Origin of the sequence: Necropsobacter massiliensis (assembly GCF_000827595.2) — a bacterium.
In the GTDB taxonomy this organism is placed as follows: Bacteria; Pseudomonadota; Gammaproteobacteria; order Enterobacterales; family Pasteurellaceae; genus Necropsobacter; species Necropsobacter massiliensis.
Map to the genome: position 1 here is coordinate 1 of NZ_LN776178.1, position 115,343 is coordinate 115,343.

A 115,343-nucleotide genomic window follows, 5' to 3' on the forward strand; every position below is an offset into this window, starting at 1 on the left:
GACACCGCCGGGTTTTAATTATTTTATTAGTCTGTTTTATCAAGCAGGCTAACAAAATAAATTTTTTGGCAGCGATAGTGCAGTGGGTCCACCTAATCCCATGCCGAACTTAGAAGTGAAACGCTGTAACGCCGATGGTAGTGTGGGGCTTCCCCATGTGAGAGTAGGGCACTGCCAAATACCATTTTTAGCGGAGTGGTAGTTCAGCTGGTTAGAATACCTGCCTGTCACGCAGGGGGTCGCGGGTTCGAGTCCCGTCCATTCCGCCAATTTATTCCGTTCTACTCTATGTAGATTCTCTAGGGGCGTAGTTCAATTGGTAGAGCACCGGTCTCCAAAACCGGGTGTTGGGAGTTCGAGCCTCTCCGCCCCTGCCATTTAATCCTCATCTTAGTATTTTCTATTTATTTTTAGTATAAAAATATGTTCAAGCATGTCGTTTATTTCTTTTAGAAACGTACCGACTGTTTGTTGTGCGGTGCGTTTGATTGCTCGAGAATACGGGTTAGAGGCCTAATCCTTGTTTAATTAGCTGTTCTTTGATGAATTCAAGGCGGTTGGTTGTGGTTAATCCGATGCCGCGAATAAGTTTTTTCAGCGGATTGTCGCCGGTAAATAAGTCTTTTAGCCCTTGCATGGCGAGCAGCATTTTTACCGCTTCGGTTTTTCGCCAGCGTTCATAATGACGCAAATGGCGATATTCGCCGATATTCACGCCAAGTTCCAAGTTTTTATTAATTTCTTGTGCAAGGGCAAGTGCATCCTGAAAACCGAGATTAACCCCGAGTCCGGCAAGCGGATGAATGGTATGTGCGGCATCGCCGAGTAGCGCGATCCGATTTTTCGCAAAATCGCGCGCATAACGGGCGGTTAACGGGATTGCTTGACGTTCTGACTGTACGCGGCACAGACCGAGTTGGTTGTCAAAGGCGACGGTTACGCATTGATTGAATTCGTCCTCGTCGCAATTTACCAGCTCTTGTGCCCGTTCTGGCGGTAATGACCATACGATTGAACAAAGATTTTGCTGATGCAGCGGTAGGAATGCTAGAATGCTGTCGGCGGCAAACATCTGGCGCGCACAATGATTATGCGGTTCAGTTGTTTCAACGTTGCATACCAATGCATGATGTCCGTAATCACGGAAAATCAACGGAATATCCGCTTGTTGCCTGAGCCAAGAATTCGCGCCGTCCGCCCCTACCGCCAGTTTTGCCGATAATATTTGCCCGTTATTTAGCGTCAGTATCGCACTGGTTTCGGCGATTCCTAGGGTTTGTGGAAGTGCGGTGATAATTTCGGCATTTTTTTGCTTCTGTACTTTCTGCCACAACACATCTCGAATCAGATGGTTTTCAACAATATGACCGAGATGAGGAACACCTAATCCTTGCGTATCAAAGCGGATATTGGCAAAGCTGTCTTTTTCGCGCACCTCCATACGGTCATAGCTTGTGACACGCAATTGCCGTAATTGTTGCCATACGCCCAGTTCGTGCAGTAGTGTTTGACTTGCTAAATTTAATGCACTGACCCGGTGTGTCATCTGTTTGATTGGTGTTTGAGGCGGATAGCCTTCAATCACGGCAATATTGATTTTGCTTTTTTCCAGACTTGCCGCCAGTGCCAGACCGACCATACCGCCGCCGATAATGGCGAGCTCAAAGTTTTTCATTATTTGCCACCTTTATGCTGAAACCCATCCCAATGCCGATTTGGCGAAACGCCGTCTTAATATGGCAGACTGCGATAATGCCATTAATCCCAGATTCCGACCGATTTGAAACGGTAATAAATCATTTGCAAACACGGATAATAAACCGTCGGTCAGGCGCATAATATGCTGTTGATCCGCACCACGGCGCTGCTGATAATGTTGTAAGCTGTGATATTCGCCAATGTCCTGTCCGTGCAAAAATTGTTGTGCAAGCGTTTCTGCCAGACACATGACATCGCGAATTCCCAGATTGAACCCTTGTCCGGCGATAGGGTGTAGTGTTTGTGCGGCATTACCGATTAATGCGATGCGGGATTGAATATGCCGACTTGCCCGATAGAGGTTGAGCGGATAAGCCAAGCGCTGTCCGCATCGCTGTAATTTGCCTAGTCGCCAGCCGAACCGTTTTTGCAATGCGGTCAGGAAATCCTGCTCGTTGAGAGTTAATAACGGCTGTGGGTTTTTCACGCACCAGACCAGCGACATGAGATTGTCCCGCATTGGTAATAACGCAATCGGCCCTTCGGCGGTAAAGCGTTCAAACGCCCGCTGATTATGCGCTTGCTGCACCTGAATATTGCTGATGATCGCCGTTTGTGCGTAGGCATGAATCAGTTCAATGGAAATTCCCGCCGCACTTGCCGCGCTTGATTGCGTGCCGTCAGCGCCGACCAGTAACGGTGCGGTTAAAGTGCGGTCATTTTTGAGTGAAATTTCGACCGCACTTTGTGAACGCGCGATATGCTTGATTTCTACCGGCGCAAGATAGGTTATATTTGAATATTGCGCCATGGCATTGAGCAGCACCTCGCCGGTCCGACTAAGTTCGACCACCGCACCAAGTTGTGATACGCCGAATTCATCGGCATTAAATTCGACAATACCGCTGTGTCCTTTATCAGAGACATGGATTTGCTCGATCGGTGTTGCAAACGGCTGAAGTTGCTGCCAGAGATTTTGCCCGTCGGGCAGCGAGATCGCCTCAAAATGATGGCAGCTGCCGTGCGATAACGCGATGCTGCGCGCATCAAAACCGCCGTGTCGATGTTGATGTGGAGGTTGTTTTTCCAGCACTGCGATCTTGATTCGACCTTGAGTCCGGGCACTTAATGCCAGCGCAAGGGTCGAGCCGGTCATTGCGCCGCCCATAATAATAAGATCGTAATGCATCGAACTATCCCTAAGTGTTTGTAAACGCGATTGGCCCCGGTTAACTATAAACCATGTTTAAGCCGAGACGACTTTAATGCCTAGCCCAACCAAAACTGCGCCGAGAACGCGGTCGATCCAATGTCCAGCTTTCTGAAAACGGTGATTGACAGATGGAATCGACAGTAAAAACGCGACCGTAGCAAACCAAGCGAACAGCAGGAACATCATCCAAGCACCGTAAATACTCAGCTGCCATAAGGGCATTGTGGGCGACAGCACCACGGTGAAAACGGAAACCAAATATACCGGTGCTTTCGGATTCAGTACATTGCATAAAAACCCTTTCCATAAGGTTTTTGCACTGCTTTGAGTGGCGAGGTGTAGTTTTTGAATTTCGATTACCTCATTATTAGCCTTGGCGCGCAACCCTTGAATGCCGAGATAAATTAAATATGCACCGCCAACGATTTTAATAATGGTCAATAACCAAGCTGCAGACGCAATAATTGCCGCCAGACCGAGAATGGAATACAAAATATGCACACTGAACCCTAAACTGACGCCGAGCGCACAGAGCATGCCGGCTTTACGTCCGGGGCTGAGCGTCTGCTGTGACACAAAAATAAAGTCCGGGCCGGGAGAAATGGCGGCCAAGATATGAATACCAGTAATAATAAAAAATCCGTGCCAAAAATCCATAATATATTGCCCTTATTTTAATTTAATCTAGGACGGAATGATTTCCACCCACTTTAGATTGAACCTGCCATAAGGCGTTCAATATCGTCAATTTCCTTCGGTGCTGCGCCGGTAAGGATTTTATTACCGTATTCGGTGATCAGAATATTATCCTCAATGCGCACACCGATGCCGCGGTATTGCGCCGGTATATCGGCATCATCAGGAATGTATAGCCCTGGTTCGACGGTCAACACCATACCGATTTGCAGCGGGCGATCACGTTGTGTGTTATTGCTATGGTCATTGCCTTGATTCTTGTGATAGCAGCCCACGTCATGCACATCCAAACCGAGCCAGTGACCTAAACCGTGCATATAAAAACGGCGGTAAGCTTGATTTTCAATCAGCTGGTTTTCATCGCCGTGTAAAATGCCCAACTCAATCAAACCACGCACTTTGATTTTGATCACTTCATCATTAGCCTGCTGAATAGTATTGCCCGCCACCAGTAGTTCGATGGCGCGTTTTTGGGCATTCAGTACCAGTTGATAAATCGCGCGTTGGGGCGGATTGAACACGCCGTTTACTGGAAATGTACGGGTAATGTCACCGGCGTACATGGCAAATTCGCAGCCGGCGTCGATTAGCACCAGCTCGCCGTCTTGCAGTGGCTGATCATTTTCCGTGTAATGCAGAGTACAGGCGTTCGAACCGCCAGCGACAATGCTACTGTAAGCCGGATAACGGGCGCCAAAACGGGCAAATTCGTGCAGGATTTCGCTTTCAATTTCATATTCCAGGCGATTAGGGCGGGTTTGTTGCATGGCGCGGATGTGAGCGAGGGCGGAAATTTGTCCCGCCTGCTGCATTAATGCCGTTTCGCTGTAAGATTTAAACAGGCGCAGTTCGTCCAGTATCGGCGACCAGGATAAAACTTGCGAAAAACGCACCGCACTTTGCGCCAGTATTGGCGCCAGCAGTTGATCGCCCCAAACTTGCTGCTCTGCTTGGTGATAAAGTGCGGTGATATTTTGGGTTAATTCGGTAAACCGCGTTGCAAATTGGTCTATTGCATAGGCGGCGTCAAGACCAAGTGCGGACGGCGCTTTTTCGACGCCCAGACGGCGACCGTGCCAGATTTCCTGTAAGGGATCCGCCGGACGTAAGAAAACTATGCTGCGTGTTTGATGGTTGCTTTTTAACAACAGCAGAATAGCGTCGGGTTCGTTGAAACCGGTCAGATACCAGAAATAGCTGTCCTGCCGGAAGGGATAACAGCAATCTTTGTTGCGTACCTGTTCTTTGGCGGAAAAAATCACGGCGACCGCATTATTTTCCATTTGAGTGAAACATTTTTCGCGTCGTTGCTGAAACTCCGTAATTGGGATGTGCGCTGCGTATGCGAGATCCATAGCCGTACTCCGAAGATTAATGCAGCAGCGGCTTAGTGGCGCTTTGCGGCGGACAAAAATAGGTGTAAAGCAGCGCCGCCACCGTTCTCACATATTCAATGATTTCTTCCAACGCATCGGCTAATTCTTCCGGATTGTCGTTTTCGTCATAGCCCAACTGAGCGATATCCTGTAAATCGTCCAGCGCTTCGCCGATTTCGCCTTTTTCTTTGTCCAGATTAGGCTGATTAAGCCCCAAGCCAAGTAAAAAATTATTGCTCCATTCCGATAAGGCGTCGGCGCGCAAAAAGACGTCTTCATCTTCCGGCAACCACAGCTCGAAATTAAAGCCGTCAATGTCCGCCAGCATTTGCCCGATGTGCCGATACAGAGTGCCGATCTCCGGCAGTAGTGCGCTTGGGTAGGCGTGATTATCGTTGGTAAATTGATACAGCAGCGGCTGCCAGCGTTGATCATTAACGCCGCCGCAGATGAGCCCGCTTAAAAAACCGTGCAGTTCCGCACAAGAAAGGTCAATGCCCGAATGGGTTAATTTTTGTTGTAATTCTGTGTAAGAAAGGCGCTGTTCTGTCATGTTATTTTTCCTATGTAACGATATCAATAGTTTAACACCGTTCCGGTTATGCAACCACCGATCAGTTTGATTTTTTATGACGAAAAATGTTTGCTATGGCATAATAGCCGGCGGAGAAAACAGACCGAATAGGGGAGCTTATGTCGTCTAAAAGTATAGAATTGCCCGTATTGGGGCAGGTGTTGCGCCTCAATTGTCCGGAAGAACAGCACGAGGCACTGCGGCAGGCCGCCAGAGCGCTGGATCAGCGGGTGTCGGAGATGAAAGAGCGTACCGGCATTTTGCAGGTGGAAAAAGTGTTGTCGATTGTGGCGTTGAATCTCAGTTACGAATTAATTCAGGAACAGCAAAAAGCGCAATTAATCGAAAATGTTGTCGCGACACGGATTCAGCAATTGGACAGTTCGTTAGAAAATATTTTGGCGCAGAAAGCGAATTTTTGAATAAATAATGATGATTTAGCGTCAGAATTTCAAAATTAGTCTGGTCAATCAGTGCAAATTAAGTTAGTATTATTTCAAAGTTTACCTGAGGTGTTCGCCAGTGGATTACGTCCCTGAGCCGATACTTTAAACTTTATGAATCGGTTTCCTATTGTTGGTGTGCATGCTTAACTTGACCTTCGGTCCTGATGTAAGAAGCCTGAAAACGATTACAACTGATTCCCTTGAACCGTAGGGTTCAAGGACCGACCATTCACAGCGGCATCTCGGGTCCCTTCTTTGCTATCCCCGGATAATCATGTATTCATTTCAGTCTATTTTGCAGCAGCGCCGTCAAATTCGCGAACAAATGCGTGAAACGCGTAATAAATTGACCGCACTTGAGCAGACACAAGCGGAACAACGCGTTACCGAGCAGGCATTAGCCTTAATCAAACAGCGGCAGGCGCGCCATGTGGCGCTGTATCTATCATTTGACGGCGAGATCTCAACCGCGTTATTGATTCGGCAATTATGGGCGCAACATATGCAAGTGTATTTGCCGGTGCTGCATCCGTTTTGCCGCGGGCATTTGCTGTTTCTGCGTTATCGGCGGGAAAGTGTCATGACACGCAATAAATTCGGTATTATTGAACCGCACTTAAATGTGCTGGATGTGTTGCCGAGCAATCAACTGGATATTATTTTTACTCCGCTGGTCGCTTTTGATAAGGCCGGCAATCGGCTGGGCATGGGCGGCGGGTTTTATGATCGCACGTTGCAGCATTGGCAGCAAAAACGCTTTATTCCCGTTGGGCTGGCACATCGCTGTCAACAGGTTGAAGCGCTGCCGACGGAAAGCTGGGATATTCCGCTGGCACAGATTTTAACCGGTTGAATAGCGTTACTTTTCATAACATATTACGGAAAGTTATTGGTAAAAAATATTTTTTCTTTTACAATTTCCCGCATCTTTTACGGGTACATCCCTTTTTTATTTGTTTTTAAGGAAAAATTATGTTGAAGAAATTAGCTGTTTTAGCTCTCTCGGTTTTCGCCGTTTCGACTGTTACTCAGGCTGCCGGCGATAGTTTATTCGAGCGTATTAATCAGAAAGGAACGATAACCGTTGGCACCGAAGGGACTTACGCACCTTTCACCTATCATGACGCCAGCGGTAAATTAACCGGCTATGATGTGGAAGTGACCCGCGCGATCGCAGACAAATTAGGCGTGCGTGTAGAATTTAAAGAAACCCAATGGGATGCCATGTTGGCAGGCTTAAAGGGCGGTCGCTTTGATTTGGTCGCCAATCAGGTGGGCTTGACCACACCGGAACGTCAGGCGACTTTTGATAAATCCGAACCTTACAGTTGGTCGGGCGCAATGTTGCTTGCGCGCAGCGATGAAAGCCGTTTGCATCAAGTCGAAGATGTGAAAAATCTGAGAGCGGCACAGACGCTTAGTTCCAATTATGGCGAATTGGCGGTGAAATACGGTGCGAAAATCATACCGATTGACGGTATGGCGCAAGGGTTGCTGCTGATTCAACAGAACCGTGCCGATGTCACTTTCAATGATTCGCTCGCATTATTGGATTATTTGAAAAAGAATCCGAATTCCGGTCTGAAACCGTTTTGGGAATCCGAAGATAAAGTCGGCGCAGGCTTAATTGCGAATAAAGGTAATCAGGACGCGCTGGAAAAAATCAACGCGGCGCTTGAACAGCTGCGTCAGGACGGCACCTTAAAACGCCTGGGCGAACAATTCTTCGGTAAGGATATCAGTGTTAAATAGTATATTGACTGCCTTGCCGTTTATGACCGAAGCCCGTGCGGATTTGGTGATAAACGGCTTTTTTCCTATGTTGAGTGCGGCGGTGTTGGTATCGATACCGCTTGCGGTAGTGTCTTTTTTCTTCGGTATGATAATTGCCGTTGCGGTGGCGTTGCTGCGGGTGACACCGGCAAACGGTATTTTTCACCGCACTTTACTCGCTATTGCCAACATTTATATTTCCATTATCCGCGGCACGCCGATGCTGGTGCAGATTTCCGTGGTCTTTTATGGTTTGCCGGCAATCGGCGTGTTTATTGATCCGATCCCCGCTGCAATTATCGGTTTTTCTCTGAATGTCGGCGCGTACGGCTCGGAAACCGTGCGGGCGGCGATCCAATCGGTGCCGAAAGGACAGTGGGAAGCCGGTTTTACTATCGGCATGAATTATATGCAAACCTTTCGCCGTATTATTGCGCCGCAGGCGTTTCGGGTGGCGGTTCCGCCGCTCAGTAACAGTTTTATCGGCTTATTTAAAGATACTTCGCTGGCCTCTGTTGTTACCGTGACGGAAATGTTTCGCGTAGCGCAGCAAATCGCCAATTCCTCTTATGATTTTCTGCCGGTGTATATTGAAGCCGGGTTGATTTATTGGTGTTTTTGCTTTGTCTTGTTTGTGATTCAGGCACGGGTGGAAAAACATCTGAACCGTTACGTGGCGCGCTAAGAGGAAGGCTATAATGATTAAGATCCGTAATATTCATAAACGTTTTGAGCACACTCCGGTGTTGCGTGGCGTAGATCTGGATATTGAAAAAGGTGAAGTGGTAGTGATTCTCGGGCCTTCCGGTTCGGGCAAAACCACCTTTCTGCGCTGCCTTAATGCGCTGGAATTGCCGGAACAGGGAACCATCGAGTTTCAGACCGCACAACCGTTTAAAATTGATTTCGCCTCAAAATCCGTGCGTAAAGATATTTTAGCGCTGCGTCGCCGTTCGGGCATGGTCTTTCAGCAATATAATCTGTTTCCACATAAAACCGCGTTGGAAAATGTCATGGAAGGCCCGGTTCAGGTACAGAAACGCGATGTTGCGACAGTGCGCACGGAAGCTGAGCAATTGCTGTGCAAAGTGGGCTTATCGGACAAAATCAATTTGTATCCCTATCAGCTTTCCGGCGGACAGCAACAGCGCGTCGGTATTGCCCGCGCACTGGCAATTCAGCCCGAATTAATGTTGTTTGACGAACCGACTTCAGCGCTAGATCCGGAATTGGTGCAGGATGTGCTGAACACCATGAAGGAATTAGCCAATGAGGGCTGGACTATGTTAGTGGTGACCCATGAAATTAAATTTGCCCTAGAAGTGGCGGATTTAGTGGTGGTGATGGACGGCGGCGTAATTGTCGAACAAGGCTCGCCGCAGGCATTATTCGCCAATCCCCAACACGAACGCACCAAAGCCTTTTTACACCGGCTAAGAGCGGATGAGTAAAAAAGTGCGGTGGAAATGTTATCTAACTTTGGCAGGGCAGATCATTTTCCATCGTACTTTTTTTGATTAAATGATTTGTCCGCCGATACCAATAAATAAACCGGCAATAGCACCGCTCATGAGGTTTGATAGTGAACCGGCGATGACTGCTTTTAAACCTAACTTGGCAATATCGCTGCGACGGTTTGGTGCCATACTGCCTAAGCCTCCGATTAAAATAGCAATTGAGCCGAAATTAGCGAAACCGCATAAAGCAAAGGTTACGATCGCGATAGTTTTCGCTTGCAGTTGTATTGCAGAGGTTGGATTTAAATATTGGACAAAATCAATATAAGCCACAAATTCGTTCAGCACTAATTTTTGTCCGATCATTGAACCGGATAAATGTGCTTCTTCCCAAGGTACGCCGATTGCCCATGCTATCGGCTGAAAAATATAACCTAAAATAGATTGTAAGGTGATATTCTCGAATCCCACCGATCCTGCGACAGCCCCGATAATCCAGTTTAGCATGGCAATTAATGCGATAAATGCGATCAGCATGGCGCCGATATTAATGGCTAGTTGTACACCCGAAATAGCACCGCCAGCGGCGGCATCAATAATATTAGCAGGTTTTTCTTCCATGTAATTATCTGATATTTTTTCCTGTGGCGTTTCAGTTTGCGGCAATATGATTTTGGCGAATAATAATCCACCGGGCGCCGCCATAAACGAAGCGGCGATCAAATAAGGCAATGGAATACCTAAGCCAACATATCCGGCTAAATTGGCACCGGCCACAGAGGCTAAACCTCCGGTCATTACCGCAAATAATTCGGATTTTGTCATGTTTTTAATATAGGGTTTGACTAATAACGGTGCTTCTGTTTGTCCAACGAAAATATTTGCCGCGGCGGAGGTGGATTCTGTTTTGGATGTTTTCAACAGTTTCTGTAATGCACCACCTAAAATTTTAATAACAAATTGCATCACACCTAAATAATATAATAGTGAGATCAAGGCTGAGAAAAAAATAATGGACGGTAACACATACAATGCAAATACAAAGCTATCGTTTCCGAGAATATCCGCCATTCGTTGACTGACTAAGCCACCAAATAAGAATTTTATCCCTTCGCCGCCAAAACTGATGATTTTTCCTACGCCGTCAGAGACGCCCATTAAAATTGCGCGTCCCCAAGGTACATACAAAATCAAGGCGCCAATACCGATTTGCAAGGCAAAAGCACCGAATACGGTACGTAAATTAATGGCTTTTTTGTTGCTGGAGAGTAAAAAGGCGATCAATAACAAAATAAAAATACCGAACAGGCTGTTTAAAATGCTCATGTTGTGCCTCCTTAAAATAAATTCGATAAAAAACCGGCAGTGAATGCTCACTGCCAATTCCGGTTATTGTTGATTGAAATATTGCACCGCCAAGATTGCCCCGATTTTGGCATTGTTTTTCACCAGTTTAATGTTGGCTTCTAGGCTTTTACCACCGGTCATTTCAACGATTTTGCCGAGTAGAAATGGAGTAATATCCTTGCCTTTAATGCCTTTTTCTTCCGCTTCTTTGACCGCACTTTCAATAATGCCATTAATGTAATCAGGGTTTAACGCATCTTGCTCTGGAATCGGATTGGCAACCACGATGCCACCGTTTAACCCCAGCTCCCATTTGATTTTTATCATCGTGGCAATATGTGACAGATTATCAGAGGAAAGGGCTAATGGTAGGCCACTGTCACGAGTAAAGAATGCTGGTAAGTTTTGCGTCTGATAACCGATAACAGGCACGCCTTTGGTCTCCAAATATTCCAACGTCGCCGGTAAATCTAAGATAGACTTGGCACCGGCGCAAATAACAGCGACATCAGTTTGTGCCAATTCATCCAGATCCGCAGAAATATCCAGATTATTTTCCCAGCCGCGGTGTACACCACCTAAACCGCCAGTGACAAAAAATTTAATGCCAGCTAACTGAGCTGCAATCATTGTTGTGGCAACAGTGGTTGCGCCTAGTTTTTGGGATGCTACAACATCGGCTAAATCGCGACGTGATACTTTGGCTATACCTTTGCTACTGCCAAACATTTCTAGTTCCTCATCAGATAGTCCGATTTTAATTTTTCCCCCCACAATAGCGATAGTTGCAGGCACAGCACCATTATCACGAATAATTTGTTCTACTTCGCGCGCCATAGCCACATTTTGTGGATAGGGCATGCCATGGGAAATAATCGTGGATTCCAGCGCGACAATAGGTAAACCTTCTGCCATACCGGCTTGGACTTCTTCGGATAACACAAGATATTTATTCATAATAATTCTCCATTTCGAGTTCTAGTTGGTGTTTAGTTAGATTAGGACGTACGGTAAATTCTGATTGAATAGTATGGTAGGCATTGGTCATTCCGGCGAGAATGCAATCATCTATAGGGTGATTGTTCAGCCATGCTGCGATATAAGCACCGCTGAATCCATCTCCGGCACCGGTGACATCCACGATTTTTTCTGCGGCGACTTGTTTTACCGGATACCATTTGCGTGTTTTTTGCGAAGCTGCTAAAACACCTTTTGAACCGGCAGTTAAAATAATCTGTTTTACTCCGTAATCCAGTACGGTATCTATTGCCTGCTCAAGTTTTTTCTCACTATTCAAAACTGAGTTCACAAAAGCGCCGAGTTCCCCTTTGTTAATAAACAGGCAATCTACAGCAGACAGTTGCTGCGGTAAATGCGCCATTTTGGGTTCGGATACTGCAATAACAGCCAGCTTGATCTGTTGTTTTAGCGAGTAAGCACATAGAAATTCCACCGTTTCTTTCGGGCAGTTAAGATCCACTACGATGCAGCCGGCATTGCGTAAAATATGCTGTTGCTTCACCAATAATTCCGGCGTAAAGGCATCATAAATAGACATATCGGCCAAACCGAGATACATTTCGCCGTCACGATCTAATAATGCCGTATAGCAGCCGGTGGACTGTCCTTCAATTATGATGACGCTTTCGGTATCCATAAAAGGGGAAGACAGATTTTTAATTCGTCCCCATTCTGGATCGTTGCCTACCGTCGAAATTAATACTACATCTTTTTCCAGCCGCCCTAAGTTTTCCGCAACATTACGTACTACGCCACCGATAGAGACAGTGGAATTTACCGGATTAGACGTATAGCCATACAATTCGTGATCAGTTTTAATTTTTTTATCTAAATTAGCTGCACCGATACATACGATTTGATTGCGGGTATTGATGATATAAGCCCGGCCTAACAAGTCACCATGTTTTACTAAGGTCGAGATAATATTGGCTACGGCCGGACGGGATAAATTTACTTGTTCGGCAATTTCTTGCTGTGAAATAAATGGATTTCGACGGATTAGATCAAAAATAGCACGTTCATTTTCGGTCATAATTAATTCTCCAAATAAACATAAGTTTATAGATAAAACTTATGTTTGGGATTGTTGATCAATATTTGATCAGTTTCAACAGATTGATCTTAGAATTGTGATCATACTCACGAAAATAAAAAGGAAGAGGTTATAAGAATAAGCCGGGTGGATAGAAAGTCGGAAAATTATTAAAATAAAAGCGCCGGAATATTAGCCGACGCTTTGTTTGCAATAATGCACTCGTTCAGCTGTTACACGATTATTGCAACAGTGAAATATCGGCTACCTGTAAGAACAGGTTTTGCAGAGTGTTTAAAATTGCCAAGCGGTTATTGCGTAGGTTTATGTCATCGGCGTTGACCATGACGTGATCGAAGAAATCATCCACCGGTTCACGCAGGGCAGCTAGACGATCTAGCGCGGTTTGATATTCGCCTGCGGCAAACAACGGTTGCAATTCTCTTTGTAGGTTCTCAACCTGTTCGGCAAGAACCATTTCCGCCGGTTCTAGGCACAAAGTGCGGTCGATTTTTTCCGAGATTTGGCCGTCCGTTTTCGCCAGAATATTGCCGACCCGTTTATTCGCTGCTGCCAGCGCATCGGCTGAATCTAAGGTACGGAAGTGCGCCACTGCACGAACGCGGGCGTCGAAATCCGCCGGTTTTGTCGGGCGCCGTGCCGATACCGCCTGAATCACATCGACGCCAATTCCTTGGTCCTGATACCAAGCGCGGAAGCGACCGAGCATAAAATCAACCACTTCATCGACAACATTCGGATTGGTTAATTTATTAGCGAAAAGTGCGGTGGATTTTTTGACTAAATCTTCTAAATCTAACGGTAGTTTTTTCTCCACGATAATCCGCAATACGCCCAATGCCGCACGACGCAGCGCAAATGGGTCGGCGCTGCCTTTCGGTTGTTGACCGATGCCGAAAATGCCAGTCAGCGTGTCTATTTTATCGGCAAGTGCGACGGAACATGCTACCGGCGAGTTTGGCAGATTGTCGCCTGCAAACCGCGGCATATATTGTTCGTTCAGCGCCACCGCCACTTCTTCGTCTTCACCGTCATGGCGCGCATAGTGCATTCCCATTACGCCCTGCGTGTCAGTAAATTCAAACACCATGTTGGTCATGAGATCGCATTTCGACAATAAACCGGCGCGTGTCGCTTTGTTCACATCGGCGCCGATTTGGGCGGCGATAATACCGCTTAATTGTTCAAGGCGGTCGGTTTTATCGCGCAGCGTGCCGAGTTGCTGCTGAAACAATACGGTTTCTAGACGCGGCAGTTGATCTTCCAAACGCTGTTTTAAATCCGTTTTGAAGAAAAATTCCGCGTCAGTTAAGCGCGGGCGTACCACTTTTTCGTTGCCCTCAATAATTGCGCTCGGATCCTGCGGGTTGATGTTCGATACGAAAATAAAGTGCGGTAAGAGTTTGCCTGTTTTATCATAAATCGGAAAGTATTTCTGATCGCCTTTCATGGTATAAACCAGCGCCTCCGCCGGTACTGCCAAAAAGCGTTCTTCAAATTTTGCGCTCAGCACGTTTGGATATTCCACTAACGCGGTGACTTCATCCAATAAATCCTCTTCAATATCCGCCGTGCCACCAAGTGCGGTAGCTTTTTCCTGCGATTTTGCCAAAATTGAGGCTTTGCGCTCATTGAAATCGGCGATTACCGAGCCTTTTTCTTTTAATAGCGCGGGATATTGATCGGCGTGGGTAATGCGAAATTCGCGTTTACCCAGAAAACGGTGACCGCGAATAATGTTGTCGCTCTTAATACCTAAAATATTGCCTTCGATTAGCTCATCACCCAGCAATAACGTGACAGTATGGACAGGGCGCACAAATTGTTCCGTTTTATCACCCCAACGCATCGTTTTCGGGATCGGTAGTTTCGCTAAGGCGTTGCTGATCATACCGCACAATAAATTTTTGGTCGGCTGACCTTCAATTACCGCGCGATGTACCAGCCATTCGCCTTTCTCAGTTTTTAAACGTTCCGCCTGCGCCACGCTGATCCCACAGCCGCGCGCCCAGCCTTCCGCCGCTTTGGTCGGATTGCCAGCCGCGTCAAACGCCGCAGACACCGCCGGTCCGCGTTTTTCAATTTCTTTGCTCGGTTGGCTGGTGCTTAAGTCTAATACTTTCACCGCCAAACGGCGCGGCGCAGCGAACCATTCAACGCGGTCAAAAGCCAAACCCGCCTGATTTAACTCTTGTTCTACATTCTCTGCAAAGGCTGTCGCTAATTTTTTCAGTGCCTTCGGCGGCAGTTCTTCAGTGCCGATCTCGGCGAGGAAGTTTTGTGTTGTCATTGTTTATCTCTTTGAATTATTTCTTTATATTTGAAAAGTTGCAAATTTTCGTTAAGTGTAAAGTTTGTGTTTTGCTCGGTTTGTCAAATCTCCCCTAACCCCTCTTTACTAAAGAGGGGGATCAGATCGCTAAGTATATTATTCCATCTATAATATCTCACTCAAACGAATCATAAATCACTATCAATCAAACTAATTTTTACTTTAGGTGAAAAGAATTTCAAATTTATAATCTTTTCTGTACCTCTCTTTTATTTAAGAGAACAATAAATCATTATTAGCCAGACTAGTTTTTACTTTAACAATTGAGCTTTAAGTTAATTACCTTTTATGTGTTCCTTTTTCATTTAGAAGAACAATGAAATTGAAGTTACAGATGAACTCATTCCCCTCTTGAGTAAAGAGGGGGTAGGGAGATTTGTCATTTCACATTCTCCAAAAATAAATAAATTTGTTCTACTACAGCTTCAATTTCAAAATATACCTCATCATTACTAAAACGCATCAGTGAAACCAAGAGAATTTAATTGTGCATCACGCAAAGCGTCTTTTTCCTGATGTTCAGGTTCGTAATGCTGGCTGCCGTTTAACTCAATCACTAATTTTGCTTTTAAGCAGTAAAAATCTACAATGTAGTTTAATAACGGCTTCTGTCGATTAAACCGAAATCCTAACAGCTGATCTCTGTTTATTCGCTGCCACAATTTCCGTTCTGCGTCCGTTTGGTTTGAACGTAATTTCTGAGACAGCTGTTTTAGGGATTTTAAGTAAGGTTGCATAAACTTCTATTCTTTCAACCTATTGCATTTACACAAAATAGCGCTATTACGTTATTATTTATATTCACCCAAAAATCGCCGTCAGTTCCTCAATATCCAGTACGACTTTTTCACCCTCCAACACCAACGCCGGGATACCGATATAGCCGTTGGCTTTGGCGTTATCAAATGCCGGGTGAGTGTCGCGCAATCTTAGGAACGCTTTAAAATTGGCGCGTTCGTTCACAATATCACAGGCGTGGTATGTGACGTTTAACGCTTGCAGTTTTGCGACGAATGGCTCGGTATCCGGGCACCATGGCGCGAAATATAACACGGGTTTATTCATTTTTTATCCTTTTTGTGCGGCTAAAGCGGTCGGGTTCGGTGTTGGCTCGCCGATTTTAGTCAAACGGTTGCGATCAATATGGTGGAACGGTTCTTTATAATTTGGAATCACCATTACCGTATCCTGTTCGTATGACCAGGTCCCGTCGTCATTGATTTTCACCGTAATAGTATAGCTTTCCGTTCTGAAAGATTGTTCCAAAAACGGATTAGAAATAATGCCGTTAGTTAATGAACCGCGTACCGCCGTCAGAGTGAAGGTTTTCGCGTCCGCCGGGGCGTTGCCGGTCGCCATCACCGTTTGTCCGCGTGGAATGCTCAGCGACAGCAAAATATTGCCGGTAGCTGGTTCCCACAGCCAGTAACCCACCTGATCATGAAAGGTTTCCACACCGTCGGGTTCAACGATATGCGTGTGATAACGCAAGCCATAAAACAGTTGTGGACCGTTGGTTTGAGCATCAATCGGTTGTAATTCGTAATGTTCGATATAAGGATCTTTCTCCGCACCGTCTTCTTTCGGATTGGTATCCAACCCGCGCTTGCCTTCCCAAATACCTGCCAACGGCGCAAGCGGTCCCAGATTTGCCAAAGTATTAACATCAGCTTCGGCTTCGGTATAAATATCGGCAGGGTAGTTGTGTTGTTTCATTACCATCTCCTTCTGTGCATAAAAAGTGCGGTCGATTTTTTACATTTTTGCAAAATTATTTCTTACAGCCCGGAAAACCTAAGGCTTCACGGCTGGCATAATAGGCTTCCGCCACACCTTTGGTGAGGGCGCGGATACGCAGAATATAGCGCTGGCGCTCAGTCACCGAAATCGCTTTACGGGCATCCAGCAGGTTAAAACTGTGTGCGGCTTTCAAAATGCGTTCGTACGCTGGCAGCGGTAGCGGTTTTTCCAGATTAAGCAAAAATTGCGCTTCTTTTTCGTGCTGCTCAAAGCATTGGAACAGAAAATCCACATCGGCATATTCAAAGTTATAGGTAGATTGCTCCACTTCATTTTGGTGGAATACATCACCGTAAGTAGTTTTGCCGAGTGGACCGTCGGACCAGACCAAATCGTACACGCTGTCCACGCCTTGAATATACATCGCCAGACGTTCCAAGCCGTAAGTAATTTCGCCGGTGACGGGTTTACATTCCAGACCGCCGACTTGTTGAAAATAGGTGAATTGGGTGACTTCCATACCGTTTAGCCACACTTCCCAGCCCAGTCCCCAGGCGCCCAGCGTCGGGTTTTCCCAGTTGTCTTCGACAAAACGAATATCGTTTTGAGTCGGATCAAAACCGAGCATTTTCAAGCTGTCTAAGTAAAGTTCCTGAATATTATCCGGCGAGGGTTTGATCACCACTTGGAATTGATAATAATGTTGCAGACGATTCGGATTTTCGCCGTAACGACCGTCTGTCGGGCGACGCGACGGCTGCACATAAGCAAACGCCATCGGTTCCGGTCCCAGTGCGCGCAGAGCGGTCATCGGATGTGATGTGCCAGCACCCACTTCCATATCAAACGGCTGGACCACCGTACAGCCTTGATTCGCCCAGTATTCCTGCAAGGCGAGAATCATGCCCTGAAAGGTTTTAATATCAAATGTTGAACTCATAATGACTCTTTAGATGAAATTAGTTTAGATAAAATGCGAACAATTATACTGGAAAATAGCGCTATTCTCTACTTTCTTTCGGAAAGTGCGGTGAGATTTTTGATTGTTTTTCAACGCGGCTTCGTTACAGATTGGAATATTCTGTAGATTCGGCTCGTTGGATAAACGTCGATCGTGACCGCCGGATGATAAGAGGTATGCTCCCGCTCGGTATATGGGTTAAGCATCTTCGGCAATTTATCGGTATAAGTGAGATTTAGCTTGTCAGACAATGATATTCAATTAGCTTTTTTCTGAACGGCGAATTTTGCTATACCCATTTCTATTGAATGAACAGAGGGCTTTTGGTTTCAACTATATTTTAATAATGTGATATTAATCACAGAAATGCTCTTTGATAAATATCATCATTATAGATGATAAGTATAATGCTTATCATTTATTTTACACTGGAATACATTAAGGAGATTGCTATGGGTGGTTCAGTTGGTATAGGTGGCGGTTTTAATTAAAACCACATTATAATTTACTACTTAACTAAGTAAGTGGTATGATTTTATTTCATATCATATCGCTTACTTATTCTTCTATGGATGATGACTATGAATAATTATTCTATTTCAAAATCTTTAATTTTGGATCCATGTGAACAAGGCGGATTTATTGGTCTTGGGTCTAAACAAAAATTTATAGAAAGCAAGGAAGAATGGGAGAGTCTTATTGAGGTTATTGATATATTTTATAAAGGAACTTCTATTCAAGACGCAGTAGTTATTTTCCGTGGGGATGAAGTTCGTTTTTATGAAATAATATCTTTTCTTTTAAAGAATAATTTTTTGATAAAAGAAACTGAATATCTTGAGACAAGATATTCTAGAAATAATAATCATTATATTAGTTATGGAGCAGATCCTTCTATAGTCCAATCTAGTTTAGGAAAATCAAAAGTTGTTATTCTAGGTTGCGGAGGTATAGGTAATCATGTTTCTGCAATTCTTGCCGGAGTTGGAATAGGTGAAATTTTTCTTGTCGACAATGATATTGTTGAATTAAGCAATTTAACACGATAAATATTATTTACTGAACAAGATATTGGGCATAAAAAAGCACATATCTTAAAAAGAGAACTAACAAAAAGAAATAGTAATATAAAGATAACAGCTATAGATTTAAGAATAGAGAGTGAATCAGATTTAAATAAAATACCAAAAGCAGATGTTTGGGTTATTTCTGCTGATGAACCTGTATCTATTGGAAAGATGCTTCATTCATACTGTTGTAAAAATAAGCAAGCTTATATTAGAGGTTGTTATTTGAATGATATATCTATATATGGTCCATTTTATATACCTGGAATATCGAATAATTATAACCTAAATAAATATCCATCTGATGAAAATAAATCAGAGATAATCAATAAAATAAATCAAAACTTTAAAGTGGCGACATTTCCAACAGTAAATTCTATAGCTGCTTCATTTTGTGCCGGTGATGTTATTAAGTATATAGGTAAATATTCGACTCCTTTATCTATAGATAAGCGAGTTGGAATTTGGACTGATGAGATAAAAATAAAATGTATTTTAATGGAATAAATAATGCAAAATTAATATCTATAAGCTATTCTATTTATACCTCGAGTAGAATGCTTATAGGGGTTTATAGTGCGATATATTTATTGGAACAAGGTTTTAGTTTTAATGACTTGGCTTTGTTTAGTGCTGTATTTACCGTAACTATAGCATTATCTGAAATACCCATCTCTATTTTCGCTGATACGAAAAGTAGAAAACTGTCGGTTTTACTAGGAATGATATCGACTGTATTCTTTTATTTGATATGTCTTTTTCCTCAAAATATTTTTTATATTTGTATTGCATATTTTTTATATGGTATGGCATCCAGCTTTATATCTGGAGCAATAGAAGGCGTTTTGTTACATAGTTTAGATGATAATGGAGACTATCCAGGTTATATTCATTTAATCGCTAAGTTATCGTCTTTAGGAAGTTTTTTGGCTGGAATATTAAGCTATATAATATATAGAGAATACCAAAATTATAAGATAATGTATTTGTTAGCAGCAGTTCTAACGATAGGAAATATATTTATATTTCTTTTGGTAAAGGAAAGGAATGGAAATCAACAATATGAAAAACAAGGGGAATCTTTATTTGTGACCTTTAAAAACGCATTTTCATTATTAAGTTCTATAAGCAATTTCCCTTTCTATGTAATTACCTCTTCCTTAATTACTATGGTAATGCAAGTATTCTTCTATTTTTGGCAACCTGTTATGAGCTATAAATATGAAAATGTTTCTAGTATTTTAATTTATTGCTATGTAGGCGTATTCTTATCTCAATTTATAATAAACGAAAAAATAAAAAGATTAAAACAATATAATTATTTTAATATGCAAAAGTATCTTTATGTTCTATCTATATTATTTATTCTGCTTTTAGCTCTGATGAAAAATAACGAAGGTATTATAGGCGGTGTTTTATTTTATGTTTTATCAATGGGTACATTAACAATGAGCCCAACTATATTGCATAATAAATTAGTTTCGTCTAACGGCGAAATTAAAGATAAAATATCAACCTGTTTAAGCACATTGTCTTCAATATCAAGATTTTTCTCTTTTATCCTACTTATAAATGTATATTTTTTCTTTAATTCAGAAAACCCTTTATACATTTTATGTATTCCGATTGTTATACTATTTATACTGTTGTTAATACATTTACTTTGGAGAAACCGAGAAAAAGAGTGTTTTATAAAAACTAAATCAAATTGAATTTGATTAAATGAATAATAGTGATTTCTTCTTGATAATGGCTAAAAAATTTCGTTGAGATTGCGTAATGACTGGGTAGTTTAATCTCAGCCCCTTTAGTTCAAGGTTTTTTCCACACAATTTCAGTTCTTAGAGCAGTAAAGTTAGGCTTAGGATTAATCGCTTTTCTCATCTAAGCCCAAAATATACGGCTCAATGCGCCTCATCCCAGTTATCGTCGATGCCGACATCGACAATTAACGGTACGACCAATTGTGCGGCGCTTTCCATTAAGGATTTAATCCTGCGGGCGTATTTTTCCGTTTTTTCCGACCGCACTTCAAACACCAGTTCATCGTGTACCTGCATAATCATCAGAATATCGGGATCGTTGTGGATTTCTTGATCAATGGCAATCATGGCAAGTTTAATGATATCGGCAGCGCTGCCCTGCATCGGTGCGTTAATCGCCACCCGTTCCGCGCCCTTACGCCGCATTGCGTTGGAAGAGGCAATATCCGGCAGATATAAACGACGTCCGAACAGGGTTTCCACATAGCCTTGTGCTTTGGCGGTTTCACGAATATCGTGCATAAAGGTTTGCACGCCGGGATAGCGTTGGAAATACAAATCCATATATTTCTGCGCTTCGCCGCGCGCAATTCCGAGTTGGCGGGAAAGTCCGAACGCGCTCATGCCGTAAATTAGCCCGAAATTAATCGCTTTAGCGCTGCGTCGCTGTTCGCTGGTGACTTGTTCCAGTGCCAAACCGAAAATTTCCGCTGCGGTGGAACGGTGAATATCCTTGCCCTCGTTAAATGCGCCGATTAAGCCATTGTCTTTGGACAGATGCGCCATAATCCGTAGCTCAATTTGAGAATAGTCGGCGGCGATGATTTTGTAGCCGGGGCGTGCGATAAATGCCTGACGAATGCGCCGGCCGGCGTCGTTGCGAATTGGAATATTTTGTAGATTCGGATCGCTGGATGACAGCCGTCCGGTAGCGGTGACCGCTTGGTGATAAGAGGTGTGCACCCGTCCGGTGTGTGGGTTGATCATCTGCGGCAATTTATCGGTATAAGTGGATTTTAACTTCGCCAGCCCACGGTGTTCAATAAGCAACTTCGGCACCAAATGCCCTTGCTGCGCCAGTTCATCCAGCACATCTTCATTGGTGGACGGCGCACCTTTCGGGGTTTTGGCGACAATCGGCAGTCCCAGTTTGCCGAAAAGAATTTCCTGCAACTGTTTGGTGGACGCCAGATTAAACGGTTCGCCTGCCGCCTCATGCACCTGCGCTTCAAGTGCGGTCAATCTTGCGCTGATTTCCTCCGATTGATTTCGCAGCGTTTGGCTGTCGATCAGCACGCCGTGGCGTTCCATGCGCGATAGCACGCCGATGAGCGGCAATTCGATACGGGTAAATAGGTTCGTCAGCGCAGGAATTTGTGTCAGCTCGTGCCATAACGTTTGGTGCAGCTTCATGGTGACATCCGCGTCTTCCGCCGCATATTCGGTGGCTTGGGCGATATCGATTTGATCGAATGTCAGCTGATTTTTGCCCTTACCCGCTAAGGTTTCAAATGCGATGGTTTGATGACCGAGATAACGCGCCGACAAATCGTCCATATTATGACGTCCGGTGCTGTTTAACACATAGGATTCCAGCATGGTATCAAAGGCGACGCCTTGCAAATTAATATGATGATTGGCAAAAATGGTTAGATCATATTTAATATTCTGTCCAACTTTTTGGATCTGCGCATCTTCCAGTAGCGGAGTTAAACGCGCCAGACAATCGGCTTTATCCAGTTGATCCGGCGCCGGTTCAATTCGAGTTTGCGGCGGGCTTGCGGTCTCAGCAAACAAATCCGCTTGAGCATTTTCCGCATCGACGGCAACTTCGCGGGTGTGAGCAAGCGGAATATAACAGGCCTCACCGTTTTCCAGCGCGAAAGAGATTCCCACCAGATTTGCCTGCATGGCGTCCAGCGAGTCGGTTTCCGTATCTACGGCAATCAGTTTTGCCTGTTTGATTTTATCGATCCAACGGTCGAGTTTTTCCGGCGTATTCACCGTTTGGTACAAAGTGCGGTCGATTTTTACCGGATTTTTCACCGCACTTTTATTATCACCGACCGCCGGCGTTGCCTGATAAGGATTGATTTTAGCCGGCTGAACGTTGCCACTGGTGACCGAACTTTCGCCCGCCATGGCTTCCGTCAGCCAGCGTTTGAACTCGTAGCGACCGAAATATTCAATTAATTGATCGTTGTTGCGCTCGCCTAGCGTCAGCTGCGCGGGCTGAATGTCCAGCGCCACGTCGGTTTTTATGGTCGCAAGCAAGTAAGATAAATCCGCATCCGCTTTGGCGGCTTGCAGTTTTTCGCCTAATTTTTTGGCGCCGCGAATCGGTAAATCCGCCACTTTTTCCAAATTGGCGTAAATCTCTGCCATACTGCCGATTCCTTGCAATAAACCCAAGGCGGTTTTTTCACCGACACCGGACACGCCGGGAATATTGTCCGAACTGTCGCCCATTAACGCCAGATAATCAATGATCAACTCCGGCGGAATGCCATATTTGTCAATCACGCCATCGCGATCAAGCAGCGTATTGTTCATAGTATTGATTAGCATAATATTGTCATTGACCAGTTGCGCCATATCTTTATCACCGGTACTGATCAGCACATGTTGCCCGTTGTTTGAGGCTTGTACCGCCAACGTGCCGATCACATCATCCGCCTCCACGCCTTCGACAACCAGTAGCGGAATACCCAGTGCGCGGATAATATCGTGCAACGGTCGGATTTGCTTGCGCAGATCATCGGGCATGGGCGGGCGATGCGATTTATATTGTTCAAACATTTCATCGCGGAAAGTTTTGCCCTTGGCGTCAAACACGACGGCAATATGGCTCGGTTGTACCTGCGAAATCAGACTTTTCAACATATTCAACACGCCGTACATCGCCCCGGTCGGCTCCCCGAGGGAATTGGTAAGCGGCGGAAAAGCGTGAAACGCGCGGTATAAATAGGAAGAACCGTCCACTAGGACAAGCGGGTTTTCTGCGATATTAGCCATACTATTCTCGTTTTATGCGTTATTTATTGACCCCACATTATAGACCAAACGCGCCATTTAGCCTAATTCCACAACGGTATGATTTGCGGAAGGGATGTTGGCGAAAAGTGCGGTAGTTTTTTATGCGATTTTTCTTTTTTTAGAAATCTATTAAAATCGGTTTATAATTCAAAAAATTTAACATTTAGAACGCTATGAAAAAAACACTCATTATTTTCACCGCACTTTGCGGTTTGTCCGGTTGCGGGACGGTGGTTAAGTTGATTGATCCGACGGAGCAATATACGGCTTATGCCGGGACGAAATATGACTGGCAGATGACGCAGCGGTGGGGCTTGCCGATTTTGGATTTGCCGTTGTCGTTTTTATTGGATACGGCGTTGCTGCCTTACACTTGGCTACAGGAATAAAGAATGAAGTTGAACAATCAGCAACAGCAGGCGGTGGAATATGTGTCCGGTCCTTGTTTGGTGTTAGCCGGTGCCGGTTCGGGCAAAACCCGCGTCATTATTAATAAGATTGCGTATTTGGTGGAAAAGTGCGGTTATTTACCGAAGCAAATCGCGGCGGTGACTTTTACCAATAAGGCAGCGCGCGAGATGAAAGAGCGGGTGGCGCATTCTATCGGCAGGGCGGCAAGCCGCGGCTTGTTGGTTTCCACCTTTCACACATTGGGATTTGATATTATCAAGCGCGAGTATCGGCATTTAGGCTTTAAATCGGGGATGACGCTGTTTGATGAACATGATCAGATGGCGTTATTAAAGGCGTTGACGACGGATGTTTTGCCGCCGGACGATAAAGACATGCTGCGCGGGTTGGTGGCTGCCATTTCCAATTGGAAAAACGATTTGCTATTGCCGCAACAGGCACTGGCGCAGGCACATGATGCGAAACAGCAGATTTTCGCCCGCTGTTATGAACGCTATGCCAATCAGCTGCGCGCGTATAATGCACTGGATTTTGATGATCTCATTATGCTGCCGACGTTATTGTTTAAGCGCAATGCCGAAGTGCGGTCGAAATGGCAGGAGAAAATTCGCTATTTGCTGGTTGATGAATACCAAGATACCAACACCAGCCAATATGAGCTGATTAAATTATTAGTCGGTGAACGGGCATGTTTTACGGTGGTCGGCGATGATGATCAGTCCATTTATTCATGGCGCGGCGCGCGTCCGCAAAATATGGTGCGGCTGAAAAACGATTTTCCGCGTCTGAATGTGATTAAGCTGGAGCAGAATTACCGTTCCACCGAACGAATTTTACATTGTGCCAATATTCTGATTGCCAATAATGAGCATGTGTTTGATAAGAAACTGTTTTCTACGCTGGGCGAGGGCGAAAAGCTACAGGTTATCGAAGCGAAAAATGAGGAACATGAAGCGGAACGCGTGGTCGGTGAGCTGATTGCGCATCGCTTTATGCGTAAGACTCGGTATCGTGATTATGCCATTTTATACCGTGGCAATCATCAATCTCGGTTGTTTGAAAAAGTGCTGATGCAAAACCGGATTCCGTATAAAATTTCCGGCGGTACGTCGTTTTTTTCACGGGTGGAAATCAAAGATATGATGGCTTATTTGCATTTGCTGGTTAATCAGGATGACGATTCGGCCTTGCTGCGCATTATTAACACGCCGAAACGGGAAATCGGTACGGCGACGCTGGAAAAACTTGGTATGTTGGCGCAGGAGAAAGGGGTGAGTTTATTTGCGGCGATATTTGAGTTTGAACTGATGCAGCGGGTGACGCCGAAAGCTTATAACGCGCTGCAAGGGTTTGCTCGTTGGATAGTGGAGTTGAACGACGAATTGCTGCGCGCGGAGCCGCAAAGTGCGGTGCGGCGTATGCTGGCGCAGCTGAATTATGAAGAATATTTGTACGAACATGCCGCCAGCCCGAAAATGGCGGAGATGCAGAGTAAAAATGTGGCGACGTTGTTCGAGTGGGTCGGCGATATGCTGAAAGGCGATGAATTTAATGAGCCGATGAATTTAAATCAGGTGGTGACCCGTCTGGCTCTGCGTGATATGTTAGAGCGTGGCGAAGACGATGAACAAGCCGATCAGGTGCAGTTAATGACGTTGCATGCCTCGAAAGGGCTGGAGTTTCCGCATGTTTTTCTGGTGGGGATGGAAGAAAATATTCTGCCGCATCAAACCAGTATTGATGAAGATAACGTGGAGGAAGAACGGCGGTTGGCTTATGTGGGCATTACTCGTGCGCAACAAACGCTGACCTTTTCGCTGTGTAAAGCGCGTCGCCAGTTCGGTGAACTGATAAAACCCGAACCGAGCCGTTTTTTATCCGAGCTGCCCGCCGATGATGTGCAATGGGAGCGGGATAAGCCGCCGTTAAGCGAGGCGCATCAACAGGAGGTGACAAAAACTCATATTGCTAATTTGCGGGCGATTTTGCGCGGCTAAATCGGTTTTATGATTAGGTTGTAGATAAATCATGCAACTAAGCCGGGATTTAGAAAAAATAATTTGACTTATGACAGGTCTATTCGTATCATACCGCCCACAAACCGATTGTGGTGAGATGGCCGAGTAGGCTGAAGGCGCTCCCCTGCTAAGGGAGTATGGGGTCAAAAACTCCATCGAGGGTTCGAATCCCTCTCTCACCGCCATTTGCTCAGGGCACCCGTAGCTCAGCTGGATAGAGTACTCGGCTACGAACCGAGCGGTCAGAGGTTCGAATCCTCTCGGGTGCGCCATCTTATTGAACTCTACAATAAGATTAAAATGGTCAAATGACAGGTCTGAAATTCACAATTATGCGCACCCGTAGCTCAGCTGGATAGAGTACTCGGCTACGAACCGAGCGGTCAAAGGTTCGAATCCTTTCGGGTGCGCCATTCATTTAACTTTCTCATTCCATACTGTTTTTATTCCACCCTGTAGATATTCTGTCGTTTTCAATATACTTAATGAGCGTCTCAGTAGCCGTTTGGTGTATTTACTACATAATACTGAAGTTGAGTAAACCTCTCAGGAGATTTTTATTCAAATAATTTACCGTCTGAGCGCGCGTTTTTTCAAACTCACGCCCCGACTTTTATCAAGGTTAAGAAGCCTGATGAGCATCTTCAATTCGTTCGATTTTGATATTGAACAACGCAAGGCAGATTGCCAAAACTGGTACCGCATAGTTGAATACGGCGTAGGGCGCGTATTCAAAGGCACTGACTTGCAGCATTGAGTAGGCATATACGCCGCAGGTGTTCCACGGCACGAGGACGGAAGTTACTGTGCCGCCGTCTTCCAAGGCGCGGGAGAGATTTTTAGAATGCAATTTGCGTTCTTTGTAGGCGGTAACGTACATTCTGCCCGGCAGTAAGATGGAAATGTATTGTTCGGAGGTGGTGCAGTTGGTAACTACGGAAGAGAAAATTGTGGCGATAATCAACATACCGGCGTTACGGGCAAAGTGTAAGATGGTGGACACGACCGATTTGAGCATCCCCGTTTGTTCGGCAATGCCGCCGAAGCTCATTGCAACGATGGTTAGCGAAATGGTGTACATCATGGATTCGATACCGCCGCGGTTAAAGAGCGTGTCGATAATTTCATGACCGCTTTCGATTTGGAAGCCGTCGTGTAAGGTTTTGACCGCCACGCCAACATCCGCCCCTTGCACTACAATATGGCAGAGTGAACCGAGCAAAATACCGACCGTTAATGCAGGAATTGCAGGGACTTTTTTCATCACTAAGATCACTACGACTACCGGCACAATCAGCAACCACGGACTAATGACAAAGTTTTTGCTGATGTTGTCCATTACGCTTTCAATATGGGAAAAATTCGTATCGGCGGCATTGAACTGCATGCCTAGATACCAATACACACACAAGGCGATGATATAAGCGGGCACGGTGGTCGTGAACATATGTTTGATATGTTCAAACAAATCCGTGCCGGTAATGCCGGCGGCGAGGTTGGTGGTGTCGGAAAGCGGAGACATTTTGTCGCCGAAATATGCTCCGGAAATCACCGCACCTGCGACCATTGGTGTCGGAATGCCGATACTCAATCCAATCCCGATAGCCGCTACGCCGATCGTTCCCATGGTTGACCATGAACTCCCTATGGCAAGGGTAACCAAGCCACAAATAATACAAATGGTAAACAAGAAAAGTGACGGTGAGATGAGCTTCAAACCATAGTAAATCATTGTCGCTACAATGCCGCCGCCGAGCCATGCGCCAATGGTTAGCCCAATCATAATAATGATCACAATGGCAGGCAGCGCCATTTTAATACCGCGGTAAATGCCTTGTTCAATTGTCTCCCAGCGATAGCCGAATTTGACCGCAACCAGGGCGGCGGTAATGGCGCCAATAAGCAGCGGAACGTGCGGTGAGGCTTCAAATTTAATGATGGAAATCGCCATTGCCGTAATCATCACAAGAATAGGCAATAAGGCATAAAAAAAGGGGATATCGATGCTTTGAGTCGATTTGTCGGATTTTGCTGTGGACATAGAGCCTCCCTATGCGAAGTGCAACGTCCGCTGCACTTCATTGAGTTAGAACGTGGTTATGGTTAACACATAACGGCACATCTCCTTTTTCTTCGAATAGACTACGTGTTTGCATAGTCGCTGAGGTAGCTAAATAAATCTTTCGGATCTGTCAAGTCTGGAGTGAGCGAAAGCGGGCGCGCTAAGCCAAGTTTTATCACGGTGTCGTGCATATAACGGATGGCGGAGAAATCCTCAATCGCAAAGCCTACGGAGTCGAATAAGGTGATTTCATCATCGGATTTGCGTGCCGATTTGCCCGATTGGAACACTTCAAACAGCGGGAATACGGGAAAATCCGCCGGCATATTTTGTAATTCGCCTTCAATGCGGGTTTGCGGTTCAAATTCTACATAGGTGGTTGCATTTTTCACCACATCGATATGCAATTCGGTTTTGTTGATATTGTCACCGCCCACGGCGTTAATGTGCATTCCTGCTTCAATCATTTTCGGCGTAATAATGTTGGCGCGCGAATATTCCGCCGTAACCGTGGTGATGATATCGGCATTTTTGACCGCTTGCGCTACGCTGTCGAAAATCTCAATTTTCAGATCGGTGTCTGCCAAATTTTTTGTCAATTTTTCACTGGCGGCGCGGTCGATGTCGTATAACGCCAATTCTTCAACGCCAAGTAAATGATAGAACGCTAAGGCTTGAAACTCGCTTTGGCAGCCGTTACCGATAATTGCCATCCGTTTGCTATTTGGACGAGCAAGGTATTTTGCCGCCAGCACCGAAGTTGCCGCCGTGCGCAATGCGGTGGTTAGGGTAAATTCGCTGATCACTTCAGGTTGTCCGGTATCGTTGCTGACTAACGCACCGAAAGCGAGAATGGTAGAAAGCCCGAGCTGCGGGTTTTTGGGGTGGCAGTTCACATATTTAAAACTGTATTGTTTTTGATTGGCAATCGGCATCAACTCCAACACACCGTCGGGCACCAAGTTGCCGATGCGCGGTGTTTTATCAAAAGCGTCCCAATGCAGAAAATCCTCAAGGATATATTGCATCATTCCCGCCAGCGTTTGTTTTATGCCTTGGCGTTGCACTACGTTTGCAATGTCTTGCGGGCTGATGATGATAGTCGGTAAACTTCCTGCAATAGATGATAAGTATGACATAGCCTTCCTCCACTAAAGTTAATGATACGTTAATGAATTGTTGCAACGTGTTTAGTGTACAAGATTTCTTGTTAATTAAAATACTAAAATTTGCTAATATTTCGTCAGTTTTTAGGCATTTTGCAAGCAAGGAGTGACATTATGTCAGTTTTAGATAAAACCGATCAGGCATTACTTAGCTTATTACGTGAAAACGCCCGCTATTCCATCGCTTTTTTGGCTCAAAAATTACGGGTCTCGCGCGCGACGGTCACAAACCGCATTACACGCCTTGAAAAAGAAGGGATTATCTTAGGCTATTCGGTGGAAATACGCCCTACAGTGGCGTTAAACGGCGTGTGCGCGTGGTGTTCCATTCTTGTGGAGGGCGGTACCACCTTGGATGTCATGAAAGCCCTGCGTGGCGAGCCTTGCGTGAAAGCGATCTACGACACCAACGGGCGCTGGGATATTCTTGCCGAACTCAATGCACCGACATTGGAAGAACTGGGTTCAGCCCTTGAAAGAATACGCGCGAATAAATCTATCCGCACAACTGAAACCAGTATTCATTTGAAGCGTTATGTGTAGCCCGGCGCGTGCAATTTCAGCATTAGGTCATGCTGAATATTATTCATCAATCCGGCAGGATAGTCGGCTGTGCCAGTGACAGCGCGTAAATATTGGCGATGAAATGGGTTTGTTCACTTTCCGGCACGGCAAAGGGAATCAGTGCCAGTATTTCCTGATGACGTTGTAAAACTTTGGGAAAACTGACCGCACTTTTTATCTCCGCCAGCATATCCCGATGCAGACTTTGGGCGGCGTAACCACGCTTAATTCTGGCTAGCGCCATCGCCAGATGAACAAACAGCATTCCGGCCTGTTTGGTTTGAACATCAGCATGCCAGTGTTCAAACAAATAAGTGCGAATTTCCAGCACCAGCCGGCATACGCTGTCATCAATCAGCCGACGTTGTTGTAAAAAAATAAGGCGTTGTTGCAGATCCATGTCCGTGATTACCATTAATTAATAAGATTTTACTTTAACCGAATATTTGCAAATGAAATAGTGCGAAGATCACAATTTTATAGCAAAATATCTAAAATTTTTTGTGTAAGGTATCGGCATGTTGGATAAACGGCTTTTTGAGCGGTATAAAGGATTAATCTTTGATATGGACGGAACGGTGATCGACACCATGCCGAGCCATAAAAAAGCATGGGATATGGTGGGCGAACAAATGGGCTATCCGCTGGATGGGCAGATTATGTATCAGCTTGGCGGTGCGCCGGTACGCACCATTGCTCAAGCTATGATGAACGCAGCCAATATGCCGGCGGAGCTGATTGATAAAGTGATCAGCCTGAAACGCGAGTATGGTGTTAAATTGATTATGCAGCATTCCTCGCTGCTGCCGGCGGCAGAAGTGGTAAAAACGTTCGTCGGGAAAAAACCGTTGGCGCTGGGCACCGGATCGCACCGTAAAATAACGGAAATATTGTTGGATAAGTTTCAGCTGCACAGGTGTTTCAGTGCGGTTGTGACGGCGGAAGACGTGCAAAAACATAAACCGGCGCCGGATACGTTTTTACGTTGTGCTGAACTGATTGCGGTTAAACCGGCGGATTGTTTGGTGTTTGAAGATGCCGATCTTGGCGTGCAGGCGGGGTTGGCGGCAGGCATGGATGTGTTTGATGTGCGCATCGGACGGATCGTGGAAGGATAAGATGTTGTCGGAAAAAGAAAAAATGTTAGCAGGAATGGCACATCAGCCTGCTTCGGACGAACTAGTGAAATTGCGCCGGGAAAACAAAGAACGCTTATTCGACTATAATACCCAAATCCGCCCGTCGGATCAGGCGGCAAAAGCACGTTTGATCACAGCGATTTTGGGCAAAACTAAAAATACGCCACACATTAATGCGCCGTTTTTCTGCGATTACGGTTGTTTTATTGAAGTCGGCGAGAATTTTTTTGCTAATTATCACTGCACCATATTGGACAGCGGCGGGGTCAAAATCGGCGATAATGTGATGTTTGCGCCGAATGTCAGCCTTTATACGGTCGGGCATCCGTTGCACCCGCAACTGCGCAATGAGGGCTGGGAGCAGGCAAAGCCGATTGTGATCGGCAATAATGTGTGGGTCGGCGGTAATGTCGTGATACTGCCCGGCGTGACAGTCGGCGATAATGCGGTGATCGGCGCGGGCGCAGTGGTGGCGAAAGATATTCCCGCCGACAGTTTGGCGCTAGGCAATCCTTGTCGAGTGGTACGCACCGTGACACAGCGGGATCGCGATGCATACATACGGCAATATATGCAGGATTAAGGTGAAAGCAAGCGCGGATTCTTGCCTATTTTTTACCGCACTTTTGTTCAGTGGTAGGAACTGAGAAGAAAAAAAGACCGTCTGAAACAGACGGTCAAATAACCTAAGGAACCAATTTTTATTGAACAACTGCAAGTTGCTATTTTTACAGAGACTGTAGTCTAGCATAAAACTGAGCGAATCTTTACAAAAATTTACAAATTTATAGAAATAAATTCATAGGTGGATTTTTTCTTTTTAAAAATAGGGTAAAAAATAAAATTTATCAAATAGTTAATTTCGTTTTAGAGTATGCTATTTGTCAGCTTGATATCGTGTTATTTACATAAATTTACATCGTACGATATGTAATAAAAAGCCATCCAAAATGGATGGCTAAATAACCTAAGGAACCAATTTTATTAAAACAACTGCAAGTTGCTGTATGTTAAGACAGGATATGAGCAGAAAAGTTCAGAAAGAAAATTAAATGTTATTATTGAGGAAAAGTTATGCCGTTACTGGATAGTTTTAAAGTGGATCACACCCGAATGCATGCGCCAGCGGTGCGTGTGGCGAAAACGATGCGCACGCCGAAAGGGGATGATATTACAGTGTTTGATTTGCGTTTTTGTATGCCAAATAAAGAGATTTTGCCGCCTAAAGGCATTCATACGCTGGAACATCTGTTCGCCGGATTTATGCGCGAACATTTAAACAGCGATAAGGTGGAAATTATTGATATTTCACCAATGGGCTGTCGCACCGGTTTTTATATGTCGCTGATCGGCACGCCGAATGAACAACAGGTTGCCGATGCGTGGCTGGCGTCTATGCGGGACGTGCTGTCCGTCACTGATCAGAATGCCATTCCCGAGCTGAACGAATATCAATGCGGCACCTATACGGAGCATTCGTTGCCGGAAGCACATGAGATCGCCGAACATATTTTAGCGCGTGGCGTCGGTATCAATAAAAATGCCGATTTATTATTAGATGACCGTTTACTCAACCCATAATTAATAAGGATAAGGCAAATGACAACATTAGGCACGGCATTAACGCCGACGGCAACCAAAGTAATGCTGCTCGGTTCTGGCGAACTCGGCAAAGAAGTGGCGATTGAGCTACAGCGGTTAGGGGTAGAAGTTATTGCGGTGGATCGCTATGCCGACGCGCCGGCACAGCAAGTGGCGCACCGCGCCTACACCCTTTCCATGTTGGACGGCGAGGCACTGAAAGCCTTGGTAGAAAAGGAAAAACCGGATTATATTGTACCGGAGGTGGAAGCCATTGCTACGGCAACATTGCTTGAGCTGGAACAGGCCGGTTTTAATGTGGTGCCGACCGCGAAAGCCACGCAACTGACCATGAATCGTGAAGGCATTCGTCGTCTGGCGGCAGAACAGCTCGGTTTGCCAACATCGCCTTATCAGTTTGTGGATAATTTTGCGGACTTCAAAAGTGCGGTCGAAAAAATTGGCGTTCCTTGTGTGGTAAAACCGATTATGTCTTCTTCCGGTCACGGGCAAAGCGTGGTGCGCTCGGCGGATGAAATACAGGCGGCTTGGGATTATGCTCAGCAAGGCGGACGTGCCGGAGCCGGGCGCGTGATTGTCGAAGGATTTGTGCAATTTGACTATGAAATTACCTTGCTGACCATGCGTCATATTAACGGCACTTCGTTTCTTGCGCCGATTGGGCATCGTCAGCAGGACGGTGATTACCGTGAATCGTGGCAGCCGCAGGCGATGTCGGATGCGGCATTGAAAAATGCGCAATATGTCGCTGAAAAAATCACCTCGGCATTGGGGGGACGCGGTATTTTCGGCGTGGAAATGTTTGTATGTGGCGACGAAGTGATCTTCAATGAAGTTTCGCCACGACCGCATGATACCGGCATGGTTACCTTGATTTCACAACAATTGTCGGAATTCGCCTTACATGCCCGTGCGATTTTAGGTCTGCCGATTCCGCACATTGAACTGCTCAGCCCGTCGGCATCCAAGGCGATTGTGGTGGACGGTCAATCTACGCAAGTGCAATTTGGCAATTTGGTTGAGGTGCTGGCAGAGCCGAATACCGACCTTCGTTTGTTCGGCAAAGGCGAAGTGAACGGTCATCGTCGGATGGGCGTTGTGTTGGCACGTGATATTTCCGTACAACAGGCGCTGGAAAAAGCCAAACGAGCTTATGATAAGCTTATTATTCGTTTATAAACGCTAACGCCAGCACTGGGTTATCAATACAGGCGTTTTTCTGTTGCCAGACAACGGCATTGATGCCGGGGACAGGAAAATGCTTGTTTCGTATTGAACCCGAAAAAAGCCAATGCTTGTCAATTTTAATATGGCGGATAAGCTGTTGAGAGCGCGATGATAATGTTTGACCGCCTGTTTTCATCTTCCTATTATCTTTGTTATTGAACACACACATCTGTAAGCAGGAATTCTGACTGTGAAACATGCAAACACACTACTGAAAAACGCCCTTGCCCAACGCATTTTGATTTTAGACGGTGCGATGGGGACGATGATCCAGCAATATAAACTCACCGAAGCCGATTTCCGAGGCGAGCAATTTAAAGAGAGCAAAATTGATCTGCGTGGTAACAACGATTTGCTCACGCTCACCCAGCCGCTGTTAATCTCTGCCATTCACGAAAAATACCTTGAAGCGGGCGCGGATATTATTGAGACCAATACCTTTAGCTCCACCACCATTGCCCAAGCGGATTACGCACTGGAAGATTACGCCTATAAACTCAACTTTGCAGGGGCGAAATTGGCACGTTTGGCGGCGGATAAATATTCTACGCCCGACAAGCCGCGTTTTGTGGCTGGGATTTTAGGACCGACGAACAGAACCGCATCAATTTCGCCTGATGTAAATGACCCCGGTTTTCGCAACATCACCTTTATGCAGTTGGTAGAAGCCTACACCGAAGCTTGCAAAGGTTTAATCAAAGGCGGTTCGGATCTGATTATGATCGAGACCATTTTCGACACGCTCAACGCCAAAGCCGCAGTGTTTGCCATTGAAAATGTGTTTGAAGCATTGGGCGTGCGTCTGCCTGTGATGATTTCAGGCACCATCACCGACGCATCGGGGCGTACCCTTTCAGGGCAAACCACCGAAGCCTTTTACAACTCGCTCCGTCACGCCAAACCGATCACCTTCGGCTTAAACTGTGCGTTAGGGCCGAAGGAGCTTCGCCCTTATGTAGAAACCCTGTCCAACATTTGTGAAACCTATGTTTCTGTTCACCCGAACGCAGGCTTGCCGAACGCCTTTGGCGGCTATGATTTAGATGCTGCGGAAATGGCAGAGCATATCAAAGAGTGGGCGGAAAGCGGCTTTTTGAACATCGTTGGCGGTTGCTGCGGCACCACGCCTGAACATATCAAAGCCTTTGTCGAAGTCACCCAAGGCGTGAAACCGCGTCCACTGCCTGAAATCAAAACTGCAATGCGTTTATCAGGGTTAGAACCGTTAAACGTGGACGAAAACAGCCTGTTTGTAAACGTTGGCGAGCGAAATAACGTCACAGGTTCAGCGAAATTCAAAAAATTGATTTTGGCGGAAAATTATGCCGATGCGATTGAAATTGCCATCGACCAAGTAGAAAACGGCGCGCAAGTCATCGACGTGAATATGGACGAAGCACTGCTTGACGGCAAAAAGGCGATGACCCAATTTTTAAATATTCTTGCCACCGAGCCTGACGCTGCCAAAGCACCAATTATGATCGACTCGTCCAAATGGGAAGTGATCGAAGCAGGCTTACAAGTGGTGCAAGGCAAGCCGATTGTCAACTCGATTTCCCTGAAAGAGGGCGTGGAAAAATTTGTGCGTGAAGCCAAGCTCGTGCGTAAATACGGCGCGGCGGTGGTCGTGATGGCGTTTGACGAAGTGGGGCAAGCGGATACCGAAGATCGCAAAGTCGAAATCTGTACTCGTGCCTACAATATTCTCGTGAACGAAGTCGGCTTCCCGCCCGAAGATATTATTTTCGACCCGAACATTTTTGCCATCGGCACAGGGATCGAAGAACACAACAACTATGGCGTCGATTTCATCAACGCCACAGGGCGAATTAAGCGTTCGTTGCCACACGCCAAAATTTCGGGCGGTGTGTCGAATGTCTCGTTCTCATTCCGTGGCAATAACCCAATGCGTGAAGCGATCCACGCTGTTTTCTTATATCACGCTATTAAGCAAGGAATGGATATGGGGATCGTCAATGCAGGGCAGCTGGCGATTTATGACGATCTCGACCTAGAACTGCGTGAAGTGGTGGAAGATGCGGTGCTTAACCGTAGCCCAGATGCGACGGAAAAATTGCTCGATTTTGCAGAAACGTTAAAAAATTCGACCGCACTTACTGACGAAAATCAGGTTGCCGAATGGCGAAACTTGCCTGTGGAAGAACGCCTGAAACACGCGCTGGTGAAAGGCATTACCACTTACATTGTGGAAGACACCGAAGAAGCTCGCTTGAAATTTAACTCGCCGCTCGAAGTGATTGAAGGTCCGCTAATGGACGGAATGGACGTAGTCGGTGACTTGTTCGGCGACGGCAAAATGTTCCTGCCGCAAGTGGTGAAATCCGCCCGTGTAATGAAGCAATCGGTGGCTTACTTAGAGCCATTTATCAACGCCACCAAACAAAAAGGCGTATCGAACGGCAAAGTGGTGATTGCCACTGTGAAAGGCGACGTACACGACATCGGCAAGAACATCGTGAGCGTGGTAATGCAATGTAATAACTTTGAAGTGATTGACTTGGGCGTGATGGTGCCTGCGGATAAAATCATCGACACTGCCATTCGTGAAAAAGCGGACGTGATCGCCCTAAGTGGCTTGATTACGCCGTCGCTGGACGAAATGGAGTATTTTTTAGGCGAAATGAACCGCTTGAATTTGAACCTGCCTGTGATGATTGGCGGGGCAACCACGTCCAAAGAGCATACCGCGATTAAACTTTATCCAAAATATAAATACGAAGTGGTCTATACCACCAACGCGTCTCGGGCGGTTTCCGCTTGTGCGGCATTGATGAACCCCGACACCAAGGCGGAACTCTGGGCGAAACTTAAAGCCGATTACGAAAAAATCCAGCAATCGTTTGCCAACCGTAAGCCGCTACGCAAACAGCTGCCGATTGAAGAAGCACGCCAAAATCGCTTTGATGGTTTCAGCGGCGAATGGGCGGATTATGTGCCACCAACGCCAAAACAGACAGGCATTGTGGAGTACAAAAATGTGCCAATTCCAACCTTGCGTAAATTTATCGACTGGTCGCCGTTCTTTATGGTTTGGGGCTTAAAAGGCGGCTACCCAGACGCCTTCGACCACCCAGAAAGCGGTGAAGAAGCACGCCGTGTGTGGAACGACGCGCAAAAAGTGCTAGACGATTTGGAACAAACACACAAAATGAACCCAAGCGGCATTATGGGGATTTTCCCAGCGGAACGCCGTGGCGATGATGTAGTGATTTTCGACAGCGAAGATCGCCAAAACGTGGTAGCAACCACTTACCACTTACGCCAACAAAGCGAACGCGGTAAGAACAGTAAAAGCCCTTATAACTTTGCCTTGAGCGATTTCATTGCCGACCAAGCAAGCGGTCGAAAAGATTGGTTGGGTATGTTCGCCGTTTGTGCAGGCATTGAAGAAATGGAATTGGTCGAAAGCTACAAAACCGCAGGGGACGACTACAACGCTATCCTACTCCAAGCCGTTGGCGACCGCTTAGCCGAAGCAATGGCGGAATATCTCCACTTTGAACTCCGCACCAAAGTATGGGGCTACTCCGATGAAACCTTCGACAACCAAGGTTTAATCAATGAGAACTATGTCGGCATCCGCCCAGCCCCAGGCTACCCAAGCTGCCCAGAACACACCGAAAAACAAGTGATTTGGGATTTACTCGAAGTGGAAAAACGCATCGGAATGAAACTCACCGAAAGCTACGCAATGTGGCCAGCCGCAAGCGTCTGCGGCTGGTACTTCACCCACCCTGCGAGTAATTATTTTACCCTTGGCAGAATCGACGAAGACCAAGCGGAAGATTACGCCAAACGCAAAGGCTGGGATGCGGAGATGATTAGGAAGTGGTTAAGTATTTGAGCCATATATCTTAAAGTGGTATAATTATATCCGTGGGTATAAGCAGATTTTTTGCTTTGTTTCGGAGCAAGTATTGATAATATTGGCGTAATTGTTAATAATTATTGTACCATCTAATAAATTTAGATTTTAAACTATTTTAATAGCTTAGCTAGCTAACATCACATAAGAGTGCTTGTACCCACATATTTAATATGATTTTTTATGAATGCATTATCTAGATTAAAGAACTGTAATTCTATTGCAGACATTATTTCATCATTTTCATTAAATATAAGCCCTAAAAATTTCTCTTATATTCTTTATATATTATCCGATAATGATAAATATAAAGAATTTACTATTCCAAAATCAGATAGTTCAATTAGAACTATTTCGTGTCCCGAGCCAAGATTAAAGTATCTACAAAAAGAATTTAGCAAGATAATAAACGATTGCGTGATAGAGATACAGCATAAAAATCCATCTTACTTAATAGGTAATCATGCGTTTGAAAAATATAAATCAATAGCATCTAACGCTTATAAACATGAAAAGCAAAGATATATTTTAAATATAGATATTGAGAATTTCTTTTCTTCCATTCATTATGGAAGAGTTGTTGGTTTCTTACAAAATGATAGATATTTTTCATTATCGGAAAAAACATCTAAGATTATTGCGAAGTTAGCGACACACAAAGGAGTATTACCACAAGGTTCTCCACTTTCACCGATCTTAGCATCTCTTATCGGTAATATAGTAGATTCTCGCTTAATGAAATTAGCTAGAAAATATAAATTGACTTATACAAGATATGCCGATGATATAACATTTTCATCTAATAGGAATTTTTCTACCGATTTATTAACTTTTAAGGATGGCATTTGGGTAGCAAATAAGAAATTAATTTCTGCGATAAATCATTGTGGCTTTAAGATTAACCATAAGAAAACTAGATTTTCAGATCAAAATCACAAAAGGGTTGTTACTGGAGTTATTGTAAATGAATTTCTTAATACCGATAAAAAATATAGAAAAAACACTAGAGCTATGGTTAATAGTCTATTGAGTAAGGGAGAGTTTAAAATTCTTGATAGAGATAATAATGAAATACAAGGAACCATAGAGCAACTAATTGGTAGGTTAAATCATTCTATATCAATAAAATATAGAGATAGAGTTCTAAATCCTAGATTACCTAGAGACGTGAGAATTGAAGTTCAAAACAAAATAAAAGAAAATCTTATAAAGATTATTCAATATAAAGAGAATACAACCTTTTTACCTAAAAATATAGGGTTGGATAAAATAGAAAAAGCCTTTAATATTGAAAAGGATGAGGCTAAATACCTGTTATCTTTTGTTCAAAAAAGAGATGATAGATTAATTATTCCAGATTGTAATATAAGGTTGTTAAGAAATGTATTATTTTATAAGTATTTTTTATCTATGGATAAACCAGTAATTATTACGGAAGGGAAAACAGATGCTTTATATTTCAAGGCTGCAATGAAAAAACTGTTGATAAGTAATGACTTATACTTTGTTAAGCATAAGAAAAATGGTGAGTTAGATAAACTTGGGCTTACTGGGGGGACTGCTCCAATAAATGCTTTTTTTAAATATGTATATAATGATAATAATTTTGTTGATTTTCACAAGATTAATGTCAAGCCGAAGTCTCCTGTAATCTTTATTCTTGATTATGATGATGGTTTAGATAAAGTTAAAAATCTTTTAAAGAAAAATTTTTCAGAAGGAAAACGGTTTTCTCAAATAAAACGAAATATTTATATTCTTCTATTAAATAAGTTTGGGGATGGTGAAGATTTTAAAAAAGATAATAAGGTTTGTATCGAAAATCTTATATCTTTTGATGGTGAGAAAATTGCAGTCTCAAATGAGAGGGTTAGCTTTCAAGGGAAAGAGTTATCTAAGAATGAGTTTTCAAAAATAGTGCTTGAAGAGTATGAAAGATTTGATTTTACAAATTTTTCTATAGTTTTCTCAGAAATAAACAATATAATAAATCATTTTAATTACAATCGTGACTAGGAGAATCTTAAAAATAGAGTTTTGTGCTAAGTTGATCTCCTAAGTTTTTAAGTGGGATACAGAGTTTGTTTTAAGGAAAATGGTCACATTTCCCAAAATAACCAAAATCCGACCGCACTTTATTGCGAAATTCTGCTCTCCTTGTAAAATAAGCTAACGTTTTATAGAAGGAAAACCAAATGAAAACATTTAAATGGTTAGCGACTGCCACATTTGCCGTCGGTGTTTCTGCTTCAGTAATGGAAAAATTATCACTTTGAAAACAATCTCTTGGTGGTGACTGACGAAGCTCAGACATTAAATATTTCGCTAAAAGACAATGAGATTGTGTCTGCCCAATACAACCAAGATAAACCGCGTAAATGTCGTCGTGTGCCGAGTATCGATTTACCAAAAGGCAAACATTTAAGCACCTTCTAATCTAGGGTTTATGCCTATAATTATCTAACAAGCAGTCTATTTTTTGTAGGAATTTGCAAATACCATTCGTAGGGGCGGGGTTTATCCCCGCCCATGTCAATACCATAAGGATATAAGAGTGATCACTCACCGCCGCCGAAATAATATGCGATTACCCCATTACGATTATTCTCAATATGGCTGTTATTTTGTGACGATTTGTACCAAAAATAGGCAATGCCTTTTTGGTAATATTCTTAATGGGAAAATGCAATTAAATGACTTGGGCATAATGATTGAGGAAACATTAAAATCGTTACTAAATGATTATCCCAAAAGTGAATTTTCACATTATGTTATTATGCCTAATCATTTACATTTTATTTGGTTTAATCAAGATAATGTTTTACTTTCTGATTTGATCAGGCAATTTAAAGGAATAACCGCAAAAAAATATAGAGACAAAATGAAAACACAGGTTTATGAGCCATTGTGGCAACGAAGTTTTTATGAACACATTATTCGCAATGATGAAGATTTTTTAAGAATTTGGGAATATATTGAGAATAATCCATTACAATGGCATTTGGATAGATTTTATTCGTAATTTTGGGGCGGGGATAAACCCCGCCCCTACGAAAATATCATATCCAATTTTGAGTTATTCGGAATATTCTAAATGAAAATAGGGCATATAAAAACAATGCAAACACCCCACATCCACATCGGCACTGGCGGATACAGCGACACAGATTTAGTCGGCACGCTTTACCCCTTTGGCACAGATAAATCCGATTTTTTGTCGATTTATAGCCAGTTTTACGACACCGTTGAAATTAACAGCACTTTTCACGCTCCGATTGGAGCAAAAGCGTTGCAGGGAATGGTGGAAAAAGCAGAAGGCAGATTGCAATTTTCGGTCAAACTCCACCAAGATTTTAGCCACATTCGCACTGCAACCAAAGCGCAAGCCGATGACTTTTTACACGCTTTGCAACCCTTGCAAGAACAGAGTTGCTTGGCGAATTTACTTGTGCAATTTCCTAGCAGTTTTGAACGCACGCACGCGAACCGCTATTATCTTGCGGAATTGGTATCGTGGTTTCACGATTATCCCCTCGCCATTGAGTTCCGCCACGCCAGTTGGCATACACAATCGGTGTTGGATTATTTTCACGGCAAGGAAAATCTGATTTGGTGCAATGTGGATTATCCGCAAAATATCGGCTTGCCGAGTTTTCAATTCTACGCCAACCAACGCACCGCTTATTTGCGATTGCACGGTCGTAACCCAAATTGGTGGAAAGCGCAATCTGCCAAAGAACGGCATGATTATCGTTATAGCGAAATAGAATTACAGCGGCTGGCGGCTTTGCTCAACCAACGAAAAAACGAATTTGACAGGCTTTATCTTTATTTTCAAAACACCACCAAAAGCCATGCTTTCTATAATATTGAAAGCCTGAAAAATTCTTTGAAAGAATATGGTGTTAAGATAAAACCGTCCCCTGAATTTTTAACGGGGCAACAGAGTTTGTTTTAGCTTGAACGGTATACTGGATCAAATCTAATGGCAATATAAAATAGAGTATATCTAGAACTGATTCATTAATTAAGCTATGATACGCAACTTAAAGTTTTTGCTATCACTTACTCGGTATTTTATATGAACAAATTTAAGTTTATGTTATTCGCTTTGTCTCTCGTCGTACTATTTTCTTGCACGAGTACTTCAACTAAAAAAGCAGAAATCAAGAAAGGTTATTTAAAGGATAATATTAGTCAGGCGGAATTATATAATCCTGTAAACTATAAGCGCTATTTTTATTCTTGTTATAATGCGGGGACCGGATTATATACTTCGTTAATGAGTTATTTCCCGCTTTCTCGTGAAAGTCGTTTAAAAGATAATTTCGGTTTTTATTTTCAACTTGATGGCGGTACTGTTCAGCCGTTTGATCATATTGAAAATAAAGCGTTAAATGCGCGCGGTTCAAAATTTGAAGTGATTTATCGCTCTTATAATCCAATTGAAGGTAGTTATATTGATTTAATCGCGCGGGAACATCGTTCGATTTATTATAAAAATTATAACGGTGTCAAAGTGCCTTGGTTGGAATGTCGAGAGGCTTAATTTATTACAATCAATTGAGTTTTTTATTTTGCAAAATGCCTCAATTGAGGCATTATTTTTCTAACTTTTCAATTTGGTAAATTTCTTTTTCTTTCGTATTAATTTGGGCGCAAATACGGAAGGCTTTGCCTAAATTTTTCTGTGTTAATACCTTTTCCGTCTCTCCAGCGGCTAGAATTTTTCCTTTTTCCAATAAAATCACTTCATCGCAAAAGCGATATGCCAAGGAAAGATGATGAATCACCACTACACAGGTTTTTTCGGGCGTAAGCGATTTAAGCTGTTCCATAATATCGAGTTGATAATACGGATCAAGCGGGGCGATGGGTTCGTCGGCGAGTAAAATCGGGCTGTTTTTAATGCCGCAACGGGCGAGTTGTACTCGTGTTTTTTCACCGCCTGAAAGTTGTTGGAACGGTTTTTCAAGCAAATGCATAATAGAAAACTGTTCAGAAACCGACCGCACTTTTGCTTGCTCATCGGTATTTTTATGGGGAAAAGGCAAGCCGAGCGCGATCACATCATAAACCGTTAAATTCCAAAAAATCTGTTGATTTTGCGCGAGATAGGCGATTTCTCGGCTTTTTTGTCGGGCGGAAAGTGTGCTTAGTTCGTCATTTCCCAGCACAATTTGACCGCTTGTCGGCGACAAAATGCCCGCAATGGCTTTTAACAATGTGGATTTTCCCGCTCCGTTTGCGCCCATGATGCCCACCAATTTCCCTTGTGGAATGTGGAAGCTGACGTCGGTCAAGCCATAGGTGAGCGTAAGATGTTCAATCTTAATCATGGTAGCTTCTCCGTTGGGTGAGCAAAATCCAAATCAAAAACGGTGCGCCTAGAATGGCGGTGAGCGTGCCGAGATAAATGTTTGAGAAGAACGGCAGGTGCAAAATGGCTAAATCCGCCACGAGCAGTAACAAAGCGCCAAATAAAGCGCTGGTTACATAAAGTTGCGACGGACGTTTTTTCAGCAAAATACGTGCCAAATGTGGGGCGATCAAGCCGATAAACCCGATGGAACCTGTTTGCGGAATGGTTGCGCCGACGAGTAATGCCACGCCGAAACTCACAATAAAAAAGCTGCGTTTGAGATCGACGCCCATGGTAGCGGCGGTTTCTTCGCCGAAGGGGAGCAAATCAAGATAGCGACGTTGTGCATACAAACAAAAAACGCCGAGCACAATAAAGGGCAGCGAGAGCAAAAGCGTCTCCATTTTTGCCCAAACCAGTGAGCCTTGCAGCCAGCGGTATAGTTCCGCCAGTGCCCACGGGCTGTCAGCGTTGGAAAGCAGCAACGCAATAGCTGAGCCGAGTAACATATTCACCGCCAAACCGCTTAAAATCATCATTGCCGTGCCGTGATTTTTGGCGATTAAATAGACCAACAAGAAACTCACCAAGGCTCCCAGCACGCCACCAAGCAGCAATACACCAAAAGGCGCAGTAAAATAGTAAAGAATGAACACGCTCGCCATGGTTGCTCCGTTCGCACTGCCCAGCAACCCCGGACTTGCCAACGGATTTTGAAATACGCCCTGCATCGCATTGCCCGCCAATGCCAAACAAGCACCGGTCAGCACTGCAAGTAACAGCCGCGGCAGGCGAATATCCCATAACACCAGCGTTCGCATATCGGTAAGAATACCGTTGGCGTTTTTAAGCTCGGCAAAATTCGCAAGGTTGGCACAGCTTGATATACCGATAATAGCGAAAATGAGTGTGCCGAGAATAAGGTTTAATTGATTGGTTTTGTTCATATTATTTTAGTTGTTGATAAATTAGCTCCGCCCCTTGCCATACGCCGTGGTCGAAACAATAAGTGTATTTTAGCGGAAGCGTTATGTGCGGTCGATTGTTAAAGTGTTTTTGCAAAATGGGATGTCGCAGCAGTTCCGCTTGTTCATTATAGCTTCGCTGATCGACAAGTGTTATCAGCACATTCGGCTCGGCTAAAAGGACTTTTTCCAGCGAGAAATTTTGCGGTGTCAGCGTGGTTTTGAGCGGTGTTAAGCCGAGCAAATTGAGTAAAATTTGGTATTGTGGAAAACGCATTTCCGCTACGCCTGTTTCAGTTAATATCAAGGTATCGGTAAGCGATTGATTTAGCTTACTGTTTTGCGATTTTAATGTGTCTACCAGCTGCTTGGCGTGTGCGTCGTTTTGGGTAATGTTGCCTAAATTTAATATCAGCTCAAAAAGCTCGTCGGGCGTTTGTGGGCTGTCATTGATTGGTATGATTTTAACCTTGAGCTTTTTGAGCTGTTCGGTCAGTTCGGGGTAGAACCTTTCGTTAATCAGAATGGTCTTGTGCAAATAGGGCAACAGTTCGCTTAATTGCGGTTTGAGAATAGGTTTGTCGTGGTTGATTTTATTCAACATCGCCGACGGTTTAACGGAAAAAGGCGACATTGCCGCAATTTGTTCAGGGCGAGCAAGTTCAAGCAATAAACGGTCGCTGCACATTGTGAGCGAGACGAATTGTTCGGCACGAGAAAAAGGGGCAATGCCGAGTAAAAGTGCGGTGAGGAAAAAGAGAGTTTTTTGCATTTTTGAGATAAATGTTCGAATTTGTAGGGACGCCATGCTGGCGTCCGCCCCCCCTCTCTTTTGTAAAGAGGGGCAAGAGAGATTTCGGACGCGAGCGTCGCGTCCCTACATTTGATCGAGCTATTAGAAGCTGCCTTTTAACCCAACGTAAACGTTGCGCCCGTCTTGCCCGTAACCAACAATGTTTTCATATTTTTTGTCGAAAAGATTGTTGAGGTTGGCATAAAGCGTGACGTTTTTATTGAGTGTATAGTCCACACCGAGGTTAAGCAAGGTGTAAGACGGCATTTTGACCCGCGTTGAAGCATAAGTGATGTTATCAAAATAACTGTCTTTGCGTTTACCAACATAAGAAAGACTTGCGTGCGTGCCAAATTCTGGGGTGACTTGGTAAGCTAAGCCCACATTCGCCAAATGTTTTGGACGGCGAACCAGCTCAACGCCTTTGCTGTCTTTACCGCGTGTGTAGGTGTAATTCGCAAAACCGGTGAGGTTTTCGCTGAATTTGCCGTTGTAAGCCAATTCTACCCCTTTGATTTTGGTGGTGCCGTCAAGGTTGATCGCGCGAGAGATAAAGTTTGTCGCGTCAACCATTTCACTGCTGATAAAGTTTTTCACATTGCGCGCGAAATAAGTCACATCCAAGCTATGGCGCTTGTCATTGCTTTCAAATAACAAGCCCACGTCACCGCCTTTGCTTTTTTCTGCTTTTAAATTTGGATTACCAATGTACTTACCGTCATAACCGAAGTATTCGGTAATCGTTGGGTTTTGGATTGCGGTGCCGAAACTCGCATGTGCTTTGACGTTTGGCGATAAACGATAAGCCCCGGCAATACGCCCTGTGAAGGCATTTTGGTATTCCGAGCTGTCTGTGAAACGACCGCTGACCGATAAGCTGTGATCGTCTTCGGTAAATAAACGGTATTCGCCTGCCGCACTTTTCTCTTTCAAGACTTTGTCGTGACGCGGGAAGTACGCACTGGAATTATAGGTGGATTTTTGGTATTCGCCTAACACAGAGAACGCTTGGGTTACATAGCCTTCGCGGTCAAAGTTGATGTCTAATTGATAATTTGCGTTGAGTTTTTTCGCATCATAATCGCTTGCCCACGAGCTGAACGTGTCGCTGTCTGCTTTGGTGTGGCTGATGCTGGCTTTGTGTTTGAATAAATCGTTGTCGCTGCCTACATAACCGCCTAAACGAAACGTGGTTTCACGTGTACGAGTGCGGTTGTTGGCTTCATTATTTAATGAATCATCGTAGTTTGCAGTTTGGGAGAAGTGTGATGCCAGTAATTCAATCCCTTTTTGGCTGTCGTCATAACCGACTTTTAAAGAGGCATTATCACGGTGAAATTTATCTTTTTCTTTTGCGCCACCTGTGCTGACTTGCGTACCATCTTCGCCGGTATAACGAAAAGTATTTTTACTTAACGCAGAAATGCCCGCCGTGCGGTGGCTGTCGCCGTGAACAGCATAATAGAAACCGTTGTTGTGTCCTGAAAGAGTGACAGAGGCATCACGCGTGCGGTTTGAACCTGTGCCTAAATCGAAATCGACGTTAAAGGCTTTGTCTTTGTATAAGCCACTTTTAGTGGTGATGTAAATCACGCCACCCATTGCGTCGCTGCCCCAAAGTGCCGATTGTTCGCCACGTAGCACTTCAATACGTTCAATGTTGCTTAATGACAAACCGCCAAAATCAAAACCGTAGCCTGTCACCGGATTGACTTTTACGCCGTCAATAATCACGGCGCTGTGGTTTGCGTCTGCGCCACGCAGATAAAAATTGGTTAACGTACCGCGTCCGCCGCTGGAAGAAATCGCGACACTCGGTACTGTTTTCAACACATCGGCGACATAAACGGCGTTACGTTCGGCGAAATCTTTTTCAGTGAGTACGGTAACCGACGAAGCTGTTTTGTCTTGATTGACCGGTGCGGCATAGGCGGAGTAAACGTTTATTGGGGCGAGTTCCGTTTGCGCATCTTGTGCAACGGCTACGCTCGACAGGGAAAGCGATAGAGTAATAGTGATGAGATTTGTGTTCATAATATCGTTAAGGGTTGAGGTGCAATAAAGTTTTGCATTATACAGAAAAATTGCAGTGAACGGGACGGTTTACTGTTTGAAATAAGAGGCATTTATCGAATCATTCCACTGATATCCGAAAGATAACGAATAACCCGTCATAATGTTAAAGCAAATCAACGGCGGATAAATATAGAAAAGTGCGGTATTTCTTGGCTGTGTTTTCGACTTTGCGAAAACTTTCACAAAACGCACCGCACTTTTCGACTGAATAAAAAGACGGTTAGTTCCACCTCGGAAAGCTAACCGTAAAGGGGAAAATCATTAGCCCTCAATGCCTTCAAATAACGCGGTACTTAAGTAGCGTTCCGCTGCGGAAGGCAAAATAACGACAATTAATTTATCCGCAAATTCAGGCAGTTTGGCCAGACGATCCGCCGCAGCCACCGCCGCACCGGAGGAAATTCCCGCCAGAATACCTTCTTCTGCCATTAATCGACGCGCTGTGGCAATGGCTGTGTCGCTGTTAACGCGTTCAACTCGGTCGATTAACGATAAATCCAAATTTTTAGGGATAAATCCTGCGCCGATACCTTGAATTTTGTGCGGACCTGGTTTCACTTCTTCACCAGCCAAGGTTTGCGTGATAACCGGTGATTCTTCCGGTTCTACTGCAACAGAGATAATTTTTTTGCCTTGATCCTGTTTGATATAGCGACTGATTCCGGTAATGGTACCGCCGGTACCTACGCCAGCGACAACGACATCTACTTTGCCGTCGGTACCTTGCCAGATTTCTGGACCGGTGGTTTCCTGATGAATCGCCGGGTTAGCCGGATTTTCAAACTGTTTTAGCATAATATAACGGCTTGGATCGGAGGCTACGATTTCTTCCGCTTTGGCAATGGCGCCTTTCATGCCTTTCGCGCCTTCGGTCAGCACGAGATTCACGCCTAAACCGCGTAGTAAGCGTTTCCGTTCAAGGCTCATGGTTTCCGGCATAGTTAGTGTGATTTTATAACCGCGAGCGGCGGCAACATAAGCGAGTGCAATACCGGTGTTACCGCTGGTGGCATCGACGATTTCTTTATTTTTAGTGAGCGTACCGTCTTTTTCTGCCTGCCAGATCATGTTGGCGCCGATACGGCATTTAACACTGAAACTCGGATTACGACCTTCAATTTTTGCCACAACATTACCGTTCTGACCAAAGTGTTTTAAACGGACTAACGGTGTGTTACCGATAGCATAAGAATTGTCTGCATAGATTGTCATGTTTTCTCCCCTTTTGGTTTTTTGTATTAGGTGGATGTTATTTTTAGCATAAGGCTTAATAATCAAAAAATAGTTATTCGCTATATTTTATAACCAAATGCTATTTAACCGACATCGAATCAGATGCGCCCGAGGCGGTCGGAAAAGCGCTGTGACTTTTACCGTTGTTACCCGTATGCAGTAACTGGGCGCGATATTGTTCCGTCCACATGGCGGTCGCACCACACACCGCCACTGGAATAATCACCAGATTGATACCCGGCACTAACGTACAGAGCGTGACGAAAGTGCCGAATGTAATGCTCAACGTTTGTTTGCTGCTCAGTGCCTCGCGCATAACGGAAAACGGAATTTTGTGGTTATCAAAGGGATAATCGCAGTATTGAATCGCCATCATCCATGCGCTGAATAAAAAGGTCAGCAGCGGAATCAGCGTTTGCCCGATAAGCGGGATAAAACTGAGCAGAAACAGCACGATTAGTTTAGGCAGGCTATAAATCAGTTTCTGCCATTCGCGCCCCAGCATACGCGGAATGTCTTTGATAAAATCCAGCATATTCATTTCTACCAGATTTTCTCCGGTCAGCATTTTTTCGACTTTTTCCGCCAGCAGACCGTTAAACGGCGCGGCGATAAAACCCGACAAGGTAGTAAAAATAAAATAAAACAAAATCAGCACCATAAAGATGGATAACGCCAGCAAGACCGCGCCAAGCCAGCTCAGCCAGTCTGGAATATAGCCGATGATGCCGTCGATCAGCGTTTCCATTTGCGTCAGAAAAAGCCAGAATAATCCGCCTAACAGCAAGATATTGAGTAAAATCGGCATAATCACAAAACGCCGCAGCCCTTGCTGGGTAATTAGGTGCCAGCCCAGCACAAAATAATGGAATCCCTGCTTGAATTCGGTTGTTTGTAACATAATAAGTTTCCTGAGTAAATTCGGCGTTTAAGAATACCAAAGTGCGGTGAAAAAAATCAATTTTTGCATATCATCGGATTAAGAAAATATGGTAAGCTAACCGCAATTTATAATGTTTCGCCCGCCAGTCGCAATGGGAGAAGAGATAATGGATTTAAATACGATTTTAATTATTTTAGGTGTAATCGCGTTAATTATTTTAGTCGCTCACGGTTTATGGGCAAACCGCCGTGAAAAATCCCGCTATTTCCAAAATGCCAATACCTTTACTAAAGATTCCCGTATTCGTCAGGCGCAGGAAAACTTGAACTCGCCTACAAATCAGCAAACTCCCGTGCCGGATTATGCACAAACCGAATCCCGCCCGTCTCAGCCGACCCAACAGAATTTGGATTTTGATCAAGCGCAGTATTCCGCCGTGCAGGAAAATCGCAATGTGGAACAGGCGGTCAGCCGGATTAAAATCAGCCTGCCGGATTCGCCCGAACCGGTCAATGCGAGCGTCGAGCCGCCGGTTTATGCGCAAAATACTAATTTTGGCAACCGCACTATTGCGGATATTGAATCTTCCGTGGATGAAAATGAAGGAATTAATTCGTCGTCGGTATTGTTGCGTGAACAATTAGCCGAAGCGGCGCAAAAGCCACTTTCCGCGCAGCCGAGCGAAACCGTAACAGTGTCGTCAGCGCGCGCGCCTGAGCCGGTACAACACAGTGAGCCGGTGCAAAACCGTCAGGACAACAATGCCTTTATTATGCTGTATGTGGTGGCGCCGGAAAATCGTGAGTTTAACGGCACCAATCTTGCGCAGGTATTAGATGATCTCGGTTTTATTTTCGGTCGGCAACAGATTTATCATCGCCATTTGGATCTCAGTGTCGCCAGTCCGGTGTTATTCAGCGCGGCGAATATTCAGCAGCCGGGAACCTTTGATGTGGATAATATGGCGGATTTTTATACCGTCGGGATCGCCCTGTTTATGCAGTTGCCGTCGCACGGTAATGATCTTGCCAACCTGCGTATGATGATCCGCGCGGCAAAAACCATTGCTGAAGAATTGGGCGGATTCGTATTAACGGATCAGCAGGAAATTTTCAACGAACAAGCGGAAAAAGCGTATTTAAACCGAGTTTCCGCTTGAGACTGAAAACCGTTAAAATTTCCACCGCACTTTTAATTCGCATAATCCGCATGTTGAGGCGCAGCCTTAGGTGCGGATTATTATTTGCCGCAAACTGCGATAGGTCTTCGCCCATTCAATTGCTATAATAAGCCCTTGCCTGTTTGTGCCGCAATCCGTTATGCGCGCCGCCGACAATCCCAAAGTGCGGTGCGAATAGCGGCAGTTTTTTATAAGGAATGTATTATGCCCGAGTCGGTTTTACAACAAATCGAAGCCTTGCGAAACAGCTTACGTTATCACGAATATCAGTATCACGTGCTGGATAATCCGGTGATTCCCGATGCGGAATATGACCGTTTATTTCATCAACTGAAAGCGCTGGAACAGGCGCATCCCGAATTTGCCGACGCCAATTCGCCAACCCAGCGAGTCGGTGCCAAACCCTTGTCCGGGTTCGCCCAAATTACCCATGAAATTCCCATGCTGTCGCTGGATAATGCTTTTTCCGATGCGGAATTTTATGCTTTCGTCAAGCGGATTGAAGAACGTCTGAGCCTATTGCCTGAAGCGCTGACATTTTGCTGTGAACCGAAACTGGACGGGCTGGCGGTGAGCATTTTGTATGTTGACGGGCAGCTGGTGCAGGCGGCGACACGCGGCGACGGTACCACGGGAGAAGATATTACCGCAAACATTCGCACGGTGCGCAATATTCCGCTGCGATTGTTAACGGATACGCCGCCCGTCCGATTGGAAGTGCGCGGCGAGGTATTTATGCCGCAGGCGGGATTTGAAAAACTGAACGAAGAGGCATTGGCAAAGGGCGAGAAAACTTTTGCCAACCCGCGTAATGCCGCTGCCGGTTCGTTGCGCCAGTTGGATCCGAAAATCACCAGCCGTCGCCCGCTGGTACTCAATGCTTACGGTATCGGCATTGCCGAGGGCGTCGAACTGCCGGGTACGCATTTTGAGCGTTTGCAATGGCTGAAATCGATCGGAATGCCGATCAACGCTGAAATTCGCCTGTGTAACGGTGCGGAAAATGCGCTGAATTTCTACCGCACTATCGCCGCAAAGCGCACTACATTGGGCTATGATATTGACGGTACGGTGTTGAAAATCAATGATATCGCGCTACAGCAGGAATTGGGCTTTATCTCAAAAGCGCCGCGTTGGGCGATTGCCTATAAGTTTCCGGCGCAAGAAGAGCTGACTGTATTAAATGCGGTGGATTTTCAAGTGGGGCGCACCGGCGCGATTACCCCGGTGGCGAAGCTGAAACCGGTATTTGTCGCCGGCGTGACGGTCAGCAACGCAACGTTGCATAACGGCGATGAGATTGCCCGGCTAGATATTGCTATCGGTGATACCGTTGTGATTCGCCGTGCTGGCGATGTGATTCCGCAAATTATCGGCGTTTTACATGAACGCCGCCCGCCCGATGCCGAACCGATTGTGTTTCCGACCGCATGTCCGGTGTGCGGGTCGCAGATTGTACGTATTGAAGGCGAAGCGGTGGCGCGTTGTACCGGCGGGCTGATTTGCGCCGCGCAGCGCAAAGAGGCGTTAAAGCATTTTGTTTCGCGCCGGGCGATGGACATTGACGGTGTCGGTGCAAAATTAATTGAACAGTTGGTTGACCGCGAACTGATTCACACACCGGCGGATTTATTTAAACTGGATTCGACCATCTTAATGCGGCTTGATCGTATGGGACCGAAATCCGCTGAAAATGCGCTTAACAGTTTGCAAAAAGCGAAGAAAACCACGTTGGCGCGTTTTATCTTCGCGTTGGGTATCCGCGATGTAGGTGAGGCGACAGCACTTAATCTGGCGAATCATTTTAAGCGGCTTGATGCGTTGAAAGCGGCGGAAATTGCGCAGTTGCGCGAAGTCGCCGATGTGGGCGAGGTGGTGGCGAACCGGATTTATGTGTTCTGGCGCGAAGCGCATAATGTGGAGGTGGTAAATGCCTTGATTGCACAGGGCGTGCATTGGGACGAGGTGGAACATGGCACGATTACGGAAAATCCGCTGAAAGGCAAAACCGTAGTGTTGACCGGTACGTTAAGCCGAATGGGGCGCAATGAGGCGAAAGCCATGCTACAGCAACTGGGCGCCAAAGTCAGCGGCAGTGTGTCGGCAAAAACCGATTTTGTGATTGCCGGCGACAGCGCGGGATCGAAATTAACCAAAGCATTGGAACTGGGTGTGCAGGTGCTTACGGAAGAGGCGTTTGTGGCGCTGACCGAACAGCCGAACGGGGATTAAAACGACAAAAGTGCGGTAAAAATTACCGCACTTTTTACGTTTATCGCCGACCGATTTATCGGGTGCCGTACACCACAATGGTTTTACCGTGAGCAGAAATCAGGTGCTGGTCTTCCAGCATTTTCAAAATACGACCGACGGTTTCCCGCGAGCAACCGACCATTTGTCCGATTTCCTGACGGGTAATTTTAATCTGCATGCCGTCGGGGTGTGTCATGGCTTCCGGCATTTTGGCGAGATTTAACAGAGTTTGTGCAATTCGCCCGGTTACGTCTAAAAATGCCAGATTGCTGACCTGTCTGGAGGTGTTTTGCAGGCGACGGGCAAGTTGGGCGGACAAATACATCAGAATTTCAGGATTTACCTGAATTAACTGACGGAATTTTTTGTAAGAAATTTCCGCAATTTCACAGGAGCTTTTCGCTTTTATCCACGCGGAGCGCGACTGACCTTCTTCAAACAAACCGGCTTCACCAAAGAAATCGCCTTGGCTTAGGTAAGTCAGAATCATTTCTTTGCCGTCCTCATCTTTAACCAACACAGCGACGGAACCCTTAATTAAATAATAAAGGGTTTCCGCTTTCTCGCCGGCATGAATTAAGGTGCTTTTCGACGGATATTTATGAATGTGACAATGTGAAAGAAACCACTCTAAGGTTGGATCCATTGATTGTGTCGTTTGACCTTGCTGTTCTTGCACTGAAGCCCCCGTAATATTGTGTTTCCGTTACTTAAGAAATTCCATTTTATTTTTAATATCAATGGATTCATGTAATTCTGACCAGACAATCACCACTTCGCCCTGACGGATCGCCGTGAGCAGATTCTGCGTTTTCTGTGCCAGAGACAGTTCTTCGGCGCCGTAATCGGTACCTTCGCGCAGCACAAAACTTTCCACGATATTGCGTAAAGTTTGTTCTTCCAGTGTCTGCCAGGGAATAATCATAATGTTACCTAAAAATTCGGATTATGCAAATAGCACTTCGATCAGTTTCCATTGCTGATCAAAACTTTGGTTCGGACTATGGCGAAAGTTGGAACGTACATAGCGCATAAATTGCCCTTCGCAGAACGTCACCAAATATGCGGCGATCGTGCGTTCGTCGGCGGCAAAGGTTTTGCCTTCGCGCAGTTTGCGCATTTGCAGAATATTGACGAACTGTAACTCCAAACGGTCAAAAAATTGTGCCACCCGCGCTTGCAAATGTGCGTTCTCAAACATTAGGGCATGCCCGGTCAGCACGCGGGTTAAGCCCGGATTTTTACGCGCGAAATCCAAAATCATCTGCATAATATCACGTATGCGTTGCATGGTATTGGTTTCGTTTTTAATCGAATGCGTAATGCGGCTGAGCAGGTTGCTTTCGATGTTGTCGATTAACGCCTCGAACATGGCGGTTTTACTCGGAAAATAGCGGTACAGCGCCGCCTCGGACACACCGACTTCCTGCGCCAGACGTGCGGTGGTCATCCGTTCCATGCCCCGTTCCGAATGTAGCATGTGGGTCAGAACCGTGAGAACCTGCTGGCGACGTTCTTTAACGCTGCGTTTGACCGGTTTATCCATTATTGCTTACCTGAATGCCCGAAACCGCCTTCACCGCGTTCGGTTTGGGCAAATTCCTTAACCAGATTAAATTCCGCCTGCACCACCGGCACGAAAACCAACTGCGCAATGCGATCGCCCACTTCAATATTAAACGGCTGAGTGCTGCGATTCCAGACGGAAACCATCAACGGACCTTGATAATCGGAGTCAATCAATCCCACCAAATTGCCCAGCACAATGCCGTGTTTGTGGCCCAAGCCGGAACGTGGCAGAATGACTGCCGCTAAATTCGGATCGGCAATATAAATCGACAATCCGGTCGGAATGAGTTGCGTTTCGCCCGGTTGAATCGTGCGGGGTTCCGGCATCAATGCGCGTAAATCCAAACCGGCAGAGCCTTGGGTGGCGTAAGTCGGCAAGGGGAAGTCCGTTCCTAGGCGCGGATCGAGAATTTTGACATCAATTTTTTTCATAGTGTTCCTTCAAGTTATGTTGTGCCGAGGCGTTAAAATGTTTGAGTATATTGTCTGCCAGCAGCCGCGCCAGCGTTTTCTTGTCGGTAAAAGGAAGTGCGCCGTCGCCTTGGCGCCAGTATAAATGCAACGCATTTTGATCGGCATTGAACCCTTGTCCGTTAGACACATCGTTGGCACAGATCAAATCCAGATTTTTGCGCAACAGCTTGTCTTTGGCATATTGCGCGATGTTCTGGGTTTCCGCGGCAAAACCGACTACAAACGGGCGGTGTTGTGCCAAATGTCCGACATCGGCAATAATGTCGGGATTTTTGATCAGCGTCAGCGACATATCGTCGGCGGATTTCTTGATTTTTTGTGTGGCGACCTCGGCCACGCGATAATCGGCGACGGCCGCGCAACCGATAAAAATGTGATTTTTGACCGCACTTTCCAGCGCAACTTGCCACATTTCCTGGGCGGAAGTGACATCGATGCGTTTAACATTTGCCGGCGTCGCCAGATTGACCGGACCGGCAATCAGGGTGACATTTGCCCCACGCGCGGCAAAGGCTTCGGCAATCGCAAAGCCCATTTTGCCGGAACTGTGATTGCTGATATAGCGCACCGGATCAATAGCTTCGCGGGTCGGTCCGGCGGTAATGGCGACATTCAGACCGGCTAAATCCTGGCGGGCGGCGAGCCGTTCACAAAGTGCGGTATAAATTTCCACCGGTTCTGACATGCGCCCGAATCCTACATCGCCGCAGGCTTGTTCGCCACTGTTCGGCCCTACGGTATGTACGCCGCGTTCGGTCAAGTGACGTAAATTCTGCTGCGTGACCGGCTGGCGGAACATTTGCTGATTCATGGCCGGCGCCAACAAAATCGGTGCGGCGGTAGCAAGGCAGAGCGCGGCAAGCAAATCATTCGCCATTCCCGCGTTGAGACGGGCGATAAAATCCGCGCTTGCCGGCGCGATAACCACCATATCCGCCCATTTTGCCAGCTCAATGTGCCCCATTGCCAGTTCTGCCTGCGGATCCAACAGCGATTGCGCCACCGCGTTGCCGGAAATTGCCTGCAAAGTCAGTGGTGTAACGAACTGTGCCGCGGCGGCAGTCAGCACTACGCGGACCTCGGCGTCGCTTTTGCGCAGCAGACGGATCAGTTCAATGGTTTTATAAGCGGCAATACCGCCGGTAATGCCGACTACAATCCGTTTTCCCTGAAGATGTTGCATTGTTAGCCCTTAATCACAATAAAAAAGTGCGGTTCATTTTACTGTAATTTTTATTAAGAAAAAATTTATTTTGCGATCCGTCGCGCAAAATTAAACCGAAAATCTGTCCGCGCAGCAGGCTTTCCGCCACAGTAAAGCCTTTGCTGCACTTGAGGGAATAATGATGAAGGAATTAATGCCGCGCGAAAAACTGCTGCGTTTTGGTGCCGAGGCATTGGATGATGCAGAATTGCTGGCAATTTTCCTGCGAACCGGAATTAAACATTGTCCGGTGATGCAGTTATCGCACAACGTGTTGGTGCATTTCGGGTCTTTGCGTGGGTTAATCAGTGCCGAGCGACAGCACTTTTGTGCGGTAAAGGGCTTGGGGATTACCCAGTTTATTCAGTTGCGCGCTTGCACCGAAATGACCAAGCGTTATTTATCTCAGCAATTGGAAAGCCAGCATGCCTTTACCACGCCGGCATTGGTGCGCACTTACTTGCAGGCGGAACTGGAACATAAAGAACGGGAAGTGTTTATCGTACTGTTTTTGGATAATCAGCATCGTTTGCTAAAAAAAGAAGAAATGTTTCTAGGCACAATTAACAGCGCCGCGGTTTATCCGCGCGAAATTATCAAGGGCGCATTGGCTTGCAATGCCGCGGCGTTGATTTTGGCGCACAATCATCCTTCCGGCGTGGCGGAACCCAGTGCCTCGGATCGTAAAATTACCGAAACCATTAAGCAGGCGGCGGAATTGGTGGAAATTCGGGTGCTGGATCATTTTGTAATTGGCAAAGGCGGTTATTTTTCCTTTTCCGAAAACGGCTGGATCTGAGATCCTTTTCTGATCTTGCAATGCTTTTGGGCAAATTTTTGCCATTTATTTAACGCAACGGCGTATTTTAACTTGAGAATCATGAATAAAGTGAGTATAATTTGCCACCTTTAATATAGTACGGGTCGGTTATCGCGGCCTGACGAGGTAGCTGTCGAAATCCCATGATTTCGAGGTAATCCGAACCCTAAGCTCGAGCTTATATTTGATTTATTGGAGATTAGTATGTCTAGAGTCTGTCAAGTCACAGGCAAGCGTCCGGCAGTCGGTAACAACCGCTCACACGCGTTGAACGCGACACGTCGTCGTTTTCTACCTAACTTACACACTCACCGTTTCTGGGTTGAGAGTGAAAACCGTTTCGTAACTTTGCGCTTAACGGCGAAAGGTATGCGTATTATTGATAAAAAAGGCATTGATGCAGTGTTAGCTGAAATCCGTGCTCGTGGCGAGAAAATCTAAGGAGCTAAAACATGGCAGCTAAAGGTGCTCGTGAAAAAATCCGTTTAGTTTCAACTGCTGAAACCGGTCATTTCTATACAACGACAAAAAACAAACGCAACATGCCGGAAAAAATGGAAATCAAAAAATTTGATCCGGTTGTACGTAAACACGTTGTGTATAAAGAAGCTAAAATCAAATAATTTAGCTTTCAGCAATTTAAAAAACCCGACGCGTTCGGGTTTTTTATTGTCTGAAAATCGCTGAACAAGCATCTTGGGATGCGTTATAATGCGCTCACTTTTGTTGAATTGAGTAAGAGAAACTATGCCCGAACTTCCAGAAGTTGAAACTGCGCTTAATGGCGTGCGTCCTTATCTCGACGGTTTTGTTATTGAAAAAATTGTTGTACGCCAAGCAAAGCTGCGTTGGCCGGTCAGCCCGCAACTGTTGACGCTTTCCGGGCAAAAAGTCACCGCACTTTCACGCCGTGCCAAATATCTGATTATTCACACCGCGCAAGGCTATATTATCGGGCATCTCGGTATGTCTGGCTCAGTGCGAATTGTGCCGCATAACAGCCCGGTAGATAAACATGATCATCTGGATATTGTCATGAATAACGGCAAACTGCTGCGTTATAACGATCCGCGTCGCTTCGGCGCCTGGTTGTGGACGGAAAAGCTGGCGGATTTTCATTTGTTTTTGAAACTCGGTCCCGAACCGCTCGGCGAAGAATTTAATGGGGATTATCTGTTTAAAAAATCTCGCAAAAAAACGACCGCACTTAAGACCTTTTTAATGGATAACGCCGTGGTTGTTGGCGTCGGCAATATTTATGCCAATGAAACCCTATTTTTGTGTGGCATACATCCGCAAAAGCCCGCCGGAAAATTAACCAAAGCCCAATGCGAATTACTGGCGGATACCATCAAACAGGTGCTGACCACCGCCATTGCGCAAGGCGGCACCACCTTAAAAGATTTCTTACAGCCAGACGGTCGACCGGGATATTTTGCGCAGAAATTGCTAGTTTACGGGCATAAAGATCAGCCTTGTCCAAAGTGCGGTACAAAAATCGAAAGTTTAATTATCGGACAGCGCAACAGCTTTTTCTGTCCGAAATGTCAAAAGAAATAAAATAAAAAAATCAAACAAGAGTAAAATGATATTTATTAACGCTATCATTTCACTGAATTCGTTATTTTTGAAATTCGTTTAGCATTTTAATAATGGTTTATCAAGCACCTTGGTGGGGTGGGCAGCTGACGCTGCGTTATACGGATCGGCATTTTGAGGGCAAACATTATCTGTACGGTTATAAGCGACGGGATAAGGAACATCAGGCGATTGCCTCTCTATGGCATGAAAAAATCAGCTGGAAAGGCATTTTGCCGAAGTTGAATTTAAAATGGCAACATATTGACAGTAATATTCCGGATTTTTATTCACGCACCAATAAAGCCATCTTTATTACACTGGAAAAGCGTTTTTGAGACTGCGGGCAGACGCCCGCAAGACTATTTCTTGCGTGTCAGCACCAGAAATCGACAAGCGTAAGGGTTGTCTTGATCGGCTTGGCGGTATTCTTCCGATTCTATGTGCCAGTCTTGCCAATGTAGCGCGGGGAAGTAGGTATCACCTTCCAGTTCGGCTTGGATTTCGGTCAGATATAATTTATCGGCGTGAGGTAAATATTGCCGAAACAGTTCGCCGCCGCCGATGAGCATAATTTCTGGTGAATCCTGAACAAAATCCACCGCACTTTCAAGGCTGTTTTTCCAGATAACGCCTTCTGTGTGATAAGGCGTGCGGGACAGTACGATATTAATACGCTTTGGCAACGGACGCCCGATGCTTTCAAAGGTTTTGCGCCCCATAATGATTGGTTTGCCCGTGGTATGGCGGCGGAACCAGGCAAGATCCGCCGGTAGGTGCCAAGGCATTTGGTTTTCTTTGCCGATAACGCGGTTGCGGGTCATGGCGACAATTAGGCTTAACGTCATGATGTTTCTCTGTCTGTAATAATGAGCCGTTACTATACCACAGGTTTCTGACGATAGAATAATAATCCCGGCAATGCCAAACCGAAAACAATTGCGCCTAAAATAAAACCAGTTTTAATAAAATAATCGATCATCTGGGTGAACAGCAGATCGGAAAAACCATAGTGATGAATCTGTACGATCGCGATCATTGCTTTATAGGCGTAAACTCCCGGAATCATCGGAATAATCGCCGCGACGGTGAACACTTTAGGATGTGCCAGATAACGGTGCGACAGCTGTACGCCGATAAAACCGATTAAGCTGGCGCCGGCAAAGGTGGCGAATACCGGCGGCATATCGAAATGCACCAGCAACGTGCGCAGTCCGTGACCTAAGGCACCCAGAACCGCGCAGTATTTCAGGGCTTTTGGCGGCACGTTAAACACCAACGCGAAACCAACTGCCGGAATGGCCGCGAAAAACATGTCATCCGCTAAGCGCAATAATAACTCAATCATTTTAACGCCCCCAGCTTGTGATATTTAGTAGACTCAGGGCGAACACAATGCCTAAGCAGGCGCCGAAAGTCAGAATTGTGGCGATAGTCCAGCGCCCCAGTCCCATATTGACGTGTCCTTTCAGAATATCCGCCAGCGAATTGATCAGCGGAAATCCGGGCACCAGCAGCAATACACTGGATGCCAGTGCGATTTGCGGATCATTGCCGAGATCGTATTTTAGCGCCATACCGGCGATAATTGAGGCGACGAACGCGGTAATCGAGAATACGATTAAAGGGTTATAATGGCGCTGAGCGAGGCTTTGGCGCACGTACATGGCGGTGGCCGAAGCGAAAAAGGTAATCAGCGCAATCACCGCATCGCCGCCGGACAAATGGGCGAAGCTGGCACAAGACAGACCTATCATCAGCACTACGAAATAACGCTGATATTTCAGTGGTTTAATACGCGCTAAGCGCTCCCGCACCTGATCAATGCCGTAAACTTTGTGTTCGGCGATAATCACGATACGCTGCACCTCGGTCACCACCTGCATATTAATGCCTTTGTCCGTATTTTTGCGTGCGGTCGTAATACAATGTCCTTGATATAACGTGGTCAGAATAATCGCATTCGGCGTCAGCGCACATTCCACACTGTCCATCCCCAGCGCCAACCCCAAGCGATGCGCCATTTGCACTACCACCGTGCTTTCCGCGCCGTGTTGTAGCAGCATTAAAGCGACCTGAACACACAGCCGAGTGACTTCACGCTGGTGTTCCGCACTTTGTTCGCATTGTGTTTCCATAGTCAAACCTTATCATGATAAACCTGCGCCATATTATATTGCGCTTAATCAAAATAAAATTTGTTCTAAATCATAGGCTACGCCGATAATTTGATGCTATTTACCACAGCCTTTATTTGGCTAAAAAGCGCAATTAATAGGTGCCGTTGGTGGTATTTGAGCCGCTCAAATGGGCAACGTGCGGTGGAAATCAGATGATTTTTTAACGGTTTAATGCTAATTTATGGCGAATTACAATTAACAGGTAATCGCATTATGGAAAATACACACAGCCGCAAAACTATCGTCGTGAAATTCGGCACCAGCACCTTAACGCAAGGAACGCCGAAACTGAACCGCCCACATATGATGGAAATCGTACGCCAGATTACGCAGCTACATCAGACCGGCTTTCGCGTGATTATTGTAACTTCAGGCGCCATGGCAGCGGGGCGGGATTATCTGAATCATCCGTCGCTGCCGCCGACCATCGCCTCAAAACAGTTGCTTGCCGCCGTGGGGCAAAGCCAGCTGATTCAAACTTGGCAACAATTATTCGCCATTTATGATATTCATATCGGACAGATTCTGTTGACCCGTGCAGACATTGAGGATCGCGAACGGTTTTTAAACGCCCGCGACACCCTGCACGCGTTGCTGGATAACCGTATTATTCCGGTGATTAATGAAAACGACGCGGTGGCGACGGCGGAAATTAAAGTCGGCGACAATGATAATCTGTCGGCGCTAGTGGCAATTTTGGCGCAAGCGGAGCAGCTGTATTTGCTGACCGATCAGCAAGGATTGTTCGACAGCGACCCGCGCAGTAATCCGCAGGCGAAATTGATTCCGCTGGTGGACAAAATCACCCCACATATTCGCTCGATTGCCGGCGGCAGCGGAACGAATTTAGGAACCGGCGGTATGTTGACTAAAATTACCGCCGCCGATGTGGCGACGCGCTCCGGCGTGGAAACCATCATCGCGCCGGGCAATCGACCGAATGTGATTACGGATTTGGCTCACGGCAAAGCTGTCGGCACGCGTTTCTGTGCTCAGACCGATCGGCTGGAGAGTCGTAAACAATGGCTGTTTGCCGCGCCGGCGGCAGGCGTGGTGATTATTGATGAGGGCGCCAAAAGTGCGGTGCTGGATCAGCACAAATCCTTATTGCCGGCGGGCATTGTCGCGGTGGAAGGGCGTTTTTCCCGCGGTGAAGTGGTGAAGATCCGCAGCCGTAGCGGTCAGGATATGGCACTGGGCATGCCGCGTTATAACAGCGATGCGTTATCCTTGATCAAGGGGCGGAAATCGCAGGAAATAGAACGGATTCTCGGCTACGAATACGGCTCGGTTGCAGTTCATCGCGACGATATGATTGTATTCTAGGATATTGTTGCAAATCTCACCGCACTTATTGGCGTTGCACGGTGCATGCTGAGCGGAGGATTTGAGCGCCGGTTAATAAAACACCGCCGCATCGGCAGATGGCATAATTTGGAAAGCCAAAAACGAAAAAAGCAGCGCGAGGCTGCTTTTTGGTCAGTTGGATTCGGTTTATAGAATATCCAGCAATTCCACTTCAAAGATTAACGTGCTGAACGGCGGGATTGAGGCGCCTGCACCGCGTTCGCCATAGGCTAAGTGGTGTGGAATGGCTAAACGCCATTTAGAGCCGACGGGCATTAATTGTAATGCTTCGACCCAACCGGCGATAACGCCGCTGACCGGAAATTCTGCCGGTTGACCGCGTTTAACCGAACTGTCAAATACCGTGCCGTCGATTAATGTGCCGGTGTAATGTACGCGTACCTGATCTTGCCGGCTTGGCACCGCACCTTTACCTTCGGTCAGCACTTCATATTGCAAACCACTGTCGGTGATGTTCACGCCGTCTTTTTTCGCATTTTCTGCAAGGAATTGCTTGCCAGCTTCTTCAACCTGTTTGAATTCCGCTTGTGCGGCTTCCGCTGCCTGTTGTTGCAATCGCTGCAATGCTTGGCTGACTTCGTTGAGATCCAGCGCCGGCGCATTGTTGTTCAGTGAATCATAAATACCTTTGGCGACCGCTTCGGCTTTGACGGCAAGTTTGCTTTCCGTCAGTTGCTGACCGATTTGTAATCCGATACCGTAGCTGCCTTTGGCTGACACATCGTCTAATGTTACCTGTTCAAAAAATTGTTTTGTCATTGTTTTTCCTTGTTGATTGAATGTTATTTTTTATACGCCAACACTTCGCCCACGCGTACCGGCACATCAACGTCCAAATTGTCCGCCAGCACGACTTGATCGCGCTGGAACAGATTGATTACTGTTGAACCCAGCTGGAACGCGCCCATTTCCTGCCCTTTGCGCAAACTGAGCGCATTGTCGCCGCTATAAGTCCACGTTTTTACTTCGTCTGCGCGCGGCGGATTAATCACGCCCGCCCAGGCGGTACTGATGCTGGCGGTAATGGTGGCGCCGACCAGAATCTGTACCATACTGCCGAAAGCGGTATCAAACAGGCAGATCACCCGTTCGTTGCGAGCGAACAAATTAGGCACGTGCTGCGCTAAAAACGGATTGACCGAAAATAAATCTCCCGGCACATAAATCATCTTGCGCAATGTGGCGTCGCAAGGTATATGCACGCGGTGATAGTCGCGCGGTGACAGATATGTGGTGACGAATGCGCCGTTTTTAAAGGTCTCGACCAATTCCTGATCTCCTGCCAGTAAATCTTCCAGCCGAAAATAATGACCTTTAGCTTGCAACAGCAGATTATCATCAATATGCCCAAGCTGGCTGATACGCCCGTCGGCGGGCAGGCAAAGTGCGGTCGGATTTTGATCGATTTTACGCGCATCGTCTGCCAGCGGGCGGATAAAAAATTCGTTAAAACTGGCATAATCGGTAAATTTGGTTTTTGCCGCTTCCGCCATGTCGACATGATATTTTTTGGCGAAAAGTTTAATCACAAAATGTGTCAGCGCGCCCCATTCTTGTTTCGCAAACCAGCCTGCCAAGCGGGTTAAATACAGTTGCGGCATGACATATTGAAAGGCGATTTTAACGCGCTGCCAATAGTTCGGTCGTTTGTTTTCAGCGTTGTACATAAATAGTCCCTCAATGAAATTTGAGTTGGGATTATAACAACTTATTTCACTTGTGCAACGACAAGCCGTACGCCTTGCTGTGGTATCCGACGGCAGATGCGAGCATTAGCTTGCAATCCCCGGTGTTTTTGGCAGCGTTATCCGTCCCGCCGCCAGTTTGATTGCATATTTGAAACAGTGGGGAAATGGTCTGTTAAAAACTGTTAAAAAATCGACCGCACTTTTGGGCGCGGCTTTTTTAATCGGCTTTAAAACAGGCAACGAAATGATTGTTTTGCCCTTTTAGCCGCGGTTTTTCGGCAATGCAATGCTGATCCGCCAGCGGACAACGGGTGCGAAACACGCAGCCTGACGGCGGATTAATTGGCGACGGCAGTTCACCTTCAAGCAGTTGAATCTGTTTGTCGCGTTCCAATTTTGGATCGGGAATCGGCACCGCCGACATTAATGCTTTGGTGTAAGGGTGCCGAGTGTGGTGATAAACCTGCTGATAATCGCCCAGTTCCACCGCATTACCCAGATACATCACCAGCACACGATCGGAAATATGCTTGACGACGGCGAGATCATGAGCGATGAAAATCAGGGATAGTCCCATTTCACGTTGTAGGGATTTCAGCAAATTTACCACTTGCGCTTGAATTGAAACGTCTAAGGCAGAGACCGGTTCATCACAGATAATGAGTTTCGGTTCGACAATCAACGCCCGCGCAATGCCGATGCGTTGACATTGTCCGCCGGAAAATTCGTGCGGATAACGGTTAATCAGATTCGGCAATAAACCGACTTTCATCATCATTGCGCGCACTTTTTCTTTTACCTGCGCATGGCTGAGGTGGGGCTGATAAATGTGTAACGGTTCGGCAATAATACTGCCGATAGTCATGCGCGGATTGAGCGAGGCGAGCGGGTCTTGAAAGATCATCTGAATATCGCTGCGCACTTTTTTCCAGTCTTTTTCCGATTGCCGAGTGAGATCGTTGCCCAGCCAGAGAATATTGCCGGCGCTGCTTTTCACCAAGCCGATAATCGCACGCGCCAGTGTAGATTTGCCGCAACCCGATTCGCCGACTACGCCCAGCGTTTCGCCTTGATACAGTTTAAATGACACGTTGTTGACCGCCGTTAAGGTTTGCGGTTTAGCAAACCATGCGGATTTATTGGGCTTGATGCTGAAGTGAACGCTTAATTCGTTGACTTCCAAAATGGCGTGTTGTTCGGTGTTCATACGGCATGACCTCGGAGTAATTGTTCGGCGGGAATAAAACAAGCGCGTAGCCGTTGATCGGGCAGGCGCACTAAGTTTGGTGCTTTACGACATTGTTCCGAGGCATAGGTGCAACGAGGCTGAAACGGACAACCGTCGGGCAAATGCAGTAAATTCGGCGGATTGCCGGGGATGGTGATTAAACTGTCCGCTTGGTTATCCACTCGCGGCACAGCGCCAATTAAGCCGATTGAATAAGGGTGAGTGGGGGTATAAAAAATCTGTTCTGCGCTGCCGTATTCCATGGTGCGACCGGCATACATGACCAACACGTTGTCGCAAATGCTGGCGACCACGCCGAGATCATGGGTGATCATAATAATGGCGGTGTTAAATTCACGTTTCAGTTCGTTCAGTAAGGTCATAATCTGTGCCTGCACGGTGACATCCAACGCAGTAGTCGGTTCGTCGGCAATCAGTAATTTGGGGCGGCAGAGCAGCGCCATGGCGATCATTACGCGCTGGCGCATTCCACCGGAAAACTCATGCGGATACATCGTCATGCGTTTGCGCGCTTCGGGCATTTTCACCGCATCCAGCATGCGCACCGATTCCTCAAAGGCGGTTTTGTGATCCATGCCCTTATGTAGAATCAACACTTCCATCAGCTGTGCGCCGATTTTCATATAAGGGTTCAGGGAGGTCATCGGATCTTGAAAGATCATGGCAATTTGTTCCGCGCGCAGACGATTCAGTTGTGCCTCAGGCAGGTTGAGAATTTCCTGTCCGTTAAAGGTTGCCGAACCGCCGATTCGTCCGTTATCCGCCAATAAGCCCATTAACGCGAAAGCGGTCTGCGATTTGCCCGAGCCGGATTCGCCCACGATACCCAGCGTTTCGCCCGCTTTAAGGGAAAAGGTTAAATTGTTGACCGCCGTGACTTCGCCGTCAGGGGTTTGAAAAGTGACGCGTAAATCCTGCACGTCTAATAATAAAGGTGATGTGGTCATAATTCACTCCAACGGCGTTTGATCAGCGCTCTTTCGGATCAAGCGCGTCGCGTAATCCGTCGCCGATAAAGTTAAAACAAAACAGGGTAATGACTAAAAAGAGTGCCGGAAAAACCAACAGCCAAGGCGCAGCTTCCATCGATTTTGCGCCGTCGTTTAGCAAGCCGCCCCAGCTGCTTAACGGTTCTTGAGTGCCTAAGCCAAGAAAACTTAAAAAAGATTCGAATAAAATCATGCCGGGAACCAGCAACGAGGCATATACCACCACAACGCCCAAGACATTGGGTACGATATGCCGCCAGACGATTTGGCGTGCAGATACGCCGCATACGACGGCAGCCTCAATAAATTCTTTTTGTTTCAAACTCAGGGTTTGCCCGCGCACGATTCTTGCCATATCCAGCCAAGACACCATGCCGATCGCCACAAAAATTAAGAAAATATTGCGCCCGAAAAAGGTCACCAGCAGGATAACGAAAAACATAAAAGGAAAGGAGTTCAGAATTTCCAGAAAACGCATCATCACGGTATCCGTTTTACCGCCGATATAACCCGAGGTGGCGCCGTAAAGGGTGCCGACCAATACCGCGATTAACGCCCCGGCAATGCCGACCAGCAGCGAAATGCGCCCGCCGATAGCCACGCGTACCAATAAATCGCGACCGGAAGAATCGGTCCCGAAGTAGTGCATGCTTTCCCATTCTGGCGCGATAGCAATGGCGCTGAAATCCAGTTCATCGTAGGGATAGGGCATCAGCAGCGGAGCAAAAATCACAAATAGCCCGATAACAAACAGCACGCACAGGCTGGTGAGTGCAGCTTTGTTGTGCAGAAAACGACGGCGCGCATCCTGCCACAGGCTGCGCCCTTCAATGGCTTGTGGCTGTGTCGTGAGCTTTTCCAACAATGCGCTGTCTTTGGATTTGGTTAACATAATCATTCCTTTAATTTGCTTACGGAGCGGTTAATAACGGATTTTCGGATCAATCACCGCATATAGAATATCGACTATCGCGTTAAAAATAATAGTAAGCGCGCCGACCAAAATGGTGAGGCTGAGCACCAAAGAATAATCTCGGTTCAGCGCACCGTTGACGAACAGCTGCCCGATGCCCGGTAAACCGAAAATGCTTTCAATCACCATGGAGCCTGTAATAATGCCCACGAATGCCGGTCCCATATAGGAAATAACCGGCAATAGCGCAGGACGTAATGCATGTTTCAGCAGGATTTGGCGCATCGGCAGACCTTTGGCTTTGGCGGTGCGGATAAAGTTGGAATGCAGCACTTCGATCATCGAACCGCGGGTAATGCGCGCGATACTGGCGATATAAGACAAACATAAGGCGCACATCGGCATCAGCATAAATTGCGCTGCGCCACCTTCCCAACCGCCCGAAGGCAACCATTTCAACGTAATGGAGAACAATAAAATTAGCAGTGGCGCCACTACAAAGCTAGGAATGACCACGCCGGTCATGGCGAACGCCATAATCAGATAATCCAACCATTTATTTTGCTTTAACGCGGCAACGGTGCCGGCGCTGATCCCCAATATCAGCGCCACGATAAAGGCAGATACGCCCAGTTTCAGCGAAACCGGAAAGGCGGCGGCGACTAACTGGTTTACCGTATAATCTTTGTATTTAAAAGACGGCCCGAAATCACCGTGTGCCAGATTCTTGAGGTAAATCAGATATTGCTTATACAGCGGTTCGTTTAAATGGTATTTCGCCTCGATATTGGCAATGACTTCGGGCGGGTAGTTTTTTTCGCCAGTAAACGGGCTGCCCGGTGCCAAACGCATCATAAAAAACGAAATAGTGATTAGAATAAACAGCGTCGGAATCGCTTGCAGCAGACGGCGGAGAATTAATTTCAACATAGTAATCGTCAATCCAAACAACAAAAGCGCAAAAAAATAAAAAAAGTGCGGTCGGTTTTATCACGGTTTTGCTTTGACCGCACTGAAATCACATTCAGCCTTACGGCTTAACAATATATACGTCTTTTAAATAATAGGTTTCGCTCGGATGACCGACCGCAAAGCCTTTCACGTAAGGTTTTACCATACGCGGTGCAACGTAGTAATAGAGCGGAATTAATGCAGTGTCCTGATCCAATTGCCGTTCAAGTGCGGCATAAATTTCCGCGCGTTTTTCATCGCTTTCCTGCCGGTATGACGAGGCGAGTAAATCGTCATAGGTCTGACTTTTGTAGAATGCGGTATTGTTGCTGCTGGTGGACAGATAATAGTTTAAGAACGTGGTGGCTTCATTATAATCGGCGCACCAGCCTGCACGGGCAATGTCATAATTGCCTTGACGGCGTGAATCCAAATAGGTTTTCCATTCCTGATTTTCCAGCTTCACGTTGACTACGCCGGCTAAGTTTTTCTTCCACAGCGAGGCTACGGCGATGGCGATTTTTTTGTGATTATCCGAGGTGTTGTATAACAGGCTCAGATTCAGCGGATTGGTTTTATCAAAGCCTGCTTCTTTCAGCAATTCGACAGCCTGTTGGTTGCGCTCGGCTTGTGATAATTTCGCCCATTGCGGCGGGGGGTGTTTTTTTCACCGCCGTTAATGTAAGGCGGTGTGAAGCTATAGGCGGGCACCTGCCCTTGTGCGGTGACTTTATCGGTAATAATATCGCGATCCACCGCCATGGAAAGCGCTTTCCTTACCCGTACATCGGTAAACGGCGCTTTAGTCTGATTGATTTCATATTGATAAGTACAGAGCACCGGCGGCGTGTAAACTTCGTTTGGTTGTTCTGCTTTTAGTTTGGCAAACAGTTCGACCGGCAGCTCATGATTGGTGATGTCTAAATCGCCGGCACGATAGCGCGATACGTCGGTGTTTGATGATACGATTGGATAGAACGTGAGCTGAGTCAGGGCGGTTTTGGCATGATTCCAGTAATGAGGATTCGGCACCATTTCCAGTTTTTCGTTGATAATCCAGTTAGTCAGTTTGAACGCACCGTTACCCACGATATTGTTAACGTCCGTCCATTTATCGCCGAATTGTTCCACGACTTTTCGGTTTACCGGCGCCAATACATAGTGTTCAACCAGTTTATCTGCATAAGGCACGCCTTCAGAGAGGGTTAATTCCAAGGTGTGTGCATCAAGCGCCTTCACACCTAACTCGGCGGCGGGTTTTTTGCCTTCGGCGACGTCAGCGGCATTGAGCAGTTTCAAGTAGTTCAGGTAGCTGGAATATGGCGAGGCGGTTTTGGGATCGGCTAAGCGGCGGAAAGAAAAGACGAAATCATCTGCCGTAACTGGATCACCGTTTGACCATTTGCCGTCTTGGCGTAAATGGAATGTCCAGATTTTAAAATCCGGGCTGTGTTCCCATTTTTCCGCCGCGCCCGGCAGAATATGACCGTTTTCATCGGAGATGACCAGTGTTTCAAACAATTGGCGGGCGATCATGCCTTCGGGCGAACCGTCGATTTTATTCGGATCCAAAGACGCCGGATCGGAACCATTATTGATGCGCAGAACCTGTTGTTCTGCCAATTCGGTTCCGGCCGGAATTTCGGCTGCGTTTACGCTTTGGCTGACTAGGGCGCCGAAAGCGGCGCTGAGTGCGAGGTGAAGAAAGGTTTTTGGGGTTGTGTTTGCCATGTTTGTTTTCCTTTTTAAGTGACAAAAATAAGGTTTGCATTCTATTAATAAAGCAAAATCTTTAAGCTGTAAAGGCGCAAAAAATGAATTTGTGACTGAGGTAAAATAAAACCTAAAGTGCGGTCGGTATTTTATTTTTTTTCAGCGTAAGTGACTAAATCCGGCAGACCAAATCCGTATGGTCGACTATCCGCCGGGGTTTGCGCGTAAAAAATGATAATTTCCTTTGACTAATCGACGATCAAAAGGTAATATTCACGCCCTATGCAAAAGGTAAAACTACCCCTAACTACTGATCCGATAAAAGATGCGCAGCGTAGATTGGATTATGACGGTTATTATGCCGCCGCCCAACTTGCACGTCTTACGGAATCGGTAAGTAAAGTGCTCAGCGATGCACAGGTTACATTATCGTTTTTCATTGATCCGCAAAAATTAGTGGTGATGAAAGGTCGGGCGACGGCTGAAGTCGAATTGGAATGTCAGCGTTGCGGTAAGCCTTTTGTACAAACACTGAGCTGTGATTTCTGTTATAGCCCCGTGGCTAATTCGGATCAGGCCGATGAATTACCGGAAATTTATGAACCGATTGAGTTTAATGAATTCGGGGAAATAGATTTAATCGGTGCAGTGGAGGATGAATTGATGTTGAGTCTTCCGATTGTACCGATGCATTCATCTGAACACTGTGAAGTGTCCGTGGCTGAACAGGTTTTTGGCGCATTGCCTGAGGAATTGGCAAACAAACCGAACCCGTTCGCTGTATTAGCTAGTTTAAAGAAAAAGTAAATTCAGGAGTATAGCCAATGGCTGTTCAACAAAATAAAAAATCTCGTTCACGTCGTGATATGCGCCGTTCACATGATGCCTTAACTACCGCAGCATTATCCGTTGATAAAGCAAGCGGTGAAACTCACTTGCGTCACCACGTAACTGCTGACGGTTACTATCGCGGTCGTAAAGTGATCAATAAGTAATCCGTTACTTAAAGGTAATCACTTGAGTCGTCTAACCCTAGCGTTAGATGCGATGGGCGGGGACATTGGTCCCCGTATTACTATCCCCGCATCACTGAAAGCGTTGGAAAAAGACCCAATGCTCTCTTTATTATTGTTCGGTGACAGCCGACAGATCACTCCTTTACTTAAACACGTACCCGAAAATCTGCGACAACGCCTTACCCTTTGTCATTGCGCGCGCGAGATCGAAAACACGCAAGGGCTTGCGTATGCGTTGCGTCACAGCAAGGGAACCTCTATGCGACTGGCGATTGAAGCGGTGCAAAAAGGTGAGGCGCAGGGCTGTGTCAGCGCGGGCAATACCGCGGCGTTGATGGGGCTGTCAAAAATTATCCTGCAACCGTTAGCGGGGATCGAGCGTCCGGCGCTGATTTCTGTGATCCCCACCATGACCGGTGAACGCAGTGTAATGCTGGATTTGGGGGCTAATATCGAATGCAGTGCGGAAAATCTGTATCAATTTGCTGTGATGGGCTCGATCTTTGCCGAAAACAGTCTGGGGCTGGTATTTCCGCGGGTTGCTTTACTGAATATTGGTATTGAAGAAATCAAGGGATATAAATCAATACGTGATGCCGCCGATATGTTAAGCCGCAACACCAGCATAAATTATATCGGCTTTATTGAAGGGGATTTACTGCTTAACGGCAAAGCGGATGTGATTGTGCATGACGGGTTTGTCGGCAATGTGGCATTAAAAACGCTGGAAGGTGCGGCAAAAAATGTTATTGCTTTATTTAAGGGCAATGCCGCCTTAAATAAAAGCAATAGTATGTTAAAACCGGTTTTTACTTGGCTGATGAAAAAACTCTTTTTAAAAGGCAGTTATCAGCGTTTACAACAGATTAACCCGGATCAATATAACGGCGCCTCTCTGCTGGGATTGACTTCCGTGGTGGTGAAAAGCCACGGCGGCGCCAATATCGACGGTTTCGCTTATGCAATCGCCGATGCCGCATTACAGGTGCGTCACCGGATTCCGGCAAAAATTTTAGCCGGCTTAGAAAAATATTAATAACCAGAGTTTATAAAATAATCCGAGATTGTTATGTATAGTAGAATTTTAGCCTCCGGGAGTTATTTACCGGCACAGATCAGAACCAATGCCGATCTGGAAAAAATGGTGGATACTTCAGACGAATGGATCACAACCCGTTCCGGGATCAAAGAGCGTCGCATTGCGGCGCCAGACGAAACCGTCGCCAGCATGGGGTTTGTCGCTGCCAAAAATTGTCTTGCTGCGGCAGGTATTGCAGCAGATGATATCGATTTGATTCTGGTTGCGACGACCAGCAACAGCCACGGCTATCCGAGCGCTGCCTGTCAGATTCAGGGCATGCTGAATATTGCGGACGCGATCGCTTTTGATCTGGCGGCCGCTTGCACCGGTTTTGTGTATGCCTTGAGCGTTGCCGATCAGTTTATTCGCACGGGACGGGTGAAAAAAGCGCTGGTTATTGGTGCGGATCTGAATTCCCGCAATCTGGATGAAACGGATCGCAGCACAGTGGTGTTATTCGGTGACGGCGCCGGTGCGGTAATATTGGAAGCCGCCGAGCAAGCGGGGATTATTTCCACACATCTGCATTCTTCGCCGGATACCAAAAATATGCTGAGCTTAACTTATCCACGGCGCGGAGAGGCGCAATCGGGCTTTATTCAGATGCAAGGTAATGACACCTTTAAGGTTGCCGTGCGTGAACTGTCACAGATTGTGGAAGAAACCCTGTTGGCAAATCATCTGGCAAAAGGCGACATCGACTGGCTGGTGCCGCATCAAGCTAATCTGCGTATTATTGCCGCCACCGCGAAAAAACTGGATATGCCAATGTCGCAAGTGGTAGTGACGCTGGACCGCCACGGCAACACCAGTGCCGCCAGCGTACCGATTGCACTGGATGAAGCGGTGCGTGACGGGCGAATCCGGCGCGGGCAATTATTGCTGCTGGAAGCGTTCGGCGGTGGTTGGACTTGGGGTTCGGCGTTAGTGAGATTTTAATCGATCTGTTACAATCGCCGACAGGCAAAAAAGTGCGGTAAAAAAGACCGCACTTTTGTTCTCAACCAAACTAATGAATGATGATACCGAACGTTGCATAATGCTCGGAAAATAATAGAAATAAAGGAAATGACAATGAAAAAATTCGCAATGGTTTTTCCGGGACAAGGCTCACAGAGCGTCGGCATGCTGGCGGAGCTGGCAGCCGAATTTCCGATCGTGGAAAAAACCTTTCAACAGGCGTCAGAAGCACTCGGTTATGACTTATGGCAGCTTGTGCAGCAAGGGCCGGCTGAAGCGCTGAATAAAACTTGGCAAACCCAACCGGCGCTTTTGACCGCATCGGTGGCGATTTTCCGGGTTTGGCAGGAAAAATACCCGCACTTAACACCGGCGTTGATGGCCGGGCATAGCTTGGGCGAATATTCCGCCTTGGTTTGTGCCGGCGCGATGGATTTTCAGGATGCGGTAAAATTAGTGGAGCTGCGCGGCAAATTAATGCAGCAGGCCGTGCCGGAAGGCAGTGGCGCAATGTATGCGATTATCGGTCTAGATAATGAAAGTATCATTAACGCTTGTAAAGATGCAGAACAAGGTGAAGTGGTGTCCGCGGTGAACTTCAACTCGCCGGGGCAAGTGGTGATCGCCGGTGCGAAAGCGGCAGTGGAGCGTGCCGCCGCAGCCTGTAAAGCCGCCGGAGCGAAACGTGCGCTGCCGTTGGCGGTCAGCGTGCCTTCTCATTGCGCCTTGATGAAACCGGCAGCAGATCAGCTGGCGGTGTCGCTGGAAAGCATTGCGGTTAAAGCGCCGACAATGCCGGTGATTAACAATGTGGATGTGAAAACCGAAAGCGAAACTCAGGCAATTCGCACCGCACTTGTGCGTCAGCTTTACAGCCCGGTGCGCTGGACGGAAACGGTGGAAAAAATGGCACAAAGCGGCATTGAAGTGTTGATCGAAATCGGTCCAAACAAAGTGTTGACCGGTTTAACTCCGCGTATCGTAAAAACATTACAGGCGCTTGCCGTGAATGATGTGAAATCACTGACCGGCGCACAGGAATTATTAGCATAAAAAATTACCGACTAGTATAAAGGAGAATTTCAATGCAGGGAAAAATTGCATTAGTGACAGGTGCGACCCGCGGTATCGGGCGTGCCATTGCAGAACAACTGGCGGCGAAGGGCGCGTTTGTTATCGGCACCGCAACCTCGGAAAACGGTGCCGCAAGCATCAGCGCTTATTTAGCCGACAAAGGCAAAGGGCTGGTATTAAATGTGGCGGAGCAGGCGTCCATTGATGAAGTACTGGCGCAGATCAAAGCAGAGTTCGGCGATATTGATATTTTGGTGAATAATGCCGGCATTACCCGCGATAATCTGTTAATGCGCATGAAAGACGAGGAATGGCTGGATATTTTGCAGACCAATCTGACCTCGGTGTATCGTCTGTCAAAAGCCATGCTGCGCAGCATGATGAAAAAACGCTGCGGACGCATTATCACAATCGGTTCCGTGGTCGGTTCGATGGGCAATCCGGGACAAACCAACTATTGTGCGGCGAAAGCCGGCTTGGTCGGTTTCAGTAAAGCGCTGGCAAAAGAAGTGGCGGCGCGTGGCATTACGGTGAATGTGGTGGCGCCCGGTTTTATTGCGACAGATATGACGGAAGTGCTAAGCGAAGAACAAAAAGCCGGTATTTTAGCCAATGTACCCGCCGGACGTTTGGGCTCGCCTAAAGATATTGCTAACGCCGTTGTCTTTTTGGCATCGGATGACGCCGCCTATATTACCGGCACGACGCTGCATGTAAATGGCGGGCTGTATATGGAATAACGTCTGCAAACGGCGAATTGATTATGTGTGTTTAAGCGGGAGTTATCCCGCTTTTTTTATGGTATTTTATCGTCGTGTGGCGATTTTGTGGGTTTTTACACCGCACTTTTACGTCGCCGAGTTTGGTGGTCGGTATATTGCTTTTTCTTTTCGTTGCCTTTTCCCTTTTTCCGCTTTCTTCTGTGTTTTCTTTATCTTTTATTTATTAATGAGAACAATTCTCAAATTTGTTAACAAATCTACCTATTTGTAAGTATTTTGTAAATATATTGTTGTTTATGATGAAGATCAATTTATTTCCTGCCAAACAAGAGTAATATGCCACAATCAAAATAGCCATATAAATTATGGGTGAATATGGAGCGCACTATGAACAAAACATTGGACGGACTGTTCTCACTTAACGATGTAAGCCGTCGTGATTTTATGAAATTATGCACCGCGATGGCAGCGACCATGGGGCTGAGTGCAAAAGCGGGCGCGGAAATCGGCGCGGCGCTGACCGATCCGCAGCGACCACCGGTTATCTGGATTGGCGCGCAGGAATGCACCGGTTGTACTGAATCCTTGCTGCGGGCAACTCATCCGACGCTGGAAAATTTAGTGTTGGATGTGATCTCGCTGGAATATCATGAAGTGTTATCCGCGGCGTTTGGTGAGCAGGCGGAAGAAAACAAACATAATGCGATCCATCGATATAAAGGCAAATATGTTTTGGTGGTAGACGGTTCCATTCCGCTGAAAGACGGCGGCGTGTATTGTATGGTGGCGGGCAAGCCGATTGTCGAACATATCAAAATGGCGGCGAAAGATGCCGCGGCGATTATCGCTATTGGTTCTTGCGCAGCCTGGGGCGGGGTGCCGTCAAGCGGCGGCAATCCTACCGGTGCGGTCAGTTTGGCGGAGGTTTTGCCGGGCGCCCAGGTTATTAATATTCCGGGTTGTCCGCCGAATCCGCATAATTTTCTGGCTACGGTCGCCCATATTATTACCTATAAAACCTTACCGGCAATGGACAAACAGAACCGTCCGCTGTTTGCCTATGATCGTTTAATTCATGAAAACTGTTATCGTCGACCGCACTTTGATGCAGGGCGTTTTGCGCGCGAATACGGCGATTACGGTCATCGACACGGTTGGTGTTTGTATCACCTCGGCTGTAAAGGACCGGAAACCTACGGTAACTGTTCGACCTTGGAATTTTGCGATGTGGGCGGCAATAACTGGCCGGTGGGAATCGGTCATCCTTGCTATGGCTGTAATGAAAAAGGGGTCGGCTTTACCAAAGGTATTTTCCAGTTGGCATCGGTTGAAAACCCAACGCCGCGGGTAGATAAACCCGATGTGAATAACACGGAAGGCAGCGGTGCGTCGCTGACTGCAATCGGCTTGCTGGGCGGGGCGGCAGCGGTATTGGCAGGGGTGACGGTGGAAACGCTGCGCGAACTGACCAGCCAGCGTAAAGCGAATAGAGCAAAGGATACACCGGCGGCAACAGACATTCACTCGGATAAATAATGACACGGGACAATCATCATGGATAGACGTCAATTCATCAAAGCCGGGCTGCTGGGCGGTGCGGTATCCGCGCTGCCTGTGGGCGAAGTCAGTGCGGCTTCGGAGGTGCGGGAGGCGGCCCCTGAGGCGCTGGGTATGCTGTACGATTCCACGCTCTGTGTCGGCTGTCAGGCTTGTGTGGCGGAATGCCAGCAGATCAACCGCACCGCACTGAACCCGGCGGGCGAACAGACATGGTCGAATAATGATAAATTATCACCGTTTACGCGAAATATTATTCAGGTGTGGTCCGATGGTGAGGGCAACAATAAAGATCAAAGCGAAAACGGTTATGCCTATATCAAAAAACAATGTATGCACTGTGTGGATCCCAACTGTGTGACTGTTTGTCCGGTGCAGGCGTTGACGAAAGATCCCGACACCGGCATTGTAGGCTATGATCCGGATATTTGTACCGGCTGCCGTTACTGCATGATAGCCTGCCCGTTTGATGTGCCGAAATACGATTATGACAATCCGATTGGCGAAATCAGTAAATGCGAATTATGCAATCAGAAAGGCGTTTCCCGTATTGATAAAGGCGAACTGCCGGGCTGCTGCCATGTTTGTCCGACCGGTGCGGTGATTTTCGGTCGTCGTCAGGATTTACTGCAAGAAGCTAAACACCGGCTGGGGTTATTACGCGGTACGGATTATGATTATCCGCGCCAACGGGTTGACAGCCAAGATCGCTACCGCGCGACAGTGCCGCGTTATTATCAACATATTTACGGCGAACAGGAAGCCGGCGGCACGCAGGTGCTGGTTTTAAGCGGCGTACCGCAGGAAAACCTCGGATTACCGGTTCTTGACGAACATTCGACAGGAACCCGTGCGGCGCATTTACAGCATTTTCTCTACCGCGGCATGGCGTTGCCGTTGGTCGCCTTGGCGGGATTGACCGCAATGACTTTCCGTAATATGCACCGCGATAAAATTGAAGCCAAATTGCGCGAAATGAAAATCGCCCGTCAGCAAATGCAGGAAGAGCTGGATAAAGAGGAGGAAAAACATCATGGGTAAGATACGTCCGGTGGGCGGAAAATTAATTTCTACGCCTATTTTGTTTTTTGCTCCGTTGGCGGTGATCTGCATATTACTGATCGTCAAGCGCCTGTTTTTCGGTATTGGCTCGGTCACCGCTTTAAACGGCGGCTATCCTTGGGGTTTATGGATTGCCTTTGATCTGTTGGTCGGCACCGGCTTTGCTTGCGGCGGCTGGGCGCTGGCATGGACGGTTTATGTGTTCAACAAAGGAAAATATCATCCGCTGGTGCGCCCGGCGCTACTGGCAAGCCTGTTCGGTTATTCCCTCGGTGGGTTGTCGATTACCATTGATATGGGGCGCTACTGGCACTTGCCGTATTTTTTCCTGCCCGGTCAGTTCAATACCAATTCGGTATTGTTTGAAACCGCAGTGTGCATGACCATCTACATTTTTGTCGTCACTCTTGAGTTCGCGCCGGTCTGGTTGGGCTATTTCGGCTTTAAAAAATTATTTGAAAAACTCAATAAAATTATGTTTTTCGTGATTGCCCTCGGCGCGCTGTTGCCGATGATGCACCAGTCTTCAATGGGATCGCTGATGATTGTTGCCGGACAGAAAATTCATCCGGTGTGGCAAAGTTATGAAATGTTACCGATTTTTTCATTATTCACCGCCTTTATTATGGGATTTTCCATTGTGATTTTTGAAGGCTCGTTGGTTAAAGCCGGATTGGCGGGTAAAACGCCGGATGAGCGTCAACTGTTCACGCAGCTGATTAAGGTTACTGCGGGCTTAATCGCGCTTTTCCTGCTCTGTCGTTTCGGCGAACTGATTTATAACAATAAGCTACATTATGTGTTCGGTCTCGATAAACTGGATAAATTCGAGGCATGGATGTTCTGGCTGGAAGTCTGGTTGATGGTATTGCCGTTGTTGACTTTGTTTCTCGGGGAAAAACGTTCCGACGGTCGCTGGCTATTCGTGTCAGCGTTAAGCATGCTGCTCGGCGCCGCGTTGTGGCGGATGAATTATTCGTTGATTATGTATAACCCGGGCAATGGTTACCGATATTTTCCGTCGGCGGAAGAGTTGTTGATTTCAATTGGTTTCGTCTCGATTGAAATTTGCGCGTATATTTTGATTATCCGCCTGTTCCCGGTATTGCCGGTCTTGAAAGAAGCGTCCAGCGAAGAATCGCAGCATATTATTGCCGAAAAAGCCGCGCGCAGTGAAAAATTTAGTGGAGAAAAAGCATGACAGAAAAAAAACGCATCACAATCGACCCGATTACGCGCATTGAAGGACATTTGCGTATTGATTGTGAAATTGAAGACGGCAAAGTCACTAACGCGTGGTCATCCGGCACCATGTGGCGGGGAATGGAAAATATTGTAAAAGGCAGCGACCCGCGTGATGCGTGGATGATTATGCAGCGGATTTGCGGCGTTTGTACCACCGTGCACGCCATTATTAGCGTGCGGGCGGTAGAAGATGCCATCGGTGCGAAAGTGCCGGTTAATGCACAGTATATTCGTAATATGATTCTGGCGGCGCACAGCATGCATGATCATATTGTGCATTTTTATCAGCTTTCTGCGATGGACTGGGTGGATATTACCGCTGCGCTGAATGCCGATCCGGAAAAAGCCGCCGCCATGCTGAAGGATATTTCCAGCTGGTCGTTAAACAGCGCCAATGAGTTCCGTAACGTACAGAAAAAAATTCGCGCGCTGGTAGACAGTGGACAGCTCGGTATTTTTGCCAACGGTTATTTCGGGCATGCGGCAATGAAGCTACCGCCGGAAGTAAATTTAATCGCCGTGGCGCATTATTTGCAGGCGCTAGAATGTCAGCGTGACGCCAATCGCGTAGTGGCGCTGCTTGGCGGTAAATCACCGCATATTCAGAATTTGGCCATCGGCGGGGTTGCTAATCCGATTAATCTTGATTCGCAGGCGGTACTGAATCTGGAACGACTGATGTTTGTCAAAGCCTGTATCGACAAGCTGAACGATTTTGTCAATCAAGTATATAAAGTGGATACCGCGGTGATTGCGGCATTTTATCCGGAATGGTTGGCGCTGGGTGGCACATCGCGCAATTATCTGTCCGTGCCGGAATATCCGATTGATGAGAAAAATACGGTCTTTGAGCTGTACGGCGGTTATATTGAAAACGGCGATTTATCCGCTTTCCGTCCGATTAAAAATCACAAAGACGATTATGTGATTCAGGGCATTAAAGAAAGCGGCAAACATGCTTGGTATGAGGATGACGAGGCACTGGCGCCATGGGCGGGCTTGACCCGACCGAATTATACCGGCTGGCAGGATGACGGCAAATATTCTTGGGTGAAGGCGCCGACATTTTATGACAAAGTGGTCGAAGTCGGTCCGTTGGCTTATCTGATGTGCGGATTGGCGGCGAAGGAGCAACGCACGCTGAAGCATTTTACCGAAATTAAAGAAATTTACACCGCACTTAGCGGGCAGAATATGCAAACCGATGACCTACATTCAACGCTGGGACGGATTATCGGGCGTACTACCCATTGCTGCGTGTTGAACGATATTTTGAGCGAGCAATGGCATAAGCTGGTGGAAAATATCGGCAAAGGCGATACTGTGGCATATCTGAAAGCGGAGATTCCGCCACAGGGCGAATTTAAGGGTGTCGGTTTCGGCGAAGTGCCGCGCGGTATGTTGTCGCACTGGGTGGTGATTAAAGACGGCAAAATCGCCAATTATCAGGCGGTAGTGCCGTCTACGTGGAATTCCGGTCCGCGCAACCAGCATGACGAAATGGGACCTTATGAGCTCTCCATTATCGGCACGCCGATAGCGGATCCGAGCAAACCGCTGGAAGTGGTGCGCACCATTCATTCGTTCGACCCGTGCATGTCTTGTGCGGTGCATGTGGTGAATCTGGAAAACGGCGCAGTCACACAGGTGAAAATTTTATAATGAAACCGTTAATTTTAGGTATCGGCAATATTTTGTTGGGCGATGAAGGCATCGGTGTTTACACGGTGCAGGCGTTGGAAAAAGATCCGTATTTTGCACCGCACTTTGATCTGGTTGACGGCGGCACTTGCGGAATGGAACTGCTGGATGTGATGGCAAAGCGCGACCATATTATTGTGGTGGATGCCGTGTTGGCGGGCAAGTCTGCCGGTGAGATTATTGTATTGCATGATGAACAAGTGCCGGTTTTCTTTGCGCGTAAAATTTCACCGCACCAGCTTGGTCTTTGCGATGTGTTATCGGCATTGCAATTAACCGAAGAATTCCCGCGGCATCTGTGCTTAATCGGCGTTCAACCGCAAAGTCTGGCGGCGCAGATCGGACTAAGCGACAGCTTGCGCGCAGTCTTGCCACAGGTTTGTCGCTGCGTGGTTGACCAGTTACAGCAATACGGCTTTCAAACGCATTATCAATAAAGGAAATCAGCAATTATGCAAACTGGCGCAAAAGACACCGCACTTGATTTATCTTGCATGGGATTTAGTCAAGATCCTTGTGCGTTATTACGGCAATCTATGCAGGCTGTTGTTCCGCAGATGCGCGATTTGCCGTTTTTTCGTGAAGATATTCCCTGTTTTTGCCCGAATTTCGTATTATTCGAAGGGCAGTGGTTGGGCACGGTGTTAACGCCTTGGATGCTAAGTGCGGTGATTTTGCCGGGGCCTGAACAATATTGGCAACATCGGGTTGTCGGTGAAAAGCGGGTGCTGCGTTTGCCCTATAAAGATCTGGTTTTTACCGTCGGTCATTTGGATGCCGTTACGCAGTATTTGACCTGTTCGCTGTTGTCGCCGCTGGATAAATCTCTGATGCCAGCGCAGGCGATTCGTCTGGCGCAGGACTGTTTGCAGATGATGTTGTCTTTGCCGGTAAAGCAGCAAACGCCGGATTTGAGCAAACGGAATCTGTTTAAGGCGCTGGGTTCCGTATAGGTTATATCCCTAACCTGTTAGGGGAATTATGCGACAAAGTCATAGCCAAAGCAGAGTGATAATGTTAAAATTTGCCCAGCGATGTAATCGGATTACGTTGCCTGTTGCGTTAGCAGAGTAACGTAACTCACTTTATGGTATGTGTTTGAATTGTCTCCGTTTGTGGTTTGACCTTGCAAAAACAGGTTGCAACTTCGCCAAAAATACATACACTATAAAACCATTATTTTATGGCTAACTATAATAGGAAAAGCAAGATGAGCATTGAAGAACGCGTAAAAAAAATCATTGTTGAGCAATTAGGTGTTAAAGAGGAAGATGTAAAACCTGAAGCTTCTTTTGTAGAAGATTTGGGTGCAGACTCTTTAGATACCGTTGAATTGGTAATGGCTTTGGAAGAAGAATTCGATATTGAAATCCCTGATGAAGAAGCTGAAAAAATTACTACCGTTCAATCAGCAATTGATTACGTTCAGAACAACCAGTAATCAGTATTAAGGCGGTGAAATCACCGCTTTAATTTTGTCTTTTGTCTGATTCTCGCCTAAAAACGACCGCACTTTCTTATTTCCGATTAAAAATTGATTTAAATTAGCTTTTCATCAGAAACTTGCCGATTTCCTGTTGAAACGATTGTGCTAATTTCTAAATAAAGTATCATAATTTTTGTTTTTACTTCTAACTCTTTTTGAGGATTGTCTATGCTTTATTTGGAATTTTTATTTCTGCTGTTAATGCTTTATATCGGAAGCCGTTTCGGCGGTATCGGTTTGGGGGTGGTATCCGGTATCGGTTTGGTGATTGAAGTTTTTGTGTTACGCATGCCGGTCGGTAAGGCGCCGATTGATGTGATGCTGATTATTCTTGCGGTGGTGACCTGTGCCTCCGTGCTTGAGGCTGCCGGCGGTCTAAAATTTATGCTGCAAATTGCCGAAAGAATACTGCGCAGCAACCCGAAACGGGTCACATTATTAGGGCCACTGGTAACCTATATTATGACTTTTATGCTAGGTACCGGACATTCCGTGTATTCCATTATGCCGATTATTGGCGATGTGGCGCTGAAAAATAAAATCCGTCCCGAACGCCCGATGGCGGCTGCCTCCGTTGCCTCGCAATTAGCCATTACCTCCAGCCCGCTGGCTGCCGCTATTGCGTTTTATCTGACTCAGATTTCACAAATTCCGGGTTATGAACATATTTCTCTGTTAAATATTATCTCCGTCACCATACCGGCAACATTCCTCGGCACTCTGGCATTGTCTCTGTATAGCTTGCGTCGCGGTAAAGAACTGGAAGATGATCCGGAATATCAACGCCGTTTGCAAGACCCGGTATGGCGTGAACGTATTTTAAACACCACAACTACCGCTTTAAACGATGAACTGCCGCGTTCTGCTAAAATTTCCGTTTATCTTTTCCTGCTTTCCTTGTTGACTGTGGTCTTTATCGCCATGTTCCCGGAAATTCGTACTATCGGTAATGCTAAACCGATTTCTATGTCGTTGGTGATTCAGATGATGATGTTGTGTTTCGGCGGAGTTATTTTACTCGCCACCAAAACTAATCCTCAGACTGTACCGAATGGCGTGGTGTTTAAATCCGGCATGGTGGCGGCGATAGCCATATTCGGTATTGCTTGGATGAGCGATACGTATTTCCAATATGCTATGCCAGAATTTAAAGCCGCCGTAACCTCAATGGTAGAAAACTATCCTTGGACATTTGCATTTGCATTGTTTGCTGTATCGGTCGTGATTAACAGCCAAGTGGCAACCGCAGTTATGATGCTACCGGTCGGGATTAGTTTGGGACTACCGGCGCCGTTATTGGTGGGTTTAATCCCGGCAACTTACGCCTATTTCTTTATTCCTAACTATCCGTCGGATATTGCTACCGTCAACTTCGACGTAACCGGCACCACCAAAATCGGTAAATATTATTTTAACCACAGTTTTATGGTTCCCGGCTTAATCGGTGTTACCACCGCTTGTATCGTCGGTTATATCGTAGCACAGATTGTCATTCGCTGATTTGTTCAGTTTTTAACTGATATTCAGGTAAATGACTTCTACCAAATCTCCCCCAGCCCCTCTTTGCTAAAGAAGGGGGCGTGAGGTTTAGTTTCACTTCTCAGTGCTTGATAGCCCAAAGTGCGGTTATTTTTACCGCACTTTTTGTACAATCTCCCCCAGCCCCTCTTTGCTAAAGAGGGGGGCGTAAGGTTTAGTTTCACTTCTCAGTGCTTGATAGCCCAGAGTGCGGTTATTTTTATCTCACTTTTTGTACAATCTCCCCCAGCCCTTCTTTGCTAAAGAGGGGGCGTGAGGTTTAGTTTCATTTCTCTGTGGTTGATACCCAAAGTGCGGTTATTTTTACTGCACTTTGAGTTAATAAGAGCAACTTAATTAGCTGTAGCAATTGTTCCGAATCCCCCTCTTTTTTAAAGAGGGGTTAGGGGAGATTTCCACTGTATTTTTTGTTTATCTGTTAGATCGATCACATCTTTTCACCTTATGCTCTGATAGAATTGTTAAAAAAATGTTATATTTTTGATTGAACTATATCGACTAGTCAGCAATGATATATTTTATTCAGAAAAACGATGCAATTTTAGCCTATTAAATAGAGAAAATTTATGCTCAGACCATATCAATGTTACCTTACGATTTTTTTGTTGGGTGCCTGTGCGCTGGTGTGTTTGTATTCGACCCAGCCAATTTTGCAAAATATCGCCGATTGGGGTGGCGTCGGGGTGGAGAGTGCGGCGTTAACCATTAGTGCGACGACCTTAGGCGTGGCACTGTTTGCGCCGTTTTCCGGTATGTTGTCGGGCGCGTTCGGGCGGCGAAAAACGATTATTATTGCTGTCGGTGCCTTATGCCTGACCACATTGCTTTCCGTGCTGTCTTGGAATTTCCTTTCTTTGCTGTTTTTCCGCTTTATACAGGGAATATGTATTCCGTTTATTTTTTCCAACACGGTGTCGTATATTGCCGAGCAGTGGGAAAAACGCGAAGCGGTACGATTCAATAGTCTGTATATCGCCGGCACAGCATTCGGCGGATTTTCCGGGCGTTTGTTGGCGGGGATTACGGTGGATTTTTTTCATGAATGGAAGCTGACCTTTATTACGCTGACGTTGTTTTTATTATTAACTTTCTGGTTGACAATAAAATATTTACCGCAGGAAAAACAGCAATATACGGGAAAAACAAGCCATTTTGTGACGGATCTGAAACAGATTCTGACCGACTACAAAATGCTGATCAGCTGTGTTATCGCCTTTTCTTTATTGTTTCAACAGGTCGGTTCGTTTACGTTCGGCAGCCTGTATCTTGCCAGCGCGCCGTTTTATTTAAGTTCCATACAAGTCGGTTTGATTTTTGTGGTGTTTTTAATTCCGTCGTTGCTTACGCCGATGACAGCGATGATGATCAATCGGTTTGGCTATGTTTATGCGTTTTTATTGTCCGGTGCGTTAGGTTTGTGCGGACTCTATCTGACCTTATCCGATACGCTCTCGCTGGTGATTACTGGCTTAACGCTGTCTTGTGTCTCGGTGTTTTTCGGTCAGGCGTGCGGCACGTCGTTTATTGCGAAAAATAGCACTTATGCGCGGGCGACGTCGGTCGGCGTGTATTTATTCTCGTATTATTTGGGCGGCTGTCTGGGCGGCATTATTCCGGGTAAGGTTTATTATCTTTTCGGCTGGGCGGAATGCGTGTATTTGTTGATGATTATGATCTTACTCAGTTGTATCTTGGCATTGATTGGTTGGAGAAAACAGAAGGAGAAGAGTTATGTTTAAACATGATGCGTTTTATTGGATAAATCGAATGGATAAAGCCTCGACCGTTGCGGCGTTGAAGCAGGGATTTATCGACGAGAGCGCCGCCAAAGACATCGCACAGGCAATTGCCGAACTGACGGAAAGCGAGCTGCGCCCGACGGATTATATTGATATTCAACCGATGTTACTGAAACGAGTCGGGCATATCGGTTCGATGATCCATGTGGGCAGAAGTCGTCAGGATATATTGGCAACCTTGCACCGTCTGTTTCTTCGTGATCGGTTTATTTATGTGTATTTTCTGTCCTTAAAGACAAGAAAATTATTGCTTAAACTTGCTGAACGCAATATTGACACGGTGGTGCCTTCTTACACCAACGGCGTGCAGGCGCAACCTGTAACCTTGGCGCATCTTTTACTTGGCTATGAGGCGACGATTGCCCGTTCAGCAAAACGGTTAAAAGAATTTTTTCCGCGCCTAAATAAATCGCCGTTAGGCTCGGCGGCGTTGGCGACGTCCAGTTTTTCTGTTGATCGAATTCTGTTGGCGGAGCTGTTGGGATTTCACGGCATTGTGGAAAATGCGTTCGATGCGGCGCAATTGGCAGTGATTGATGTCGGGGCGGAAGCTGCCAATATTGCTGGCGTTATCCGTCGGTACGCTGGTGCAGGATCTGCATATACAGTTTCATCATGTGCGACCTTGGCTGTTACTTGATGATGAGGCACTGAAAAGTCCGAGTACTTTAATGCCACAAAAGCGAAATCCAGTGGCGTTAAACCGCACCCGTTTGCTTGCCAGTGAAGTTATCGGCGATGCTGTGAAGGCGATCATGGCGGCACATAATGTCAATTCGGGGTTAACCGATTATAAACGCGAAAATGCCGCCGAAACCCTGGAACGCGCATGCAGAATGCTGAATGAATTAAATGCCGTGTTGGGCGGTATTCGGGTCGATAAAGCAGCCGCGCTGGAGCAGGTCAACGCCGATTATTCCGTTACCAGTGAGCTTGCCGGTGCGTTGCAGCGAAAATTGGGTATTCCGTTTAAAGTCACCCATGAGTTTTCTTCCCGTTTGGTAAACTACGGACGTGAACACCGTTTAAAACCGGCAGAACTGCCTTTTACTGAAGCTGTGCGAATTTTTAAACTGGTTTCACAGGAAATGAATGGCGTTGAGTCTGAGTTGGGGCTGACGGAAGAGGCGTTTTTCAGTCTGCTTGATCCGAATCGGATGATCAACAGTTATGTCGGAGTCGGCGGTTCTCATCCGATTGAAGTGGAACGCTTGACAAAACGTGCACAGGAAGGGGTGCAGGAAGATGACGCATGGCATTTGAACTTGCAGCGAAATCTGGAAGAATCTGCCGCTAGATTAGACGAACTGTTCTCAGAAGTGGTGAAAGGTGAAGAAGAAAGCAGTTTCTGGCTGTAATATTGAATAACATAATGAATGCCCTGATGTTTATCAGGGCATTTGAACGGATTATGAACGTTTCATTATTTCGAAGAATTCTTCGTTGGTTTTTGCCACCATCAGTTTATCAATCAAGAATTCCATAGCTTCCACTTCACCCATAGGATTAAGAATCTTGCGTAGGATCCACATTTTCTGTAATTCGTCAGCGGTGGTAAGCAAGTCTTCTTTACGGGTACCGGAGCGGTTAAAGTCAATGGCAGGGAAGACGCGTTTTTCCGCAATTTTGCGCGAAAGATGCAATTCCATATTCCCGGTTCCCTTAAATTCTTCAAAAATCACTTCATCCATTTTTGAGCCGGTATCCACCAACGCGGTGGCGATAATGGTTAGGCTGCCGCCTTCTTCCACATTACGCGCCGCACCGAAGAAACGTTTCGGACGATGTAGGGCGTTGGCGTCCACACCACCGGATAAAATTTTACCGGAAGCCGGGGTAACCGTATTATAGGCACGTGCCAGACGCGTAATACTGTCGAGCAGGATCACAACGTCTTTTTTGTGCTCGACCGAGCGTTTGGCTTTTTCAATAACCATTTCCGCCACCTGAACATGGCGCGCCGCCGGTTCGTCGAAAGTGGAGGCAATCACTTCGCCTTTTACCGAACGCTGCATTTCCGTAACCTCTTCCGGGCGTTCGTCAATCAGCAGCACGATCAGTTCGCATTCCGGATAGTTATGCGTGATACTCTGTGCGATGTTTTGCAGCAACATGGTTTTCCCCGCTTTTGGCGGCGCCACAATCAGACCGCGCTGACCTTTACCGATAGGTGAGGCGAGATCCAAAATACGGGCGGTTAAATCTTCGGTGGAACCGTTGCCGCGTTCCATTCTTAAACGCGAATTGGCATGTAGCGGAGTTAAGTTTTCAAAAAGGATTTTACTGCGGGAAACTTCGGGTTTGTCGTCATTGACCTGATCGACCTTGAGGAGAGCGAAATAGCGTTCGCCTTCTTTCGGCGGGCGAATTTTACCCTCAATTTTATCCCCCGTTTGTAGGTTAAAACGACGGATTTGGCTTGGCGACACATAAATATCGTCCGGTCCGGCTAAATAGGAACTGTCTGCCGAACGCAAAAAGCCGAAACCGTCCGGCAGAATTTCCAGCACACCGCCTCCGAAAATATCTTCACCGCTTTTAGCATGTTGTTTCAAAATAGCAAAGACAATATCTTGTTTGCGTAAGCGGGCCAGATTTTCCAGACCCATTTTTTCTTCGCCCAGCGCCACTAAATCGGACACCGGCGTATTTTTAAGTTCTGTTAAGTGCATAATTGAAAATAATGTTTATTAGAGTTGGATTGTGAGTTAGTTGGATATGATTTTTAAGATCCCGTGAATGGGCGTAACGTTATCACTAAATCCGCAGACTGTCTAGGGGATATTGCGAATTTATTTTCATTTGTACCACAGAATTGGGATTGAGCGGCGATGTAGAGTGAACCGACAGCGGAGCATTCGCAAGCAAATCCCGCCAATCATGGTGGCGAGAGAAAAAATTGCAAAAAAGTGCGGTTGTTTTTTTGGGGATTTTTTGACTTCGTGCTATGCTTAGCCCAATTTTTTACCGAGTCAGTTAATTCCTTATGCAAAATAATCATTTAAGTCAGCAGCGATTTGCCGATTTAGCATTACATCCGCAAGTTTTGGCAGCGTTGCAAAAAAAGGGGTTTGATTACTGTACCCCGATTCAAGCTTTATCTTTACCCGTATCGTTAAGCGGACGGGATGTAGCCGGACAAGCGCAGACCGGTACCGGCAAAACCATGGCGTTTTTAACCGCGACTTTCCACCATTTATTACAGAATCCATGTGCTGACACCGCTCCTCATTATTTGAAAGCGCTGATCTTGGCGCCGACCCGTGAACTGGCGGTGCAAATCAGCAATGACGCCGAACTGCTGGTACAAGCGACCGGGCTGAAAACCGGTCTGGCTTACGGCGGTGACGGCTATGATAAACAGATCAAAGCCATTGAACAGGGCGTGGATATTTTGATCGGCACCACCGGGCGGGTGATTGATTATGTGAAACAAGGTATTATCCGTCTGGAGCGGGTGCAGGTTGTGGTATTGGATGAAGCGGATCGCATGTTTGATCTGGGTTTTATCAAGGATATCCGTTACTTACTGCGCAAATGCCCGTCACCAAAACAGCGTCTGACGATGTTGTTTTCCGCTACGTTATCCTACAAAGTGCGCGAACTAGCGTTTGAAGATATGAATGAACCGGAATACATTGAAGTTGAGCCGCTACAGAAAACCGGACACCGTATTAAAGAAGAATTATTTTATCCGTCCAACCGCGATAAAATGGCGTTGTTAATGACGTTACTGGAAGAAGAATGGCCGGAGCGCTGCATCGTGTTTGCCAACACCAAGCACCGTTGTGAGGAAATCTGGGGCTATCTGGCGGCGGACGGACACCGCGTCGGCTTGCTGACCGGCGATGTGGCGCAGAAAAAGCGGCTGGCACTATTGAAACAGTTTACCGACGGCGCACTGGATATTCTGGTGGCAACCGACGTCGCCGCGCGCGGTCTGCATATTCCGGATGTCACTCATGTGTTCAATTATGATTTGCCGGATGATTGCGAAGATTACGTGCACCGTATCGGTCGCACCGGACGCGCGGGCGAAAGTGGCGTTTCCATCAGTTTCGCTTGCGAAGAATACGCCATGAACCTACCCTCGATAGAAGACTATATCGGACACAGCATCCCCGTCAGCCAATATAGCGCCGACTCCCTGCTGACCGACCTGCCCAAACCCTATCGCATTAAACGCGCCACCACACCACAAAAGCGCAATAACCAACGCACATTTAAAAAACGCTACTGATTTTGACCGCACTTTTTAAAGTGCGGTGGTTTTAATCATTGTTTCTATCTGTCTTGTCTCATGCTAAAATCACACACTTTTAGTTTAACCAACGATAACGGTAGTTATGAATTTAGTGGATTTTCTGATTAATAAATTGGACGATTTAAAGGCAACGGATATTTTAGCGATTGATGTGCGCGGTAAATCGTCGGTTACCGAGGATATGATTATTTGTACCGGGACATCGGGGCGGCATGTGTCTGCGGTGGCGCAGAAGCTGATTGATGAAAGCAAACTGGCGGGCTTTGCAACCTTCGGGCAAGAGGGAAAAGCGACCGCTGATTGGGTGGTGGTGGATTTCGGGCAGGCGATTGTGCATATTATGCAGCGTGAAAGCCGTGAGACGTATCAGCTGGAAAAATTGTGGGCGTAAGTAAAACGCACGAAAAACAGACCGCACTTTATGAAGATTCAACTGATTGCCGTCGGCACTAAGATGCCTGATTGGGTGAAAACCGGGTTTGAGGAATATCAGCGCCGTTTTCCGAAAGAGATGCCCTTTGAGCTAGTAGAAATTGCCGCCGGTAAACGGGGTAAGAATGCCGATATTAAACGCATTTTGGAACAGGAAGGCAAGGCGATGCTGGCAGCCTGCGGAAAAAGTCGGGTGGTGACCTTGGATATTCCCGGCAAACCGTGGACGACCGCACAGTTGGCGCAGCAGCTAGAGGTTTGGAAAAACGACGGGCGCGATGTTTGTCTGTTGGTCGGCGGTCCGGAGGGATTATCACCGGAATGCAAGGCGGCGGCGGAACAAAGCTGGTCGCTGTCGCCATTAACGCTGCCGCATCCGTTGGTGCGGGTTGTGGTGGCGGAAAGTTTGTATCGCGCTTGGTCGCTGAATGTGAATCATCCTTATCATCGAGAGTAAGTCATGAAGCTGAAAAAATTGCTTTCTCAACCCGCGCACGAGCCGATCCGAGATAAAAAGGCGGAGCGTAATCTGTTTGCCCGGCGCGCGTTGGTGTCTTTTTTGGCAGTACTCGGGTTGTCGGCAATTTTATTTACCAATTTATATCATTTGCAAGTCGTTAATTATGATACCTATCAGACCCGTTCCAATGGCAATCGAATCAAATTGCTGCCGCTGCCGCCGACACGCGGGTTAATTTATGATCGCAACGGGCAGTTATTGGCGGAAAATCTGACCTTTTTCGGTTTATATATTGTGCCGGAAAAAGTGGAAAATTTAGACCGCACTTTTGCCCAGTTGCGCGAGATTGTGGGGCTGAGCGATGAGGATGTTGAGAGTTTTAACAAAGAACGTCGCCGCGCTTCCCGTTATACTTCAATTTTACTGAAAGCGGATTTAACCGAGGAGCAAATTGCGCGTTTTGCGGTGAATCAGTATAAATTTCCGAGTTTGGAAATTAAACCTTATTTTAAGCGTCATTATTTGTATGGTGAACCGCTGACGCATATTTTGGGGTATGTGGCGAAAATCAACGATAAAGATGTGGAACGGCTGAAAAAAGAAGAGAAAATCGCCAATTATGCCGGTTCAAGCGATATCGGTAAGCTCGGTATTGAACGTTATTACGAAGATCAGCTACATGGCACGGTGGGTTTTGAAGAAGTGGAAATCAACAACCGCGGTAAAGTGATCCGAAAACTGCGCGAACAGCCGGCTATTGCGGGCAAAAGTATTCATTTGACCATTGATTTGGCATTGCAGCGTTATATTCTGGATTTGTTGGGTGGGCATAAAGGTGCCGTCGTGGTGCTGGACCCGCAAGACAGCAGTATTCTGGCGATGGTTTCGACGCCGAGTTACGATAATAATCTGTTTGTCGGCGGTATTTCCGGCGGCGATTATAAACGTTTGCTGGACGATCCGAGTCGCCCGTTGTACAGCCGCGTTACTCAGGGCGCTTATCCGCCGGCGTCAACGGTGAAGCCGTTTATTGCGGTAGCCGGGTTACAGGAAAATGTGATTACTCCCGGCACCACGGTGTTTGACCCGGGTTATTGGGTGCTGCCGAACAGCACGAAGCGTTTTCGTGATTGGAAGCGCAGTGGTCACGGTTATACGGATTTGAATAAAGCGATTACCGAATCCTCAGATACTTATTTTTATCAGCTGGCTTATAATATGGGCATTGATCGCCTGTCCGAGTGGATGAAACGTTTTGGGTTCGGTATGCCGACTGGCATTGATATTCGTGAAGAAACGGCGGCAATTATGCCAAGTCGCGAATGGAAGCAGAAACGTTACAAAAAGCCTTGGGTACAAGGCGATACCATTTCGGTCGGGATTGGGCAAGGTTATTGGACTGCGACGCCGTTACAGCTTGCCAAAGCGTTGGCGATTTTGATTAATAACGGTAAAGTCAATACGCCGCATTTAATGAAATCGGTCGAAGGTTCAAGCGTTGAGCCTTATCAGGATCCGCTGTTGTATGAAGATATTAGCGAACCGAAGGCGCTTTACTGGGATTTGGCGAAACGGGGCATGTATAATGTGGTGAACGCGGCAAACGGTACGGCGCGCAAGGCATTTGCCGGAACCAATTATCATGTGGCGGGAAAATCAGGCACGGCGCAGGTATTCAGTCTGAAAGAAAATCAAACCTATAATGCGGGTTCTTTGGTGAAAGAACTGCATGACCATGCGTGGTTTATCGGTTATGCGCCCTATGAAGATCCGAAACTTGTGGTGGCGGTCATCTTGGAAAATGCGGGCGGCGGCGGAAGCAATGCCGGACCTGTGGTGAGAAGTATTATGGATTATTATTTGAATGTCCGCCTGCCTGAGCAAAACGGTGAGCGTAGTCGGTCCGATTTGCCGGAATCTTTACCGCACAATAATGAGGTAACAGAATAATGGGCGAAAAAAATATCTGGCTGTTATTATGGCGCCGTTTACATATTGACCTCTGGCTGTTTATTGGGCTGTTGGTGATTTCCGGTTACGGTTTGCTAGTGCTGTACAGCGCTTCCGGCGCTAATGAGGCAATGTTTCGCAGCCGCATTATTCAAGTTGCGCTGGGTTTTGCCGTTATGCTGGTTATGGCGCAGTTTTCGCCGAAGTTTTATCAGCGCATTGCGCCTTATTTATTCGGCATCGGTATTATTTTGCTGATTCTGGTAGATTTGGTCGGTACTACCAGCAAAGGCGCGCAACGCTGGTTGGATCTGGGCTTATTCCGTTTTCAACCGTCGGAGATCGTTAAACTTGCGGTGCCTTTAATGGTAGCAGTGTATTTGGGCAAACGCTCATTGCCACCGAAATTAACCGACACTTTTATTGCCTTGTTGCTGATTATCGTGCCGACGCTGCTGGTGGCGATTCAGCCGGATTTAGGCACATCTATTTTAGTCAGCGCCTCCGGCGTGTTTGTGGTCTTTCTGGCGGGAATGAGCTGGTGGCTGATTTTGATCGCGATTATTGCGTTAGCCGGTTTTATTCCTATAATGTGGTTTTATTTAATGCATGATTATCAGCGTACCCGCGTACTGACCTTGCTTGATCCGGAAAAAGACCCGCTTGGCGCAGGTTATCATATTCTGCAATCAAAGATTGCTATCGGTTCAGGCGGTATATGGGGAAAAGGCTGGATGCAGGGAACTCAGTCGCAGCTGGAGTTTTTGCCGGAGCCGCATACGGATTTTATTTTCGCCGTATTAAGCGAAGAACACGGTATGATCGGTTTTACCGTGCTCATGGCGATTTATTTGTTTATTGTGGCAAGAGGGCTGATGATCGGCGTGAATGCACAAACGGCTTTCGGGCGAATTCTGGTCGGCGCGTTGACTCTGATCTTTTTTGTGTATGTGTTTGTTAATATCGGTATGGTAAGCGGCATTTTGCCGGTGGTCGGCGTACCGTTGCCGTTGGTCAGTTACGGCGGCACGTCTTTCGTCACATTAATGGCGGGGTTCGGGCTGATTATGTCGATACATACCCACAAAGAGCATTTTTTCAAGGGAACTAAATAAGATTTTGTGAATCTTAAACACAGTACTTTGTAAAAATTGAGCATATTTAAGATGAAATTAACTCAAATATTGACATTAACGCTGGCATTGCTGGCAGTCGCTGGCAGCTTATCGGCACATGCCGAAACTAAAAAGCTGTACGGCGTACAAGGCCCCAAGCTAACTTATCGGCAGCCGAGTACGCAGTCCGCGTCTTATGTGGTAAAAGGTGTAACCTATACCACCAGGGCGCATCACAATGCCAAGCATTATTCTCATGAAGGGGTTGCCAGCTACTACCATAAAAAATTCACCGGGCGTCGCACTTCCAGCGGTGAGGCATATAGTCCGTTGCTTTATACTGCAGCGCATAAAACTTTACCGATAAACTCTTATGCTTTGGTGACGAATTTGCGTACCAACAGAAAGGTGATTGTGCGGATTAATGACCGCGGTCCTTTCACCAAAGGGCGCTTGATTGATTTGTCCAGTGCGGCGGCAAAAGAAATCGGCATTATCGGACGCGGTACCGGTACCGTACGGGTGGAAGCGCTGCATGTCAGCTCGGAAGGCAAACTTTCCGGTGCAGCGGTCAGTTCGCTGGCAAAAATTGCGAAAACGCCGGAAGCCGTACAGCGTCTTGAACCGGCACTGACGGCACAGGTAAACGCAAAAAGTGCGGTGAAAAATTCGCCCGATTCGGCGGCTTATAAACTTCGTATGCTGAATGTCAACAGCAAGCAGCAGGCGGAAAAAGTCATTGAGCGACTGGCGTTGGATAATGTGAAAACAGAAATTGCGCGCAACGGTAAACGATACGATATTCACTTCGGACCTTTAACCACAAAGAACGAAGTGAATCGATTGAAAGCACAGTTACAAAAACTCAACGGTGCGAAACAACTCATCGTGTACAGTTATAACAAATAAACCACAAACTGATTTTAGGATGTAGAGGTATGCTTAACAAAGTTTTTCAGAACACAAAATTAACGCTGATTGCCGGTATGCTTGCGCTGTCGGCTGCGCCGGCTATGGCGGAAGATAGCCAATTCGGTATTAGCGCACCGGAACTCAATGCTCAGACTTATATTCTGATGGATTATAATTCCGGTACGGTGTTAGCCGCACTGAATCCGGATCAGCGTCAATATCCCGCATCCTTAACGAAAATGATGACCAGCTATGTGGTAGGCGATGCCATCAAGCAGGGCAAAATTCATAATACGGATCTGGTTACTATCGGTGAGAGCGCATGGGGCAAGAATTTTCCGGGATCGTCGAAAATGTTTTTAAACCTCAATCAGCAAGTTTCAGTGTCGGATTTAAACCGTGGCATTATTATCGTTTCCGGCAATGACGCCTGCGTGGCAATGGCGGAGCATGTCGCCGGTTCGGAACGCAATTTTATCGAGGCAATGAATAAATTTGTCTCGCAATTCGGCTTAAAAAATACTCACTTCACCACAGTACACGGTTTGGACGATGATAATCAGTACTCTTCCGCCCGCGATATGGCAATCATCGGTTCCCATCTGATTCGCGATTTGCCGGAGGAATATAAAATCTACGCCGAAAAAGATTTCACTTTCAATAATATCAAACAGCCTAACCGCAACGGTCTGTTGTGGGATAAAAGTATGAATGTGGACGGCATGAAAACCGGTCATACCGATAAAGCCGGCTATAATTTGGTGGCGTCCGCCACCGGTAACGGCAGTATGCGTTTAATTTCCGTGGTTATGGGCGTGCCGACTTATAAAGGTCGTGAAGTGGAGAGCAAAAAATTATTGCAGTGGGGCTTTGTGAACTTTGAAACCTTTAAAACCCTGGAAGCGGGCAAAAGCGTGTCCGAACAAAGCGTTTATTACGGTGATGCGGGCAAAGTGCAGTTAGGCGTGTTGCAGGATCAATTTATTACGTTGCCAAAAGGTCGTCAGGCAGAAGTGAAAGCGCGTTACGAACTGGAGAAAAAATATCTGGAAGCGCCGCTGGCGAAAGGGCAGGTTGTCGGTCAGGTGATTTATCAGTTAGACGGCAAAGATGTGGCAAAGGTGAATTTGCAAGTTATGGAAGAGGTTAAAGAGGGCGGATTTTTCGGTAAAATCTGGGATTGGCTGGTGCTGACCGTGAAGAGTTTCTTCGACTAACCTTGAATTAAGCGAAAATCAACCGCACTTTAACCTACCAAGGACGCCCTTTTGGCGTCCGAATTGATTTTATCAGGAGATGACATGACGGAAAAAGTCGTAAAACTGGAAGATATTCCGCAAAAGCAACTCAAGGATCTGCTGGAATTCCCTTGTTCTTTTACTTTCAAAGTGGTGGGCAAAAATCGTGCCGACTTGGCGGACGATACGCTGGCGGTGATCCAACAATACGCGCCGGGCGATTACATCCCGCGTGAACATATCAGCTCAAAAGGCACCTATAATTCCGTTTCCGTGGATATTATTGCGGAAAATATCGAACAGGTGGAAACATTGTACGTCGAACTGGCTAAAATCGACGGCGTAAGAATGGTACTTTAATGTCAATGACAACCGATTCAGACATAATTATTCGTCAGCTTGGCGTGCGCGATTATCAAGAAATCTGGCATGCGATGCAGCATTTTACCGACACTCGTGATGAACATACCGCCGATGAAATTTGGCTGGTGCAGCATCCTGCCGTTTTTACGCAAGGATCGGCTGGCAAGCCGGAACATCTACTGCACGCTACCCGCATTCCAGTGGTACAGTCCGATCGTGGCGGGCAAATTACCTATCACGGACCGGGTCAGCAGGTAATGTATGTGCTCATCGACATTAAACGGCGTAAAGCGCAGGGGCACGAGCTGAATGTGCGTCAGCTGGTGACCGCACTTGAACAAGCGGTAGTCAAAACGCTGGCGGATTACGGCATCGAGGCTTACCCGAAAGCCGATGCGCCGGGCGTGTATGTGGACGGTAAAAAAATCTGTTCGCTGGGGTTGCGGATTCGTAAAGGCTGTTCTTTCCACGGTCTTGCGTTAAATATCAATATGGATCTTGCCCCGTTTCTGAATATCAACCCTTGCGGCTATGCCGGACTGGAAATGTGCCAGCTGGCCGACTTTGTCAGCGCCGAAGAGGCACAGTGCGATAAAGTAGCACCGAAATTAGTTACATACTTTAGCCAATTATTAGAGTATAATGTAACAAATTTTTAACAAGTATAGGATTTGTTGATGGCTACTCCCTTTAAAATGGAACGTGGCGTTAAATATCGCGACGCGGCGAAAACCTCCATTATTCCGGTAAAAAATATTGATCCCGATCAGGTATTATTGAAAAAGCCTGAATGGATGAAGATCAAATTACCGGCAAATTCAGCGAAGATTGATCATATTAAAAACGGCATGCGCCGCCATGGATTACATTCCGTCTGCGAAGAGGCGTCTTGTCCGAATCTGCACGAATGTTTTAATCACGGTACCGCAACCTTTATGATTTTGGGCGCCATTTGTCCCCGCCGTTGCCCGTTCTGCGATGTGGCGCACGGTAAACCGTTACCGCCGGACCCGCAGGAGCCACGTAAATTGGCGGAAACCATTCAGGATATGAAATTGCGTTATGTGGTGATCACCTCAGTGGATCGCGACGATTTGCCGGATCGCGGTGCCGGGCATTTTGCCGAATGCGTGAAAGAAATTCGTGCCTTAAATCCGGGAATTAAAATTGAAATTTTAGTACCGGATTTTCGCGGGCGCATTGAACAGGCGCTGGATAAGTTGAAAGACAACCCGCCGGATGTGTTTAATCATAATTTGGAAAACGTGCCGCGCTTGTATCGAGAAATCCGTCCGGGCGCCGACTATGCGTGGTCGCTGAAATTATTGCGCGAATTTAAAGCCATGTTTCCGCATATTCCGACTAAATCCGGCTTAATGGTCGGCTTGGGCGAAACCAATGAAGAAATTTTACAGGTGATGCAGGATTTGCGCACTAACGGTGTCACCATGCTGACATTGGGACAATATTTACAGCCAAGCCGTCATCATCTGCCGGTGGCGCGTTATGTTCCGCCGGAAGAATTTGATGAACTCCGCCACAAAGCGCAGCACATGGGATTTGAACATGCCGCCTGCGGTCCTTTCGTGCGTTCTTCATATCATGCGGATTTGCAAGCAAGCGGTGGCTTGGTGAAATAGCCGACATTTGAGAAAGTGCGGTCGGAATTGACCGCACTTTTGTGCGATGTTATTTTGCTCAAAATGTAGCATAAATTTTGCTATACCTCTTTGTGGGTATTGCATAATATTTTGATTTGATCATCCGATTCTTTTAGATAACATACTGAAAAATAGCCTGTTTTACCGTATTTTTGTACCCCTTTCTAATTATTTTCATGTAGCAAAATAAATTTAATGTTTAACTTTTTGCCAGAATCTTGATCAAACGCAAAAAATCATTAAATAACCATGAAAATATTACCGTTATTTGCTATTTTTACCCTCGAATAACCCCCTTTTTATCAATCAGTTAATAGATTTTAATGATAAAAATTATCATTAGTTTATTGTTGGAGCGGATTGATAACGAGCATTCATTTTTTTATCAACGGACAGACCGGTTAATTTTTTAGTGGAGTAATTATCGTGAACATTTTCAGAAAAACGCTGGCTTCTCTGGCGCTTGCCGGATTAAGTTTGGCAATGACCCAAAGTGCGGTTGCCGAAACGAAAACAGTGACGACCGAAAGTGGTAAGCATGCCCCGAGCTTACAAGAGTTGACAAAACCGAACGATGTGAAGATTCAATCGAATAACGACAGTTTTGCAGAGAAGTATCCGCGCCAGTACAATAGCTGGAAAGGCACTGCGGAATCAACGGAAATCGTACCGGCAATTGAGGTTGACCCGCGTATGATCGTGCTGTGGGGCGGTTATGCGTTCGCCAAAGAATATAACAAACCGCGCGGACACTTTTATGCCGTTACCGATGTGCGCAACATTTTGCGTACCGGCGCGCCGATGGATGCCAACAGCGGACCGCAGCCGATGGCGTGTTGGACTTGTAAAGGTCCGGATGTGCCACGTTTAATCGCTGAGTGGGGCGAAGAGGGTTATTTTAACGGAAAATGGGCAAAAGGCGGGCCGGAAGTAGTGAACTCGATCGGTTGTGCCGACTGTCACGATACCACTTCGAAAGATTTCGCCGAGGGTAAACCGGCGCTGCGCATCGCTCGTCCGCATGTGTTGCGCGCCTTGGATGCGATTAACAAAGACTTCACCGGTTTGGACAAAACCGATCAACGCGCAGCCATTTGTGCCAACTGTCACGTTGAATATTATTTCGATAAAAACGTCACCAATAACGTGGTATTCCCGTGGTTTAACGGCGTGGATGTAGACAGTATCGAAAAATATTATGACGACATTGAATTTAAAGACTGGGTTCACTCTATTTCCAAAGCGCCAATGTTGAAAGCGCAGCATCCGGATTATGAAACTTGGTCGCTGGGGATTCACGGTAAAAACGGCGTGACTTGTATCGATTGTCATATGCCGAAAGTACAGGGGGCCGACGGCAAGGTATATACTGATCATAAAATCGGTAATCCGTTTGATGCCTTTGAAAATACCTGTGCCAACTGTCATGATCAAAGCAAAGAAAAATTACGCGCTATCGTTGATTCCCGTAAGCATGATATTAAAGATGTGATGCTGAAACTGGAAGATCAGCTAGTCCGCGCCCACTTTGAAGCCAAAGCCGCGTGGGATGCGGGGGCGACCGAAGCCGAAATGAAAGAGGCATTGCAGGCGATTCGTCATGCGCAATGGCGTTGGGATTTCTCGGCAGCCGGCCATGGTGGTCACATGCACGCACCGGATGTGCTGTTGAAAGTGATTGCTTCCGGTCTGGATCGCGCCGCGGACGCCCGTGCCAAACTGGCTGTGATTCTGGTAAAACACGGCGTTCAGACTCCGGTTAAAGTGCCTGATATTTCTAATGCGGAAAATGCTTGGAAAGCGATGGGCATTGATATTGAGAAAGAACGTGCAGATAAAGAAAAATTCCTCAAAGAAATTGTGCCGCAATGGAACAAAGAGGCCATTGACAAAGGCTTAATTTTTGAAGCGCCTCCCGCAAAATAATCAAAAATATGACCGCACTTTTAACCGAAGTGCGGTTCGGCCGAGCAACGAATTGAGGTAATAAACATGAATTCTGTATTAATAAAAATGGTGAAGACGGCAGCGTTGGCGGGCGCGATGTTATTGGCGCTGCCTGCGGCGGCGCAAACCGCCGCGCCGACCGATCAGCTCACCTACGAGCCTACGCTGGAAAATCAGCGTAATCCGAATGAATATTGCGCCAAATGTCATAAATTGGATGCGAATGATGAACAATCCGGTGGCGAATTGCATTTCGGCAAATTCCACGGTTTGCATTTATCAAAAACTAATCCGAGTACCGGAAAACCGATTACCTGCGTCAGCTGTCACGGTAATATTTCCGAAGATCACCGGCGCGGCGCCAAAGACGTTATGCGTTTTGACGGCGATATTTTCAGCGATGAGCCGCCGATGTATTCGGTTCAGGAACAAAATAAAGTCTGTTTTTCTTGCCATCAGCCGGAAAAACTGCGCGAAAAACTCTGGGCGCATGATGTACACGCAATGAAACTGCCTTGTGCCAGCTGCCATACTCTGCATCCGGAAAAAGATAAAATGAAAGGTATTGCGCCGAAAGCTCAGGTGAAACTGTGTGTGGATTGCCACGGCGAACAACAGAAACGTAAAGCGCAACAGTTGAAAACTGAAGACCTAGCCACCGAACAAAAGGATAAAAAATGACAGCCTGCTCACGCCGTAGTTTTGTTTCCGGCATGGGAGCGTTAATCCTGATGACGGGAACAACAATGAAATCGGCGGCACAAAGCGGAACGGAGAAACAGCCTATTCGCTATGCAATGTTACACGATGAAAGCGCGTGTATCGGTTGTACGGCCTGTATGGATGCTTGTCGTGAAACTAATCAGGTGCCGCAAGGGGTTTCGCGTCTGGAAATTATTCGCAGCAAGCCTTACGGTGAATTTCCCGATGTGAAATATGAATTTTTCCGCCATTCTTGTCAGCATTGTACCAATGCGCCTTGCGTTGCGGTCTGTCCGACGGGGGCCTCTTATATTGATGCCTCGACCGGAATTGTTGATGTAAATAAAGACCTTTGTGTCGGTTGCCAGTATTGTATTGCGGTGTGTCCGTATCGAGTGCGTTTTATTCACCCGGTGTATAAATCCGCCGATAAGTGTAACTTCTGCCGTGATACCAATCTGGCGAAAGGAAAACAACCGGCCTGTGTGGAAGCCTGTCCGACCAAGGCATTGACCTTTGGCGACACTAATGATCCGCACAGCGCAATTTCCTTGAAATTGAAAGAAAAACAAGTTTACCGCACAAAAGTAGAACTCGGTACTGATCCGAACCTCTACCATGTGCCAGCACGACCGGGGGAGATAAGACGATGAATAGTCCGTTTCATTTTCCGTCTCTGGTATGGGACGGTCCTATCGCCATTTATCTCTTTCTGTTAGGGATTTCCGCCGGTGCCACCATGCTGGCAGTGTTGCTGAAACGCAGCGGTATTGTCGGTGAGCGCCCGGAAGAAAGCAATGTGCTGTGCTGTAACGCGTGGTTGGCACCAATCAGCATTATTGCCGGTTTGTTGCTGTTGATTTTCCATTTAACTAAACCGTGGACATTCTGGTATCTGATGTTTAATTATCACCACACTTCGATTATGTCGATGGGGGTGATGTTATTCCAAGTGTACATGCTGTTTTTGATTTTATGGCTGGCGGTAATTTTTAAATATCAGGTATTAAATCTGATTAAGCGTTTTATCCCGAAATTGACCGATTTTGCGGACAAAACCATTGATATGATCGCTAAATTCACCGGTCCGATTGAAATCATTACGCTGCTGTTAAGTATCGCGCTTGGTGCTTATACTGGTTTTCTGTTGTCCGCGCTGGTCAGCTACCCGATGCTGAATAACCCGGTGTTGCCGGCACTCTTTTTGGCATCCGGCACCTCCTCGGGGATTGCGGCGCTGATTTTATGTACGCTATTGTTTACAAAAGAAAGCACGCATTCGGCATCCATCGCTTTTCTGCATAAATTTGAATTGCCGGTGGTATTAATCGAAGCCTTTCTACTGTTTGCTTTTTTTGTCGGGCTATATCTCGGCGGCGGTCAGAAAACCGTGGCATTTGAGACCGCACTTTTAGGTGGTTTCTGGGCAAATGTGTTCTGGATTGGTGTTGTCGGCATCGGTATTGTGTTACCATTACTGCTCAATGCTGTAGCGACGGATAATCTGAAACACCATAAAGGGTTTATGATACTGGTTGCGGTACTGGGATTAATCGGTGTACTCTGTCTGCGTTATTTTGTCCTGTATGCAGGACAGATGACGCTGGCCTAAAACCGTTATCTGCGCAATCAACGAGAATCGGGCGGGCCATTGTGTCCGCCCGATATGTCATCAGCGAACTCTGCGAATAAAAACCGTCCGTTGCATTATTGTAGTGTGTCGGTTATCCGCTTTGATTTGAATATTACGGAACATTATGCTGCCGGAACTTGGCTTTATCGCTTTACTTATCGCTTTAACCTGTTCGGTATTACTGGCTGTGATACCGCATATCGGGATCATGCGTCGCCGCCCGGGTTTAATTCGGCTGGCTTGGCATTTCAGCTATTTATTCGCTGTTTTCACCGCACTTTCCATTGCATTGCTAGCCTATGCGTTTGCCACGGACGATTTTTCTGTGCAGTATGTGGCGGCACATTCCAATTCGCACCTGCCGCTGTTGTTCAAACTTGCCGCTACATGGGGCGGACATGAAGGCTCAATGCTGTTTTGGCTGTTTTCTTTAAGCCTGTGGATGTGCGCGTTTGCTTTGTTCAGCCGTAAGATTGACCCGCTGCTTGCCGCCCGTACTTTATCGTTGCTGGGGCTGATTTGTGCCGGTTTGGCGATATTTATCTTGTTTTTTTCCGATCCTTTTTTGCGTTTGTTCCCGCCACCGCCGGAAGGGCGTGATTTAAATCCGATGCTACAGGATATCGGCTTGATCTTTCATCCGCCGTTGCTTTATTTCGGTTATGTGGGCTTTGCCGTCAATTTCGCGTTAACCTTGTCGGCATTGGTGAGCGGTCATTTAGATGCGGCAATTGCCCGTTGGATGCGCCCGTGGGTATTAACGGCATGGCTGTTTTTGACCTTAGGCATTGTGCTGGGGGCGTGGTGGGCATATTACGAACTCGGCTGGGGCGGTTGGTGGTTTTGGGATCCGGCAGAAAACGCTTCCTTAATGCCTTGGTTGCTGGGGCTGGCTTTGTTGCACAGCCTGTCGGTAACACAACAGCGCGGGATTTTTTCCTACTGGACGATTTTATTTTCCCTGTTCAGCTTTGCATTCAGCCTGTTAGGTACATTTATTATTCGCTCCGGCGTGCTGACTTCGGTGCATGCTTTTGCCATGGATAATCAGCGTGGTGCCGCATTGCTGATTTTGTTTTTCCTGCTGAGTGTTGGCGCGTTGAGCGTATTTGCCCTGAAGGCGAAAGCCCCGCCAAGTGCGGTGCGTTTTTCTTTATTTTCGCGTGAAAGTGCAATGCTGGCGGCAAACATTATTTTCAGCGTCGCTACCGCCAGTGTGTTTCTCGGCACCTTTTACCCGCTGCTATTCAGCACTATGGGCTGGGGTTCCATTTCCGTCGGTCCGCCTTATTTTAATACGGTATTTTTGCCGCTGTTTATTGTTCTGCTGGTGATCATGTTGCTGGTGCCGGCGACAGGTTGGAAACATATCCGCCGCCCCGTGCTGCTGAAATATGCGCTGCTTGCACCGCCGGCATTGATATTGGCGTACCTGCTGATTGAGTTTACCCTGCGGCAGGAAGACAGCCTGCATTTTAATGTATTGGCGTGGTGCTTGCTCAGTTTGGCGTTCTGGCTGTTGTTGACCGGTTGTTATGCCTTGCGGCATAAACCGACCCTGAGAGGCTGTGCGATGCTGTTTGCTCACGGCGGAGTCGCGCTGACGGTAATCGGCGCGGTGATGTCGAGTTATTTCGGCAGTGAGACAGGTGTTCGTCTGGCGCCGCAGCAAAGCCGGCAGCTTGGCGGTTACGAATTTCGTTACCTCGGCTTCAGCAATGAACTAGGACCGAACTATACCAGCGAGAAAGCGCATTTCGATATTATAAAAAACGGCAAAAAAATCACCGCACTTTATCCCGAACGGCGTTATTATGACGCGCGCGCTATGACGATGTCGGAAGTGGGGCTGGCATCGGGCTGGCTGGGCGATTTGTACATTGTTATGGGCGATAAACTCGGCAATGGCGAGTTTACTTTCCGCTTGCATTACAAACCCTTTGTGCGTTGGCTGTGGCTGGGCGGCATATTGATGGCGCTGGGGGCGTTGTGCGGCGCATTGGGATTAAGGAAGCAAGGCGATGTATAAAAAAATTCTTCTGTCCGTACCGTTATTGCTGATTCTTGCTCTGTGCGGCTTACTGCTTTCCGGGTTACAGCAAGATCCGAAAAAAATCGCTTCGGCATTAATCGGCAAGCCGATACCGGAGTTTTATCAGGCGGATCTGTTTGAGACAGGAAAAATGTTGAATAACCGAAATTTGCCGCAGGGTCTATTTCTGCTCAATGTATGGGGCAGCTGGTGCGTGTATTGTCAGCAGGAACATCCGTTTTTAATGCGGCTGGCGCAGCAGGGCGTGAAAATCGTCGGTCTGAATTACCGCGACAATCGGCAAGGTGCGCTGGATATGCTGACTAAGCGCGGCAATCCTTTTGTCCTGTCGATTGATGACAGCAAAGGTACGCTGGCGTTGAAGCTCGGCGTAGACGGCGCACCGGAAACCTATCTGGTAGACGGGCGCGGGATTGTTCGTTATCGCTATTCCGGCGAACTGAATGAACATATCTGGCAGCAGGAATTTGCGCCGCTTATCGCTACGTTAACGGAGGGCACGCCGTGAAACGCTATGTTTTGTTGATATTGTTGGCGCTGAGTGTGGGTTTGCGCGCCGAAATGGTGGACACTTATCAGTTTAAAAATAATGAAGATCGTCTGCGTGCGGTGGCACTGGCAAAGTCGTTGCGCTGTCCACAATGCCAGAACCAAAATCTGGTGGAGTCCAATTCGCCGATTGCCTATGATTTGCGCCTTGAAGTGTATCGCATGGTGGATGAAGGGCGATCCAACCAACAAATCGTTGCGCAGATGACCGAGCGTTTCGGCGATTTTGTCCGCTATAATCCGCCGTTTAAATGGACTACGGCGCTGTTATGGGGATTGCCTTTTGTGCTGCTGTTGGCAGGCGCTGTTGCTATCTGGCGTTATACCGCGCGGCGCGGTATGAAAGCCCGACAAGCACCGTTAGACGAAGCGCAGCGGCAGGCATTACAACGTTTATTGCAACAACGGAATGACGAATGACAGTATTTTTTATTGGTATCCTGATTTTTATTGTGCTGGCGCTACTGATTTTTGCGCCGCTGAGGGCGGAAATCCATTGGCACGAAAATTATCGCCGCCAGCAGAATATCACTCTTTATCAGCGACAGGCGGTCGGCTGCGCGGATGCCGAACTTGCCGATGAGTTAGCTCAGCGTTTATTGGCGGATGAAAAACTGTTGGAAAATCAACCGCACTTTAATGCGTTTGCCGATGGAACGAAAAGAGCGGTCGGTTTTCCGCTGAAATTGCTGTTATTGGCACTGGTGATCCTGTTACCGCTGGGCGGCTATTTTGCGCTTGACCGTTTCGACGCCGTGTTACAGGGTGAACGAGCGCTAACCGCCGAGCGGCAGCGGCTGGCGGACGCCGATACGGTGGAAAAAAATGATGATTATATCGGCACGATCCAAAACCGGCTGCGGCGTGATCCCAATGATGCGCAGCAATGGCTTGAGCTGGGGCGGGCATATATGCTGAACAATCAGTTTGATAACGCTCTGATCGCCTATGGCAATGCAGAAAAATTAAGTGGCAGCAAGGCATCAATTCTGGGCTTGGCGGCAACCGCGCGGTATTATCAGTCCGGACAGCGGATCACCGCGCAAGTTCGCCGTTTGCTGGACGGCGCGCTACAGCAGGATCCGCAGGAAACCGCCAGCTTATCTTTGCTGGCCGGAGAGGCATTTTTGCATGCGGATTATGCCGAAGCGCTCAATTTATGGCAGCGTCTGCTAGACAGCGGCAAACCCGATGTAGATCGGCGTGCGATTATTCAGAGTATGCAAATGGCGGAAATGCTGCAACAGGGCAGGCAATAACGCGTGAATATTGCACCGCACTTTTTTTCCGTGTGTGCTTAACAGCTGCTTTTACCGATAACACTGTCGTTGGCGCGAACCTGTTTGCGATAATTTTGCGGCGACGTGCCGGTATATTTCTGAAAATTATCATAAAAGCGGCTGATGGCATTAAAACCGGCTGTCAGCGAAATATCCAACATGGTTTTGTCCGTCTCGCTTAACAGCGCTTTCGCATGGTTGATTTTCATCATCGTAATATATTGTTTGATGGTTAGTTGCATCACGCTTTGAAACAGCCCCATCGCATAGTTGGCGTTCAGTCCGACGGCGTTTGCCACATCGGCGACGGTAAGCGGCGTACTATGATGATTGGCGATATGATCCAGCATCAGACTGACGTAATGCTGTCCGTGACGGGAAGATTTAACATGTTGATTTGAATGATAAACGTTTTCCAGCAGCAGCGTCCAGCCGTCTAAACTGAGGCGTTTAATCATTAACTGAATTTCATCATAAACCAGTTGCTGACGGTTCAGATTGGCGGATTTTAGTTCGTTTTCCCAGCGCTGCACTTCAAACACGCTCACCAGATTTGGTTGTGCCGATTGAATCACAATGCCGTGCGTCAGCTGATTGATCAGTGCGTGCGGCAACGGCCATGACAGCAACAAATGCACCGGAATATCCAGCACCGCCATGGTGCGACAGTTTTTGCAATCTATGACCCGATGCGGTACTGACGCCCAGAACAGGGCAATATGTCCGGCAGTTAAGGTCACATGCCGTTCGTTAAAAATATATTCCACATCACCGTCAAACGGAATATTGATTTCCATATGTCCGTGCCAGTGGTAGCCGTCCATGATATTGGGCGGTTGTTGCAATTCCACATTGAGTGATTGTTGATCGGAGTACAACGATAACGGACTGACGATTTTCTTGCCGTATCTGGTATTACTGGCGTGCGCCGTTTCCGGTTTAATTTCAGGCATAAATTCCACCGCACTTTTGTGCATGTCGTTATCGGTTAAATAACCGTGCAATTGAACATTTGTGATTTTGCGTCTTAAGAGTAACACCGACGGGAGGGGAAAAATAGCATTTTTTATCTAAAAATTCCTGAAACCTCAGATTATGTCTGTTCGATCCATAAAAATGAGTTTTCGGGAATTTTACCGTTAAATCCGAAACGCAATTCAGCGTGTTTCTGTGTCATGATGATTGCTGACAACGCTATTTGTTTTTTAATCGGTTTATTGCATATTGAGAGGAGCAATGCTATGAATTCCCCGAAAATTACCTTTATCGGCGCAGGTTCCACCGTATTCGTAAAAAATATTTTAGGCGATGTGTTTCATAAACCCGCGTTAAAACAGGCACGGATTGCATTGATGGATATTGATGAAACCCGTCTGGCGGAATCACACTTTGTGATCGAAAAATTAATGAAGTCGGTTGGCGCAAACGGCACAATCGACTGTTATACGGACCAGAAAGCAGCGCTGCGTGATGCCGATTTCGTGATTGTGGCGTTTCAGATCGGCGGTTATGAACCTTGCACCGTGACAGATTTCGAGATCTGTAAAAAATACGGTTTGGAGCAGACTATCGCCGATACGCTGGGGGTTGGCGGCATTATGCGGGCGTTGCGTACGGTGCCGCATTTGTGGAAAATCTGTGATGATATGCTGGAAGTCTGCCCGAATGCCACTATGCTAAATTATGTCAATCCGATGGCGATGAACAGCTGGGCAATGTTTGAAAAATATCCGCAAATTAAACAGGTGGGATTGTGTCATTCGGTGCAAGGCACGGCGGAAGAGCTGGCGCGCGATCTGGATTTGGACCATCATGATCTACGTTATGTGTGCGCCGGCATTAACCACATGGCGTTTTATCTGCATCTGGAGAAAAAACTGCCGGACGGCGGTTATGCTAGCATTTATCCCGATTTGTTGCGAGCTTATGCAGAAGGACGGGCGCCGAAGCCGAGAGCCGATAATCCGCGCTGTAATAATATTATTCGCTATGAAATGCTGAAAAAACTCGGCTATTTCGTGACCGAATCGTCGGAACATTTTGCCGAATATACGCCATATTTTATTAAACCGAACCGCCCGGATCTGATCCAACGTTATCAGGTGCCGCTGGATGAATACCCTAAACGTTGTGTGGAGCAAATCGCCGGCTGGAAACGGGATCTGGATGCTTATAAACGGGCGGAAAACCTGAGCGTACCGGAATCGCGGGAATATGCGAGTATTATTATTAACTCAATCTGGACGGGGACGCCGAGCGTGATTTACGGCAATGTGAAAAATGCCGGGCTGATTGATAATTTGCCGCAGGACTGCTGTGTCGAAGTCGCCTGTCTGGTGGATGCTAATGGTATTACACCAACCAAAGTAGGGGCGATTCCGAATCATCTAGCGGCATTGATGCAGACCAATATTAATGTGCAGCGTTTAACCACCGAGGCACTGTTAACGGAAAACCGCGAGCGTATTTATCATGCCGCGATGCTGGATCCACATACTGCCGCCGCTTTAAGTTTGGAGGAAATCTATGCGTTGGTGGATGAGCTGCTGATCGCCCATAAAGACTGGTTACCGCAATGGATTAATTGCTAATTTGAACCCATGGCGGCAAGCATGCCGCCGTGCTTTTTCGCATATTAGAAAGGAGGCTGTATGAGTTTGTCGATGAAAACGAAAATCAGTTTCGGGCTGGGCGCTTACGGCAAGGATTTTGCCATCGGCATCGTATATATGTATTTGATGTACTATTACACCGATGTGATTGGCGTTTCCGCGGCGGCGGTCGGAACGATTTTTATGGTGGCGCGTATCTGGGATGCTGTCAACGATCCTATTATGGGCTGGATTGTCAATAACACTCGTAGCCGCTGGGGAAAATTCAAACCTTGGATTCTGATCGGCACCGTGCTGAATTCGATTGTCCTGTTTTCCCTGTTTTGCGCCGATTATTTCAGCGGCACGGCATTAATTGTTTATATTGCCGTCACTTACATTTTATGGGGGATGACCTATACTTTAATGGATATCCCGTTTTGGTCGCTGACCCCGACTCTGACTTTAGACCAACGCGAACGGGAGCAGTTAGTGCCGTATCCGCGCTTTTTCGCCAGTCTGGCGGGATTTGTTACCGCCGGTATTTGCTTACCTTTTGTTGATGCGGTGGGCGGCGAAGATAAAGGTTTCGGCTTTCGCATGTTTACACTGGTGATTATTGCGTTTTTTGTCGCCTCGACCGTTATTACATTGGTCAATGTAAAAGAAAAATATTCTTCCGATAACGTCAGCTGCAATGAATCCGCCGTCAAATTACCGTTAAAACAACTGATTATGCTGATCCCGCGCAATGATCAACTTGCCAGTTTGCTGGTCATGGCGCTGTGCTATAACATCGCAAGCAATATTATTTCCACTTTTGCGATTTATTATTTTACCTACGTGGTGGGCGATAAGGATTTGTTCCCCTATTATATGTCCTATGCTGGCATTGCCAATTTGACCGTGATTGTACTGTTTTCGAAGCTGGCAAGACTGTTTTCCCGCCGAGTACTGTGGGCGACCGCGTCGATTGCGCCGGCGTTAAGCTGTCTGGTGTTGGCTTATGCCGGCATTTTTGATGCCAAAAACAGCCTGCTGATTATTGGCGCTGGTGTGTTGATGAATATCGGTACCGCGCTGTTTTGGACGTTGCAGGTGATTATGGTGGCGGATACGGTGGATTACGGCGAATACAAACTGGGCGTGCGTTCGGAAAGTATCGCCTATGCGGTGCAAACTATGGTAGTAAAAGCCGGCTCGGCAGTTTCTGCATTTTTAATCGGCGTGCTGTTGACGGCGATTCATTATGTGCCGAATGTGGAACAAACCGATGACACGATTTTTTACATGAAAGTGATCATGATCGGTTTGCCGATAGTCTTTTATGCCGTTAAATTATTCGTGTATTTCCGTTATTATCGGCTGTACGGCGATTTGTTGGCAAAAGTGAACATCCGGTTGCTGGATAAATACCGGAAGGCGGAAGGTTAGAACCCGTTGACAAAAATACCCAAAAAAGCACCGCACTTTTCGCTTTCTATAACGGCGGGCGGCAGTTGGCGTCCGCTTTTTTATCATTCTGTGCGCGATATTTGCCGGTAGGCAAAGTCCGCGGATCTTGTTACAATCCCGCCGCATTTTTCTGTTATACGGACGAGTTTATGAGCACATATTTTTCCGACACGCTGATTATCGGTGCTGGCGCCGCAGGGTTGTTTTGTACCGGGCAGCTGGCAAAACGGGGAAAACAGGTGACGCTGCTTGATAACGGCAAAAAAATCGGGCGCAAGATTTTAATGTCCGGCGGCGGCTTTTGTAATTTCACCAATCTTGAGGTAACGCCGCAGCATTATCTGTCGCGCAATCCGCATTTCGTCAAATCGGCGCTGGCGCGTTTTACCCAATGGGATTTTATCGCCATGCTACAGGATTACGGCATTCCTTATCACGAAAAAGAATTAGGGCAGCTGTTTTGCGATAACGGAGCGCAGGATATTGTCAGCATGCTGGCGCAAGAATGTGCGAAATATGGCGCGGATATTCGGCTGCGCCAGCAGATTGAAGAGGTTGACGTACTTGCCGACGATCATTCGGCACGTTTCAGGCTGCAAGCTAACGGGCAACAATGGCGTTGTCGTCAGTTAGTGATTGCCAGCGGCGGTCTGTCGATGCCGGGGCTGGGCGCTACACCGTTCGGTTATCGGATTGCCGAACAGTTCGGCTTAAACGTTATCGCGCCGCGCGCCTCTCTGGTGCCGTTTACCTGGCGGGAAAGCGACAAATTTTACACCGCACTTGCTGGCATTGCGCTGCCGGTGACGGTAACCGCCGAATCCGGTCAGTCTTTCAGCAATAATCTGTTGTTTACCCATCGTGGTGTTTCTGGTCCAGCGATTTTGCAAATTTCTAACTACTGGCAGCCGGGACAGCGCCTGCTTATTGATTTGCTGCCGACCCAGAATATTGCGCAATATTTGCAAACATTGCGCACGTCTTCGGCAAAAATGCAGCTGAAAACCGCATTATCCCGTCTGCTGCCGACTAAGCTGGTGGAACTCTGGCTGCAACACGGCATGTTTCAGGATGAAGCGGTGGCACAGTTAAGCAAAGTGCGGTCGGAAAATCTGGTGAATTTGATCCATCGCTGGCAGTTGCAGCCCAACGGTACCGAAGGTTATCGCACCGCGGAGGTGACCATGGGCGGTGTGGATTGCGCGGAGGTCTCGTCGAAAACCATGGAAAGCGGCAAAATCGGCGGACTGTATTTTATCGGCGAAGTGCTGGATGTCACCGGCTGGCTGGGCGGATATAATTTCCAATGGGCGTGGAGTTCCGCTTATGTTTGTGCGCAGGCTATTGCGACACAAGGCGGATAAGCACAGGCGCGAGCGCGCTTTTTATCCCTTTGACTGAGCGTAAAATCCCGCTAAAATAGACCGCACTTTCCGCATCGAATTAAGGATTTTTTATGTCGCACCCCCGTTTTGTGCATCTGCGCGTTCACAGTGATTTTTCCATGATTAACGGCATTGCCAAAGTCAAGCCTTTGGTCAAAGCCTGTGCGCAGCATCATATGGTGGCGATGGCGCTGACGGATTTTACCAATTTCTGCGGTCTGGTTCGGTTTTACGGCGAAGCCTTATCGAGCGGTATCAAACCTATTGTGGGCGCCGATGTGCTGGTAAACAGCGAATTAATGGGCGACGAACATTTTGAGCTGACGCTGCTGGCGAAAAATAATACCGGCTATCATAATATCACATTGTTGCTGTCTAAAGCCTACGAACGCGGTTACACCGATTTGCCTTATATCGATCAGCAGTGGCTGATTGAACATCGGGAGGGGATTATTATTCTTTCCGGCGGGCGCAACGGTGATGTGGGCAAAAAGCTGCTGAAAGAAGCCGCCGATGAGCTGGCAAGTGCGGTCGGTTTTTATCAACAATATTTTCCCGAGCATTTTTATTTAACTCTGACCCGCACCGGGCGAGCCGAGGAAGAACGTTATATCCAGGCGGCGGTAGCGCTGGCGGAGCGGGCGAATTTGCCGGTGGTGGCGACCAATGACGTGTGTTTTTTAGCACAGGAAGATTTCGAAGCTCATGAAATCCGAGTGGCTATTCATGACAGCTTCACCCTTGATGATCCGAAACGACCGCAATTATACAGCGAACAACAGTATTTTCGCTCGGAGCAGGAAATGTGCGAGTTATTTGCCGATATTCCCTCCGCATTGGAAAACAGTGTGCTGATTGCACAGCGCTGTAATGTCACGATTCGTCTGGGCGAATATTTCTTACCGCAGTTTCCGACCGGCGAGTTAAGCACCGAAGAGTATCTGATTAAAAAATCCCGCGACGGACTGGAAGAACGACTGAAATTTTTGTTCCCCGACGAGCAAGTGCGCGCGCAGCGCCGGGCAGAATATGACCAGCGTTTACAGATTGAGCTGGATGTTATCAACCAAATGGGCTTTCCCGGTTATTTTTTGATCGTAATGGAGTTTATCCAATGGTCGAAAGACAATGGCATTCCGGTCGGACCGGGGCGTGGTTCGGGGGCAGGGTCGCTGGTGGCTTATGCGTTAAAAATCACTGATTTGGATCCGCTGGAATTTGATTTGCTGTTCGAGCGTTTCCTGAATCCGGAGCGGGTTTCCATGCCGGACTTTGATGTGGATTTCTGTATGGACGGGCGTGACCGCGTCATTGAACATGTGGCGGACACTTATGGGCGCGGTGCGGTATCACAGATTATCACTTTCGGTACCATGGCGGCAAAAGCGGTGATCCGCGATGTGGGACGAGTGCTCGGACATCCATATGGCTTTGTCGACAGAATTTCCAAACTGGTGCCGCCAGATCCCGGAATGACGTTGGCGAAAGCGTTTGAAGCGGAACCGCGGCTGCCGGAAATTTATGAAGCGGATGAAGAAGTCAAGGCGCTGATCGATATGGCGCGCAAACTTGAGGGCGTCACGCGCAATGCCGGTAAGCATGCGGGCGGCGTGGTGATCTCGCCGACCCTGATTACCGATTTTTCACCTTTATATTGCGACAGCGAAGGCAAACATCCGGTGACTCATTTCGATAAAAACGATGTGGAATATGCTGGGCTGGTAAAATTTGACTTTCTCGGGCTGCGCACCTTGACCATTATTAAATGGGCGCTGGATATGATCAACGCTCGGCAAGCGAAAGAGGGCAAGCCGCCGGTGGATATTAACCGTATTCCGCTGGATGATCCTGCCTCTTTTAATCTGTTGCTGAATTCGGAAACGACCGCGGTATTTCAGCTTGAATCGCGCGGTATGAAAGATTTGATTAAACGTCTGAAACCGGACTGTTTTGAAGATATTATCGCCTTGGTGGCGTTGTTCCGTCCCGGTCCGTTGCAATCGGGCATGGTGGATAATTTTATTCGACGCAAACATGGCGAAGAAGAAATTTCCTATCCCGATGCGGAATATCAGCATATTTCTTTGCAACCGATTTTGGAACCGACCTACGGTATTATTCTGTATCAAGAGCAGGTCATGCAGATTGCACAAGTGCTGGCGGGTTATACGCTGGGCGGTGCGGATTTGTTGCGTCGTGCGATGGGGAAGAAAAAACCGGAGGAAATGGCTAAGCAGCGTTCCGTTTTTAAAGAGGGGGCGATTAAAAATGGAGTTGACGGCGAGCTGGCAATGAAAATTTTCGATTTGGTGGAAAAATTTGCCGGTTACGGTTTTAATAAATCCCATTCCGCCGCGTATGCGCTGGTGTCTTATCAAACGCTGTGGCTGAAAGCCCATTATCCGGCGGAATTTATGGCGGCGGTAATGACCTCGGAAATGGATAATACCGATAAAATCGTTGGTTTTTATGATGAATGTCTGCGTATGGGGCTGACGGTGGTAGCGCCGGATATTAATACCGGTAAACATCATTTCAGTGTGAATGACAACGGGGAAATCGTGTACGGTATCGGCGCGATCAAGGGTGTAGGCGAAGGTCCGATTGAAGCGTTAGTGGAAGCTCGCAACAAAGGCGGCATTTTTAAAGATTTATTTGATCTTTGCGCGCGGGTGGATTTGAAGAAAATTAACCGTCGCACCTTTGAAAGCCTGATTATGTCGGGAGCTTTCGATAAACTGGGACCGCACCGTGCCGCATTGTCCAAAAATCTGGAAGATGCCCTGCGCGCCTCTGATCAACATGCTAAAGATGAAGCCATCGGACAGGCGGATATGTTCGGTGTTCTGACCGAAAGCCCGGAAGATGTGGAAACCGCGTACGCCAATACACCGCGCTGGAGCGAAAAGCAAATTCTGGATGGCGAACGGGAAACGCTCGGCTTGTATTTGAGCAGCCATCCGATTAGCCGTTATCTAAAAGAATTGTCCCATTACAGTTCAACCCGTCTGAAAGATCTGGTGCCGAATTATCGCGGTCAGATCAGCACCGCCAGCGGTTTAATTGTCAATTCTCGTTTTGCCGTGACTAAAAAGGGCAACCGTTTGGGAATTGCGACGCTGGACGACCGTTCGGGGCGTTTAGACATTACCTTGTTCGCCGAGGCATTGGAACGTTTCGGCGATAAATTGCAGAAAGATACGGTGGTGATTGTTTCCGGGCAGGTGAGTTTTGATGATTTTTCACAAGGGCTGAAAATGTCGGTTCGTGAGCTGATGACGTTGGATGAAGCCCGCAGTCGTTATGCTAAGAGCTTAGCGTTGAGCTTGTCACAGGAACAGATTACGGCGCCATTTATCAAAAAATTCAAGCAACTGATTATTCCTTACAGCGGCGGGACGTTGCCGATTCATATTTATTATCAAAGCCCGCAGGGCAGAGCGTTGCTGCGTTTCGGTGTGCAATGGTCGATTAATCCCACTGATGAATTGTTGGCCGAGTTGGTGGAAATGCTTGGCGAAAGTGCGGTGGAATTAGAGTTTGAATAGGCATTTGCCAATCACTGTAAAATATAGCCCCATGGTTGGTATGGGGCTATATTGGTTTATGAGCAGACCACTTTAATGGCGAGTCCTCCTTGAGAGGTTTCTCGGTATTTGGCGTTCATATCCTTGCCGGTTTCGTACATGGTTTCGATCACTTTGTCCAGCGTAACGCGCGGGATGGTCGTGCGGCGCAGCGCCATACGGCTGGCATTAATCGCCTTGACTGAAGCGATGGCGTTGCGTTCGATGCAGGGCACTTGTACCTGTCCGCCGACCGGATCGCAGGTTAATCCCAGATTGTGTTCCATGGCAATTTCCGCCGCGGTGCACACCTGTTCCGGACTGCCACCCATGATTTCAGCTAATCCTGCTGCCGCCATGGAACAGGCGACGCCCACTTCGCCCTGACAGCCGACTTCGGCACCGGAAATGGACGCGTTCATTTTATACAGCGAACCGATCATGCCGCAGGCGAGTAAGTAACGCTCAATAATTTCCGGCGTTAGCGGCGAGATAAATTTCTCATAATAGGCCAATACGGCGGGAACAATGCCGCAGGCGCCGTTTGTCGGTGCGGTGACGACTCGCCCGCCAGCGGCATTTTCCTCGTTTACCGCTAAGGCGAACATATTCACCCAATCAATGATTTTCATCGGATCATTAGACAGCCCGTTATTGGCTTGCAGAATGCGATACAGCGTGGCGGCACGGCGTGCGACTTTTAACGGTCCCGGCAAAATGCCCTCTGTGTTGATACCATGTTCGATACAGGCGCGCATGGTTGCCCAGACCGATTGCAAGTGCTCGCTTAGGGCGGCTTTGCCGTGCAGCGCGATCTCGTTTTGCAGCATAACGCTGGATAAGGTCAGCCCGTTTTCGCTGCAATGGCGCAGGATATCCGCGGCGCTGTGATAAGGATAAGGCACTTCAGCCTGATCCTCGCTTTGTTGATTAAAATGTGCTTCATCAACAATAAAACCGCCGCCGATAGAATAATAGGTCTGTTTGTAGAGCAACTCCGTTCCGGCTAACGCCGTCAGCGTCATGCCGTTTTCATGCAGCGGTAAAAAGGTTTGGTGGAATGTCATATCCTGTTCATAATTAAATTGCGCAGTTTTTTTGCCTTGCGCCAGCGGTAAAAGTGCGGTGCGTTTTACCTCAGCAATGAATGACGGAATCAGATCAATATCCACATCATGCGGCAGGTAGCCCGCCAGCCCCATAATAATCGCAATATCCGTGTTATGCCCCAGACCGGTCATTGATAGCGAACCGTAAACATCAACTTTGATTTGACTGACACGGTCAAGCAAACCTTGTTCGAGCAGATCGTCGATAAACTGTTTGCCGGCTTTCATCGGCCCGACGGTGTGAGAACTGGAAGGGCCGATACCTATTTTAAAGATGTCAAAAACGCTAATCATTTTGTGCCTACTAATGTAAGGGCCCTTTGCGATAAAGGGCCGGTTATTTTATTATGATAAAAAAGCGCGTTAT

General features: G+C 46.8%; 105 protein-coding genes, 5 tRNA genes, 1 rRNA gene, 1 other RNA gene and 4 pseudogenes. 73 read left to right on the top strand and 43 right to left on the bottom strand.

The window, feature by feature from the left end; translation table 11 throughout:
- Positions 1-64: 64 nt before the first annotated feature.
- The 3 genes from rrf to BN3349_RS00015 all read left to right on the top strand — a co-directional run bounded on the left by rrf (position 65) and on the right by BN3349_RS00015 (position 377).
- Positions 65-180 (top strand): 5S ribosomal RNA (gene rrf / locus BN3349_RS00005).
- A gap of 12 nt (positions 181-192) precedes the next feature.
- A tRNA-Asp gene (locus tag BN3349_RS00010) sits at positions 193-269 on the top strand.
- A 32-nt stretch (positions 270-301) separates the two neighbouring features.
- Positions 302-377, top strand: a tRNA-Trp gene (locus tag BN3349_RS00015).
- Between the two features lie 128 nt (positions 378-505).
- Here the strand turns inward: BN3349_RS00015 and BN3349_RS00020 are convergent.
- The 5 genes from BN3349_RS00020 to BN3349_RS00040 are packed head-to-tail and all read right to left on the bottom strand — an operon-like array spanning position 506 to position 5,536.
- The gene (locus BN3349_RS00020; protein WP_040975293.1) at positions 506-1,675 is read right to left on the bottom strand and encodes an FAD-dependent monooxygenase; all 1,170 of its coding nucleotides are present in this window, start codon (positions 1,673-1,675) and stop codon (positions 506-508) included.
- Positions 1,676-1,687: 12 nt separating this feature from the next.
- Positions 1,688-2,887 carry a 2-octaprenyl-6-methoxyphenyl hydroxylase gene (ubiH, locus tag BN3349_RS00025; RefSeq protein WP_040975294.1) on the bottom strand — a complete coding sequence of 400 codons (1,200 nt, stop codon included), beginning with the start codon at positions 2,885-2,887 and terminating at the stop codon, positions 1,688-1,690.
- Positions 2,888-2,944: 57 nt separating this feature from the next.
- Positions 2,945-3,568 carry a LysE family transporter gene (locus tag BN3349_RS00030; RefSeq protein WP_040975295.1) on the bottom strand — a complete coding sequence of 208 codons (624 nt, stop codon included), beginning with the start codon at positions 3,566-3,568 and terminating at the stop codon, positions 2,945-2,947.
- A gap of 53 nt (positions 3,569-3,621) precedes the next feature.
- Positions 3,622-4,962 carry a Xaa-Pro aminopeptidase gene (gene pepP, locus BN3349_RS00035; RefSeq protein WP_040975296.1) on the bottom strand — a complete coding sequence of 447 codons (1,341 nt, stop codon included), beginning with the start codon at positions 4,960-4,962 and terminating at the stop codon, positions 3,622-3,624.
- A gap of 16 nt (positions 4,963-4,978) precedes the next feature.
- A complete protein-coding gene (locus BN3349_RS00040) occupies positions 4,979-5,536 on the bottom strand; it encodes a YecA/YgfB family protein (protein ID WP_040975297.1) in 558 nt (185 codons plus the stop codon).
- A 140-nt stretch (positions 5,537-5,676) separates the two neighbouring features.
- Here BN3349_RS00040 and BN3349_RS00045 point away from each other — a divergent pair, with 140 nt between their 5' ends.
- The 6 genes from BN3349_RS00045 (at position 5,677) to BN3349_RS00070 (ending at position 9,227) form a co-directional block, all read left to right on the top strand.
- Entirely contained in the window at positions 5,677-5,979 is a 303-nt protein-coding gene (locus tag BN3349_RS00045) for a cell division protein ZapA (protein WP_040975298.1), read from the top strand.
- 79 nt (positions 5,980-6,058) lie between these two features.
- Positions 6,059-6,256: non-coding RNA, 6S RNA (gene ssrS / locus BN3349_RS00050), on the top strand.
- A gap of 21 nt (positions 6,257-6,277) precedes the next feature.
- Positions 6,278-6,856 (top strand): 5-formyltetrahydrofolate cyclo-ligase, encoded by a 579-nt coding sequence (locus BN3349_RS00055; protein WP_040975299.1) that lies wholly within the window; start codon positions 6,278-6,280, stop codon positions 6,854-6,856.
- Positions 6,857-6,975: 119 nt separating this feature from the next.
- Complete coding sequence (locus BN3349_RS00060; RefSeq protein WP_040975300.1) at positions 6,976-7,755, top strand: amino acid ABC transporter substrate-binding protein; 780 nt, start codon at positions 6,976-6,978, stop codon at positions 7,753-7,755.
- A 22-nt stretch (positions 7,756-7,777) separates the two neighbouring features.
- Positions 7,778-8,461: an amino acid ABC transporter permease gene (locus tag BN3349_RS00065; protein WP_370738127.1), complete on the top strand. Its 684-nt coding sequence runs from the start codon at positions 7,778-7,780 to the stop codon at positions 8,459-8,461.
- A 13-nt stretch (positions 8,462-8,474) separates the two neighbouring features.
- Positions 8,475-9,227 carry an amino acid ABC transporter ATP-binding protein gene (locus BN3349_RS00070; RefSeq protein ID WP_040975302.1) on the top strand — a complete coding sequence of 251 codons (753 nt, stop codon included), beginning with the start codon at positions 8,475-8,477 and terminating at the stop codon, positions 9,225-9,227.
- Positions 9,228-9,293: 66 nt separating this feature from the next.
- On the opposite strand, the gene BN3349_RS00075 is transcribed toward BN3349_RS00070, so the two are convergent.
- The 8 genes and pseudogenes from BN3349_RS00075 to glyQ all read right to left on the bottom strand — a co-directional run bounded on the left by BN3349_RS00075 (position 9,294) and on the right by glyQ (position 17,666).
- Positions 9,294-10,559, bottom strand: coding sequence for a NupC/NupG family nucleoside CNT transporter (locus BN3349_RS00075; protein WP_040975303.1), 1,266 nt, complete (start codon positions 10,557-10,559; stop codon positions 9,294-9,296).
- A 63-nt stretch (positions 10,560-10,622) separates the two neighbouring features.
- Complete coding sequence (locus BN3349_RS00080) at positions 10,623-11,537, bottom strand: pseudouridine-5'-phosphate glycosidase (RefSeq protein ID WP_040975304.1); 915 nt, start codon at positions 11,535-11,537, stop codon at positions 10,623-10,625.
- Positions 11,530-12,633 (bottom strand): carbohydrate kinase, encoded by a 1,104-nt coding sequence (locus BN3349_RS00085; protein WP_040975305.1) that lies wholly within the window; start codon positions 12,631-12,633, stop codon positions 11,530-11,532. Before BN3349_RS00085 ends, BN3349_RS00080 begins: the two co-directional genes overlap by 8 nt.
- A gap of 241 nt (positions 12,634-12,874) precedes the next feature.
- The gene (gene glyS, locus BN3349_RS00090; protein WP_040975306.1) at positions 12,875-14,944 is read right to left on the bottom strand and encodes a glycine--tRNA ligase subunit beta; all 2,070 of its coding nucleotides are present in this window, start codon (positions 14,942-14,944) and stop codon (positions 12,875-12,877) included.
- 421 nt (positions 14,945-15,365) lie between these two features.
- Positions 15,366-15,723: pseudogene (locus BN3349_RS00095) on the bottom strand (endonuclease domain-containing protein).
- Positions 15,724-15,787: 64 nt separating this feature from the next.
- On the bottom strand, positions 15,788-16,051 hold the full coding sequence (locus tag BN3349_RS00100) for a hypothetical protein (RefSeq protein WP_040975307.1): 264 nt from the start codon (positions 16,049-16,051) through the stop codon (positions 15,788-15,790).
- Between the two features lie 3 nt (positions 16,052-16,054).
- Positions 16,055-16,702 carry an FABP family protein gene (locus BN3349_RS00105; RefSeq protein ID WP_040975308.1) on the bottom strand — a complete coding sequence of 216 codons (648 nt, stop codon included), beginning with the start codon at positions 16,700-16,702 and terminating at the stop codon, positions 16,055-16,057.
- 55 nt (positions 16,703-16,757) lie between these two features.
- Positions 16,758-17,666 carry a glycine--tRNA ligase subunit alpha gene (gene glyQ / locus BN3349_RS00110; RefSeq protein WP_032109144.1) on the bottom strand — a complete coding sequence of 303 codons (909 nt, stop codon included), beginning with the start codon at positions 17,664-17,666 and terminating at the stop codon, positions 16,758-16,760.
- Between the two features lie 602 nt (positions 17,667-18,268).
- Between glyQ and BN3349_RS12190 the strand changes: the two are divergent.
- A pseudogene (locus tag BN3349_RS12190) lies at positions 18,269-19,261 on the top strand (HesA/MoeB/ThiF family protein).
- On the top strand, positions 19,243-20,466 hold the full coding sequence (locus BN3349_RS00120) for an MFS transporter (RefSeq protein ID WP_040975309.1): 1,224 nt from the start codon (positions 19,243-19,245) through the stop codon (positions 20,464-20,466). Before BN3349_RS12190 ends, BN3349_RS00120 begins: the two are co-directional and overlap by 19 nt.
- A 192-nt stretch (positions 20,467-20,658) precedes the next feature.
- On the opposite strand, the gene polA is transcribed toward BN3349_RS00120, so the two are convergent.
- Positions 20,659-23,532: a DNA polymerase I gene (gene polA / locus BN3349_RS00125; protein ID WP_040975310.1), complete on the bottom strand. Its 2,874-nt coding sequence runs from the start codon at positions 23,530-23,532 to the stop codon at positions 20,659-20,661.
- A gap of 194 nt (positions 23,533-23,726) precedes the next feature.
- On the opposite strand from polA, the gene BN3349_RS00130 reads away from it, so the two are divergent.
- The 5 genes from BN3349_RS00130 (at position 23,727) to BN3349_RS00150 (ending at position 26,395) form a co-directional block, all read left to right on the top strand.
- Positions 23,727-23,942 (top strand): YceK/YidQ family lipoprotein, encoded by a 216-nt coding sequence (locus tag BN3349_RS00130; protein WP_040975311.1) that lies wholly within the window; start codon positions 23,727-23,729, stop codon positions 23,940-23,942.
- Between the two features lie 3 nt (positions 23,943-23,945).
- The gene (gene rep / locus BN3349_RS00135; RefSeq protein WP_040975312.1) at positions 23,946-25,961 is read left to right on the top strand and encodes a DNA helicase Rep; all 2,016 of its coding nucleotides are present in this window, start codon (positions 23,946-23,948) and stop codon (positions 25,959-25,961) included.
- 112 nt (positions 25,962-26,073) lie between these two features.
- Positions 26,074-26,167: transfer RNA gene (locus BN3349_RS00140), tRNA-Ser, on the top strand.
- A 10-nt stretch (positions 26,168-26,177) separates the two neighbouring features.
- Positions 26,178-26,254: transfer RNA gene (locus BN3349_RS00145), tRNA-Arg, on the top strand.
- 64 nt (positions 26,255-26,318) lie between these two features.
- Positions 26,319-26,395: transfer RNA gene (locus tag BN3349_RS00150), tRNA-Arg, on the top strand.
- Between the two features lie 209 nt (positions 26,396-26,604).
- Here the strand turns inward: BN3349_RS00150 and nhaC are convergent.
- Positions 26,605-28,023 (bottom strand): Na+/H+ antiporter NhaC, encoded by a 1,419-nt coding sequence (gene nhaC / locus BN3349_RS00155; protein ID WP_048736590.1) that lies wholly within the window; start codon positions 28,021-28,023, stop codon positions 26,605-26,607.
- A gap of 101 nt (positions 28,024-28,124) precedes the next feature.
- Positions 28,125-29,183 carry an ornithine cyclodeaminase gene (gene ocd / locus BN3349_RS00160; protein ID WP_040975313.1) on the bottom strand — a complete coding sequence of 353 codons (1,059 nt, stop codon included), beginning with the start codon at positions 29,181-29,183 and terminating at the stop codon, positions 28,125-28,127.
- A gap of 141 nt (positions 29,184-29,324) precedes the next feature.
- Here ocd and BN3349_RS00165 point away from each other — a divergent pair, with 141 nt between their 5' ends.
- Positions 29,325-29,753 carry an Lrp/AsnC family transcriptional regulator gene (locus tag BN3349_RS00165; RefSeq protein WP_032108275.1) on the top strand — a complete coding sequence of 143 codons (429 nt, stop codon included), beginning with the start codon at positions 29,325-29,327 and terminating at the stop codon, positions 29,751-29,753.
- A 46-nt stretch (positions 29,754-29,799) separates the two neighbouring features.
- Here the strand turns inward: BN3349_RS00165 and BN3349_RS00170 are convergent, their stop codons facing one another.
- Positions 29,800-30,189 (bottom strand): hypothetical protein, encoded by a 390-nt coding sequence (locus tag BN3349_RS00170; RefSeq protein ID WP_370738125.1) that lies wholly within the window; start codon positions 30,187-30,189, stop codon positions 29,800-29,802.
- 103 nt (positions 30,190-30,292) lie between these two features.
- On the opposite strand from BN3349_RS00170, the gene BN3349_RS00175 reads away from it, so the two are divergent.
- The 4 genes from BN3349_RS00175 to purT all read left to right on the top strand — a co-directional run bounded on the left by BN3349_RS00175 (position 30,293) and on the right by purT (position 33,694).
- Positions 30,293-30,892 carry a beta-phosphoglucomutase family hydrolase gene (locus BN3349_RS00175; protein WP_040975315.1) on the top strand — a complete coding sequence of 200 codons (600 nt, stop codon included), beginning with the start codon at positions 30,293-30,295 and terminating at the stop codon, positions 30,890-30,892.
- A 1-nt stretch (position 30,893) separates the two neighbouring features.
- On the top strand, positions 30,894-31,496 hold the full coding sequence (locus BN3349_RS00180; RefSeq protein WP_040975316.1) for a sugar O-acetyltransferase: 603 nt from the start codon (positions 30,894-30,896) through the stop codon (positions 31,494-31,496).
- A gap of 491 nt (positions 31,497-31,987) precedes the next feature.
- Positions 31,988-32,494 carry an S-ribosylhomocysteine lyase gene (luxS, locus tag BN3349_RS00185; RefSeq protein WP_040975317.1) on the top strand — a complete coding sequence of 169 codons (507 nt, stop codon included), beginning with the start codon at positions 31,988-31,990 and terminating at the stop codon, positions 32,492-32,494.
- 18 nt (positions 32,495-32,512) lie between these two features.
- Positions 32,513-33,694 carry a formate-dependent phosphoribosylglycinamide formyltransferase gene (purT, locus tag BN3349_RS00190; RefSeq protein ID WP_040975318.1) on the top strand — a complete coding sequence of 394 codons (1,182 nt, stop codon included), beginning with the start codon at positions 32,513-32,515 and terminating at the stop codon, positions 33,692-33,694.
- On the opposite strand, the gene BN3349_RS00195 is transcribed toward purT, so the two are convergent.
- Positions 33,681-33,878 carry a hypothetical protein gene (locus BN3349_RS00195; RefSeq protein ID WP_040975319.1) on the bottom strand — a complete coding sequence of 66 codons (198 nt, stop codon included), beginning with the start codon at positions 33,876-33,878 and terminating at the stop codon, positions 33,681-33,683. The two genes, purT and BN3349_RS00195, sit on opposite strands and share 14 nt — an antisense overlap.
- A gap of 54 nt (positions 33,879-33,932) precedes the next feature.
- On the opposite strand from BN3349_RS00195, the gene metH reads away from it, so the two are divergent.
- Both metH and BN3349_RS00205 read left to right on the top strand, forming a co-directional pair.
- The gene (gene metH / locus BN3349_RS00200; protein WP_040975320.1) at positions 33,933-37,607 is read left to right on the top strand and encodes a methionine synthase; all 3,675 of its coding nucleotides are present in this window, start codon (positions 33,933-33,935) and stop codon (positions 37,605-37,607) included.
- 204 nt (positions 37,608-37,811) lie between these two features.
- Positions 37,812-39,644, top strand: coding sequence for a retron Ec67 family RNA-directed DNA polymerase/endonuclease (locus BN3349_RS00205; RefSeq protein ID WP_048736594.1), 1,833 nt, complete (start codon positions 37,812-37,814; stop codon positions 39,642-39,644).
- Positions 39,645-39,714: 70 nt separating this feature from the next.
- On the opposite strand, the gene BN3349_RS11965 is transcribed toward BN3349_RS00205, so the two are convergent.
- Positions 39,715-39,942, bottom strand: coding sequence for a hypothetical protein (locus tag BN3349_RS11965; protein ID WP_143933740.1), 228 nt, complete (start codon positions 39,940-39,942; stop codon positions 39,715-39,717).
- A 240-nt stretch (positions 39,943-40,182) separates the two neighbouring features.
- Between BN3349_RS11965 and BN3349_RS00210 the strand changes: the two genes are divergently transcribed.
- The 3 genes from BN3349_RS00210 (at position 40,183) to BN3349_RS00220 (ending at position 42,177) form a co-directional block, all read left to right on the top strand.
- Entirely contained in the window at positions 40,183-40,650 is a 468-nt protein-coding gene (locus BN3349_RS00210) for an REP-associated tyrosine transposase (RefSeq protein WP_245853690.1), read from the top strand.
- Between the two features lie 96 nt (positions 40,651-40,746).
- A complete protein-coding gene (locus BN3349_RS00215) occupies positions 40,747-41,586 on the top strand; it encodes a DUF72 domain-containing protein (protein WP_040975611.1) in 840 nt (279 codons plus the stop codon).
- A gap of 123 nt (positions 41,587-41,709) precedes the next feature.
- Entirely contained in the window at positions 41,710-42,177 is a 468-nt protein-coding gene (locus tag BN3349_RS00220; protein ID WP_040975322.1) for a hypothetical protein, read from the top strand.
- Between the two features lie 52 nt (positions 42,178-42,229).
- On the opposite strand, the gene BN3349_RS00225 is transcribed toward BN3349_RS00220, so the two are convergent.
- The 6 genes from BN3349_RS00225 to cysZ form a co-directional block, all read right to left on the bottom strand.
- Positions 42,230-42,967, bottom strand: coding sequence for an ABC transporter ATP-binding protein (locus BN3349_RS00225; RefSeq protein ID WP_040975323.1), 738 nt, complete (start codon positions 42,965-42,967; stop codon positions 42,230-42,232).
- Entirely contained in the window at positions 42,960-43,937 is a 978-nt protein-coding gene (locus tag BN3349_RS00230; RefSeq protein WP_040975324.1) for a FecCD family ABC transporter permease, read from the bottom strand. The genes BN3349_RS00225 and BN3349_RS00230 overlap by 8 nt, the downstream gene beginning before the upstream one ends.
- 1 nt (position 43,938) lies before the next feature.
- Entirely contained in the window at positions 43,939-44,727 is a 789-nt protein-coding gene (locus tag BN3349_RS00235) for a TroA family protein (RefSeq protein WP_040975612.1), read from the bottom strand.
- Between the two features lie 123 nt (positions 44,728-44,850).
- On the bottom strand, positions 44,851-46,782 hold the full coding sequence (locus BN3349_RS00240) for a TonB-dependent receptor plug domain-containing protein (RefSeq protein WP_040975325.1): 1,932 nt from the start codon (positions 46,780-46,782) through the stop codon (positions 44,851-44,853).
- 303 nt (positions 46,783-47,085) lie between these two features.
- A complete protein-coding gene (gene cysK / locus BN3349_RS00245) occupies positions 47,086-48,036 on the bottom strand; it encodes a cysteine synthase A (protein WP_040975326.1) in 951 nt (316 codons plus the stop codon).
- Between the two features lie 100 nt (positions 48,037-48,136).
- Entirely contained in the window at positions 48,137-48,958 is an 822-nt protein-coding gene (gene cysZ / locus BN3349_RS00250) for a sulfate transporter CysZ (RefSeq protein WP_048736596.1), read from the bottom strand.
- Positions 48,959-49,106: 148 nt separating this feature from the next.
- Here cysZ and zipA point away from each other — a divergent pair, with 148 nt between their 5' ends.
- Both zipA and ligA read left to right on the top strand, forming a co-directional pair.
- On the top strand, positions 49,107-50,099 hold the full coding sequence (gene zipA / locus BN3349_RS00255; protein WP_040975327.1) for a cell division protein ZipA: 993 nt from the start codon (positions 49,107-49,109) through the stop codon (positions 50,097-50,099).
- Positions 50,100-50,324: 225 nt separating this feature from the next.
- Positions 50,325-52,352, top strand: coding sequence for an NAD-dependent DNA ligase LigA (ligA, locus tag BN3349_RS00260; RefSeq protein ID WP_040975328.1), 2,028 nt, complete (start codon positions 50,325-50,327; stop codon positions 52,350-52,352).
- Between the two features lie 55 nt (positions 52,353-52,407).
- Here ligA and crp read toward each other — a convergent pair whose 3' ends face one another.
- From crp to coaBC, 5 genes are read right to left on the bottom strand one after another with little or no spacing between them, the layout of a single operon-like run.
- On the bottom strand, positions 52,408-53,052 hold the full coding sequence (crp, locus tag BN3349_RS00265) for a cAMP-activated global transcriptional regulator CRP (protein ID WP_040975329.1): 645 nt from the start codon (positions 53,050-53,052) through the stop codon (positions 52,408-52,410).
- A gap of 27 nt (positions 53,053-53,079) precedes the next feature.
- Positions 53,080-53,298 carry a YheU family protein gene (locus tag BN3349_RS00270; protein WP_040975330.1) on the bottom strand — a complete coding sequence of 73 codons (219 nt, stop codon included), beginning with the start codon at positions 53,296-53,298 and terminating at the stop codon, positions 53,080-53,082.
- Positions 53,299-53,319: 21 nt separating this feature from the next.
- Positions 53,320-53,919: a nucleoid occlusion factor SlmA gene (gene slmA, locus BN3349_RS00275; RefSeq protein WP_040975331.1), complete on the bottom strand. Its 600-nt coding sequence runs from the start codon at positions 53,917-53,919 to the stop codon at positions 53,320-53,322.
- Entirely contained in the window at positions 53,919-54,374 is a 456-nt protein-coding gene (gene dut, locus BN3349_RS00280) for a dUTP diphosphatase (RefSeq protein ID WP_040975332.1), read from the bottom strand. The genes slmA and dut overlap by 1 nt, the downstream gene beginning before the upstream one ends.
- Complete coding sequence (gene coaBC / locus BN3349_RS00285) at positions 54,361-55,599, bottom strand: bifunctional phosphopantothenoylcysteine decarboxylase/phosphopantothenate--cysteine ligase CoaBC (RefSeq protein WP_048736599.1); 1,239 nt, start codon at positions 55,597-55,599, stop codon at positions 54,361-54,363. Before coaBC ends, dut begins: the two co-directional genes overlap by 14 nt.
- A 160-nt stretch (positions 55,600-55,759) precedes the next feature.
- On the opposite strand from coaBC, the gene radC reads away from it, so the two are divergent.
- The 5 genes from radC to BN3349_RS00310 all read left to right on the top strand — a co-directional run bounded on the left by radC (position 55,760) and on the right by BN3349_RS00310 (position 58,356).
- Positions 55,760-56,419, top strand: a complete 660-nt coding sequence (radC, locus tag BN3349_RS00290; protein ID WP_040975333.1) for a RadC family protein — start codon at positions 55,760-55,762, stop codon at positions 56,417-56,419.
- 225 nt (positions 56,420-56,644) lie between these two features.
- Positions 56,645-56,881 (top strand): 50S ribosomal protein L28, encoded by a 237-nt coding sequence (gene rpmB / locus BN3349_RS00295; RefSeq protein ID WP_005599762.1) that lies wholly within the window; start codon positions 56,645-56,647, stop codon positions 56,879-56,881.
- A gap of 11 nt (positions 56,882-56,892) precedes the next feature.
- Positions 56,893-57,063, top strand: a complete 171-nt coding sequence (gene rpmG / locus BN3349_RS00300) for a 50S ribosomal protein L33 (protein ID WP_005544948.1) — start codon at positions 56,893-56,895, stop codon at positions 57,061-57,063.
- Positions 57,064-57,187: 124 nt separating this feature from the next.
- Complete coding sequence (mutM, locus tag BN3349_RS00305; RefSeq protein WP_040975334.1) at positions 57,188-58,000, top strand: bifunctional DNA-formamidopyrimidine glycosylase/DNA-(apurinic or apyrimidinic site) lyase; 813 nt, start codon at positions 57,188-57,190, stop codon at positions 57,998-58,000.
- Between the two features lie 92 nt (positions 58,001-58,092).
- Positions 58,093-58,356 carry a surface lipoprotein assembly modifier gene (locus tag BN3349_RS00310; protein WP_040975335.1) on the top strand — a complete coding sequence of 88 codons (264 nt, stop codon included), beginning with the start codon at positions 58,093-58,095 and terminating at the stop codon, positions 58,354-58,356.
- 24 nt (positions 58,357-58,380) lie between these two features.
- On the opposite strand, the gene folA is transcribed toward BN3349_RS00310, so the two are convergent.
- Genes folA through BN3349_RS00325 form a run of 3 tightly spaced genes read right to left on the bottom strand, consistent with a single transcriptional unit; the run spans position 58,381 to position 60,156 of the window.
- Positions 58,381-58,866 (bottom strand): type 3 dihydrofolate reductase, encoded by a 486-nt coding sequence (gene folA / locus BN3349_RS00315; protein WP_040975336.1) that lies wholly within the window; start codon positions 58,864-58,866, stop codon positions 58,381-58,383.
- A 32-nt stretch (positions 58,867-58,898) separates the two neighbouring features.
- Positions 58,899-59,366, bottom strand: a complete 468-nt coding sequence (locus BN3349_RS00320) for a threonine/serine exporter family protein (RefSeq protein WP_040975337.1) — start codon at positions 59,364-59,366, stop codon at positions 58,899-58,901.
- 1 nt (position 59,367) lies between these two features.
- Positions 59,368-60,156 (bottom strand): threonine/serine exporter family protein, encoded by a 789-nt coding sequence (locus BN3349_RS00325; protein ID WP_040975338.1) that lies wholly within the window; start codon positions 60,154-60,156, stop codon positions 59,368-59,370.
- Positions 60,157-60,411: 255 nt separating this feature from the next.
- Here BN3349_RS00325 and proB point away from each other — a divergent pair, with 255 nt between their 5' ends.
- Positions 60,412-61,524 carry a glutamate 5-kinase gene (gene proB, locus BN3349_RS00330; protein ID WP_040975615.1) on the top strand — a complete coding sequence of 371 codons (1,113 nt, stop codon included), beginning with the start codon at positions 60,412-60,414 and terminating at the stop codon, positions 61,522-61,524.
- 168 nt (positions 61,525-61,692) lie between these two features.
- Here the strand turns inward: proB and bamJ are convergent, their stop codons facing one another.
- The 7 genes and pseudogenes from bamJ to BN3349_RS00365 all read right to left on the bottom strand — a co-directional run bounded on the left by bamJ (position 61,693) and on the right by BN3349_RS00365 (position 69,087).
- Positions 61,693-62,325: a BamJ family beta-barrel-assembly machinery protein gene (gene bamJ / locus BN3349_RS00335; protein ID WP_040975339.1), complete on the bottom strand. Its 633-nt coding sequence runs from the start codon at positions 62,323-62,325 to the stop codon at positions 61,693-61,695.
- A 23-nt stretch (positions 62,326-62,348) separates the two neighbouring features.
- Positions 62,349-63,233 (bottom strand): archaetidylserine decarboxylase, encoded by an 885-nt coding sequence (gene asd, locus BN3349_RS00340; RefSeq protein ID WP_040975340.1) that lies wholly within the window; start codon positions 63,231-63,233, stop codon positions 62,349-62,351.
- Positions 63,234-63,471: 238 nt separating this feature from the next.
- Complete coding sequence (gene oppF / locus BN3349_RS00345) at positions 63,472-64,461, bottom strand: murein tripeptide/oligopeptide ABC transporter ATP binding protein OppF (RefSeq protein WP_040975341.1); 990 nt, start codon at positions 64,459-64,461, stop codon at positions 63,472-63,474.
- Positions 64,458-65,450, bottom strand: a complete 993-nt coding sequence (locus BN3349_RS00350; protein WP_040975342.1) for an ABC transporter ATP-binding protein — start codon at positions 65,448-65,450, stop codon at positions 64,458-64,460. Before BN3349_RS00350 ends, oppF begins: the two co-directional genes overlap by 4 nt.
- Positions 65,451-65,472: 22 nt before the next feature.
- Complete coding sequence (gene oppC / locus BN3349_RS00355; RefSeq protein ID WP_040975343.1) at positions 65,473-66,384, bottom strand: oligopeptide ABC transporter permease OppC; 912 nt, start codon at positions 66,382-66,384, stop codon at positions 65,473-65,475.
- 30 nt (positions 66,385-66,414) lie between these two features.
- Positions 66,415-67,335: an oligopeptide ABC transporter permease OppB gene (gene oppB, locus BN3349_RS00360; protein WP_040975344.1), complete on the bottom strand. Its 921-nt coding sequence runs from the start codon at positions 67,333-67,335 to the stop codon at positions 66,415-66,417.
- 100 nt (positions 67,336-67,435) lie between these two features.
- Positions 67,436-69,087, bottom strand: a pseudogene (locus BN3349_RS00365) (ABC transporter substrate-binding protein).
- 264 nt (positions 69,088-69,351) lie between these two features.
- Between BN3349_RS00365 and yceD the strand changes: the two are divergent.
- The 17 genes from yceD to BN3349_RS00450 all read left to right on the top strand — a co-directional run bounded on the left by yceD (position 69,352) and on the right by BN3349_RS00450 (position 85,669).
- On the top strand, positions 69,352-69,876 hold the full coding sequence (gene yceD / locus BN3349_RS00370; protein ID WP_040975345.1) for a 23S rRNA accumulation protein YceD: 525 nt from the start codon (positions 69,352-69,354) through the stop codon (positions 69,874-69,876).
- Between the two features lie 17 nt (positions 69,877-69,893).
- A complete protein-coding gene (gene rpmF, locus BN3349_RS00375; RefSeq protein ID WP_032108325.1) occupies positions 69,894-70,064 on the top strand; it encodes a 50S ribosomal protein L32 in 171 nt (56 codons plus the stop codon).
- A gap of 22 nt (positions 70,065-70,086) precedes the next feature.
- Entirely contained in the window at positions 70,087-71,121 is a 1,035-nt protein-coding gene (gene plsX / locus BN3349_RS00380) for a phosphate acyltransferase PlsX (RefSeq protein WP_040975346.1), read from the top strand.
- Between the two features lie 33 nt (positions 71,122-71,154).
- Complete coding sequence (locus tag BN3349_RS00385; protein ID WP_040975347.1) at positions 71,155-72,105, top strand: beta-ketoacyl-ACP synthase III; 951 nt, start codon at positions 71,155-71,157, stop codon at positions 72,103-72,105.
- A gap of 135 nt (positions 72,106-72,240) precedes the next feature.
- Entirely contained in the window at positions 72,241-73,179 is a 939-nt protein-coding gene (gene fabD, locus BN3349_RS00390) for an ACP S-malonyltransferase (protein ID WP_040975348.1), read from the top strand.
- 32 nt (positions 73,180-73,211) lie between these two features.
- Positions 73,212-73,940 carry a 3-oxoacyl-ACP reductase FabG gene (fabG, locus tag BN3349_RS00395; RefSeq protein ID WP_040975349.1) on the top strand — a complete coding sequence of 243 codons (729 nt, stop codon included), beginning with the start codon at positions 73,212-73,214 and terminating at the stop codon, positions 73,938-73,940.
- A gap of 369 nt (positions 73,941-74,309) precedes the next feature.
- The gene (gene hybO / locus BN3349_RS00400; RefSeq protein WP_370738126.1) at positions 74,310-75,458 is read left to right on the top strand and encodes a hydrogenase 2 small subunit; all 1,149 of its coding nucleotides are present in this window, start codon (positions 74,310-74,312) and stop codon (positions 75,456-75,458) included.
- 18 nt (positions 75,459-75,476) lie between these two features.
- The gene (gene hybA / locus BN3349_RS00405; protein ID WP_040975351.1) at positions 75,477-76,520 is read left to right on the top strand and encodes a hydrogenase 2 operon protein HybA; all 1,044 of its coding nucleotides are present in this window, start codon (positions 75,477-75,479) and stop codon (positions 76,518-76,520) included.
- A complete protein-coding gene (gene hybB / locus BN3349_RS00410) occupies positions 76,513-77,742 on the top strand; it encodes a Ni/Fe-hydrogenase cytochrome b subunit (RefSeq protein ID WP_040975352.1) in 1,230 nt (409 codons plus the stop codon). The genes hybA and hybB overlap by 8 nt, the downstream gene beginning before the upstream one ends.
- Positions 77,739-79,448: a hydrogenase 2 large subunit gene (gene hybC, locus BN3349_RS00415; RefSeq protein ID WP_040975353.1), complete on the top strand. Its 1,710-nt coding sequence runs from the start codon at positions 77,739-77,741 to the stop codon at positions 79,446-79,448. Before hybB ends, hybC begins: the two co-directional genes overlap by 4 nt.
- Positions 79,448-79,924 (top strand): HyaD/HybD family hydrogenase maturation endopeptidase, encoded by a 477-nt coding sequence (locus BN3349_RS00420; RefSeq protein ID WP_040975354.1) that lies wholly within the window; start codon positions 79,448-79,450, stop codon positions 79,922-79,924. The genes hybC and BN3349_RS00420 overlap by 1 nt, the downstream gene beginning before the upstream one ends.
- Before the next feature lie 15 nt (positions 79,925-79,939).
- On the top strand, positions 79,940-80,440 hold the full coding sequence (hybE, locus tag BN3349_RS00425) for a hydrogenase-2 assembly chaperone (protein ID WP_082024860.1): 501 nt from the start codon (positions 79,940-79,942) through the stop codon (positions 80,438-80,440).
- Positions 80,441-80,697: 257 nt separating this feature from the next.
- Positions 80,698-80,928: an acyl carrier protein gene (gene acpP / locus BN3349_RS00430; protein WP_005544465.1), complete on the top strand. Its 231-nt coding sequence runs from the start codon at positions 80,698-80,700 to the stop codon at positions 80,926-80,928.
- A 213-nt stretch (positions 80,929-81,141) separates the two neighbouring features.
- Positions 81,142-82,473, top strand: a complete 1,332-nt coding sequence (locus BN3349_RS00435) for an anaerobic C4-dicarboxylate transporter (protein WP_040975355.1) — start codon at positions 81,142-81,144, stop codon at positions 82,471-82,473.
- A 605-nt stretch (positions 82,474-83,078) separates the two neighbouring features.
- A complete protein-coding gene (locus tag BN3349_RS00440) occupies positions 83,079-84,251 on the top strand; it encodes an MFS transporter (RefSeq protein WP_040975356.1) in 1,173 nt (390 codons plus the stop codon).
- Positions 84,244-84,951: a lyase family protein gene (locus tag BN3349_RS00445; protein ID WP_048736607.1), complete on the top strand. Its 708-nt coding sequence runs from the start codon at positions 84,244-84,246 to the stop codon at positions 84,949-84,951. The genes BN3349_RS00440 and BN3349_RS00445 overlap by 8 nt, the downstream gene beginning before the upstream one ends.
- Entirely contained in the window at positions 84,848-85,669 is an 822-nt protein-coding gene (locus BN3349_RS00450; RefSeq protein WP_082024861.1) for a lyase family protein, read from the top strand. Before BN3349_RS00445 ends, BN3349_RS00450 begins: the two co-directional genes overlap by 104 nt.
- A gap of 51 nt (positions 85,670-85,720) precedes the next feature.
- On the opposite strand, the gene rho is transcribed toward BN3349_RS00450, so the two are convergent.
- On the bottom strand, positions 85,721-86,983 hold the full coding sequence (rho, locus tag BN3349_RS00455; protein ID WP_032108337.1) for a transcription termination factor Rho: 1,263 nt from the start codon (positions 86,981-86,983) through the stop codon (positions 85,721-85,723).
- A gap of 314 nt (positions 86,984-87,297) precedes the next feature.
- On the opposite strand from rho, the gene rhlB reads away from it, so the two are divergent.
- The 18 genes and pseudogenes from rhlB (at position 87,298) to BN3349_RS00545 (ending at position 104,849) form a co-directional block, all read left to right on the top strand.
- Complete coding sequence (rhlB, locus tag BN3349_RS00460; RefSeq protein ID WP_040975357.1) at positions 87,298-88,551, top strand: ATP-dependent RNA helicase RhlB; 1,254 nt, start codon at positions 87,298-87,300, stop codon at positions 88,549-88,551.
- 106 nt (positions 88,552-88,657) lie between these two features.
- A complete protein-coding gene (gene rsfS, locus BN3349_RS00465) occupies positions 88,658-88,966 on the top strand; it encodes a ribosome silencing factor (RefSeq protein WP_040975358.1) in 309 nt (102 codons plus the stop codon).
- A gap of 30 nt (positions 88,967-88,996) precedes the next feature.
- Positions 88,997-89,464 (top strand): 23S rRNA (pseudouridine(1915)-N(3))-methyltransferase RlmH, encoded by a 468-nt coding sequence (gene rlmH, locus BN3349_RS00470; protein ID WP_040975359.1) that lies wholly within the window; start codon positions 88,997-88,999, stop codon positions 89,462-89,464.
- 3 nt (positions 89,465-89,467) lie between these two features.
- On the top strand, positions 89,468-91,417 hold the full coding sequence (gene mrdA, locus BN3349_RS00475; RefSeq protein WP_040975360.1) for a penicillin-binding protein 2: 1,950 nt from the start codon (positions 89,468-89,470) through the stop codon (positions 91,415-91,417).
- Positions 91,417-92,532 carry a rod shape-determining protein RodA gene (gene rodA / locus BN3349_RS00480; protein WP_040975361.1) on the top strand — a complete coding sequence of 372 codons (1,116 nt, stop codon included), beginning with the start codon at positions 91,417-91,419 and terminating at the stop codon, positions 92,530-92,532. Before mrdA ends, rodA begins: the two co-directional genes overlap by 1 nt.
- A 51-nt stretch (positions 92,533-92,583) precedes the next feature.
- Positions 92,584-93,441 (top strand): septal ring lytic transglycosylase RlpA family protein, encoded by an 858-nt coding sequence (locus tag BN3349_RS00485; RefSeq protein ID WP_040975362.1) that lies wholly within the window; start codon positions 92,584-92,586, stop codon positions 93,439-93,441.
- A gap of 29 nt (positions 93,442-93,470) precedes the next feature.
- Positions 93,471-94,661, top strand: coding sequence for a serine hydrolase (locus BN3349_RS00490; RefSeq protein ID WP_040975363.1), 1,191 nt, complete (start codon positions 93,471-93,473; stop codon positions 94,659-94,661).
- An 84-nt stretch (positions 94,662-94,745) separates the two neighbouring features.
- The gene (gene ybeD, locus BN3349_RS00495) at positions 94,746-95,042 is read left to right on the top strand and encodes a DUF493 family protein YbeD (RefSeq protein WP_032108344.1); all 297 of its coding nucleotides are present in this window, start codon (positions 94,746-94,748) and stop codon (positions 95,040-95,042) included.
- Positions 95,043-95,047: 5 nt separating this feature from the next.
- On the top strand, positions 95,048-95,704 hold the full coding sequence (gene lipB, locus BN3349_RS00500; RefSeq protein ID WP_040975617.1) for a lipoyl(octanoyl) transferase LipB: 657 nt from the start codon (positions 95,048-95,050) through the stop codon (positions 95,702-95,704).
- 18 nt (positions 95,705-95,722) lie between these two features.
- Positions 95,723-96,685, top strand: coding sequence for a lipoyl synthase (gene lipA, locus BN3349_RS00505; RefSeq protein ID WP_040975364.1), 963 nt, complete (start codon positions 95,723-95,725; stop codon positions 96,683-96,685).
- Positions 96,686-97,132: 447 nt separating this feature from the next.
- Entirely contained in the window at positions 97,133-98,632 is a 1,500-nt protein-coding gene (gene nrfA / locus BN3349_RS00510; protein ID WP_040975365.1) for an ammonia-forming nitrite reductase cytochrome c552 subunit, read from the top strand.
- Between the two features lie 60 nt (positions 98,633-98,692).
- A complete protein-coding gene (gene nrfB / locus BN3349_RS00515) occupies positions 98,693-99,334 on the top strand; it encodes a cytochrome c nitrite reductase pentaheme subunit (RefSeq protein WP_040975366.1) in 642 nt (213 codons plus the stop codon).
- A complete protein-coding gene (gene nrfC / locus BN3349_RS00520) occupies positions 99,331-100,008 on the top strand; it encodes a cytochrome c nitrite reductase Fe-S protein (RefSeq protein ID WP_032108349.1) in 678 nt (225 codons plus the stop codon). Before nrfB ends, nrfC begins: the two co-directional genes overlap by 4 nt.
- Positions 100,005-100,967, top strand: a complete 963-nt coding sequence (gene nrfD, locus BN3349_RS00525; protein ID WP_040975367.1) for a cytochrome c nitrite reductase subunit NrfD — start codon at positions 100,005-100,007, stop codon at positions 100,965-100,967. The genes nrfC and nrfD overlap by 4 nt, the downstream gene beginning before the upstream one ends.
- A 145-nt stretch (positions 100,968-101,112) precedes the next feature.
- Positions 101,113-103,017 carry a heme lyase NrfEFG subunit NrfE gene (gene nrfE / locus BN3349_RS00530; RefSeq protein ID WP_040975368.1) on the top strand — a complete coding sequence of 635 codons (1,905 nt, stop codon included), beginning with the start codon at positions 101,113-101,115 and terminating at the stop codon, positions 103,015-103,017.
- Positions 103,010-103,549, top strand: a complete 540-nt coding sequence (locus BN3349_RS00535; protein ID WP_040975369.1) for a DsbE family thiol:disulfide interchange protein — start codon at positions 103,010-103,012, stop codon at positions 103,547-103,549. The genes nrfE and BN3349_RS00535 overlap by 8 nt, the downstream gene beginning before the upstream one ends.
- Before the next feature lie 53 nt (positions 103,550-103,602).
- A pseudogene (gene nrfF / locus BN3349_RS00540) lies at positions 103,603-103,971 on the top strand (heme lyase NrfEFG subunit NrfF); the annotation flags it as partial.
- Positions 103,972-104,006: 35 nt separating this feature from the next.
- On the top strand, positions 104,007-104,849 hold the full coding sequence (locus BN3349_RS00545) for a tetratricopeptide repeat protein (RefSeq protein ID WP_040975371.1): 843 nt from the start codon (positions 104,007-104,009) through the stop codon (positions 104,847-104,849).
- A 38-nt stretch (positions 104,850-104,887) separates the two neighbouring features.
- On the opposite strand, the gene melR is transcribed toward BN3349_RS00545, so the two are convergent.
- Positions 104,888-105,874: a transcriptional regulator MelR gene (melR, locus tag BN3349_RS00550; RefSeq protein WP_245853692.1), complete on the bottom strand. Its 987-nt coding sequence runs from the start codon at positions 105,872-105,874 to the stop codon at positions 104,888-104,890.
- Positions 105,875-106,111: 237 nt separating this feature from the next.
- Between melR and BN3349_RS00555 the strand changes: the two genes are divergently transcribed.
- The 4 genes from BN3349_RS00555 (at position 106,112) to dnaE (ending at position 113,849) form a co-directional block, all read left to right on the top strand.
- Positions 106,112-107,461 carry an alpha-glucosidase/alpha-galactosidase gene (locus BN3349_RS00555; RefSeq protein ID WP_040975372.1) on the top strand — a complete coding sequence of 450 codons (1,350 nt, stop codon included), beginning with the start codon at positions 106,112-106,114 and terminating at the stop codon, positions 107,459-107,461.
- Positions 107,462-107,521: 60 nt separating this feature from the next.
- A complete protein-coding gene (gene melB / locus BN3349_RS00560; RefSeq protein WP_040975373.1) occupies positions 107,522-108,895 on the top strand; it encodes a melibiose:sodium transporter MelB in 1,374 nt (457 codons plus the stop codon).
- A gap of 170 nt (positions 108,896-109,065) precedes the next feature.
- Complete coding sequence (locus BN3349_RS00565) at positions 109,066-110,280, top strand: BaiN/RdsA family NAD(P)/FAD-dependent oxidoreductase (RefSeq protein ID WP_040975374.1); 1,215 nt, start codon at positions 109,066-109,068, stop codon at positions 110,278-110,280.
- 92 nt (positions 110,281-110,372) lie between these two features.
- The gene (dnaE, locus tag BN3349_RS00570; RefSeq protein ID WP_040975375.1) at positions 110,373-113,849 is read left to right on the top strand and encodes a DNA polymerase III subunit alpha; all 3,477 of its coding nucleotides are present in this window, start codon (positions 110,373-110,375) and stop codon (positions 113,847-113,849) included.
- A gap of 56 nt (positions 113,850-113,905) precedes the next feature.
- On the opposite strand, the gene BN3349_RS00575 is transcribed toward dnaE, so the two are convergent.
- Complete coding sequence (locus BN3349_RS00575) at positions 113,906-115,270, bottom strand: L-serine ammonia-lyase (protein ID WP_040975376.1); 1,365 nt, start codon at positions 115,268-115,270, stop codon at positions 113,906-113,908.
- Positions 115,271-115,343 lie beyond the last annotated feature (73 nt).

Excerpts from the sequence above, each read along its gene's own strand:
- BN3349_RS00385 (WP_040975347.1), top strand. The coding sequence starts at position 71,155 with ATGTATAGTAGAATTTTAGCCTCCGGGAGTTATTTACCGGCACAGATC.
- BN3349_RS00555 (WP_040975372.1), top strand. The coding sequence starts at position 106,112 with ATGAATTCCCCGAAAATTACCTTTATCGGCGCAGGTTCCACCGTATTC.
- fabG (WP_040975349.1), top strand. The coding sequence starts at position 73,212 with ATGCAGGGAAAAATTGCATTAGTGACAGGTGCGACCCGCGGTATCGGG.
- BN3349_RS00105 (WP_040975308.1), bottom strand. The coding sequence starts at position 16,702 with ATGAAACAACACAACTACCCTGCCGATATTTATACCGAAGCCGAAGCT.
- hybO (WP_370738126.1), top strand. The coding sequence starts at position 74,310 with ATGAACAAAACATTGGACGGACTGTTCTCACTTAACGATGTAAGCCGT.
- BN3349_RS00080 (WP_040975304.1), bottom strand. The coding sequence starts at position 11,537 with ATGAATAAATATCTTGTGTTATCCGAAGAAGTCCAAGCCGGTATGGCA.
- rhlB (WP_040975357.1), top strand. The coding sequence starts at position 87,298 with ATGCAAAATAATCATTTAAGTCAGCAGCGATTTGCCGATTTAGCATTA.
- radC (WP_040975333.1), top strand. The coding sequence starts at position 55,760 with ATGATGAAGGAATTAATGCCGCGCGAAAAACTGCTGCGTTTTGGTGCC.
- cysK (WP_040975326.1), bottom strand. The coding sequence starts at position 48,036 with ATGACAATCTATGCAGACAATTCTTATGCTATCGGTAACACACCGTTA.
- BN3349_RS00215 (WP_040975611.1), top strand. The coding sequence starts at position 40,747 with ATGCAAACACCCCACATCCACATCGGCACTGGCGGATACAGCGACACA.
- rpmB (WP_005599762.1), top strand. The coding sequence starts at position 56,645 with ATGTCTAGAGTCTGTCAAGTCACAGGCAAGCGTCCGGCAGTCGGTAAC.
- acpP (WP_005544465.1), top strand. The coding sequence starts at position 80,698 with ATGAGCATTGAAGAACGCGTAAAAAAAATCATTGTTGAGCAATTAGGT.
- BN3349_RS00040 (WP_040975297.1), bottom strand. The coding sequence starts at position 5,536 with ATGACAGAACAGCGCCTTTCTTACACAGAATTACAACAAAAATTAACC.
- BN3349_RS00100 (WP_040975307.1), bottom strand. The coding sequence starts at position 16,051 with ATGAATAAACCCGTGTTATATTTCGCGCCATGGTGCCCGGATACCGAG.
- rho (WP_032108337.1), bottom strand. The coding sequence starts at position 86,983 with ATGCACTTAACAGAACTTAAAAATACGCCGGTGTCCGATTTAGTGGCG.
- lipA (WP_040975364.1), top strand. The coding sequence starts at position 95,723 with ATGGCTACTCCCTTTAAAATGGAACGTGGCGTTAAATATCGCGACGCG.
- cysZ (WP_048736596.1), bottom strand. The coding sequence starts at position 48,958 with ATGTTACAAACAACCGAATTCAAGCAGGGATTCCATTATTTTGTGCTG.
- BN3349_RS00180 (WP_040975316.1), top strand. The coding sequence starts at position 30,894 with ATGTTGTCGGAAAAAGAAAAAATGTTAGCAGGAATGGCACATCAGCCT.
- nrfE (WP_040975368.1), top strand. The coding sequence starts at position 101,113 with ATGCTGCCGGAACTTGGCTTTATCGCTTTACTTATCGCTTTAACCTGT.
- BN3349_RS00435 (WP_040975355.1), top strand. The coding sequence starts at position 81,142 with ATGCTTTATTTGGAATTTTTATTTCTGCTGTTAATGCTTTATATCGGA.
- BN3349_RS00225 (WP_040975323.1), bottom strand. The coding sequence starts at position 42,967 with ATGATTAAGATTGAACATCTTACGCTCACCTATGGCTTGACCGACGTC.
- melB (WP_040975373.1), top strand. The coding sequence starts at position 107,522 with ATGAGTTTGTCGATGAAAACGAAAATCAGTTTCGGGCTGGGCGCTTAC.
- oppF (WP_040975341.1), bottom strand. The coding sequence starts at position 64,461 with ATGAACACCGAACAACACGCCATTTTGGAAGTCAACGAATTAAGCGTT.
- BN3349_RS00165 (WP_032108275.1), top strand. The coding sequence starts at position 29,325 with ATGTCAGTTTTAGATAAAACCGATCAGGCATTACTTAGCTTATTACGT.
- mrdA (WP_040975360.1), top strand. The coding sequence starts at position 89,468 with ATGAAGCTGAAAAAATTGCTTTCTCAACCCGCGCACGAGCCGATCCGA.
- hybB (WP_040975352.1), top strand. The coding sequence starts at position 76,513 with ATGGGTAAGATACGTCCGGTGGGCGGAAAATTAATTTCTACGCCTATT.
- rep (WP_040975312.1), top strand. The coding sequence starts at position 23,946 with ATGAAGTTGAACAATCAGCAACAGCAGGCGGTGGAATATGTGTCCGGT.
- BN3349_RS00075 (WP_040975303.1), bottom strand. The coding sequence starts at position 10,559 with ATGAGCATTTTAAACAGCCTGTTCGGTATTTTTATTTTGTTATTGATC.
- dut (WP_040975332.1), bottom strand. The coding sequence starts at position 54,374 with ATGAAAAAAATTGATGTCAAAATTCTCGATCCGCGCCTAGGAACGGAC.
- dnaE (WP_040975375.1), top strand. The coding sequence starts at position 110,373 with ATGTCGCACCCCCGTTTTGTGCATCTGCGCGTTCACAGTGATTTTTCC.
- glyS (WP_040975306.1), bottom strand. The coding sequence starts at position 14,944 with ATGACAACACAAAACTTCCTCGCCGAGATCGGCACTGAAGAACTGCCG.
- folA (WP_040975336.1), bottom strand. The coding sequence starts at position 58,866 with ATGACGTTAAGCCTAATTGTCGCCATGACCCGCAACCGCGTTATCGGC.
- BN3349_RS00575 (WP_040975376.1), bottom strand. The coding sequence starts at position 115,270 with ATGATTAGCGTTTTTGACATCTTTAAAATAGGTATCGGCCCTTCCAGT.
- BN3349_RS00445 (WP_048736607.1), top strand. The coding sequence starts at position 84,244 with ATGTTTAAACATGATGCGTTTTATTGGATAAATCGAATGGATAAAGCC.
- hybC (WP_040975353.1), top strand. The coding sequence starts at position 77,739 with ATGACAGAAAAAAAACGCATCACAATCGACCCGATTACGCGCATTGAA.
- mutM (WP_040975334.1), top strand. The coding sequence starts at position 57,188 with ATGCCCGAACTTCCAGAAGTTGAAACTGCGCTTAATGGCGTGCGTCCT.
- BN3349_RS00450 (WP_082024861.1), top strand. The coding sequence starts at position 84,848 with ATGTCGGGGCGGAAGCTGCCAATATTGCTGGCGTTATCCGTCGGTACG.
- BN3349_RS00130 (WP_040975311.1), top strand. The coding sequence starts at position 23,727 with ATGAAAAAAACACTCATTATTTTCACCGCACTTTGCGGTTTGTCCGGT.
- BN3349_RS00060 (WP_040975300.1), top strand. The coding sequence starts at position 6,976 with ATGTTGAAGAAATTAGCTGTTTTAGCTCTCTCGGTTTTCGCCGTTTCG.
- hybA (WP_040975351.1), top strand. The coding sequence starts at position 75,477 with ATGGATAGACGTCAATTCATCAAAGCCGGGCTGCTGGGCGGTGCGGTA.
- BN3349_RS00070 (WP_040975302.1), top strand. The coding sequence starts at position 8,475 with ATGATTAAGATCCGTAATATTCATAAACGTTTTGAGCACACTCCGGTG.
- BN3349_RS00045 (WP_040975298.1), top strand. The coding sequence starts at position 5,677 with ATGTCGTCTAAAAGTATAGAATTGCCCGTATTGGGGCAGGTGTTGCGC.
- hybE (WP_082024860.1), top strand. The coding sequence starts at position 79,940 with ATGCAAACTGGCGCAAAAGACACCGCACTTGATTTATCTTGCATGGGA.
- oppB (WP_040975344.1), bottom strand. The coding sequence starts at position 67,335 with ATGTTGAAATTAATTCTCCGCCGTCTGCTGCAAGCGATTCCGACGCTG.
- glyQ (WP_032109144.1), bottom strand. The coding sequence starts at position 17,666 with ATGAGTTCAACATTTGATATTAAAACCTTTCAGGGCATGATTCTCGCC.
- BN3349_RS00490 (WP_040975363.1), top strand. The coding sequence starts at position 93,471 with ATGCTTAACAAAGTTTTTCAGAACACAAAATTAACGCTGATTGCCGGT.
- BN3349_RS00195 (WP_040975319.1), bottom strand. The coding sequence starts at position 33,878 with ATGAAAACAGGCGGTCAAACATTATCATCGCGCTCTCAACAGCTTATC.
- nrfD (WP_040975367.1), top strand. The coding sequence starts at position 100,005 with ATGAATAGTCCGTTTCATTTTCCGTCTCTGGTATGGGACGGTCCTATC.
- BN3349_RS00240 (WP_040975325.1), bottom strand. The coding sequence starts at position 46,782 with ATGAACACAAATCTCATCACTATTACTCTATCGCTTTCCCTGTCGAGC.
- BN3349_RS00310 (WP_040975335.1), top strand. The coding sequence starts at position 58,093 with ATGGTTTATCAAGCACCTTGGTGGGGTGGGCAGCTGACGCTGCGTTAT.
- BN3349_RS00055 (WP_040975299.1), top strand. The coding sequence starts at position 6,278 with ATGTATTCATTTCAGTCTATTTTGCAGCAGCGCCGTCAAATTCGCGAA.
- nhaC (WP_048736590.1), bottom strand. The coding sequence starts at position 28,023 with ATGTCCACAGCAAAATCCGACAAATCGACTCAAAGCATCGATATCCCC.
- pepP (WP_040975296.1), bottom strand. The coding sequence starts at position 4,962 with ATGGATCTCGCATACGCAGCGCACATCCCAATTACGGAGTTTCAGCAA.
- yceD (WP_040975345.1), top strand. The coding sequence starts at position 69,352 with ATGCAAAAGGTAAAACTACCCCTAACTACTGATCCGATAAAAGATGCG.
- BN3349_RS00535 (WP_040975369.1), top strand. The coding sequence starts at position 103,010 with ATGTATAAAAAAATTCTTCTGTCCGTACCGTTATTGCTGATTCTTGCT.
- polA (WP_040975310.1), bottom strand. The coding sequence starts at position 23,532 with ATGGCTAATATCGCAGAAAACCCGCTTGTCCTAGTGGACGGTTCTTCC.
- luxS (WP_040975317.1), top strand. The coding sequence starts at position 31,988 with ATGCCGTTACTGGATAGTTTTAAAGTGGATCACACCCGAATGCATGCG.
- oppC (WP_040975343.1), bottom strand. The coding sequence starts at position 66,384 with ATGTTAACCAAATCCAAAGACAGCGCATTGTTGGAAAAGCTCACGACA.
- BN3349_RS00420 (WP_040975354.1), top strand. The coding sequence starts at position 79,448 with ATGAAACCGTTAATTTTAGGTATCGGCAATATTTTGTTGGGCGATGAA.
- BN3349_RS11965 (WP_143933740.1), bottom strand. The coding sequence starts at position 39,942 with ATGTCTGAGCTTCGTCAGTCACCACCAAGAGATTGTTTTCAAAGTGAT.
- rodA (WP_040975361.1), top strand. The coding sequence starts at position 91,417 with ATGGGCGAAAAAAATATCTGGCTGTTATTATGGCGCCGTTTACATATT.
- BN3349_RS00235 (WP_040975612.1), bottom strand. The coding sequence starts at position 44,727 with ATGCAAAAAACTCTCTTTTTCCTCACCGCACTTTTACTCGGCATTGCC.
- ligA (WP_040975328.1), top strand. The coding sequence starts at position 50,325 with ATGCCCGAGTCGGTTTTACAACAAATCGAAGCCTTGCGAAACAGCTTA.
- BN3349_RS00325 (WP_040975338.1), bottom strand. The coding sequence starts at position 60,156 with ATGGAAACACAATGCGAACAAAGTGCGGAACACCAGCGTGAAGTCACT.
- BN3349_RS00350 (WP_040975342.1), bottom strand. The coding sequence starts at position 65,450 with ATGACCACATCACCTTTATTATTAGACGTGCAGGATTTACGCGTCACT.
- BN3349_RS00205 (WP_048736594.1), top strand. The coding sequence starts at position 37,812 with ATGAATGCATTATCTAGATTAAAGAACTGTAATTCTATTGCAGACATT.
- BN3349_RS00485 (WP_040975362.1), top strand. The coding sequence starts at position 92,584 with ATGAAATTAACTCAAATATTGACATTAACGCTGGCATTGCTGGCAGTC.
- BN3349_RS00270 (WP_040975330.1), bottom strand. The coding sequence starts at position 53,298 with ATGATTATTCCCTGGCAGACACTGGAAGAACAAACTTTACGCAATATC.
- rlmH (WP_040975359.1), top strand. The coding sequence starts at position 88,997 with ATGAAGATTCAACTGATTGCCGTCGGCACTAAGATGCCTGATTGGGTG.
- BN3349_RS00020 (WP_040975293.1), bottom strand. The coding sequence starts at position 1,675 with ATGAAAAACTTTGAGCTCGCCATTATCGGCGGCGGTATGGTCGGTCTG.
- ubiH (WP_040975294.1), bottom strand. The coding sequence starts at position 2,887 with ATGCATTACGATCTTATTATTATGGGCGGCGCAATGACCGGCTCGACC.
- ybeD (WP_032108344.1), top strand. The coding sequence starts at position 94,746 with ATGACGGAAAAAGTCGTAAAACTGGAAGATATTCCGCAAAAGCAACTC.
- asd (WP_040975340.1), bottom strand. The coding sequence starts at position 63,233 with ATGTACAACGCTGAAAACAAACGACCGAACTATTGGCAGCGCGTTAAA.
- BN3349_RS00170 (WP_370738125.1), bottom strand. The coding sequence starts at position 30,189 with ATGGTAATCACGGACATGGATCTGCAACAACGCCTTATTTTTTTACAA.
- BN3349_RS00175 (WP_040975315.1), top strand. The coding sequence starts at position 30,293 with ATGTTGGATAAACGGCTTTTTGAGCGGTATAAAGGATTAATCTTTGAT.
- BN3349_RS00565 (WP_040975374.1), top strand. The coding sequence starts at position 109,066 with ATGAGCACATATTTTTCCGACACGCTGATTATCGGTGCTGGCGCCGCA.
- BN3349_RS00545 (WP_040975371.1), top strand. The coding sequence starts at position 104,007 with ATGACAGTATTTTTTATTGGTATCCTGATTTTTATTGTGCTGGCGCTA.
- nrfC (WP_032108349.1), top strand. The coding sequence starts at position 99,331 with ATGACAGCCTGCTCACGCCGTAGTTTTGTTTCCGGCATGGGAGCGTTA.
- ocd (WP_040975313.1), bottom strand. The coding sequence starts at position 29,183 with ATGTCATACTTATCATCTATTGCAGGAAGTTTACCGACTATCATCATC.
- zipA (WP_040975327.1), top strand. The coding sequence starts at position 49,107 with ATGGATTTAAATACGATTTTAATTATTTTAGGTGTAATCGCGTTAATT.
- rpmG (WP_005544948.1), top strand. The coding sequence starts at position 56,893 with ATGGCAGCTAAAGGTGCTCGTGAAAAAATCCGTTTAGTTTCAACTGCT.
- BN3349_RS00320 (WP_040975337.1), bottom strand. The coding sequence starts at position 59,366 with ATGATTGAGTTATTATTGCGCTTAGCGGATGACATGTTTTTCGCGGCC.
- rpmF (WP_032108325.1), top strand. The coding sequence starts at position 69,894 with ATGGCTGTTCAACAAAATAAAAAATCTCGTTCACGTCGTGATATGCGC.
- BN3349_RS00440 (WP_040975356.1), top strand. The coding sequence starts at position 83,079 with ATGCTCAGACCATATCAATGTTACCTTACGATTTTTTTGTTGGGTGCC.
- proB (WP_040975615.1), top strand. The coding sequence starts at position 60,412 with ATGGAAAATACACACAGCCGCAAAACTATCGTCGTGAAATTCGGCACC.
- rsfS (WP_040975358.1), top strand. The coding sequence starts at position 88,658 with ATGAATTTAGTGGATTTTCTGATTAATAAATTGGACGATTTAAAGGCA.
- purT (WP_040975318.1), top strand. The coding sequence starts at position 32,513 with ATGACAACATTAGGCACGGCATTAACGCCGACGGCAACCAAAGTAATG.
- coaBC (WP_048736599.1), bottom strand. The coding sequence starts at position 55,599 with ATGCAACATCTTCAGGGAAAACGGATTGTAGTCGGCATTACCGGCGGT.
- BN3349_RS00120 (WP_040975309.1), top strand. The coding sequence starts at position 19,243 with ATGTATTTTAATGGAATAAATAATGCAAAATTAATATCTATAAGCTAT.
- BN3349_RS00230 (WP_040975324.1), bottom strand. The coding sequence starts at position 43,937 with ATGAACAAAACCAATCAATTAAACCTTATTCTCGGCACACTCATTTTC.
- BN3349_RS00030 (WP_040975295.1), bottom strand. The coding sequence starts at position 3,568 with ATGGATTTTTGGCACGGATTTTTTATTATTACTGGTATTCATATCTTG.
- slmA (WP_040975331.1), bottom strand. The coding sequence starts at position 53,919 with ATGGATAAACCGGTCAAACGCAGCGTTAAAGAACGTCGCCAGCAGGTT.
- BN3349_RS00220 (WP_040975322.1), top strand. The coding sequence starts at position 41,710 with ATGAACAAATTTAAGTTTATGTTATTCGCTTTGTCTCTCGTCGTACTA.
- fabD (WP_040975348.1), top strand. The coding sequence starts at position 72,241 with ATGAAAAAATTCGCAATGGTTTTTCCGGGACAAGGCTCACAGAGCGTC.
- BN3349_RS00085 (WP_040975305.1), bottom strand. The coding sequence starts at position 12,633 with ATGACCGAAAATGAACGTGCTATTTTTGATCTAATCCGTCGAAATCCA.
- bamJ (WP_040975339.1), bottom strand. The coding sequence starts at position 62,325 with ATGACAAAACAATTTTTTGAACAGGTAACATTAGACGATGTGTCAGCC.
- BN3349_RS00065 (WP_370738127.1), top strand. The coding sequence starts at position 7,778 with ATGACCGAAGCCCGTGCGGATTTGGTGATAAACGGCTTTTTTCCTATG.
- lipB (WP_040975617.1), top strand. The coding sequence starts at position 95,048 with ATGACAACCGATTCAGACATAATTATTCGTCAGCTTGGCGTGCGCGAT.